This is a genomic window from Alteromonas sp. MmMcT2-2, from assembly GCF_022348305.1.
In the GTDB taxonomy this organism is placed as follows: Bacteria; Pseudomonadota; Gammaproteobacteria; order Enterobacterales; family Alteromonadaceae; genus Alteromonas; species Alteromonas macleodii.
In genome coordinates this window covers 57,672-173,014 of record NZ_JAKRFA010000002.1, presented here as the reverse complement: position 1 = coordinate 173,014, position 115,343 = coordinate 57,672, and the positions used below count along the sequence as shown (strand labels likewise).

At 45.3% G+C, this 115,343-nt stretch carries 105 protein-coding genes, 3 tRNA genes and 1 pseudogene (2 of these 109 cut by a window edge); 58 read left to right on the top strand and 51 right to left on the bottom strand.

What is annotated here, in order from left to right; translation table 11 throughout:
* From MHM99_RS02950 to rsgA, 4 genes are all read right to left on the bottom strand, one after another.
* On the bottom strand, positions 1 to 111 hold the beginning of the coding sequence (locus tag MHM99_RS02950) for a glycerophosphodiester phosphodiesterase (protein ID WP_039225148.1). 582 nt of this gene lie to the left of the window's left edge; the window shows 111 of its 693 coding nt (coding positions 1–111); it begins with the start codon at positions 109 to 111; the stop codon falls past the left edge of the window.
* Between the two features lie 32 nt (positions 112 to 143).
* The gene (locus tag MHM99_RS02945) at positions 144 to 1,019 is read right to left on the bottom strand and encodes a DMT family transporter (RefSeq protein WP_014948075.1); all 876 of its coding nucleotides are present in this window, start codon (positions 1,017 to 1,019) and stop codon (positions 144 to 146) included.
* Positions 1,020 to 1,022: 3 nt separating this feature from the next.
* Entirely contained in the window at positions 1,023 to 1,970 is a 948-nt protein-coding gene (gene asd / locus MHM99_RS02940) for an archaetidylserine decarboxylase (RefSeq protein ID WP_239218066.1), read from the bottom strand.
* 248 nt (positions 1,971 to 2,218) lie between these two features.
* Positions 2,219 to 3,262: a small ribosomal subunit biogenesis GTPase RsgA gene (gene rsgA / locus MHM99_RS02935; protein ID WP_039225052.1), complete on the bottom strand. Its 1,044-nt coding sequence runs from the start codon at positions 3,260 to 3,262 to the stop codon at positions 2,219 to 2,221.
* Between the two features lie 87 nt (positions 3,263 to 3,349).
* Here rsgA and orn point away from each other — a divergent pair, with 87 nt between their 5' ends.
* The 10 genes from orn to ilvN all read left to right on the top strand — a co-directional run bounded on the left by orn (position 3,350) and on the right by ilvN (position 14,849).
* Positions 3,350 to 3,895, top strand: a complete 546-nt coding sequence (gene orn, locus MHM99_RS02930) for an oligoribonuclease (RefSeq protein ID WP_239218064.1) — start codon at positions 3,350 to 3,352, stop codon at positions 3,893 to 3,895.
* Positions 3,896 to 3,996: 101 nt separating this feature from the next.
* Positions 3,997 to 4,072: transfer RNA gene (locus tag MHM99_RS02925), tRNA-Gly, on the top strand.
* Between the two features lie 53 nt (positions 4,073 to 4,125).
* Positions 4,126 to 4,201: transfer RNA gene (locus MHM99_RS02920), tRNA-Gly, on the top strand.
* A 614-nt stretch (positions 4,202 to 4,815) separates the two neighbouring features.
* Positions 4,816 to 7,287 (top strand): TonB-dependent receptor, encoded by a 2,472-nt coding sequence (locus tag MHM99_RS02915; RefSeq protein WP_239218062.1) that lies wholly within the window; start codon positions 4,816 to 4,818, stop codon positions 7,285 to 7,287.
* A gap of 93 nt (positions 7,288 to 7,380) precedes the next feature.
* Positions 7,381 to 8,946 carry a tetratricopeptide repeat-containing sulfotransferase family protein gene (locus tag MHM99_RS02910; protein WP_239218060.1) on the top strand — a complete coding sequence of 522 codons (1,566 nt, stop codon included), beginning with the start codon at positions 7,381 to 7,383 and terminating at the stop codon, positions 8,944 to 8,946.
* A 104-nt stretch (positions 8,947 to 9,050) separates the two neighbouring features.
* The gene (locus MHM99_RS02905) at positions 9,051 to 11,045 is read left to right on the top strand and encodes an alpha-amylase family protein (RefSeq protein WP_239218058.1); all 1,995 of its coding nucleotides are present in this window, start codon (positions 9,051 to 9,053) and stop codon (positions 11,043 to 11,045) included.
* A 242-nt stretch (positions 11,046 to 11,287) separates the two neighbouring features.
* On the top strand, positions 11,288 to 11,749 hold the full coding sequence (locus tag MHM99_RS02900; protein WP_187446944.1) for a hotdog fold domain-containing protein: 462 nt from the start codon (positions 11,288 to 11,290) through the stop codon (positions 11,747 to 11,749).
* A gap of 218 nt (positions 11,750 to 11,967) precedes the next feature.
* On the top strand, positions 11,968 to 12,360 hold the full coding sequence (locus MHM99_RS02895; protein ID WP_014948082.1) for a DUF413 domain-containing protein: 393 nt from the start codon (positions 11,968 to 11,970) through the stop codon (positions 12,358 to 12,360).
* Between the two features lie 273 nt (positions 12,361 to 12,633).
* Positions 12,634 to 14,352 (top strand): acetolactate synthase 3 large subunit, encoded by a 1,719-nt coding sequence (locus MHM99_RS02890; RefSeq protein WP_187446945.1) that lies wholly within the window; start codon positions 12,634 to 12,636, stop codon positions 14,350 to 14,352.
* Entirely contained in the window at positions 14,352 to 14,849 is a 498-nt protein-coding gene (gene ilvN / locus MHM99_RS02885) for an acetolactate synthase small subunit (protein WP_014975513.1), read from the top strand. Before MHM99_RS02890 ends, ilvN begins: the two co-directional genes overlap by 1 nt.
* Positions 14,850 to 14,929: 80 nt before the next feature.
* Here the strand turns inward: ilvN and MHM99_RS02880 are convergent, their stop codons facing one another.
* Positions 14,930 to 15,991 carry a hypothetical protein gene (locus MHM99_RS02880; RefSeq protein ID WP_187446946.1) on the bottom strand — a complete coding sequence of 354 codons (1,062 nt, stop codon included), beginning with the start codon at positions 15,989 to 15,991 and terminating at the stop codon, positions 14,930 to 14,932.
* A gap of 177 nt (positions 15,992 to 16,168) precedes the next feature.
* Between MHM99_RS02880 and tatA the strand changes: the two genes are divergently transcribed.
* The 7 genes from tatA to hemB are packed head-to-tail and all read left to right on the top strand — an operon-like array spanning position 16,169 to position 21,732.
* Positions 16,169 to 16,414 (top strand): Sec-independent protein translocase subunit TatA, encoded by a 246-nt coding sequence (gene tatA, locus MHM99_RS02875; protein ID WP_230633705.1) that lies wholly within the window; start codon positions 16,169 to 16,171, stop codon positions 16,412 to 16,414.
* The gene (gene tatB / locus MHM99_RS02870; protein ID WP_014948087.1) at positions 16,414 to 16,713 is read left to right on the top strand and encodes a Sec-independent protein translocase protein TatB; all 300 of its coding nucleotides are present in this window, start codon (positions 16,414 to 16,416) and stop codon (positions 16,711 to 16,713) included. The genes tatA and tatB overlap by 1 nt, the downstream gene beginning before the upstream one ends.
* A complete protein-coding gene (tatC, locus tag MHM99_RS02865) occupies positions 16,714 to 17,469 on the top strand; it encodes a twin-arginine translocase subunit TatC (RefSeq protein ID WP_014948088.1) in 756 nt (251 codons plus the stop codon).
* Between the two features lie 25 nt (positions 17,470 to 17,494).
* On the top strand, positions 17,495 to 18,037 hold the full coding sequence (locus tag MHM99_RS02860; protein ID WP_014948089.1) for a hypothetical protein: 543 nt from the start codon (positions 17,495 to 17,497) through the stop codon (positions 18,035 to 18,037).
* Positions 18,038 to 18,814, top strand: coding sequence for a TatD family hydrolase (locus MHM99_RS02855; protein WP_239218056.1), 777 nt, complete (start codon positions 18,038 to 18,040; stop codon positions 18,812 to 18,814).
* A 12-nt stretch (positions 18,815 to 18,826) separates the two neighbouring features.
* On the top strand, positions 18,827 to 20,725 hold the full coding sequence (locus MHM99_RS02850) for a diguanylate cyclase (protein ID WP_187446947.1): 1,899 nt from the start codon (positions 18,827 to 18,829) through the stop codon (positions 20,723 to 20,725).
* A complete protein-coding gene (gene hemB, locus MHM99_RS02845) occupies positions 20,722 to 21,732 on the top strand; it encodes a porphobilinogen synthase (protein ID WP_039225046.1) in 1,011 nt (336 codons plus the stop codon). The genes MHM99_RS02850 and hemB overlap by 4 nt, the downstream gene beginning before the upstream one ends.
* A gap of 111 nt (positions 21,733 to 21,843) precedes the next feature.
* On the opposite strand, the gene MHM99_RS02840 is transcribed toward hemB, so the two are convergent.
* Positions 21,844 to 23,355 carry a guanosine-5'-triphosphate,3'-diphosphate pyrophosphatase gene (locus MHM99_RS02840; RefSeq protein ID WP_168463717.1) on the bottom strand — a complete coding sequence of 504 codons (1,512 nt, stop codon included), beginning with the start codon at positions 23,353 to 23,355 and terminating at the stop codon, positions 21,844 to 21,846.
* 33 nt (positions 23,356 to 23,388) lie between these two features.
* Positions 23,389 to 24,681, bottom strand: a complete 1,293-nt coding sequence (gene rhlB / locus MHM99_RS02835) for an ATP-dependent RNA helicase RhlB (RefSeq protein WP_014975523.1) — start codon at positions 24,679 to 24,681, stop codon at positions 23,389 to 23,391.
* 100 nt (positions 24,682 to 24,781) lie between these two features.
* Between rhlB and trxA (MHM99_RS02830) the strand changes: the two genes are divergently transcribed.
* The 4 genes from trxA (MHM99_RS02830) to MHM99_RS02815 all read left to right on the top strand — a co-directional run bounded on the left by trxA (MHM99_RS02830) (position 24,782) and on the right by MHM99_RS02815 (position 31,012).
* On the top strand, positions 24,782 to 25,108 hold the full coding sequence (gene trxA / locus MHM99_RS02830; RefSeq protein WP_012517074.1) for a thioredoxin TrxA: 327 nt from the start codon (positions 24,782 to 24,784) through the stop codon (positions 25,106 to 25,108).
* Between the two features lie 271 nt (positions 25,109 to 25,379).
* Positions 25,380 to 26,645 (top strand): transcription termination factor Rho, encoded by a 1,266-nt coding sequence (rho, locus tag MHM99_RS02825; RefSeq protein ID WP_014948094.1) that lies wholly within the window; start codon positions 25,380 to 25,382, stop codon positions 26,643 to 26,645.
* Positions 26,646 to 26,874: 229 nt separating this feature from the next.
* A complete protein-coding gene (locus MHM99_RS02820; RefSeq protein ID WP_014948095.1) occupies positions 26,875 to 28,173 on the top strand; it encodes an amidohydrolase in 1,299 nt (432 codons plus the stop codon).
* 22 nt (positions 28,174 to 28,195) lie between these two features.
* Entirely contained in the window at positions 28,196 to 31,012 is a 2,817-nt protein-coding gene (locus MHM99_RS02815; protein WP_239218054.1) for an ATP-binding protein, read from the top strand.
* Here the strand turns inward: MHM99_RS02815 and nhaA are convergent.
* Complete coding sequence (gene nhaA, locus MHM99_RS02810; protein ID WP_014948097.1) at positions 30,974 to 32,248, bottom strand: Na+/H+ antiporter NhaA; 1,275 nt, start codon at positions 32,246 to 32,248, stop codon at positions 30,974 to 30,976. The two genes, MHM99_RS02815 and nhaA, sit on opposite strands and share 39 nt — an antisense overlap.
* Positions 32,249 to 32,526: 278 nt before the next feature.
* On the opposite strand from nhaA, the gene purE reads away from it, so the two are divergent.
* The 6 genes from purE (at position 32,527) to MHM99_RS02780 (ending at position 36,938) form a co-directional block, all read left to right on the top strand.
* Positions 32,527 to 33,021 (top strand): 5-(carboxyamino)imidazole ribonucleotide mutase, encoded by a 495-nt coding sequence (purE, locus tag MHM99_RS02805; RefSeq protein WP_014948098.1) that lies wholly within the window; start codon positions 32,527 to 32,529, stop codon positions 33,019 to 33,021.
* Positions 33,018 to 34,154: a 5-(carboxyamino)imidazole ribonucleotide synthase gene (locus tag MHM99_RS02800; protein WP_014978177.1), complete on the top strand. Its 1,137-nt coding sequence runs from the start codon at positions 33,018 to 33,020 to the stop codon at positions 34,152 to 34,154. Before purE ends, MHM99_RS02800 begins: the two co-directional genes overlap by 4 nt.
* A gap of 60 nt (positions 34,155 to 34,214) precedes the next feature.
* Positions 34,215 to 34,290: transfer RNA gene (locus MHM99_RS02795), tRNA-Thr, on the top strand.
* A 66-nt stretch (positions 34,291 to 34,356) separates the two neighbouring features.
* Positions 34,357 to 34,902, top strand: coding sequence for a copper chaperone PCu(A)C (locus MHM99_RS02790; RefSeq protein ID WP_014948100.1), 546 nt, complete (start codon positions 34,357 to 34,359; stop codon positions 34,900 to 34,902).
* Between the two features lie 186 nt (positions 34,903 to 35,088).
* Positions 35,089 to 35,562 (top strand): Dps family protein, encoded by a 474-nt coding sequence (locus tag MHM99_RS02785; RefSeq protein ID WP_014948101.1) that lies wholly within the window; start codon positions 35,089 to 35,091, stop codon positions 35,560 to 35,562.
* Between the two features lie 194 nt (positions 35,563 to 35,756).
* Positions 35,757 to 36,938 (top strand): PQQ-dependent sugar dehydrogenase, encoded by a 1,182-nt coding sequence (locus tag MHM99_RS02780; protein WP_239218052.1) that lies wholly within the window; start codon positions 35,757 to 35,759, stop codon positions 36,936 to 36,938.
* A gap of 200 nt (positions 36,939 to 37,138) precedes the next feature.
* On the opposite strand, the gene MHM99_RS02775 is transcribed toward MHM99_RS02780, so the two are convergent.
* Together MHM99_RS02775 and MHM99_RS02770 are read right to left on the bottom strand one after the other, a co-directional pair.
* Positions 37,139 to 39,247, bottom strand: a complete 2,109-nt coding sequence (locus tag MHM99_RS02775; protein ID WP_187446953.1) for a S9 family peptidase — start codon at positions 39,245 to 39,247, stop codon at positions 37,139 to 37,141.
* Between the two features lie 283 nt (positions 39,248 to 39,530).
* A complete protein-coding gene (locus tag MHM99_RS02770) occupies positions 39,531 to 39,863 on the bottom strand; it encodes a DUF962 domain-containing protein (protein WP_187446954.1) in 333 nt (110 codons plus the stop codon).
* 287 nt (positions 39,864 to 40,150) lie between these two features.
* Here MHM99_RS02770 and trxA (MHM99_RS02765) point away from each other — a divergent pair, with 287 nt between their 5' ends.
* Positions 40,151 to 41,020: a thioredoxin gene (trxA, locus tag MHM99_RS02765; RefSeq protein WP_014948105.1), complete on the top strand. Its 870-nt coding sequence runs from the start codon at positions 40,151 to 40,153 to the stop codon at positions 41,018 to 41,020.
* A 153-nt stretch (positions 41,021 to 41,173) separates the two neighbouring features.
* Here the strand turns inward: trxA (MHM99_RS02765) and MHM99_RS02760 are convergent, their stop codons facing one another.
* Positions 41,174 to 41,602 (bottom strand): hypothetical protein, encoded by a 429-nt coding sequence (locus MHM99_RS02760; RefSeq protein WP_014948106.1) that lies wholly within the window; start codon positions 41,600 to 41,602, stop codon positions 41,174 to 41,176.
* 264 nt (positions 41,603 to 41,866) lie between these two features.
* Here MHM99_RS02760 and MHM99_RS02755 point away from each other — a divergent pair, with 264 nt between their 5' ends.
* From MHM99_RS02755 to MHM99_RS02735, 5 genes are all read left to right on the top strand, one after another.
* Complete coding sequence (locus MHM99_RS02755) at positions 41,867 to 43,045, top strand: aminotransferase class V-fold PLP-dependent enzyme (protein WP_168533614.1); 1,179 nt, start codon at positions 41,867 to 41,869, stop codon at positions 43,043 to 43,045.
* A gap of 56 nt (positions 43,046 to 43,101) precedes the next feature.
* A complete protein-coding gene (locus MHM99_RS02750; RefSeq protein WP_014948108.1) occupies positions 43,102 to 43,284 on the top strand; it encodes a DUF2065 domain-containing protein in 183 nt (60 codons plus the stop codon).
* A 504-nt stretch (positions 43,285 to 43,788) separates the two neighbouring features.
* Positions 43,789 to 45,087, top strand: coding sequence for an adenylosuccinate synthase (locus MHM99_RS02745; RefSeq protein ID WP_014948109.1), 1,299 nt, complete (start codon positions 43,789 to 43,791; stop codon positions 45,085 to 45,087).
* A gap of 316 nt (positions 45,088 to 45,403) precedes the next feature.
* The gene (locus MHM99_RS02740; protein WP_110289448.1) at positions 45,404 to 46,810 is read left to right on the top strand and encodes an aldehyde dehydrogenase family protein; all 1,407 of its coding nucleotides are present in this window, start codon (positions 45,404 to 45,406) and stop codon (positions 46,808 to 46,810) included.
* An 11-nt stretch (positions 46,811 to 46,821) separates the two neighbouring features.
* The gene (locus MHM99_RS02735; protein WP_014948111.1) at positions 46,822 to 47,238 is read left to right on the top strand and encodes a VOC family protein; all 417 of its coding nucleotides are present in this window, start codon (positions 46,822 to 46,824) and stop codon (positions 47,236 to 47,238) included.
* A 52-nt stretch (positions 47,239 to 47,290) separates the two neighbouring features.
* Here the strand turns inward: MHM99_RS02735 and MHM99_RS02730 are convergent, their stop codons facing one another.
* Positions 47,291 to 47,998: a PepSY domain-containing protein gene (locus MHM99_RS02730; RefSeq protein WP_239218050.1), complete on the bottom strand. Its 708-nt coding sequence runs from the start codon at positions 47,996 to 47,998 to the stop codon at positions 47,291 to 47,293.
* An 89-nt stretch (positions 47,999 to 48,087) separates the two neighbouring features.
* Between MHM99_RS02730 and MHM99_RS02725 the strand changes: the two genes are divergently transcribed.
* Complete coding sequence (locus MHM99_RS02725; protein ID WP_014948113.1) at positions 48,088 to 48,558, top strand: NYN domain-containing protein; 471 nt, start codon at positions 48,088 to 48,090, stop codon at positions 48,556 to 48,558.
* A gap of 100 nt (positions 48,559 to 48,658) precedes the next feature.
* Here MHM99_RS02725 and ggt read toward each other — a convergent pair whose 3' ends face one another.
* Together ggt and MHM99_RS02715 are read right to left on the bottom strand one after the other, a co-directional pair.
* Positions 48,659 to 50,377 carry a gamma-glutamyltransferase gene (gene ggt / locus MHM99_RS02720; protein WP_014948114.1) on the bottom strand — a complete coding sequence of 573 codons (1,719 nt, stop codon included), beginning with the start codon at positions 50,375 to 50,377 and terminating at the stop codon, positions 48,659 to 48,661.
* Between the two features lie 76 nt (positions 50,378 to 50,453).
* The gene (locus MHM99_RS02715; RefSeq protein WP_239218048.1) at positions 50,454 to 51,830 is read right to left on the bottom strand and encodes a Na+/H+ antiporter NhaC family protein; all 1,377 of its coding nucleotides are present in this window, start codon (positions 51,828 to 51,830) and stop codon (positions 50,454 to 50,456) included.
* Between the two features lie 196 nt (positions 51,831 to 52,026).
* Between MHM99_RS02715 and MHM99_RS02710 the strand changes: the two genes are divergently transcribed.
* Together MHM99_RS02710 and MHM99_RS02705 are read left to right on the top strand one after the other, a co-directional pair.
* Entirely contained in the window at positions 52,027 to 54,000 is a 1,974-nt protein-coding gene (locus tag MHM99_RS02710) for a glycoside hydrolase family 3 N-terminal domain-containing protein (RefSeq protein WP_239218046.1), read from the top strand.
* A 118-nt stretch (positions 54,001 to 54,118) separates the two neighbouring features.
* Positions 54,119 to 55,189: a mechanosensitive ion channel domain-containing protein gene (locus tag MHM99_RS02705; protein WP_239218044.1), complete on the top strand. Its 1,071-nt coding sequence runs from the start codon at positions 54,119 to 54,121 to the stop codon at positions 55,187 to 55,189.
* Between the two features lie 159 nt (positions 55,190 to 55,348).
* Here MHM99_RS02705 and MHM99_RS02700 read toward each other — a convergent pair whose 3' ends face one another.
* Positions 55,349 to 56,872 carry a DUF1343 domain-containing protein gene (locus tag MHM99_RS02700; protein ID WP_239218042.1) on the bottom strand — a complete coding sequence of 508 codons (1,524 nt, stop codon included), beginning with the start codon at positions 56,870 to 56,872 and terminating at the stop codon, positions 55,349 to 55,351.
* Between the two features lie 18 nt (positions 56,873 to 56,890).
* A complete protein-coding gene (gene murQ / locus MHM99_RS02695; protein WP_239218040.1) occupies positions 56,891 to 57,904 on the bottom strand; it encodes an N-acetylmuramic acid 6-phosphate etherase in 1,014 nt (337 codons plus the stop codon).
* Positions 57,905 to 58,094: 190 nt separating this feature from the next.
* Here murQ and alr point away from each other — a divergent pair, with 190 nt between their 5' ends.
* Positions 58,095 to 59,171, top strand: coding sequence for an alanine racemase (alr, locus tag MHM99_RS02690; RefSeq protein WP_187446533.1), 1,077 nt, complete (start codon positions 58,095 to 58,097; stop codon positions 59,169 to 59,171).
* Positions 59,172 to 59,596: 425 nt separating this feature from the next.
* Here the strand turns inward: alr and MHM99_RS02685 are convergent, their stop codons facing one another.
* From MHM99_RS02685 to MHM99_RS02670, 4 genes are all read right to left on the bottom strand, one after another.
* Positions 59,597 to 60,322, bottom strand: a complete 726-nt coding sequence (locus MHM99_RS02685; protein WP_239218038.1) for a YitT family protein — start codon at positions 60,320 to 60,322, stop codon at positions 59,597 to 59,599.
* A gap of 222 nt (positions 60,323 to 60,544) precedes the next feature.
* Positions 60,545 to 60,856: a hypothetical protein gene (locus MHM99_RS02680; RefSeq protein ID WP_168533601.1), complete on the bottom strand. Its 312-nt coding sequence runs from the start codon at positions 60,854 to 60,856 to the stop codon at positions 60,545 to 60,547.
* Between the two features lie 91 nt (positions 60,857 to 60,947).
* On the bottom strand, positions 60,948 to 61,334 hold the full coding sequence (locus MHM99_RS02675) for a VOC family protein (protein ID WP_156085884.1): 387 nt from the start codon (positions 61,332 to 61,334) through the stop codon (positions 60,948 to 60,950).
* A 48-nt stretch (positions 61,335 to 61,382) separates the two neighbouring features.
* Positions 61,383 to 61,724, bottom strand: a complete 342-nt coding sequence (locus MHM99_RS02670) for a Rho-binding antiterminator (protein ID WP_239218036.1) — start codon at positions 61,722 to 61,724, stop codon at positions 61,383 to 61,385.
* A 188-nt stretch (positions 61,725 to 61,912) separates the two neighbouring features.
* On the opposite strand from MHM99_RS02670, the gene MHM99_RS02665 reads away from it, so the two are divergent.
* From MHM99_RS02665 to MHM99_RS02650, 4 genes are all read left to right on the top strand, one after another.
* Complete coding sequence (locus MHM99_RS02665) at positions 61,913 to 63,031, top strand: porin (protein WP_168533599.1); 1,119 nt, start codon at positions 61,913 to 61,915, stop codon at positions 63,029 to 63,031.
* 19 nt (positions 63,032 to 63,050) lie between these two features.
* Positions 63,051 to 63,848 (top strand): transporter substrate-binding domain-containing protein, encoded by a 798-nt coding sequence (locus MHM99_RS02660; protein ID WP_168533597.1) that lies wholly within the window; start codon positions 63,051 to 63,053, stop codon positions 63,846 to 63,848.
* 308 nt (positions 63,849 to 64,156) lie between these two features.
* On the top strand, positions 64,157 to 65,428 hold the full coding sequence (locus MHM99_RS02655; protein ID WP_239218034.1) for a divalent metal cation transporter: 1,272 nt from the start codon (positions 64,157 to 64,159) through the stop codon (positions 65,426 to 65,428).
* A gap of 203 nt (positions 65,429 to 65,631) precedes the next feature.
* Entirely contained in the window at positions 65,632 to 66,045 is a 414-nt protein-coding gene (locus MHM99_RS02650) for a hypothetical protein (protein WP_239218032.1), read from the top strand.
* Between the two features lie 9 nt (positions 66,046 to 66,054).
* Here the strand turns inward: MHM99_RS02650 and glyA are convergent, their stop codons facing one another.
* Complete coding sequence (gene glyA / locus MHM99_RS02645) at positions 66,055 to 67,311, bottom strand: serine hydroxymethyltransferase (RefSeq protein ID WP_239218030.1); 1,257 nt, start codon at positions 67,309 to 67,311, stop codon at positions 66,055 to 66,057.
* 171 nt (positions 67,312 to 67,482) lie between these two features.
* On the opposite strand from glyA, the gene MHM99_RS02640 reads away from it, so the two are divergent.
* The gene (locus MHM99_RS02640) at positions 67,483 to 68,340 is read left to right on the top strand and encodes a LysR family transcriptional regulator (RefSeq protein ID WP_014978205.1); all 858 of its coding nucleotides are present in this window, start codon (positions 67,483 to 67,485) and stop codon (positions 68,338 to 68,340) included.
* A gap of 90 nt (positions 68,341 to 68,430) precedes the next feature.
* On the opposite strand, the gene MHM99_RS02635 is transcribed toward MHM99_RS02640, so the two are convergent.
* The 11 genes from MHM99_RS02635 to MHM99_RS02585 form a co-directional block, all read right to left on the bottom strand.
* On the bottom strand, positions 68,431 to 68,760 hold the full coding sequence (locus MHM99_RS02635) for a zinc ribbon domain-containing protein YjdM (protein WP_168463093.1): 330 nt from the start codon (positions 68,758 to 68,760) through the stop codon (positions 68,431 to 68,433).
* Positions 68,761 to 68,784: 24 nt separating this feature from the next.
* Positions 68,785 to 69,240, bottom strand: coding sequence for a GNAT family N-acetyltransferase (locus tag MHM99_RS02630; RefSeq protein ID WP_168463092.1), 456 nt, complete (start codon positions 69,238 to 69,240; stop codon positions 68,785 to 68,787).
* A 52-nt stretch (positions 69,241 to 69,292) separates the two neighbouring features.
* Positions 69,293 to 69,721: a GNAT family N-acetyltransferase gene (locus tag MHM99_RS02625; protein WP_168463110.1), complete on the bottom strand. Its 429-nt coding sequence runs from the start codon at positions 69,719 to 69,721 to the stop codon at positions 69,293 to 69,295.
* Positions 69,722 to 69,756: 35 nt separating this feature from the next.
* Positions 69,757 to 70,125 (bottom strand): YnfA family protein, encoded by a 369-nt coding sequence (locus MHM99_RS02620; protein ID WP_061094122.1) that lies wholly within the window; start codon positions 70,123 to 70,125, stop codon positions 69,757 to 69,759.
* A 64-nt stretch (positions 70,126 to 70,189) separates the two neighbouring features.
* Positions 70,190 to 70,441: a hypothetical protein gene (locus tag MHM99_RS02615; RefSeq protein WP_014948136.1), complete on the bottom strand. Its 252-nt coding sequence runs from the start codon at positions 70,439 to 70,441 to the stop codon at positions 70,190 to 70,192.
* Between the two features lie 71 nt (positions 70,442 to 70,512).
* A complete protein-coding gene (locus MHM99_RS02610; protein ID WP_239218028.1) occupies positions 70,513 to 70,779 on the bottom strand; it encodes a hypothetical protein in 267 nt (88 codons plus the stop codon).
* Positions 70,780 to 70,907: 128 nt separating this feature from the next.
* Positions 70,908 to 71,186, bottom strand: a complete 279-nt coding sequence (locus tag MHM99_RS02605) for a hypothetical protein (RefSeq protein WP_168463091.1) — start codon at positions 71,184 to 71,186, stop codon at positions 70,908 to 70,910.
* Between the two features lie 66 nt (positions 71,187 to 71,252).
* Positions 71,253 to 71,534, bottom strand: a complete 282-nt coding sequence (locus MHM99_RS02600; RefSeq protein ID WP_168463090.1) for a hypothetical protein — start codon at positions 71,532 to 71,534, stop codon at positions 71,253 to 71,255.
* Between the two features lie 152 nt (positions 71,535 to 71,686).
* The gene (locus tag MHM99_RS02595) at positions 71,687 to 71,974 is read right to left on the bottom strand and encodes a hypothetical protein (protein ID WP_168463089.1); all 288 of its coding nucleotides are present in this window, start codon (positions 71,972 to 71,974) and stop codon (positions 71,687 to 71,689) included.
* Between the two features lie 484 nt (positions 71,975 to 72,458).
* A complete protein-coding gene (locus tag MHM99_RS02590; RefSeq protein ID WP_168463088.1) occupies positions 72,459 to 73,163 on the bottom strand; it encodes a hypothetical protein in 705 nt (234 codons plus the stop codon).
* 115 nt (positions 73,164 to 73,278) lie between these two features.
* Positions 73,279 to 73,668, bottom strand: a complete 390-nt coding sequence (locus tag MHM99_RS02585) for a hypothetical protein (protein ID WP_168463087.1) — start codon at positions 73,666 to 73,668, stop codon at positions 73,279 to 73,281.
* Between the two features lie 233 nt (positions 73,669 to 73,901).
* On the opposite strand from MHM99_RS02585, the pseudogene MHM99_RS21150 reads away from it, so the two are divergent.
* Positions 73,902 to 74,455 (top strand): annotated as a pseudogene (locus MHM99_RS21150) (phage integrase N-terminal SAM-like domain-containing protein).
* An 80-nt stretch (positions 74,456 to 74,535) separates the two neighbouring features.
* On the opposite strand, the gene fadA reads toward MHM99_RS21150, so the two are convergent.
* Complete coding sequence (gene fadA / locus MHM99_RS02570) at positions 74,536 to 75,699, bottom strand: acetyl-CoA C-acyltransferase FadA (RefSeq protein ID WP_069943690.1); 1,164 nt, start codon at positions 75,697 to 75,699, stop codon at positions 74,536 to 74,538.
* A gap of 18 nt (positions 75,700 to 75,717) precedes the next feature.
* Positions 75,718 to 77,868 carry a fatty acid oxidation complex subunit alpha FadB gene (gene fadB, locus MHM99_RS02565; protein WP_014975560.1) on the bottom strand — a complete coding sequence of 717 codons (2,151 nt, stop codon included), beginning with the start codon at positions 77,866 to 77,868 and terminating at the stop codon, positions 75,718 to 75,720.
* Between the two features lie 495 nt (positions 77,869 to 78,363).
* Between fadB and MHM99_RS02560 the strand changes: the two genes are divergently transcribed.
* From MHM99_RS02560 to MHM99_RS02550, 3 genes are all read left to right on the top strand, one after another.
* Positions 78,364 to 80,427: a transglycosylase SLT domain-containing protein gene (locus MHM99_RS02560; RefSeq protein WP_239218024.1), complete on the top strand. Its 2,064-nt coding sequence runs from the start codon at positions 78,364 to 78,366 to the stop codon at positions 80,425 to 80,427.
* A 167-nt stretch (positions 80,428 to 80,594) separates the two neighbouring features.
* Positions 80,595 to 81,926, top strand: a complete 1,332-nt coding sequence (gene pepQ / locus MHM99_RS02555; RefSeq protein ID WP_168463084.1) for a Xaa-Pro dipeptidase — start codon at positions 80,595 to 80,597, stop codon at positions 81,924 to 81,926.
* Positions 81,927 to 82,096: 170 nt separating this feature from the next.
* Positions 82,097 to 82,813, top strand: coding sequence for a divalent cation transporter (locus MHM99_RS02550; RefSeq protein ID WP_061439380.1), 717 nt, complete (start codon positions 82,097 to 82,099; stop codon positions 82,811 to 82,813).
* Between the two features lie 111 nt (positions 82,814 to 82,924).
* Here MHM99_RS02550 and ispB read toward each other — a convergent pair whose 3' ends face one another.
* Positions 82,925 to 83,899, bottom strand: coding sequence for an octaprenyl diphosphate synthase (gene ispB / locus MHM99_RS02545; protein ID WP_239218022.1), 975 nt, complete (start codon positions 83,897 to 83,899; stop codon positions 82,925 to 82,927).
* A gap of 775 nt (positions 83,900 to 84,674) precedes the next feature.
* Between ispB and rplU the strand changes: the two genes are divergently transcribed.
* From rplU to cgtA, 3 genes are all read left to right on the top strand, one after another.
* Positions 84,675 to 84,986: a 50S ribosomal protein L21 gene (rplU, locus tag MHM99_RS02540; protein ID WP_012517169.1), complete on the top strand. Its 312-nt coding sequence runs from the start codon at positions 84,675 to 84,677 to the stop codon at positions 84,984 to 84,986.
* A gap of 15 nt (positions 84,987 to 85,001) precedes the next feature.
* On the top strand, positions 85,002 to 85,259 hold the full coding sequence (gene rpmA / locus MHM99_RS02535; protein ID WP_012517170.1) for a 50S ribosomal protein L27: 258 nt from the start codon (positions 85,002 to 85,004) through the stop codon (positions 85,257 to 85,259).
* 260 nt (positions 85,260 to 85,519) lie between these two features.
* Entirely contained in the window at positions 85,520 to 86,686 is a 1,167-nt protein-coding gene (cgtA, locus tag MHM99_RS02530; RefSeq protein WP_014948151.1) for an Obg family GTPase CgtA, read from the top strand.
* Between the two features lie 186 nt (positions 86,687 to 86,872).
* Here the strand turns inward: cgtA and MHM99_RS02525 are convergent, their stop codons facing one another.
* The 4 genes from MHM99_RS02525 to MHM99_RS02510 form a co-directional block, all read right to left on the bottom strand.
* Positions 86,873 to 87,160 (bottom strand): S24/S26 family peptidase, encoded by a 288-nt coding sequence (locus MHM99_RS02525; RefSeq protein WP_275445321.1) that lies wholly within the window; start codon positions 87,158 to 87,160, stop codon positions 86,873 to 86,875.
* Positions 87,161 to 87,658 carry a superoxide dismutase, Ni gene (gene sodN / locus MHM99_RS02520; RefSeq protein WP_239218019.1) on the bottom strand — a complete coding sequence of 166 codons (498 nt, stop codon included), beginning with the start codon at positions 87,656 to 87,658 and terminating at the stop codon, positions 87,161 to 87,163. It abuts the gene before it with no gap.
* Between the two features lie 13 nt (positions 87,659 to 87,671).
* Positions 87,672 to 87,878: a hypothetical protein gene (locus tag MHM99_RS02515; protein WP_061094144.1), complete on the bottom strand. Its 207-nt coding sequence runs from the start codon at positions 87,876 to 87,878 to the stop codon at positions 87,672 to 87,674.
* A gap of 63 nt (positions 87,879 to 87,941) precedes the next feature.
* Positions 87,942 to 88,307: a hypothetical protein gene (locus tag MHM99_RS02510; protein ID WP_039224426.1), complete on the bottom strand. Its 366-nt coding sequence runs from the start codon at positions 88,305 to 88,307 to the stop codon at positions 87,942 to 87,944.
* Positions 88,308 to 88,489: 182 nt separating this feature from the next.
* On the opposite strand from MHM99_RS02510, the gene folA reads away from it, so the two are divergent.
* Complete coding sequence (gene folA, locus MHM99_RS02505) at positions 88,490 to 88,987, top strand: type 3 dihydrofolate reductase (protein WP_039231980.1); 498 nt, start codon at positions 88,490 to 88,492, stop codon at positions 88,985 to 88,987.
* Positions 88,988 to 89,100: 113 nt separating this feature from the next.
* Here the strand turns inward: folA and rpoS are convergent, their stop codons facing one another.
* The 10 genes from rpoS to MHM99_RS02455 form a co-directional block, all read right to left on the bottom strand.
* Entirely contained in the window at positions 89,101 to 90,093 is a 993-nt protein-coding gene (rpoS, locus tag MHM99_RS02500) for an RNA polymerase sigma factor RpoS (protein ID WP_239218093.1), read from the bottom strand.
* Between the two features lie 72 nt (positions 90,094 to 90,165).
* Complete coding sequence (locus MHM99_RS02495; protein ID WP_239218017.1) at positions 90,166 to 91,005, bottom strand: peptidoglycan DD-metalloendopeptidase family protein; 840 nt, start codon at positions 91,003 to 91,005, stop codon at positions 90,166 to 90,168.
* A gap of 31 nt (positions 91,006 to 91,036) precedes the next feature.
* The gene (locus MHM99_RS02490) at positions 91,037 to 91,615 is read right to left on the bottom strand and encodes a YqaA family protein (protein WP_014948159.1); all 579 of its coding nucleotides are present in this window, start codon (positions 91,613 to 91,615) and stop codon (positions 91,037 to 91,039) included.
* Positions 91,612 to 92,247, bottom strand: coding sequence for a protein-L-isoaspartate(D-aspartate) O-methyltransferase (locus MHM99_RS02485; RefSeq protein WP_014948160.1), 636 nt, complete (start codon positions 92,245 to 92,247; stop codon positions 91,612 to 91,614). The genes MHM99_RS02490 and MHM99_RS02485 overlap by 4 nt, the downstream gene beginning before the upstream one ends.
* An 80-nt stretch (positions 92,248 to 92,327) precedes the next feature.
* Complete coding sequence (gene truD, locus MHM99_RS02480; protein ID WP_014975597.1) at positions 92,328 to 93,413, bottom strand: tRNA pseudouridine(13) synthase TruD; 1,086 nt, start codon at positions 93,411 to 93,413, stop codon at positions 92,328 to 92,330.
* Positions 93,410 to 93,883 (bottom strand): 2-C-methyl-D-erythritol 2,4-cyclodiphosphate synthase, encoded by a 474-nt coding sequence (gene ispF / locus MHM99_RS02475; protein ID WP_014948162.1) that lies wholly within the window; start codon positions 93,881 to 93,883, stop codon positions 93,410 to 93,412. Before ispF ends, truD begins: the two co-directional genes overlap by 4 nt.
* A complete protein-coding gene (gene ispD, locus MHM99_RS02470) occupies positions 93,883 to 94,644 on the bottom strand; it encodes a 2-C-methyl-D-erythritol 4-phosphate cytidylyltransferase (protein WP_168533028.1) in 762 nt (253 codons plus the stop codon). Before ispD ends, ispF begins: the two co-directional genes overlap by 1 nt.
* 5 nt (positions 94,645 to 94,649) lie before the next feature.
* Positions 94,650 to 94,940, bottom strand: coding sequence for a cell division protein FtsB (gene ftsB / locus MHM99_RS02465; RefSeq protein ID WP_014948164.1), 291 nt, complete (start codon positions 94,938 to 94,940; stop codon positions 94,650 to 94,652).
* A 99-nt stretch (positions 94,941 to 95,039) separates the two neighbouring features.
* Complete coding sequence (locus tag MHM99_RS02460) at positions 95,040 to 96,755, bottom strand: TIGR03545 family protein (RefSeq protein ID WP_014975600.1); 1,716 nt, start codon at positions 96,753 to 96,755, stop codon at positions 95,040 to 95,042.
* Between the two features lie 335 nt (positions 96,756 to 97,090).
* Positions 97,091 to 98,713 (bottom strand): methyl-accepting chemotaxis protein, encoded by a 1,623-nt coding sequence (locus tag MHM99_RS02455; protein WP_168462879.1) that lies wholly within the window; start codon positions 98,711 to 98,713, stop codon positions 97,091 to 97,093.
* Positions 98,714 to 99,158: 445 nt separating this feature from the next.
* Here MHM99_RS02455 and putA point away from each other — a divergent pair, with 445 nt between their 5' ends.
* The 6 genes from putA (at position 99,159) to MHM99_RS02425 (ending at position 111,418) form a co-directional block, all read left to right on the top strand.
* A complete protein-coding gene (gene putA / locus MHM99_RS02450) occupies positions 99,159 to 102,956 on the top strand; it encodes a bifunctional proline dehydrogenase/L-glutamate gamma-semialdehyde dehydrogenase PutA (protein WP_239218015.1) in 3,798 nt (1,265 codons plus the stop codon).
* Positions 102,957 to 103,216: 260 nt separating this feature from the next.
* Positions 103,217 to 104,671, top strand: a complete 1,455-nt coding sequence (locus MHM99_RS02445) for an efflux transporter outer membrane subunit (protein WP_239218013.1) — start codon at positions 103,217 to 103,219, stop codon at positions 104,669 to 104,671.
* Complete coding sequence (locus MHM99_RS02440; RefSeq protein ID WP_239218011.1) at positions 104,668 to 106,146, top strand: efflux RND transporter periplasmic adaptor subunit; 1,479 nt, start codon at positions 104,668 to 104,670, stop codon at positions 106,144 to 106,146. Before MHM99_RS02445 ends, MHM99_RS02440 begins: the two co-directional genes overlap by 4 nt.
* Positions 106,136 to 109,363 carry an efflux RND transporter permease subunit gene (locus MHM99_RS02435; RefSeq protein WP_239218009.1) on the top strand — a complete coding sequence of 1,076 codons (3,228 nt, stop codon included), beginning with the start codon at positions 106,136 to 106,138 and terminating at the stop codon, positions 109,361 to 109,363. The genes MHM99_RS02440 and MHM99_RS02435 overlap by 11 nt, the downstream gene beginning before the upstream one ends.
* Positions 109,335 to 110,075, top strand: a complete 741-nt coding sequence (locus MHM99_RS02430; protein WP_239218007.1) for a response regulator transcription factor — start codon at positions 109,335 to 109,337, stop codon at positions 110,073 to 110,075. The genes MHM99_RS02435 and MHM99_RS02430 overlap by 29 nt, the downstream gene beginning before the upstream one ends.
* The gene (locus MHM99_RS02425) at positions 110,069 to 111,418 is read left to right on the top strand and encodes a HAMP domain-containing sensor histidine kinase (RefSeq protein ID WP_239218005.1); all 1,350 of its coding nucleotides are present in this window, start codon (positions 110,069 to 110,071) and stop codon (positions 111,416 to 111,418) included. Before MHM99_RS02430 ends, MHM99_RS02425 begins: the two co-directional genes overlap by 7 nt.
* A gap of 131 nt (positions 111,419 to 111,549) precedes the next feature.
* On the opposite strand, the gene MHM99_RS02420 is transcribed toward MHM99_RS02425, so the two are convergent.
* On the bottom strand, positions 111,550 to 112,362 hold the full coding sequence (locus MHM99_RS02420; protein WP_069943706.1) for a TIGR04211 family SH3 domain-containing protein: 813 nt from the start codon (positions 112,360 to 112,362) through the stop codon (positions 111,550 to 111,552).
* Here MHM99_RS02420 and MHM99_RS02415 point away from each other — a divergent pair.
* Both MHM99_RS02415 and MHM99_RS02410 read left to right on the top strand, forming a co-directional pair.
* The gene (locus MHM99_RS02415; protein WP_039224442.1) at positions 112,325 to 113,830 is read left to right on the top strand and encodes a CYTH domain-containing protein; all 1,506 of its coding nucleotides are present in this window, start codon (positions 112,325 to 112,327) and stop codon (positions 113,828 to 113,830) included. The genes MHM99_RS02420 and MHM99_RS02415 overlap by 38 nt on opposite strands.
* A 76-nt stretch (positions 113,831 to 113,906) precedes the next feature.
* On the top strand, positions 113,907 to 114,986 hold the full coding sequence (locus tag MHM99_RS02410; RefSeq protein WP_069943707.1) for a DNA mismatch repair protein: 1,080 nt from the start codon (positions 113,907 to 113,909) through the stop codon (positions 114,984 to 114,986).
* Between the two features lie 32 nt (positions 114,987 to 115,018).
* On the opposite strand, the gene mutH is transcribed toward MHM99_RS02410, so the two are convergent.
* Positions 115,019 to 115,343, bottom strand: partial view of a DNA mismatch repair endonuclease MutH gene (gene mutH / locus MHM99_RS02405; protein ID WP_039224444.1) — the 3' portion only. 353 nt of this gene lie beyond the right edge of the window; 325 of the gene's 678 nt are visible here — the last part of the coding sequence; its start codon lies beyond the right edge, outside the window — the gene reads right to left on this strand; it ends in the stop codon at positions 115,019 to 115,021.

Sequence of the window (115,343 nt, the reverse complement as noted above, 5' to 3'; positions counted from 1 at the left end):
ATAGGTATCAAACTCAATGCCATCGGCACGTTGTTCGAAAGCCAGTTTAAATGCCTTTACTGTGTTTTCTGGGGCGGCTTTACTGGCACCTCGGTGAGCAAAAATGAGCATAGACATTTCTTCCTTAAAGATCACAACACGGCTTAATCATCTTTTGCATTATGCAACTTATGCGTGTTGAGTGTTTCATAAACTGATGCTGACGTAATAAGAATTCCACCTAACAACGCACTTAAACCAGGTTTTTCGTTAAGCAGAATAATAGCAAGGAAAACGCCATAAAGAGGCTGCATGCAGGCTATGAGCGAAAACGTTTTTGCCCTAAGGTGACGTAGGCTCGCAGCAATAAGTGCATGAGGAAGCGCAGTAAATACGGTACCTAAAAGCAATAGCATTAGCCAAGAACTAGTAGACGCTGAGGTTATTGCTGCACTGCCTACCGGCAACATTAGAATGCTGATAACCAAGGTCTGCCACGCCATGGCTTGCGCACCGCTGTAGTGCTTAAAGTGCTTACGATGAATAAGGTTTCTAAACGAATACAAGATGGCGGAAGCAATACCGATAAGAACGCCAAGGGTAATGTCATTTTCCAGTGATGTCTCTGGCACTATTAAATAAACGCCAACGACCACCGTGACGGTAGATACGATATCCTGCCAGACCAGCCTTACCCGCTCAAAGAAAGGCTCGATAAGTACCGTGATTACAGGAAAGGTAAAAAGGGCAATCATGCCAACAGACACCCCAGCATATTGCATGGCGGCAAAATAGGTGACCCAGTGCAGTGCCATCAACACGCCTAAACCGAGGGCAACGCCGTAGTCTTTTTTTGAATTCAGCTTTATTTTGTTCTTCGCCAATTTCAAAAAGGCAAACAACGCTATGCAGGCAAATACTGAACGAACAAGAGTGATATCACTGGCGCTAAGTGGTACAAGCCGAGAGAAAAGGGCTGTACCACCAAGTAAAATTACCGTGAAATGAAGTGAGATCAGGCTTTTTTTAACAGCATCCATAAATTAGCTGTCAGCGCCCTCTGAAGAAGCCTCGTTCTTTTCGTCACTGGCTGTTTCATCGCTAACGTGCGTATCTTTAGCCGTAGCCTGTGCGGTTGATTTAAGCGCCATAGGCTCACCAAGGCGTGTAACCATACCAGGGGCGAGGTCTTCAAAATCAATCATGTCTTTTTCGAAACACACCACAATGGTCGAACCTAGCTTGAAGCGGCCTAGCTCGGCACCTTTTTCAAGGAAAACTGCTGCTTCACTGTCTTTTTCATATGACCAGTGCTGAACGTTTTTACCCGCAGGTGGCGTAACCGTGCCAGCCCAGACAGTTTCAATGCTTGCCACTATGGTTGCGCCCACAAGCACCATCGCCATTTTGCCTACAGGCGTGTCGAACAGCGCCACAACGCGCTCATTACGTGCAAACAGACCTGGAATATTTTGTGCTGTAAGAGGATTTACCGAAAAAAGTTCGCCCGGCACATACAGCATATCAGTAAGCGTGCCCTCAACAGGCATGTGAATTCTGTGATAATCACGAGGGGCAAGATAAATGGTAGCAAACTTACCATTTTTAAATGGCGCAGCTACATCTGGCTTGCCACCTAATAATGTAGTTAGGCTAAAGTCATGGCCTTTCGCCTGAAAAATACTGTCGCTATGGATATCGCCAAACTGACTTACCGTACCGTCAACAGCATGGATAAGTACGTCATTGTTTTCGTCAATGGTGCGCGCTTCAGGTTTAAGCGGGCGGGTGAAGAACTTATTAAAGCTTCTATAATGCTCTGGTTCCTCATGCAGCGCTTCTGACATATCAACGTTGTATTGCTTAATAAACGCCTTGATGAAAAATGTCGTAACGCTACCCATTTCTGCTTCTGCAAGTTTGCCTACAAGGCGTGAAAGCAGGTGCTTTGGTGTAACGTATTGTAAATTAACTTTAAGCCAATCTAACACAAAATATCTCCGTTTCTTTTATGCAAGCAATAACGCATTGCATAGATAGCGTTATTGTATAGTAAGTCGTGGTATTAAGGGCAACTTTAGGGTTATGAGTGCTTACACAAAAGCATAAGCACGTGGTTCACACCAAAAGAATAAATCGCCGAGTTAGTGACGGCTATTACGCGTAAGTAGTGCGTGTACTTCTTCGGTCGCTCCAACGAGTTTAGCGCTCCAGTGAGGTTGAAACCTAGTGGCAGTTGTTATGCCCCGGGAGGCTGGCTGTGACTAGGGCGCTGCTCTTCCATGGTGGTTAATATTCTATGGTAGCTGTCGAAGCGTTCTGCGCTAATTTTTCCTTCTTCTACAGCTTCTCTTAGTAAGCACCCCGGATCATTTAAGTGCTTGCAGTCTCTGAATTTGCAGCCGCCCAAATAATCTCTGAACTCAATAAAGCCCCATGTAATACGTTCGGTAGGAATGTGCCACAAGCCAAATTCACGTACCCCGGGAGAGTCAATCAAATCACCGCCGGCTGGCAAGTGAAGCAATTTGGCCGCCGTCGTTGTATGTTGACCTAGTCCCGAGTTATCTGAAATATCGCCGGTTAATTCATCGGCGTCTGGCAGAACTTGGTTTATAAGGCTCGATTTGCCAACGCCGGACTGCCCTACGAAAACGCTGATGTTATCATTAAGGTATTCATTGAGTTTGCTAATGCCTTCACCGGTTTTACAACTGGTAAACAGCACTTCGTAGCCTAAATTTTCGTACGTTTTAAGCTGCTCTGTAACGGTTGCGCGTTCCTCTTCACTGAGCAGCTCTACTTTATTAAGAACGATAAGCGGCGTGATACCAATGTCTTCACAGGCAACGAGATAACGGTCGATAATATTCAGTGAAAGGGTGGGTAAAATAGCGCTAACCACTATAATACGGTCGATATTCGCGGCGATGGGTTTAATACCGTCGTAATAATCTGGGCGAGTCAGGACAGAGTGCCTGTCTTTTACAATTTCAATAACCCCACTTACACCTGACTCAGCGTCATCCCCTTTACTGAAAAACACCTTGTCACCACACACTACAGAGTCTACCGTGCGGCGAATGTGGCAGCGAGATACTGCGCCGTTTGCGTCTTCAACGTCGGCGTGTTTACCAAAGCGACCAATTACCGTACCGCTTTCTAGCGTGCTTTCATCAAGGTTCGCCGCGCCCTTTGATGCGTGCTTTTCACGCAAGCGTTTGCTTCTGTTAGCTGCAACTTGTCGTTTTTGTCGTTGTGTAAGTTTTGGTTTTTTCGCCACGATTCTTTTCTAGTTTCACGTATACTATGGTCAATAATACCGTTTGTAGGGCATGGTTGCCATGTCTGTAGCGCAAAGAGGAAAGTAATGAGTAAACACGACAGTAACCTTGTTTGGATAGACATGGAAATGACAGGGTTAGATCCTGAAACCTGTGTAGTAATGGAAATTGCGACCATTGTTACCAATGCACAACTAAACATATTGGCTGAAGGCCCCGTAATAGCGGTACATCAAAGTGATGACGTGCTAAACAATATGGACGAGTGGTGTACACGAGTTCATGGAGAAAGTGGGCTAACTGCACGTTGCCGAGAAAGTAAAATAAGTGTTGAAGAAGCATCAGCGCAAACTATTGCCTTTTTAGAGCAATGGGTAGATGCAGGCAAGTCACCGCTATGTGGAAACACCATAGGGCAAGACAGACGCTTCATGGTTAAGTACATGCCCGAGCTTGAAGCTTACTTCCATTATAGAAATATTGATGTAAGTACAATAAAAGAACTAACGCGCCGCTGGAAGCCTGAAATTTTAGACGGTTTCGAAAAGAAAGGCGTACACCTGGCGTTAGATGATATTCGCGAGTCTATTGAAGAAATGCGTTATTATCGTGAGAAAGTGTTTACGATTTAAGCATTCAAACATTGAGGTGCAAAAAAAGTAGAATTAAAGGTTGCGTTACCCCAAAATTTTTGTAAAATGCGCACCACTTCAAACGAAGTACCTCTTTTGTTGCGGGAATAGCTCAGTTGGTAGAGCACGACCTTGCCAAGGTCGGGGTCGCGAGTTCGAATCTCGTTTCCCGCTCCAAATTTTAATCTAGGTCTCTAGATTGCCTATAAGATGCACAGCATCGACTCTATGCGGGAATAGCTCAGTTGGTAGAGCACGACCTTGCCAAGGTCGGGGTCGCGAGTTCGAATCTCGTTTCCCGCTCCAAATTTTTATACTCCTACTTTTATAACAGCCAGTGAGGTTGAATCTATGCGCCCCCTTTATGGGCCCGCGACCGAGTGTCGGCCATTGCTTCACAACGAGAACAAATCTGTTTCTCGCTCCAAATTCACTTGTATCGAACGGTGTTCCTCTAAGCTTTCCTTTCCCACAAAACCCTGCACTGATTCTGGGTATAAATTCGATTTTTCACGCACCAAAGTCGTGCGACTTTAATATAGTTATGTGTCTATTTCTATAAGGCTATGATATTTCAGTTAAAAGTAATTATTTTATGAGCTCTCATAAAGTGGGGCCGCCCCAATGCGCAACGCGTTGTGGGATTATTTGCATTTTAAATGAATAAATATCCTGTTTTGCTCTGGCTTTTGACGTTCTTTATATTAGAATGCGCGCAAATTCCGGCACGTATTCTGCTGAGTCTTGGGTTCTAGGCCCTTTTCACTGAGTAGCAATGAATAATAATAAGAACGCTACAAAGAACGAGCCGGTACACATTTTTACCCAATTCACGCTAAAACGCTTAATTAGAAGGACTCTGTTTTTTCCTATGGAATGGGCTAGTGGTTTTTAGCAATGTCCATTTTAAGAGAGAGAACATGCATAGTAAGAGTGCTCCTTTCCATATTTCCGCTGTAGCAGGCGCCGTGTTAGCCGCTTGCTCAAGCCCAAGCGTATATGCCCAAACGGTTACAGTAGACGAAAAACAAATTGAAAAAGTAGAAGTAACCGCAACGCGCAGAAGCGGCACCCTACAAGAAGTGCCTATTAATATCTCAGCGCTAACCTCTGACGTTTTAGACCAACAGAATATTGAAGATCTTGACGGCGTAGCGCGTTGGGTACCTGGTCTTACGGTGACAGATCAAGGTGGACGAAACGACTCTCCAATTATCGTACGTGGTCTAAATACTAATTCATCAGGCCCTGGTTCAAATGGCGGCACGGTAGCCACCTACTTTGGTGATATCCCTCTTTTCCTGAATATGCGTCTTGTAGACGTAGATCGCGTTGAAGTTCTTATTGGTCCGCAGGGTACGCTTTACGGAGCAGGAACCTTGGGCGGTGCTATTCGTTATCTTCCTAAGAAAGTCGATTTAGAGTTTATGTCTGGGGAAGTAACGGGTGATGTGTTCAGCATTAGCGAGAGCGATTCACTAGGTGGAGAAAGCAGTATTGTCTTCAACGCACCTATTATTGATGGTGAATTAGCCGTACGCGCGTCATTGAACTATTTCAATAACCCAGGCTTCCTTGACTACAACTATGTGGTAAAAGAGGGCGGTGTGTCACTGCCAGACCCAGACTGGTCTAATGAAGAAGAGGTGAATAGCAACCTACGTCGTGTTGAAGATGCTAACGGTAAAGATACGCTAACAGGCCGTATTGCAGTACGCTGGGCGCCGAACGACTGGTTTGACAGCACATTGACTTACTTTTACCAAAAGCAGGACGTTGAAGGTCGCTCTATCACACATTACGACGCGCTTTCGGACGAAAATCCTTTAAGCGATGTTATCGGCAAGTACGAATCAGCCTATCGCTACGAAGAGCCGCGTGAAAAAGAAGACGAGCTATTAAGCTTAGAAGTAAGTGCTGACCTGGGCTTTGCAGAATTAGTATCTGCAACCGGTCTATCTAACTTTGACGCGAACGGCCAACGTGACCAAACTGATCTTTTAATTCGTTTAGACTACAGCTATGAAGAATTTCCAGCATTCTCGGCGTACACGGAAGAAGTGGAAGAACGGGAAGTTTTTACGCAAGAACTGCGCTTAGTTTCTCAAACCAGTGGGCCTCTATCATGGATCATTGGCGGCTTTTATTACGACTTAGACAGTGAAGGCAGCAGTAAAGAATTTACACCTAACTTCGATGTTTATGCCATTAACGTGTGGGGTGTAGACGGTAACTATCGTCCAGATGCACTTGAATACTTCTCAGTTGACGAAAGCGAGGTTACTGAAAAAGCGTTATTCGGAGAACTTACTTACGAACTAACAAGCGACTGGGACGTTACATTAGGTTTACGTGCATACCAATATGATGTGCATTCACGCTCGGCTGTCGACTTACCGCTTTACAACTCAGTATTTGAAAGCAGAGCGTCTGACTCTATCGTACTAGATTATGGTGAGACAGAAGCTGACGATAGCGGCACGTTATTCAAATTCAACACTAGCTATCAGTTTACGAACAGCACAATGGGTTATTTGACCATCAGTGAAGGCTTCAGAATTGGTGGCGCGAACAGCGTTGGTGCTTGCCCAGATAATGTCGATGATCTGAATAACCAAATTGTTTGTGCTACTCCTGAAGAACAACTCTTTGAGGCGGATACCACAACTAACTATGAGCTAGGCGTTAAAACCAGTTTCTTCAGAAACAAACTTCAGCTGAATACGGCGCTATTCTACGTTGACTGGCAAGACCCTCAGGTGTCGGGTGCCACAATCAATGGTCAGCAGCCGATTATCGTTAATGCTGAAGGTGCGGAGTCGAAGGGAGCGGAATTCTCGATTCGCGGCATTATTGGCGACAATATCACGACTTATGCAACATACGCCTACACACAAGCTGAATTAACTGCAGACGCACCATTCTTATTTGGTGTGTTTGATGAGCAACGCACAGAGCTTCAAGACTTTTACGATGGTAAAGATGGTGACCGTTTACCGGGAACTGCAGAGCATCAGTTCTCATTCGGTATCACATACAGCCAAGAAGTATTTGACGATAAAATGTTGAATGTGAACTACGGTATCACTGCGCAAAGCGATGTGTATACCACGGTTGGCCTTCGTCAAGATGGTGAGGCGCTGCCTGGCTACGCAGTAAGTAATTTGAACGCGACAATTTCAGATGAAGATTGGTCGGTAACCCTCTACATCGACAACTTATTCGATAAGTATGCGTTTACTTCAACTCGTCGTAACGTAGGCGATATTGGTTTAGGTCAGTTTAACGACACCCTAGAGCCAAATGGCATCGAGTTACAGCGAAACTATGGCCATTATGTGCTAACACCGCGTACTGTGGGATTGATGTTTAAGTATCAATTCGGCATGTAGTATAGTTATCGCTATAAGATACAATAAAAAGGCGCTTACGCTTAACGTGTAAGCGCCTTTTTCGTATTAAAACGGTTTTGAAAAAAGATAAAAATGAATACAAGTAACACTCGCTTAGACGACGCCGTAAGGTTTTTATCACAACGTGATTATCAGCAAGCACACCGCTGTTGTGTAGAAGTGATTCAACAATTCGGGCCGCATGCTCACGCCTATTTTTTACTTGGCATTATTCATGTTGAAATCGGACAGATAGAAAAGGCGATTGCCTTGTTAACTAAGTCTAACGAAATAGAAAACCGTTCAATTACCTTTGCCTATCTGGCCAAATGCTTTGCGTTAAAAGGCGACATGCAGCAAGCGCTAGACTGTGTGGCTCGTTCGCCAGTAAAGAGCCTTACCCGTGCTCTCGACTTAGATACGGTTGGCGTTTCATTATCGAGAGTAGGCCTACATGAGGATGCTATCGCCTATTTTGAAAAGGCCCTTGCTTTGGCGCCATCAAATCCGCAATACCACTACAACTATGCAGTCAGCTGCAAGTTTGCGGGAAAATTTGAGCTAGCCAGAAAGCATTTTGAACAAGCCATCGATAACGAGCCTAATTTCTTTCAGGCGCATTTTGCCCTGTCTGATCTCGGCGGCATTTCGCGTGAAAATAATCATTTAGCGCGACTTGAGCCCTTAGTGGAAAAAGTAAAGGCAAACCCCGATGCACGACTTCACATAGGGCATGCTCTCGCGAAAGAGTATGAAGCACTAGGTGATTACACTCGTGTTTTTGAATCCCTGCAACACGCGAAAGCGCCCCAGAAGGCACGTAGTGAAAATACGCTGAAAGATTATCAGGCAATATTTAATACTCTTCATGCTAATTTGCAATCACAGGTTAGCTCGGACGCTTTTTCCACCAATCTTTCTCAAAGCGACGCCCCCATTTTTGTAGTGGGTATGCCGCGCAGTGGCACAACACTGGTTGAGCGTATTTTAAGTCATCATTCGTTAGTTGCCTCTGGAGGAGAGCTACAAGACTTTGGCGTTGCTGTTAAACAGGTAACCCAAACTAGCAGCCAACTAGTGCTTGATACGCCTACCATTGAAAGTGCATATCAGAGTGACTTGGCCAAAATTGGAGAGCTTTATCTTCAGCGTACGGCTTTCTTGCGACAAGAGGCAAAGCACTTAGTCGACAAACTGCCATTCAATTTTTTCTATATCGACCTAATTCGACAGGCACTACCTAATGCAAAAATTGTTTGTTTGCTGCGTAATCCAATGGATACCTGCGTAGGTAACTTCAGACAGTTGTTTTCTATCCACAGCCCTTACTACGCTTACGCTTACGACCTTGAGGTGATTGGACAGCTTTATCAAAGCTTCGAACAGTGGGTGAGGAAATTTGCTGATACATATCCGAATGCTATTCGCCTGCAATCATACGAGCAACTTGCTCAGAATCCGCAAGCTGAAGTCAAAGATCTATTGGCATTCTGTAACTTGCCTTGGGAAGCGCAATGTCTACAAGTTGAAAACAATACGCTCCCTGTTTCGACCGCCAGTAAAGTGCAGGTTCGAGAGCCAATTAATACAAAGTCTATTGGACGCTGGAAACGATATGAACCGCAATTGGATGTACTTAAGGCAGTGATTTCGCAATAAAGGCACTGCATACGTATTCATTTGTTCTTACATACGTATGCATATTTAACAAATTTGAAACGTCTGGCTTACTTAGTGTTCACAAAATAAGCAGGAACACACCCATGAAAATCTCTTCTACTGCTGCCGCTTTGGCACTTTCGTCTACGTTGTCAATAAGTACCAGTGCCATTGCTTCTCCCACTACTTTTGTACATTTATTTGAATGGAAATGGGAAGATATCGCTACTGAATGTGAAACATTTCTAGGACCTGAGGGTTATGCCGCGGTACAAGTGTCTCCGCCTAACGAGCACATTACGGTGTCTCAATGGTGGGCACGTTATCAACCGGTAAGTTATGAGCTTACCAGTCGCGGAGGTAACAGAGCTCAGTTTGCTGATATGGTGCAACGGTGCAAAGCGTCCGGTGTTGATGTTTACGTTGATGCGGTAATAAACCACATGGCAGCTGGAAGTGGAACGGGAACGGCGGGTAACACATTCGGAGCTAAACAATATCCTATTTACTCGCCGAACGACTTTCACCCGACATGTGCCATAAGTAACTATAACAATCGTTACGAAGTGCAGCACTGCGAGTTAGTGGGTTTAGCTGATTTAGATACTGACAGCACTTATGTACAGGACACCATCGTAAATTACTTAAACGACTTAATTAGTTTAGGTGTTGCAGGCTTTCGGTTTGATGCAAGTAAACACATGCCAAGTGGAGATATCAATAGCATTGTCGCGCGTTTGAATAACACACCACTGGTTTTTCAAGAAGTCATTGACCAAGGCGGTGAAGCAATTAGTGCCAACGAATACTTTGGAAATGGTTTGGTTACTGAGTTCAAGTATAGCGTTGAAATAGGCAACACTTTCCGTAATGGCAAGCTAGCATGGCTGAGCAACTTTGGGGAAGGTTGGGGCTTTATGCCTAGCTCGAAAGTTGTGGTTTTTATAGACAATCACGATAATCAGCGCGGCCACGGTGGTGGCGGTAACGTTATTACGTTTGAAGATGGCAGGCTGTACGATTTAGCCAACGTATTTATGCTTGCTTATCCCTATGGTTATCCAAAGGTAATGTCGAGCTACGACTTTGGCGGTGATACTGAAAGGGGGGGGCCAAACGTCCCCGTTCATAACAATGGCACATTGGAGTGCTTTGGCAATAACTGGAAGTGTGAACATCGTTGGTCATACATAGCTGGTGCCATGGCGTTTAGAAACGCTACTGCATCAAATTTTTCGCTAACTAATTGGTGGTCGAATAACAACAACCAGATTGCCTTTGGCCGCGGAGATAAAGGATTTGTTGCCATTAATAAAGAAGACAGCGTGCTATACACGTCGCTCGCCTCAAGCATGCAACCCGGCACCTATTGTAATGTATTAAAAGGTAACCTCAGAGCTGATGGCAGCTCGTGCACTGGAGAAACCGTTACAGTAAATGCCGATGGTACGGTTAACGTTGACCTTGCACCATGGGATGCTCTTGCTATTCATCATGAAAACCGGGTTAATCCAACAGATAATACTGGTGCAGATTGGCAGCGCACCGTGATCTTTATTGAAGCAGAAACCCAAAGTGGACAAGATATGTTTGTTCGCGGTGGGATCGATCATGGCTATGCAGCATCAGTGTTCGGTACGACCTGCACAGATAGTAATTATTTATGTGCCATTCCTGTAAGGCACAACAACCTGCGCAATGCGACAACTTCGCCATGGAAGCAGGGCGATAACTTCCTTGATTGGTATGGTATTGAGTCTGCACAAAGTACTGAAGCAGAAGGAAGTGCAATGGATTGGACAACGAATAACTGGCCTGCGCAGTGGGGCGAGACAAAAGCCGTGGCGTCTGACGGTTTTGGACTTGAACCACTCAATGTTTGGGGACCACACCATTGGATGCTAGACGTTGAAATGGATTGTAGTAAAACAGTAAACGGCTGGTTTGAACTTAAAGCATTTATCAAAAACGGTCAGGGGTGGGAAGCTGACGTAAACCAGTCCAATACACCTTACTCATCAGGTAATCACTTTGCCCAATGTGGCAAGGTAAATCGTTTCGTTTTTGGTGATAGCGCCTATACAATGCAGAATTTTTAGTTGGTCATTTTTCTAAAAATTGGCAAGTAATTAACGCTTACTTACTTGCACTGCAGAAAAACATAGTTAAGCAGCACTGTGTGCTGCTTTTTGCGTTTACCGCTATTCAAAAGTTGCAACCCATTCACACAACGATTATGTTTATAGGTATGTAACTGGTCAAACCAGATTGGCGACACACGTAATCTACGTTGTGTAAAGGCGAACTTTTGTAAGGCTTAATTGAAGCTAGCGTGGACACTATGTCAAAGAACTATATATTAAATACCTATAATAAATTCATGAAACTTCCGTTTGGCAAGAAGCTATTTAGCTGGTACTCAGCGCGCAGGGCACCTTATTTTTCTACCGTTTCGCCACTTATCTCAGACATTAAACCAAACTACTGTGAAGTGCTTATTAGTAAACGTAAAGCGGTAGAAAATCACATTGGAACGGTTCACGTTATTGCTATTTGCAATGGTCTGGAAATGGCCATGGGGTTTATGTGTGAAGCATCCATACCTAAAAACCTCAGGTGGATCCCAAAAGGTATGGAAGTAAAGTATCCGGCGAAAGCAGACTCAGATATTCGTTGTGTAGCAGAAGTGCCAGCTGACGCATGGAAGCCAGGTGATTTACCTATTTCTGTTAAGGCGTATAACGCTGAAGGCACCGTGGTCGTCGACGGAACCATTACGGTTTGGGTAAGCGAAAAGCGCTGATATCCCGCTTATAATAAAAGGCCGCGCTTGCGGCCTTTTTTATGCTCTTTTAAAACATTCAATATTAAGTTTTTACTACAGCTACTTTTCTGTTTGACAGAAAATAAAAATCCAACTAAGAATAACCTTGAAAGCGATTAAGGCGCTATATCAGTAGTCTATTTCATTCAACAGTTGGTGTTGCAATTTTGTCTGTGTTTACAACGCAGGTATTAGCGATGGAAGAGGTTAAGATGTCTGTAATCACAAAAGAGCAAGTCGCAAGAAAACCCTTTATAGATAAGAAAAATTACCCGTACGGCTTTGCCCGTTCAGGAGATTTTTCAATTAATGAAAGTAAGCTTCTTCAGGCTCATGGTAGTTTGTTCGCTGCACTAGTGGACGGGAAAATTACGCCAGAGAATGATGAAGAACAAGCCTATTTGGAATCGGCTCTTGGTCATCGAGACCCTGCAACACCGCAAGAGAAAGCGTGGTTGAAATACCAAGCCAGAATAAACCGTCCAAAAACAGCAAGTATTTATGGCTCTAAGCGTGCTGCTGAACAAGATGTTGACGATGACGACGATATGAGCGATAACAGTGATCTTGATATCGACCTCGATGATTAAGCTTATGCCTTTATGCATCTAAAACGTGTAAAGGCGCCTCTCTTAAAGCAATCATGTTTATTGTTTACGCTGTTAATATTGTGTAAATAAATATCCTATTTTCTGTCAAAATTGCACTTAAGTCGAAATATTTATCCTAATTATTGCGAATATTGGGATATATATCTCACTTTTGCGCAATTTGGTGTTTTATCTTCCTATTACCTTAGATATAGTCGGGGCATCGTCAACGTACGCTGACAAACCCCCCAACCCATTACAGGAGAAAGCACTGTGAAAATGATGTCGGGCGCAGCCATGGTGGTTGAAGCGCTAAAAGATGTAGGAGTGACACACGTGTTCGGTTACCCAGGTGGTGCCGTATTAGACATTTATGATGCGTTATTTGCGCAAGATGATGTCAAACACGTCCTCGTACGTCATGAACAGGCAGCCGCCCACATGGCGGATGGTTATGCACGTTCAACTGGCAAAACCGGCACAGTGCTCGTCACATCAGGTCCTGGCGCTACGAATACTATTACAGGTATTGCTACTGCATATATGGACTCTATTCCGATGGTTATTTTATCGGGACAGGTGCCGTCGAAGCATATTGGTGAAGACGCATTCCAAGAAACTGACATGGTGGGGTGCTCACGCCCTATCGTTAAGCACAGCTTTTTGGTAAAGCGCGCGGTTGATATCCCAGAAGCGATTGCTAAAGCCTATTATATTGCTAACACTGGCCGTCCTGGTCCGGTGGTTGTAGATTTACCAAAGGATATTGTTAACGTAGCGGAAGAGCACCCTTATGTGTATCCAACTGACGTTACCATGCGCTCTTATAACCCTACCGAAAAGGGCCACCCCAAGCAGGTTAAGAAAGCAGTTGAGTCGCTACTTAAAGCAGAACGTCCGGTATTATATGTAGGTGGTGGTGCAGTAGCGTGCGACGCATCAGAAAAAGTTATTGAGTTAGCTGAAAAGCTAAATGCTCCGGTAACTTGTACGCTAATGGGTCTTGGTGCTATGCCGGGAACACACAAGCAATTCATTGGTATGCTTGGTATGCACGGTACGCTTGAAGCGAACAAAACCATGCATAATGCCGACTGCATCATTGCACTAGGTGCACGTTTTGATGACCGTGTTACCAACAACGTTGATAAATTCTGCCCTCATGCAGACATTATCCATGTTGATATCGACCCAGCATCAATTTCTAAGACCGTCAATGCGCATATTCCTGTGGTAGGTTCGGTAGATAAAGTACTTGATCAAATTTTAAGTCAGGTAAATAAGAAAGATTTATCTGGGCAAAGCGAAAAGCTAGCCGATTGGTGGCAGCAGATAGAAACATGGCGTGCTCGTGAGTGTTTAAACTACACACAGGGCGAAGAGGTAATTAAGCCTCAGCGCGTTATCGAAGCCTTGTACAAACACACAGACGGTAAAGCTTACGTAAGTTCTGACGTGGGCCAGCATCAAATGTTTGCTGCGCTTTATTACCCTTATGATAAACCGCGTCAGTGGATCAACTCAGGTGGTCTTGGCACCATGGGCTTTGGTTTACCGGCTGCAATGGGTGTGCAGTTTGCGCACCCAGGTTCAACCTCTGTGGTAGTAACAGGTGACGGCAGTATTCAAATGAATATTCAAGAGCTATCTACTTGTTTGCAGTACAACCTGCCTATCAAGATTATCTCATTGAATAACCGTGCCCTAGGTATGGTTCGTCAGTGGCAGGATATGATTTATAAAGGACGTCACTCACACTCTTACATGGATTCAATGCCTGACTTTGTGAAATTGGCAGAAGCTTACGGACACGTGGGCATTAAAGTAGACAAGCTTGACGAGCTAGACGCAGCAATGGAGAAATGTTTCAGTTATACAGATCGCTTAGTGTTTATGGACATAGCAGTAGACCAAAACGAACACGTATATCCAATGCAAATTAAGTTTGGCGCAATGGATGACATGCGCTTAAGCAAGACGGAGCGAACCTGATGAAACGTATTATCTCTGTATTAATGGAAAACGCCCCTGGCGCACTATCTCGTATCGTTGGTGTATTCTCACAACGTGGTTACAACGTCGATTCACTGTGTGTGGCACCAACCGACGACGCGAGCCTTTCGCGTCTAACGATTATCACGCACGGCGACGACAAAGTCATAGAGCAAATTACTAAGCAAGTGAATAAGCTTATTGATGTGCTAAAAGTGGTAGACCTTACTGAAGGTACGCACATTGAACGCGAACTTATGCTGATTAAAGTCGCGACTCGCACAGAGTCGGTACGTGCTGAAGTGAAGCGGAACTCTGATATCTTCCGTGCGCGTATTGTGGATGTGAACGTAAACAACTACACCATTGAAATTACGGGCACCACAGACAAGCTAGATGCATTTGCCACGACTATGGGGCAGTGTGCTGAAATTATCGAATCATCGCGCACCGGTGTGTGTGGGCTTGCTCGAGGTGATAGGGCGCTTCGTCCTTAAATTTTTTCCCGAGTTTTCGCGCAAAGCGTTTTTTCGGAAGGCTGTCAGTAGACAGCCTTTTTTCATTCTAGGGAATTACCCTAAGTATCGCGCCCATAATAGGCTTCTACGCGCAGGGCTACGCCGTATGAGGTTTTGAAGTCCTCATCACGCAGCCATAATACAAAAGGCTCTACTTCAAAGAAAAGCCAATCACGCAACATGTTGTTACGCCACCTAAACCCTCCATAGACTTCTTCTACGCGAAAGTTGGGTTGGCTAAGTCCTTCCACCATAAAGTGAGGAATAACGGCGTTATGTTGATCTACCGAAAACAAATGGTGGACCTCGTGACGCCATAGCCAGTCGTTGGTATCGTCGCGGTAGTAGTAGCGATTATTTTGTCGAACCAGGTGCTTTTTATTGATTTCATATTGAAAAGCGACGCCCACCTCCGCACCCAAACGGTCACGGGTGTAATAGTAAAGTTCGGCGTCGTATAGCATGGCCCATTGTTTAGAAAAGGCAAAAGCATCTCTGTATCGGGTCATCGCATAGAGTTGGTCGCGGCGACCAGCGCCAATTCTAAATGAGTAGTGAGAGTCTTGCTCAGGACGAAAGCGAAGCGCAATGGTCGTTCGATCGCGGTTGTTATTGCCGGTATCCCTCGCGGCTCGTATTGTGTTGTTCTGTGTCTCGTCTTCGTTATCGCTTAATAGTAAATCAACGCGTTCTTTTAAAGCCGGTAGGCGAACTCTTACCCTGAAGCGCAAATCCGTATCCGAGAGCATGCCACTTCTTGGCTCCCAGGCAAGTTGAACACGGCCTTCGGCTCTGGCTTCCTTCTGTCCTGAAGTACCTATATCATCTGAACTTTCAAACAAACCATCAAGCTGTTTTACGGTGAAGTCCATGGTGTCGGTGAAGCTACGCTGCCAAATATCAAACCATTGCTCATTAGGTATTGAAGGAGGCAAGGAGTGTGTACTTTCTTTTGTCGAGTTAGCGCGGTTAGAAAGCGTATTTTCTGGCCGAGCAATATCCCGATAGGTTATACCTACACTGGTCGCATTTACGGGGGAGTTCAACGTGTCAGCAGCTGAGTCAGGTGCAACAGGTAAAGCGAGCAATAAATGGCAATAGACCACGGTAAGGCATAGCATTGCTCACTAACTCCTTGTAAAAATTAGCATAGTTGAATGTTTCGACCATTCGAATTGGGGATATACAGAGCATGGATTGTCCCAACCAAAACGTCAATCTTTATTCATTGAAGTAAATATTCAGGTGAAAGCATCAGCAGGCAATGGCATACTGTGCCAATCGATGTAAGGGAGATTATTTTTATGGGTGGTATTAGTGTTTGGCAGTTGCTGATCATACTGGTTATTGTGGTGCTTTTATTTGGTACGAAGCGCCTTAAAGGTATAGGTACTGATTTAGGCGGCGCAATCAAAGGCTTCAAAAAAGCTGTCACCGAAGAAGACAAAGACGCAGACTTTGAACAAAAGAAGCAAGTTGAAGAAAAGTCAGCAGCAGAGCCTGTTTCAACTAAGACGCAGAGCGACGTTAAAGAAAAATCCTAATGTTCGATATCGGCTTTTGGGAGCTATTGGTTATCGGTGTACTGGCGCTGCTTATTTTAGGGCCAGAAAGATTACCGGGTGCCATGCGCTCAACTATAAATACAATTCGTAGCGTGCGTAATGTAGCAACGGGCTTTAAGCAAGAAGTTGAGCATCAGTTGCGCGTGCACGAATTGCATGAAAATTTGAAAAAAGCAGAGCAGCAAGGGCTTAAAGATCTTTCACCTGAACTTGAACAAAGCGTCGATGAGCTAAAAAAAGCTGCAGAGTCGGTTCAAGAACCTTATAAAAAGCAATAGATGTCTGACGCTAATAACCTTATTTCTCATTTAATTGAATTGCGTAGCCGTATTCTCAAAGCCCTTTTGAGCGTACTTATCGTCTTCATTTGTCTTGCGGCGTTTGCGCAAGACCTTTATAAGCTATTGGCGATGCCATTGCTTGAAGCCTTACCTGAAAATGCGAGCATGATTGCAACCGACGTTGCATCACCTTTCTTTGCTCCGTTTAAACTTACACTGGTGTTATCGTTTTTTATTGCTATTCCCTATGTGCTCTATCAAGTATGGGGGTTTGTGGCTCCGGGTTTGTACAGAAATGAAAAGCGCCTGGTAGCGCCTTTACTACTTTCCAGTACGCTGCTGTTTTACGCAGGAATGGCGTTTGCCTACTTTGTGGTATTTCCAATAGCGTTCGCGTTTTTTACAAGCGTAGCTCCTGAAGGTGTAACGGTAAGTACAGATATATCCAGTTATTTGAACTTCGTCTTGAAACTGTTCTTTGCATTTGGGGTCTCATTCGAGATACCGATAGCCATTATCTTAATGTGCTGGACTGGGGTAACGGATGCTAAGTCTTTACGAGCCAAGCGCCCGTACGTGGTTGTTGGTGCATTCGTGGTTGGCATGTTGCTAACACCTCCAGATGTTATCTCTCAAACATTATTAGCTATTCCAATGTGGTTGCTGTTTGAAGTAGGGGTTATTGTTGGGGGATTTTACGCGGGTAAAACACCAAAAGACGATACATCTACTGAAACAACAGACAACACATAGATGTTAAAAAAAGAAAGGAATAAAAATGAAAACCCGACTGCTATCTCTTGCCACTATTCTGTGCGCGTTTGGGGCGTTTAATGTACAAGCTGAGACAGTTGCTGATGCATTGGAGAAATGTCGCAACACGGATAATAGTTTAAAGCGACTTATGTGCTATGACAGCGTCGCGAAATCACTCAACAAGTACGAAGGTTCAGACGCTCAGATTGAGCAACTACAGGCCTACAAGAGCAACAATGGTAATCAGATGAAGCCTCGCCCAGCGCCTGTCGCTCAGGGACAAGTTCAAGCCTCAGAACCTAAGAATGACTTTGGACTTGAACATAAGCGAGATTTGTCTGACGAAGCTTCTGAGATTGCGGTCACTATCGCTTCGATCAAGAAGAATGTGCGTGATAAGCATGTTATAACTTTCAGCGATGGTTCTGTATGGCAGCAAACTGATGGAACCTATATGAAGCTTAAGGAAGGTCAGTCGGTAGCCGTAGAAAGGGGCTTATTGGGTGCATTTTTCCTAAGTGTAGAAGGGCTTAACAAGCGCATGAAAGTGAAACGCGTAAAATAAATGCCTTGGTTTGATGCTGGCGTCAACTTGCTTGATAAGCGATTTGACGCCGATGAAGCTATACAACGAGCAAAAGATGCAGGGGTAGAAAAACTCTGCATTATCACCACGCACCCCAGTGAATGGGACGCCGCAGTAGCGCTATATAATAAGTATCCAACCCAATGCTGTTACACTATCGGTGTCCATCCTCACAATGCAAAAGATGTCACGCCAAGTGATTACAAGCGGTTACGCGAACTTGCACAACAGAATGGGTGTGTTGCAATTGGTGAATGTGGTCTGGATTTTAATCGCAATTTCTCACCACAGCCCGTTCAATTGGCAGTGTTCGAAGCCCAGTTAGACATTGCGGCTGCATTAGGCTTACCCGTGTATCTACATGAAAGGGATGCGTTTGACGAACAAGTCGCGTTATTAACCGAGTATATGCCTCGTATAAAAGGTGGTATTGCCCACTGTTTTACTGGGAATGCAGAGCAGGTTCAGCACTACCTTGCGCTGGGGCTTTATATTGGTATTACTGGCTGGGTATGTGATGAGAAGCGAGGCGAAGCACTACGCGAAGCCGTGAAGTCTATACCTTTAAACCGTCTTATTCTTGAAACAGATGCGCCTTATCTGTTTCCCAAAACCCTTCGACCGAGAAAACGTAATAACGAACCTGCTTTTCTACCCCATATCGCTAAACAATTAGGCGAATATCTGCAAGTTGAGACTGATAAATTACGTATTAGCAGTTATGCTAATAGCTGTGAGTTGTTTTCTCTCAGCTAAACATAGGTTTATATGCAGACAAATCTGAAAGCGATGCGCAAGTATGATGCGGGTCTTATTCTTATCACCCTAGTGGCCGTCGTTGCATTTGTGTCTGTGTTGTTTAGTTTGTCTCCTAACACCAGTGCAACACCACGTTTCTCGCAGCTTACTTATCTCAATGTAGATAATGGCAATGCGCTCGATTTTACTACCATTACTCAAACGCCGCTTACCGACTGGACACCAATATCTTCACCCATTAACTTGGGTATGAACACAAACGTACATTGGTTTTCAATGGTCATTGCGCCAACCCAAAGCAATGAAAGTCGATTTCTATTGCACATCGACTATCCCCTTTTAGATAGTTTAGACGTTGCGATTTACAGCCAAATAGGCAGCACGCCTATTGCTACTTATTCAGGTGGCGATGGCCTGCACTTTGACAACCGGCCCGTTTCTCATATGAAGCCACTATTCCCCCTACCAGTAAGCGCTCAGTCGCAGCGGGTGATTATTCGAGTACAAACCTCTGGCAGCGTCCGCCTTCCCATTCGTATATGGGAAGAAACAGAGTTTATTGCCTATACATCAAGCCGTAACCTGGCATTGGGGATATTTTTTGGCATCTTAGTAGCAATGGGCGTGAGTAACGCATTTTTAACGGTAACGACAAGTAACGTGTCGTTCCTTTATTACTCTGGCTATGTAATGAGTTTGGCGCTTATATTGGCGACGTTACACGGCTACGGCTTCTCCTATATGTGGCCGGGAAGCACATGGTTTCAAGGTAAAGCAATTCTTGTGTTTGCTAACGCGACTATTATGTTTGCGGCGATGTTTACGCGAAGCCTACTACCTATTAGAGCCCACAGCGTAAAGCTAGATAAAATCACACAGGCAATCAGTTGGGTGTGCGGGTTAAGTATAATCCTCGGCCTTATCTTGCCTTACTCGTTCATGATAAAGGCGTTCCTGTTACTGCTTAGCCTCATCGTTATTTTTACTCTTGGGTTAGGTATTTGGCTAACGCTCAAAGGAGTGGTCGTAGCACGTTATTTTACCATCGCTTGGGGTTTTCTATTAATTAGTGGACTAAGTGCGAGCCTTGATAACGTTAATATTATTCAATTGCCTATTTCGTCAAATAACCTGCTGTTCATTGGTGGCGCGGTTGAAACGCTCATCTTGGCACTTATCTTAGCGATTAATTATAGCCACAGTCGCGATGATCTCATTGAGGCGCAGCAGTTCGCGCTAGAGCAGGAAAAACAGGCAAATACGGCCAAAGAGAATTTACTTGAAGTACAAAAGCGTTATCAAGATGACCTGGAGTATAAAGTACAAGAACGCACGTTAGAGCTAGAAATTACGTTACGCGAGTTGTCTGAAGTTAACCAAGAATTGGAAAGGTTAAATGCAATAGATCCGCTCACGGGAGCGCACAACCGTCGACATTTCGATAAGCGTCTGCGTTCTGAAGGGCGACGCAGTAGACGTGAGCAAACACCATTATCTCTCATCATTGTTGACGTGGATCACTTTAAGCAAATTAATGATCAACACGGACATGATGGTGGTGACGCGTGCTTAATTCACGTCACCAATGTCTTTCAGAAGCACATCCATCGCCCTACAGATGACTTGTGTCGCATAGGTGGTGAAGAGTTTGCCATTATATTGCCTAATACCGATCTTGAAGGCGCTTTTCACGTTGCCGAAAATATGCGAGATAGCCTTGAGTCGACCCCACTTGATTACGAAGGGGAAATCATTAAGCTAACTGCAAGCGCGGGCGTTTCTACAACCATTATTATTGATGAAGAGCACGCGCAAAATCTTTTCAAGTTCGCCGACGAATGCCTTTACGAAGCCAAGGCTGCGGGCCGCAATACAGTAATACATAAACATTTACAGGAAAAACTATGACATCTTCACCTTTCCCTCAAAGAAGAATGCGCAGACTACGCGCCAAAGATGCTTTAAGAGGGCTTGTGGCAGAGCACCGTTTAACCACTGACGATCTCATTTACCCTGTTTTTGTACTACCCGGTGAGAACGCACGAGAAGCCGTACCTTCTATGCCTGGTGTGGAAAGACTTTCTATCGATTTGCTAGTGCAAGAAACGGCGAAATGGGTAGAGCTGGGCATTAGAACGATTGCGCTTTTCCCTGTGACACCTATGTCTCTTAAAACCGAGTGTGCAAGCGAAGCGTTCAATCCTGAAGGGCTTGCTCAGCAAGCTATGAGAGCGCTTAAAAAGGCGTTTCCTGAAGTAATGCTGATGTCAGATATCGCATTAGATCCATTTACGTCTCATGGACAAGATGGCCTCTTAGACGAAACTGGTTATGTGATGAACGACGAAACAGTCGAGGTGCTCATTAAGCAAGCGTTATCGCATGCTGAAGCTGGCGCTGATATTGTTGCGCCTTCTGACATGATGGATGGGCGCATTGGCAGTATCCGAAAAGCACTTGAAGAAGCAGGTCACATCAATACGTGTATTATGGCTTATTCTGCTAAATACGCGTCTGCGTACTACGGTCCATTTCGTGATGCCGTCGGCTCCGCTGCAAATATAAAGGGCGGCAACAAGAAAACCTATCAAATGGATCCTGCCAACACCGATGAAGCACTCCACGAAATTGCGCTTGATATAGAAGAGGGCGCTGACATGGTAATGGTGAAGCCAGGTATGCCGTATTTAGATGTTGTGCGTCGTTGTAAAGACGAATTTAAAGTACCGACATTCGCCTATCAAGTAAGTGGCGAGTACGCTATGCATCAAGCTGCTTTTGCTAATGGTTGGCTAAATGAAGACGCGGTAATCCTAGAATCGTTATTAGCGTTTAAGCGCGCTGGCGCAGACGGGATTCTGACTTATTTCGCTCCGCAAGCTGCTGCGCTTTTAGCGAAGCAAAACGACAAGTAATACCAACAACCAAAGGTTTGACAACAAAAAGCCGTGCAATGCACGGCTTTTTTTATGTTTCTTTTCTATTTATCGTAATACATTTAACGCATCCTATCTGTATGTAAGTGGTTACTTACAAACGAGTTCGCAGCCAGCTTTATGCTGAAGCCAGCATTCATTTGCTAACTCTGCGTTGATCAAAGGATGCGATTTCAACCAGCCTTCAGGAAAAGTAAGTGTCCACTTACTTTCTTCGCACTGCAACGTTACCTCTGGTATATGTTTATTCTGACGACGCAGACATAACACCACTGCTATACGTAAAATTCGCAATAAGCCTTTTAGCATTGGACGGTAGTCTTCGTGGTACTTTTCAAATACGTCTGGCTTTATGTTTAACCTATGCTGAGCAACTAAATCGCGGATGGCGGCGCGCTGAAGGCGCGTGAAGCCGGGCAAATCAATGTGACTTAATATGTACTCACCATGCTCATGATGGCGCTTATATTCAATGTGAAGACCTATTTCATGAAGCTGTGCGGCTGCACCTAAAATGGTTTCGGTATCTAAATGACAAATGTTCTGTTGTGCACAAAGTTGATGGCATAAAGTAAGCGCTACGTGACTAACCGAGTTCGCGTGACTAGCATCTACATGATAACGATGTTTTGCCTGATTAAGGGTCTGCTGGCGACGATCATTCTCGGTAACGTTATCTAACATTCCGTAGATAAGTCCTTCTCGAAGCGCACCACCAGAAATATTCATGTGCTTGATATTTAGCGCTTCAAATAAGCTGATGAGGATCGCTAAACCAGACGGGAAAATAGCTTTTCTGTTATCTTCCAATCCGTCGATATCAAGGGTTTTAATGCTGCCGCATTCAATACATTGCTTTTCTAAATGATACAAATAGTCTAAGCGGATAGCATCACTAATGCCCTGTGCTACAAGAATCTCAGTAATGGCTTGCGGCGTGCCAGATGCACCTAAACAATTCTCCCAATCAAAACACAAAAACGCGCTAGACACATCGGCAATAAGCGCGTGTGCGGCTTGTTTGGCATTGTCGAAATTGTCTTCGGTGATAGTGCCGCCGGTGAAATAGCGTTCCATAAACGTTACACAGCCCATATCCAAACTCTTAAGATGGATAGGCTGCATGTCGTTACCGATAATGATTTCTGTGCTGGCGCCACCAATATCTATGACTAAGCTATTGCCTTGGTTGGCAGATGTGTAGGCTACGCCAAGATAAATTTGTCGCGCTTCTTCTTCACCGCTAATCACTTCAAGTTTGTGATTGAGAATCTCTTCTGCCTTGCGAATGAATACATGCGCATTGGTTGCCAGTCGCAATGTAGCGGTCGCTACAATTTTAATATTAGAAGGGGGGATATCCTGCAGGCGTTCCGAGAATACTTGCAGGCATTGCCAGCCGCGTTCCATGCTTACGTCATCAAGTGCTAGATCATCATCTAAACCTGCTGCTAGGCGCACTTTCTGTTTAATTTTCCCTATTATTTGCACACTGCCGTTAACAACGTGAACAATCACCATGTGAAAGCTGTTAGAGCCTAAATCTACGGCGGCGTAATACTCGCCGTAGGTTTGTGCGTCGTGCTGGAGTTCTGCCTGCATAAAACCTCGATTCTTATTGAGTACCTTTACGCCTCACTGTTGCGCTCTGTTGTTTCGGTTTTGAGGCTTTCCACGGCCTCTTCCGTTTCCACGACGTGAAGAATTGCGGTTGTTAGGCGTACGTCTTCTACGTGGTTTTGGAGGCGTTACATCATCAAGTAGGGCACTGCGGTCGTAATCGGTAACCGGTATTGCCTTTTGAATGTATTGCTCAATAGCAGGTAAGTTTAGTGCGTATTTTTCGCACGCGAAACTAATTGCAACACCACTTTGTCCTGCACGGCCAGTACGACCAATACGGTGTACATAGTCTTCGGCGTCGTCAGGTAAGTCGTAGTTAAATACGTGCGTTACCGCGTCGATATGAAGACCGCGCGCTGCAACGTCGGTTGCGACTAAAATATCAAGATTGCCTTTGGTGAAATCTTCTAAGATCCCAAGGCGTTTCTTCTGTGGTACATCGCCGCTAAGCAAGCCCACGCGATGGCCATCTGCGGTAAGCCAGTCGGTAACTTTCTCACAGCTATTTTTAGTGTTGGCAAAAACAATTGCCTTTTCTGGCCATTCTTCTTCAAGCAGCGTAAGAAGAAGCAGCATCTTGTCGTCATCAGACGGATAAAATAGCTCTTGAGAAACGCGAGTTGCAGTTGTTTGTTCTGGCGCTACCTGTACGTGGGTAGGGTTGTTCATGTGCTCGTAAGCAAGCTCTTGCACGCGGTAGCTAAGTGTAGCTGAAAATAGCATGCTCAAACGTTCGCTTGCCGGTGGCATGCGGCGGAATAAAAAGCGGATATCTTTTATAAAGCCTAAATCGAACATGCGGTCGGCTTCATCAAGTACGGCAACCTGAATATTCTTCAGTGTGAACACATTCTGTTTGTAGTAATCCAGTATGCGTCCTGTCGTACCAATTATAATATCTACCCCTTCTTCCAAAGTTTCACGTTGACTTTGGTAACCTTCGCCCCCATAAATCAAACCAAGCGACAATCCAGTATGCTCACTAAGCAGTTTGGCGTCGTTATAAATTTGAACGGCGAGCTCTCTGGTCGGCGCCATGATAATTGCGCGAGGGCCATTTGATTTGCTGTTATCTGCATTTTCTGCTTTGCTTAGCAAATAGTGAAATGTAGCTACCAAAAAGGCAATGGTTTTACCGGTTCCGGTTTGAGCCTGACCTGCAATGTCGTGACCTTCCAATAAAGGAGGCAGTGCAAGTGCTTGAATTGGTGTACAATGTGAAAAATTAGCTGCCGCCAAGGCGTCAACAACCTTGCCGTTAATCGGCAGGTCAGAAAAGTGAGTATCAGTTAAGTGAGTAGGCATAGCTTATAGCTTATCAGTGCTTGCATTAAAAAACAGTTTCTATATAACACTTATGGTCAGGCTGAGACAAATCAGCGACAGACCAATAATGGAGAAAAGAATGAGCGACAAAATTATCCAGTTATCTGACGATAAATTCGAAGCAGATGTTATCAATGCTGAAGGTCCTGTACTGGTTGACTTCTGGGCTGAATGGTGTGGCCCGTGTAAAATGATCGCACCAATCTTGGAAGAAGTTGCGACCGAGTTTGATGGCAAGTTAACAGTTGGCAAGTTGAATGTCGATGAAAATAACGAAACTCCACCTAAATATGGTATTCGTGGTATTCCTACATTGCTACTTTTCAAAAACGGTAACGTTGCTGCAACTAAAGTAGGCGCGCTATCTAAAGCTCAATTAACAGAGTTTCTTAACGAAAACCTTTAATTGATTTCAAATTGAAAACCGGTGCTAACGAAGCACCGGTTTTTATTTACGCCACAGGGACTAACGTTTCATTCTAGAAGAGCAAGCCACAAATTATTTAACATTTCGGCGGTAAAACGCTGGACGTTGATTAAATATAGTGCTAACTTTTCTTCAGCGCTCATCCGAGCAGCGTTCTGCTTACGCCCACATCAGGGTGATATCAAATCTAAACTAGAACAGAGTGACTTTAAGTCCTGTAAGCGAAGTTCAAGCACAAAGACCCACCAGTATGAATTTAACTGAATTAAAGAACAAACCAATAAGCGAGTTGGTTAACCTGGCCGAGGAGATGGGCCTGGAAAACATGGCGCGCGCCAGAAAACAAGACATCATTTTCTCAATCCTAAAGACACACGCAAAAAGCGGTGAAGACATCTTTGGTGATGGGGTACTAGAAATTTTACAGGACGGTTTCGGCTTCTTACGCTCAGCTGACTCTTCGTATCTTGCAGGACCAGACGATATTTATGTATCGCCAAGCCAAATTCGACGCTTTAACTTGCGTACCGGTGATACGATTGCCGGGAAAATTCGTCCACCGAAAGACAGTGAACGATACTTCGCCCTGCTAAAAATCCGCGAAGTTAACTTCGACAAGCCTGAAAATTCACGTAATAAAATCCTTTTTGAAAACCTTACACCGCTTCACGCAGCAGATCGCTTGCGCATGGAACGTGGTAATGGCTCAACAGAAGACATTACGGCTCGTGTACTAGATTTGGCGTCGCCAATCGGTAAAGGCCAGCGTGGTCTTATCGTAGCGCCACCTAAGGCCGGTAAAACGCTTCTTCTTCAGAATATTGCTCAGTCAATTGCTGCTAACCACCCAGATTGTGAGTTAATGGTATTGCTTATTGATGAGCGTCCGGAAGAAGTAACCGAGATGCATCGTCTTGTTCAAGGTGAAGTCGTTGCTTCAACCTTCGATGAGCCAGCAAGTCGTCACGTACAAGTTGCTGAAATGGTTATCGAGAAAGCCAAGCGTCTTGTTGAACACAAAAAAGACGTGGTTATCCTGCTTGACTCGATTACTCGTCTTGCTCGCGCTTACAACACGGTTATCCCATCATCAGGTAAAGTACTTACCGGTGGTGTTGATGCGAATGCTCTTCACAAGCCTAAGCGCTTCTTTGGTGCTGCCCGTAATGTTGAAGAAGGCGGAAGCTTAACGATTATCGCAACAGCGCTTATCGATACCGGCTCTAAAATGGACGAAGTTATCTACGAAGAGTTTAAAGGTACAGGTAACATGGAATTACACCTTAATCGCAAAATCGCGGAAAAACGTGTATTCCCGGCTATCGACTTCAACCGCTCTGGTACCCGACGTGAAGAACTGCTTACAGCGCAAGATGAACTACAGAAAATGTGGATCCTTCGCAAAATCGTTCACGAAATGTCAGAAATTGACGCAATGGACTTCCTTATCAGTAAGTTGTCGATGACCAAGACAAACGATGAGTTCTTTGACGCAATGCGTAGACAAAAGAGTTAATAGAAACTTAGTAATAAGTTGATATTTAAAGAAAAGGCGCCACTCGGCGCCTTTTTTATTCCCTGCATCGATAAAGCACTTTTCTTATACTTCCGTCTAATACCCTCAGTCTTGTGAATGGGGTATTTTCGTTTGCTTATTGATTTTTAACAGCAATCGTTAGTTCAATGGTGTGTTCTCCCTTGAGATGATTTACTCTGTCTAAAAAACACCAAAGGAAATAATAGTTATGTACCAGAAATTGCTGTCACTCGCATTTGCAGGGTTGGCCTCTGTGTCAGCTGCTAATGCCGCTCAGATCAATGTTGATGAATTAGCGAATAAAGTCGAGCCTGATGTAATTAAATGGCGTCATCACTTTCATGAATTTCCTGAATTATCGAATCGCGAGTTTAAAACCGCTGAATATGTTGCTGACTACCTTGAAAGCCTAGGTTTAGAAGTGCAGACCGGTGTGGCAAAAACGGGTGTGGTAGCTATTTTAGACTCGGGCAAGCCAGGTCCTGTGGTTGCATTACGTGCAGACATGGACGGACTTCCTGTAAAAGAGCAAAACGATTTGTCCTACCGCTCAAAGCAGATGGGCGAATACAACGGAAAAGAAGTGCCGGTTATGCACGCCTGTGGTCACGATACTCACATGGCAATGCTCATGGGCGCGGCAAAAATTCTTACCGAAATTAAAGGCGACCTGAAAGGTAAAGTGAAGTTTATCTTTCAGCCAGCAGAAGAGGGCGCACCCGCTGGAGAAAAAGGCGGTGCGGAAGTTATGGTTGCTGAAGGTGTACTTAAGAACCCTGATGTAGACGCTATTTTTGGCCTGCATATCAATGCTAACACCGATGTGGGTAAAGTGCGTTATAACGCGGGTGGCACCATGGCCGCGGTAGACCCATTTAAAATTGTTATTCACGGTAAGCAAGCCCACGGCGCTTATCCTTGGAAGAGTGTTGATCCAGTGGTTACCGCTGCGCAAATGATCATGTCAATTCAGACTATAGTAAGTCGTGAGTTGAAATTGATTGACGATGCAGCGGTGGTGTCTATTGGCTCTATTCACGGCGGTAACCGTTCAAACATCATTCCAAATGAAGTAGAAATGGTTGGCACAATTCGTACACTCAATGAAGCCGCTCGCGATCACATTTACGAGTCGCTTCCGCGCAAAGTAAAGGCTATTGCTGAAAGTATGGGCGCAGAAGCTGAACTTACGCTACCGCTAGATTACTATTACCCCATTACGTACAACGACCCAGAGCTTACAAAAGCCATGCTGCCTACTATGCAGCGTACCGCAGGCGTTGAAAACACGCTGCTTTCTAAGCCGGTCACGGGTGCGGAAGACTTTTCATTTTTCCAAGAGCAAATTCCAGGTTTATATGTTTGGGTAGGCGGTAAGCCATTAGACGTCTCTGAAGAAGATAGCCCTGCTCATCACACACCGGAATTTTATGTTGATGATGAAGGCATGAAATTAGGCGTGAAGCTTCTAACGAACTTTACCCTAGATTACATGGCTCAACACTAAATCTATTCGCCGGAGACATGCGTTGAAAATTGGCAGTATTTCATTTTCTTTTTCATGGTCTCTGGCCCTTCAAGCACTACTTGTATGTGTGTTAGGTGCGGGTCTTAATGCTCTCAACCCACCCTTTGATAGTACAGGGATAGCTACATTTGGTATAGGTGCGGCAGTCTACGCTTCACTTCGGTTTTCTCCTTTTATTTCCATTCCTATTGCACTTGTTGTCAGCCTTCCCTTATGGCTTAACGACGGGAGCATAGTTGGAAAGGAAAGCCTTACTCTACTGCCCATCGTGCTTAGCTTTTTTGGCTATAACAAGTCGCTTAAACAGGTGATAAAAGTAGGCGCAGGCTTTTGGTCTATTGTCTTTCTGCCCATTCTTGTTTTAGAGCATTCTCTTTATGATGGCGATAACGCAAATATGCTGTTTTCGGGTGTGCTGGTCACCTGGGTAAGCGGTGTATTTGGTCTTGTAACCGGACACTTTTCGTATTTGGCAGTCCACGGGCTTAAGCGACAAACATCAAGTAAGTCCGAGCGGGTTACGCTGCATTTTCTTTTTGGGTACTTCTTTTCCGGTTGCTTCTTCGTTGCTTCCATGGCAGTAATTTATTTGTCGGTAAGTCTGTTTCAAAAACAGCAAGAAAGACAAATTCACAGTTACATGTCGCAGCGGGTGAATGTGCTGGAGTTCCAACTTTCGAATTTTATTCAGCAACACCAAAGTGCCATTATTAGTGCAGCGCAAGTGTTGTCTAGCGAGGTATCAAACAGCGATTTCGATAATGCAGCGGTGACAAATTTGCGGGTGTTGGCATCGCACAATCCAGAATTTTTGACCTTCCTCATTGCAGATGACAATGGCGATCTTACCCACGCTTACCCGCCTAGCCTGTTGGATAAGGCAAGACAAAGCGGCTTGTCAAATGTGGCTTACAGGCCGTATTTCTTTGAAGTCATGCAGACAGGTAAACCATTCCTTTCAAATGTATTTCAAGGCCGAGGTTTTGGTAACGATCCAATTGTAGCCTTGTCAGCCCCTATTACAGATGCAGATGGCACTCCAAAAGGTATTGTAGAGGGCTCTTTATCGTTAAAGAGCTTTTCTGCTATTGATAACCTAAGCTTGGGTGGTTTTTTGATGCTCATTGAGGATCAAAAAGGCGAAGTTATCTATGCATCTAAAGGCCTGAAGATGAAGCCACTCACTAAAGCACCTTTTTATATTTGTGAACCTGATTGTGCTGTTGAGGTGGAGAACGGGCCTCAGGGGAAAACATGGTTGAGGTTAGCGAAAGATATGCCTTTTGCTAGCTGGAAAGTTAGCTATTACTTCGACAAACGACTGCTAATGGCATCAATGAGTAATTATTTGCTAAAAGACTTGCTGCTGCTATTGGCATTATCTGCATTTGGAACATTCACCGGGTACGTAGTTGCAAAAATGGTCGGCGCGCCTATTCGTCGCCTTGTTCGCTATATTTCCGAATTCGACCCCACACAAAAAGAAGGTGTTAAAGCACCACAAAGGGCACTGCACATTCAAGAGCTCTCGTCGCTAAGCGATGAGTTCGTGAGTTTAGAAGCCCGATTGCTCGATGCATTTGAAGAGCTAAAGGTTGCAAGAGAAGTAGAGCAAAGCCTGAATGTCGAGCTAGGGGAATTGAATCAGTCTTTGGAAAAGCGCATAGAAGAGAAAACCGAGCACCTTGCGTTAGCGCTTAAAGAAGCGGAAGCCGCGAATGTGGCGAAAACGCAGTTTCTCGCCAACATGAGTCACGAGATTAGAACGCCAATGAATGGCATTATTGGCTCATGTGAATTGATGCTCGAGAACGAGTTGCCGGAAAATGTTTCGGCTAGAGCCAAAACAATTTCACGCTCTGCTAGCAATTTACTTATCATCCTGGACAGTATCTTAGATTGGTCGAAGATTGAATCGGGTAAAATGCTTACCGATATTCAAAGCTGTGCCATTCGCGAGTTACTTGAAGCTTCTTGTGACCTCTACCGTCACGCTGCGCAAGTAAAAGGGTACGATATTGCTTTGTATATTAATCAGGGCGTACCTAACGCACTGAACATTGATGCAGGGAAGGTGAGTCAAATCATCAATAACTTACTTAGTAACGCGATTAAGTTCACCAGTGATGGTGTCGTGACGGTTAACGTCAGCTATGCCCACCAAGGACTTAAAATTTCGGTTAGCGATACGGGAATAGGCATTGCTCCCAACAAACTACGCCTTATTTTTGATAAGTTTGAGCAAGCCGATCCGTCCACCACTCGAAATTTTGGTGGCACAGGATTAGGTTTGGCCATTTCTAAAGGTTTGGTTGAGCTTCTTGGTGGAGAGCTTTATGTTGAAAGTGAACTGGGTAAAGGAACAAGCTTCACCTTCCACATTCCTGCCACAGTAAGTGAAGAAAAAGAGCATGCAGAAAATGAGGTGATTCCGTCATTACCTGATGGATTACGGGTTTTATTGGCTGAAGACAACGACATTAATGCTGAAATCGTCATGGACATGCTCAAATCGTCCAACATCAAATGTATTAGAACGAAAAACGGGCAAGATGCTGTTAAGGCCGAGAAGAGGCACGATTTCGACGTAATTTTAATGGATTGCCAAATGCCGATCATGGATGGTCATACAGCATCGAAACTTATTCGAAGTGAAGGCAGGAATAAGGACACGGTCAGGATCATCGCCTTAACCGCCAATGCGTTTATCGAAGACAAAAATGCCTGCTTAGAAGCAGGCATGAATGCGCATTTAAGTAAGCCTATTCGAAAGCAGGTTCTATTTGACTGTATTGCCCGTGAACTTGCTAGCGTTTGAGGCTACATCAGTGTTATCGCTCGGCGCTTCGCTAACGAATCGCAGTACAATATACCCTAAGCACGCCGAGACAAGAGAGCCGGTTAAAATGCCCACACGCTCGTCAAAAATTTGATTGATACCTGTCTGTGCAAAGGCCAGTCCCCCAATGAATAAGCTCATTGTAAAGCCAACGCCGCAAAGTAGCGCACAGCCATAGATATGCTTGAAGTTAAGATCCTCTGGTAACTTAGCCAGCTTTAACTTCACCATTAAGTAGCAAAAACCGAATACGCCAATTTGTTTACCCACAACCAAGCCAAGAAAGATCCCAAAGGTAACAGGATGAAAAATACCCTCCGGACTGATGTTACCAAAACTTATGCCGGCGTTAGCGAAGGCGAATAAAGGTAGGATCGCGAAACTCACCGAGCCATTCAAACCGTGCTCTAGTCGCGTTACCGGAGAATAAGATTCGTCTTTCTCATCCCGCATAGGAATAAAGCCAGCAAGTACGACACCTGCCAGTGTGGCGTGAACGCCTGACTTCAACATGGCTACCCACAGAATGATTCCCACAAAAACATAAGGCGGAATATCTACCACATTGCGTTTATTCATTTGCCACAACAGCAATAAACAACCTGCAGCAATATACAGCGCACCCGCGGTAATGTGCTCGGTGTAAAACAGGGCAATAATTACGATAGCACCGATATCGTCAATAATAGCCAGGGTGACTAAGAAAACTTTCAGGCTCGTAGGTACTCGACTACCTAGTAGCGCCAAAATACCTAACGCAAACGCGATGTCAGTAGCGGCGGGAATTGCCCACCCTGCAATGGCTACGGGGTTGTCCCAGTTGATGCCTACATATATCAAGGCGGGTAGTGCCATACCACCTACAGCACCCGCTGCGGGTAAAATAATATCTTTGGGATTGGCCAATTCACCTTCGCAGATTTCCCGCTTCAGTTCCAGACCCACGTGAAAAAAGAACACCGCCATTAACCCGTCGTTAATCCACAGCAATAATGGCTTATCGATAGCCCACGTACCGGCTGATATTTGTACCGGCATACTGATTAAATGATCGTAAAGCGTATCTAGGGGAGAATTAGCAATAATGAGCGCAAGAATCGTTGCACCCATTAACAATATGCCGGGAGCGGCTTCGCGATTTAAGAAGTCAGAGACCACGTCTTGTACTTCTTCTATCACCTCATCAAGTACGTCGGGTTCGTGTTTATCTGTCATCAATAACCTCTAACGCCCGTTCATGGTCAACGTCGCAAAATGTGGAAATAAAAGCGTTCGTTAATCCGTGTAGTCAGGCAACTTTTCTACATAAATTAATTATAGTTAATACGACTGACAGCGAAGAGATAGATCACCCTTATAAGAGAGTAGCCTCAACAACCCTTAAGCGAGTGGCGCTATAATTGACGCCATTTACGGTGGGATTTTGAACGGTTTTACGCTACAATCGCGGCCTTTCCAAGGTTGTCCACTTTACCTACCCCGAGGATCTCTAGATGGCAAAAGTCGCGATTGTAATGGGTTCAACTTCAGACTGGCCTACTATGCAGCAGGCCGCAAAAATGCTGAAGTCGTTTGGTGTTGAATTTGAAGCGAAGGTGGTGTCGGCGCACCGTACACCCAACTTGCTAGTAGAGTTTGCAGAAAGCGCTGCAGATGAAGGTTTTAGCGCAATCATTGCTGGCGCAGGCGGCGCAGCTCACTTACCGGGTATGATTGCTGCACACACGCATTTACCTGTGTTTGGCTGCCCGGTTAAATCAAAAGCGCTCAACGGATTAGACTCACTGCTTTCTATCGTTCAAATGCCGAAAGGCGTTGCGGTAGGTACACTGGCAATAGGTGAGGCTGGTGCAGCAAATGCGGGTCTTCTCGCGGCACAAGTTGTTGCGCTGCAAGACGAAAGCGTACGCAATGCCGTTATCGCTTTTAGAAAATCGCAAACTGATACGGTACTTGCTTCAAGCAATACGTTGGAGCTAGATGAATGAGAGTAGTCGTTTACGGCGCAGGCCAACTTGCTCAAATGATGTACCTGGCGGGTAGCCCGTTAGGTATTGACGTTCAAGCTGTGGACGTAAACAACGATACCGTTGTACATCCAGTTAGCAAAACCCCTCTTGAAATCTCACTTGCTCAAGCATTAGAAGGTGCAGATGCTCTTACCGTAGAATTTGAGCATGTACCTGAAAGGCTTCTTGAAGACGCGGCGAAAACAAACAAGTTGATGCCAAATATCGACAGCATTCTCGTTGGCGCCGATCGCGTACGTGAGAAAAAGCTGCTTGAAAGCATGCAGGTGGCAAATTGTGAGCACCAAATAGTTACCGACCTTGCCCAGTTAGACGATTGCGTAAAGCAGTTGGGTAGCAAACTTATTCTTAAGGCTAGCCGCGATGGCTATGACGGATATGGTCAATGGCGTCTAAGTGATGAGGCTGACTTACCTGAACTAAAAAATGCCCTTCAGGGATTAGATTTGCAGACCGTGCCTTTAGTGGTTGAAAAAATGGTGGCTTTCGACAGAGAGTTGTCATTAATCGGTGTACGCAATGCTAATGGCGACGTACGCACCTATCCACTTGCTGAAAATTTGCATCACCAAGGTCAACTTCATGTGTCGGTTGCGCCAGCGACTAACGTTGATGATGCACTTCAGGCCCAGGCTCACGATATTTTTGTGAAACTTGCTGAGGGTATGAACTACGTCGGTGTGCTGGCTGTGGAACTATTCCAAGTAGGCGACAAGCTACTTGTAAACGAACTTGCTCCTCGTGTACATAACTCCGGGCACTGGAGCCAGTCGGGCGCTGTAACCAGCCAGTTTGAAAATCACTTACGTGCAGTCTGTGGATTGCCTCTTGGTGACACGTCAGCCATTGGCCCAAGCGCTATGGTCAACATTATTGGTTGCAGCAGCTTCTCGCGCGATTTGCTAAGCATCGATGGTAGTCATCTTCACTGGTACGGAAAATCTGTTCGTGAAAAGCGCAAGATGGGACACATCAATGTCACCACGAATAGTTATGAAAGCTTGGGTGAAAAGCTCATGGCATTGAGCAAATATTTACCGCTTGAGTACTTCCCAAAATTAGTTGGTGAAGCAACGCGATTAAAAGGTTGACACCCACGCGTTTATCGCTAGAATACGCATCCGCTGTCTAGGCAGCGGTTTTTAAAGTGTGCCGACTTAGCTCAGTTGGTAGAGCAACTGACTTGTAATCAGTAGGTCGCCAGTTCGATTCCGGCAGTCGGCACCATTTTTCTTTTTTCCTATGCCAATCTTACGTACACTTGCTTACGGGTATTCATTCGGAGCAGACTGTATGTCATTTTTTTCCAAATCACTTAAACCGTTAGTTATCGTAACTGGCTTATTTTCTTTAAGCATGTCTGCGACTATTTACGCGCATGGCAATGACCATGATAACCATCACATGCCAAAAGAGCAGCACAAGCACGCCAGTAAGCAATCAGAAGTAATGGTAATGAATGGTTATGCCAGAGCGACCTTTGCTTTGGCAAAAACCGGCGCAGTGTACTTTACTTTGCATAATCATGGTGACAGCGATAAAACACTGACGTCTGTTTCAGTATCAAGCGATGTAGCAAGTGAAGCGCAAATCCACACAACGGTGATGGAGGAAGACGTGATGAAAATGCGTGAGCTAACTGACGGCGTTATAATAAAAGCGGGCGAAATGGCCTCTTTTGAATCAGGCGGCCGTCATATCATGTTGATGGGGCTGACCAAAGGATTAGAAGAGGGCAGCGAAGTAGCACTAACCCTCACATTTAGCGATGGGAGTGAACTACCGGTTTTGCTACCTGTTAAAAAAGAAGCGGGCGAAAGCCACCATCACCACCATTAATAGAGTGGCTGAGGCAGAATGTATAAAGTCATCGATTAATGCGATGAATGCAATCAACTAAACCGTTAATCTAAATCAAAATTTCTGTAGTACTATTAACTTATATTATTTAAACCAAGATTTTTCAGCGCCGATGAATGGACTGAAGGTAAATCTAAAAAGGGTTTTAACGTTAAGGAGTGTGACATGAGCAAGATTGATATTGGTATTTCTGAGAGCGATCGTAACGCAGTAGCAGAAGGTCTTAAAAAGCTATTGGCCGACTCTTACACTTTGTACCTTCAAACGCATAATTTTCACTGGAATGTAGAAGGTCCGCAGTTCCGTGAATTGCACCTAATGTTCGAAGAGCATTACACAGAGCTTGCCGAAGCGGTAGACGAAATTGCAGAGCGTATTCGTACTCTAGGTGTTGCTGCACCGGGCACATATAAGTCGTTCGCTGAGCTTAGTTCAATTGAAGAAGTGGAAGGTGTACCTGAAGCGACGGAAATGGTGAGATTGTTAACTCACGGTCATGAGCAAGTTGTGAAAACCTGCCGTGAATCGTTAAAGCTAGCGCAAGACGCAGACGATGAGTCATCTGCAGCGTTAATTGGCGATCGTATGCGCGTTCATGAAAAAACTGCGTGGATGCTTCGTGCAACATTACCGAAGTAAATCGCTATATAAGTGCGGTGACAGTGATTTAACATAGGCTTAATCGGCCAGTCACCTTTATCGCATAAGCAAGTAAAATTATCACAAAGGGTACAGCAGCGCTGTGCCCTTTTTTGTATACTGCCTTCCACTAAGAATAATAGAAGAAGCCTGTGTGAACGCGCACACGGCTTTTTAAAATGAGGCTCCTAGCGATGAAACCATCAACTATTTTAGCTGTACCATTCAAACCTGTGAGCGCGCTAGCGCAGTCACTTACTTGTGTATTGGCGCTTACGATCAGCCAATCCGCTTTAGCTCACGGAGATCATAAACATGGCGAAGCGCATGAAATCACCGACAGCGATATTACCGTAACCACGCTCGCTGGAGGGCTTGTTCATCCTTGGGGAATGGCATTTTTGCCAAATGGCGATCTGCTAGTTACGGAACGTGAAGGTGGCATTCAGCGTTTATCAAAAGACGGTAAGTTGTCAGGACGTCTAGGTAATGTGCCTAAGGTGGTTGCGCAAAACCAAGGTGGTATGTTGGACATCGCTATCGACCCGGATTTTGCCAGCAACAACACTATCTACTTCTGTTACAGCAAAGTGAGTGAGGTTGAGGGCAAGCCGGGCAGCAGTAGCAGTGTTGCAAAGGCTAAGCTTACCGACTCAGGCCTTGAAAATGTTGACGTTATCTTTAGTGCCGACTCAATTGTGGATAACGGCTTTCACTTTGGCTGTCGTTTAGCGTTCGATGCTAAAAAGCACTTGTACATCACCATGGGCGACCGCTACAAGTACATGAAAGAAGCGCAGAACACCGATAACCACTTCGGTAAAATTGTACGCATAAACCGTGACGGCAGCGCAGTAGAAGATAACCCATTCACAGACGGCAAAGCCCCTGAAATATTCAGCTATGGTCACCGCAACGTGCAAGGCGTTACTATTCATCCTGAAACTGGTGCGGTATGGGCGATGGAGCATGGCCCGAAAGGTGGTGATGAAATCAATATCCTTGAACGCGGTGCAAACTACGGTTGGCCTGTGATTACCTATGGTGTTGACTATAGTGGCGACATTATCAGCGACAAAACCCATATGGATGGCATGAAGCAGCCTTGGGTGTATTGGGACCCATCAATTGCGCCAAGCGGCCTAACTTTCTACCAAGGTGAAATGTTCAAAGAATGGAACGGGGATGTACTGGTGGGGTCGTTGAAGTTTACTCACCTTCGTCGCATAAAAGTAGAAGATGGAAAGCCCGCAGAGCAGTTTGAATATGTTCGTGACAATCACGCCCGTATTCGCGACGTTGAAGTTGGCCCAGAAGGTGCCATTTACTTACTGACCGACGCACCGAACGGCAAAGTATTAAAGTTAACCAAATAGCATAATACCAGTCCGCATAGATAAGTGCTCACTCAGAAGGCGCTGGCAAGCTTCATAGCGAAGCGTGGGAATGCAGGAATGGCTGTTCCCTTTCAAATTCTGGTATAAGACGCAGAATGAGAAAAGGCGCCACTTCATTGTTATTGTAAAATGAAGTAAGCGCCTTTTTTATTTATAAGGACATCGGGTCTCGTATTGACTTATTCGCCGTCGTTATTCTTCTTGTAGCGTTCAAACCACGCCACAATATTTCCTACTTTCTGTATCAAGCGAGAAGGGCGGCTTGCAATGCCGTGTGAAGCCCCTGGAATTCGTACCATTGCAGCATCGACACCTTGTAACTTCAACGCTTGATAATACTGCTCTGTCTCGCTAATTGGCGTACGGTGATCGGCTTCACCGGTTAGCAGCATAGTGGGTGTTACTACGTTGCCCACTAAGCTCAAAGGGCTACGCTGCCATAACTTATCCGCGATAGTCCATGGCATATCTGCCATCCAGTAGTTGCTAAAGTACGGGTACGCGTCGGCAGTCAATGAAAAGCTCATCCAGTTAATAACCGGCTTCGCCACAACAGCTGCACTAAAGCGGTCAGTTTTACCAATGGACCATGCGGTAAGGGTTCCGCCGCCTGAGCCGCCAGTAATAAACAGATTCTCTGAATCTATATAGCCTTGCTTAACAACCGCGTCTACCACATCCATTAGGTCGTTATAATCTTCTGATGGGTAGTTATGGTGGATCAAATTACCAAAGTCTTCACCGTAAGAGCTACTGCCCCTTGGGTTGGACCATACAACCACATAACCTTGCGCGGCCATTAGCTGAATTTCCATGGCAAAGTGAGGGCCGTAGGCTGCATGTGGGCCGCCATGAATTTCTAAAATTAGCGGGTATTTTTTGCTGCTATCAAATCCTGGTGGCAAAGCAATCCATGCGTCGATAGGTAGCTCGTCCACACTTGATACTACGGAAAGGTCTTGTACTTCTGCCAGCGTTTTATGACCAAGTGCATCGCTGTTTAAATCGGTAAGTTGTGTATCGTCTTTGCCTTTTTTATAAAGCGCCAGGTCGCCAGGCACAGAGCGGCTTGCCGTGGTGTAAACAATATCGCCTTTATCACTAACTGCGAAGTCGCCCGACGTGTAAGGGCGTCCAAACGCTTGTCCACCTATGCTAACGTCGATAGGTTTCACATCGCCTTTCAGGTTCACTGCAGCAAGTTTCGTTTCGCCGTGATCAAGGTAAGAAAAGATTAATCCTCGGCTGTCTTTGCGCCACTCAAATTTGCCTAAGCTTCTATCTAGTGACGTAGTTAAGCGGCTGATGTCACCACTTTCAAGCTCAAGTACCACAAGGTCGCCATTCTGATAAGAAAGCTTTCTGTCGTTGAGCTGAGTAAATGCAAGGTATTTTCCGTCGGGACTCAAGGTTGGTCTACCTTCAGGCCCTTCGATATCGGTAACTTGTTCAACTGCCGCTGTATTCACATTCACTTTATAGATGTCGCTAAACAAAGGGTGCAGCGCGTAGTCTTCTCGTTGTGGTGTGGCGAAATAAATCCAGTCATTCTCTTTAGAGAAAGAAAGGGTGCCGCCGCTAGGGAATTTTCCAGTTGTTAACTGACGCGGCGTACCGCCTTCAACAGGCAGAACAAATATCTGGTCAAAGCCTTCACGCAAGTAGCCTCTTCCGTCACCTCTATACTGCACCGCATCAATATAGGTGCCTTGGTCAGCCCACTTTGCTCCTTTAGGCTTGCTCGGCATGCCGGTAAACAATGGCTTTTGCTTTTCTTCGGTAAACTGGGTGAAGGCTAAGGTTTTGCTGTCATGAGACCAGGTTAACTGACGAGGTGCTTCGCTGGTGTTGGTCAAGCGCACAGACTGCATGGTATCTAAGTAATAGAGATGGATTTGTGCGCGGCCGTTGACCGATTTTGTATATGCCACCATTTTACCGTTGGGCGATAAGGTAGCCTGTGACAAGTTTTCATCTACACCAATAAACGGGCGATGCTCACCGGATTTAATATTTACTTGCCAAAGTCGGCTTTGTCTTCCGTCAGTCATGACATCCATGCTCTGACGAGAATAAATTACCGTATCCTTATTAAGAAACTGTGGGTTGGCCACAAATTCTAAGTTAAAGGTGTCATCGTATGTCAGCGCATTTAAGCTAGTCGAATCAGAGGCAGATTCCTGCAATGCATTGGCCTGACTTATACCTAAAACCAATAGTGATAATGCAGTCGAGGTAACACATAAGCCTTTTCGTACTGGTCGAAGGGCGAAACGAGACGCAAACATCGTTGTTCCTTTTGTTATTGTTTTTTGCGCTGAGCGCGATAGGTAGAATGTTCGCTGTCGTGTGCTTAGCGTAAATCCTAACGCAAATGTAGCAACCTGCGAACGTTGTCTCTAACCATATCGCTTTCGTTTCTTTTATGTAAAGCGCGTGCGGTGAAGAGGCTGGATTGTCCGTTAAAATTACATATCCAACATTAAGCGCAACGTTTAACAACGCAGGGCGCTAGCAATGGCAGTTGTCATTATTAATAGAGGGCTGGCCGTCCTTTAAGTCATTTGAGCTTTATTCGCCTTTAAGGCTAATTTTGCCCACAAGAATATCTTTAAACATGACCCAGTCGCCCATTAGGCTGTAAAGCGGGTGTTTAAATGTCGCAGGGCGATTTTTCTCAAAGAAGAAATGACCTACCCAAGCGAAACCGTAACCTACTAGCGGAATAAACCACAGTAGCGACCAGCTAGCCATAAATACTGCTAGTGCTATAACGCCGAGAACCAGCCACGAGCCGATAAAATGAAGCGTGCGGCATTTACTATCTCTATGTTCATTTAAATAAAACGGGTAAAACTCTTTGAATGAAGCAAAATGCGTGTCAGCGCTTGTTTGTGTAGACATAAAACCCTCTCGGCCATAAGCATGTATTTTATAGAAGTAGAGTGACTTAGTAGCAGTAGTTTACACTACGTTAACATTCTATTCTGAAATAGATTGTCGTGAATACGACAAAAAGAGAATGAGTTTTTGCAAACATGCGTGCTCACTGGCGCAGATCAACAAAGTGGCGAATTAAGAAGCGCTTCCTAGTGCAAGGCGCGGTGACCAAAGATAGCCTACCTTAACCTTGTAATTTCAGGACGTCTGCCCCATATTCCTCTCAATACAAGAAATTAAAGGCCTGCGTTATGGAAAATCTCGTTGCGAATAGCCAAGCAACCATCGTAGATATTACGGTAGAAAACTTTCAACAAATCATCATTGAAGCGTCGCAAGATAAGCTGGTGCTAATTGATTTTTGGGCAGATTGGTGCGAGCCCTGTAAAGACCTTATGCCTATTTTGGAAAAGCTGGCGGGTGAATACAGCCAGCACTTGATCCTTGCTAAAGTAGACTGCGAAGCCCAGCAAGAAGTCGCTGCACAGTTTGGTATTAGAAGTCTACCAACGGTGATGGTGGTGCAAAATGGTCAGCCTGTTGACGGCTTTGCGGGTGTGCAACCTGAGCAGCAAATTCGCGAAATGCTCGCTAAATATTTGCCTAATCCTGAAGACGATCTACTTGCCACTGCTGGCAAAGCGATTCAGCAAGGTGATTATGCAGAGGCACTGCCCGCAGCTAAAGAAGCCCTAGCGCTTAACCCAGATAACGTAAACGCTAAATATATGCTTATTGATTGCTATATCGAGACCGGATCTATCGATACAGCCAAAGCGTTATTGGAAGAAATTAAGTTGGTTGATCAAGACTCTCGCTATAAGAGCTTAGCGGGAAAAATTGAATTGGCAGAACAAGCCGCCGACACTCCTGAAATTCGTCAGCTTCAAGCAGCGGTAGAAGCGAACCCAGACGACTTGCAGCTTAAAGTTGATTTAGCGGTACAGTTGCAGCAAGCGAACAAAGCACAAGATGCACTAGAGCTTCTTTATAGTGTGTTAAAGAAAGAACTTGGGTTTGGCGACGCCAGAAAGCTAATGATGGATATGGTGAATGCGCTTGCCGACGGCGACCCGTTGAAGTCGGAATACCGCCGAAAAGTTTACAGCTTATTGTACTAACAACGTCAGCATTTTAGCGGCTGTCGTAGGGGACAATGAGTCGAGTCTGACTTTGATAAATTGACTGTACGAGGTTCGTGCTGGTGCTTGCAGGTGAACGAGAACACATGCTGACGAGTGTCACCGTGTGTATTTCTACTTCGATTGCTGTATTTATTTAGGCGAGAGAATAGGGGAGAACCCCTCTTTGTGCAGCCAATTAAGTGCTTCGAAATACTTTTGAAAATAATCGCGCTCGTAGTTAGCTGATTCAGCGTCACGGTGCTTAGATGGGTGGGTTCGTTCTAATTGGGCCCGCCTAACCATTCCGGTATCCAGCACGTAAGCTGAGCGTGTGAGCCCTCGCGAAATGTTCACCTTTATTGCTTCTGCTAAACGGGTTTGGCATTCAGGCGTAGAAAGCACCCAGCGGCGTCCGTCCATTAGGGCAGCCCAAGGCTTATTGTCGAACTTAGCGATAAGTTCATGCATTTCTTCTATAAAAAACTCTGTCGTTTTCAGGTTCCACGCCCCGGTTGCAAACACCTCAAGTACGTTACCTGAGACATCCAATGAATAATTTCCGTATTTAGGAAAACGCATAAAATACCTTTAATGTTTGTCTGCGTGGAACAGACGGAGCTTGCTAACTCGGCTAACAAAAACATCTTGCCTCTATAGGGTATAGCAGAGTTCTTAAAATTTGCTGTGATTGTGTTTATATAAGAAATATCACTAAGCACGTCGATTTGGGCAAAACAATTTACACTTAATTTGTAAATAAATGTTTTGTTGCAGGCGCAGATTCATGCGAAAAAGGTAGAAATTTGATAGGGTTTACGCAGTTTTTATATTGGGTAATAGAGCATGGCATATCAGCATTTTTATACGGGTTTTCTTAATGCGAACAAAGGTAAACAGCACTATGCATGTCACAGCCACTACTTTTGGCCCGACTGCACGCGTGATGCAATGCTCAACTACTGGAATGACAGCGCTAAGTATGTTGACGAAAAATGGGGATATTTCTTCCAAACTTTAGTGCCAGAGCTACAGCAGCGCATTAGCAACATACTGAACACTGGAGCACCACAGCAAATCGTTTTTGCGCCCAATACCCATGAGCTGCTTTATCGCGTAATGAGCTGCATCGATAGTGCTGCGCCTTATAAAGTAGTGTCGACAGACAGCGAGTTTCACAGTTTTCAGCGCCAAGCGAGTAGGATGCAAGAGCAGGGTGCGATAGAACTTATTACCGTACCTACTAAACCCTACGATACGTTTGCGTCGCGCTTTAAAGCCGCCATTGCCGAACACGATCCCGAGCTGGTTTTCTTTAGTCAGGTGTTTTTTAATTCCGGATACGTGGTGAACGATGTCACAGATATCGTAAATAGCGTAACTAACGACAATACCCTTATTGTGGTTGATGGCTATCACGGGTTTATGGCAAAGCCTACCGATATAGCGAACATTGCCCACCGAGCCTTTTATCTTGCCGGTAGTTACAAATATGCTCAGGCAGGAGAAGGCGCATGTTTTGCGCACGTACCCGTGGGCTGTGAGCTAAGACCCGCATATACAGGCTGGTTTGCAGAGTTTGGCGAGCTAGATAAGCCTCGTAAGGTTGGCGGCAAAGACAGCGTTCAATATAGCCTAGATGGAATGCGCTTTGCCGGTGCGACGATGGATTTTACCGCGCTCTACAGATTAAGAGCCGTGCTTCGTATGTTCGACGACAATGGCATTGATGTCGCTACAGTTAACGAATACGTAATGGGCATGCAGCGCACATTTCTAGAGAAACTTGCTACCTGCAACCATCCCTTGCTAAACGAAAAACATCTAGCAGTAAGTGATGAAGCAAACCGAGGGCATTTCCTTACCTTTGAATTAGATAGTGCCGATGAAACAAAAGCCCTTGCTTCAGCGCTTAAAGAGCACCATATCCTTACCGATTTTAGAGGAAACCGCTTACGGTTTGGTTTTGGTCTGTACCACACCCCTGAGTACATTGATTTAACCGCACTGAATCAGAAAGCGTAAGTCGTTGCTTTAAACATACGTAAATATTAACGTCACACTTATTTAAGGATAGTTTTATGGAGTGGCTACTACCCGCTTTAGCGTTGGTACTTATTATAGAAGGAATAGGGCCGCTTCTTTTTCCTAATAAATGGCGCAATTATTTACTTCAGATAAGCCAACAGCCCAGCAATCAACTGCGTCAAATTGGCGGAACCCTTGTGATAATAGGCGCACTACTGCTGTTTTATTTCAGTTGAGTTAGCGCCCAGATCTAGGCATTAAGAGACGTGAAGCGGTGTGAAAACGGACCTCATTAAACACTGCCACACGCTTTACCATAATACATAGTACGAAAAGGAGCGCGACTTTACCGTTGACTGAAAAGTGTGCTCTTAAACCTGTATTCAACATTCAGAGGTATATTTTCAGCCCTTTGAATACCTCATTAGCTTTTAAGCATCCAATGCCCGCGAATAATAGCAAAACGTTATATAAATGGGGCATAGCGCAGACTGCGATAGACCGTCTGTTCAGCTTTTTTACCAGGTAATGTTTAGAAAGCTTTAAAAATTAGCGTCTTAGAATGTTTGTGCTGAAAAATAAGAAGCCAAGCCTTATTTCAAAAAGGCTCGAGCGGCAGTGGGTCATCTTTGTGATTTCAAAAATAAAAATAAAATAGTCGTATTTTTGTTCGAAAAAGAGATGATCCTTGCCCTAGAATTTTGTAGAATCCCCGCCTAATTTTCTTACACATATGATTCATGGCAAAGAACGTTGTGGTACTCGGCACTCAATGGGGTGACGAGGGTAAAGGCAAGGTCGTAGACCTACTCACTGATCGCGCAAAATATGTTGTTCGTTACCAAGGCGGACACAATGCAGGTCACACTCTAGTAATCGACGGTGAAAAAACCGTACTTCACTTAATCCCATCAGGCATCCTACGCGATAATGTTACCTGTATTATTGGTAACGGTGTTGTGCTAAGCCCTGACGCACTAATGAAAGAAATGACTATGCTTGAAGAGCGTGGCGTTCCAGTGCGCGAGCGATTAAAGATTAGTGAAGCTTGTCCGCTTATTCTTCCTTATCACATTGCACTAGACGTAGCGCGCGAAAAAGCCCGCGGCGCAAAAGCAATTGGTACAACGGGTCGTGGTATCGGTCCAGCGTATGAAGATAAAGTAGCCCGTCGTGGATTACGCGTTGGCGACTTGTTTAATGCAGAAGACTTCGCAGCAAAGCTGAAAGAAGTGCTAGACGTGCATAACTTCACGCTTACGCAGTACTATGGCGAAGAAGCAGTAGACTTTGACGAAACCTTAAAAGGTGCAATGGAAGTTGCTGACATTCTTAAAGCAATGGTTGTTGATGTAACTGACGAACTAGACAAAGCACACAATGCTGGCTTGCCTATTATGTTTGAAGGTGCACAAGGTACACTTCTAGACATCGATCACGGTACTTATCCTTATGTTACGTCGTCAAACACTACCGTTGGTGGTGTAGCAACGGGTGCTGGCTTTGGCCCACTTAAGCTAGATTACGTACTGGGTATTGTTAAAGCATACACTACGCGTGTAGGCTCAGGTCCTTTCCCTACTGAACTAGAATGTGAAGTAGGCCAACACTTAGGTGTTAAAGGTCACGAGTTTGGCGCGACCACAGGTCGTAAGCGCCGCACGGGTTGGTTCGATGCAGTTGCGATGAAACGCGCAGTACAAATCAACTCTATTACAGGTTTCTGTTTAACCAAGCTTGACGTGCTAGACGGTCTTGAAAGCCTTCAAATTTGTGTAGGCTACAAAGATGCAGACGGCAACGTGAAAGACGTTCCACCTATGGCGGCTGACGGTTACGAAAAAGTAACCCCAGTTTATGAAGAAATGCCGGGTTGGACAGATAACACCTTTGGTGTAACTGAGTTTGAAGCGCTTCCACAAGCTGCAAAAAACTACATTAAGCGTCTTGAAGAGCTAACAGGTGTGCCGGTTGATATCGTTTCAACAGGCCCTGACAGAAACGAAACTATCGTTTTACGCAGCCCGTACGACGCGTAATAGTTTCACATTAAATATGTTTAAAAGCCCAGTGTTCACTGGGCTTTTTTGTTTGTAATTTTTCGACCTTTTACTTTTATATAATCTTGTTATTGCTTCAACGTTAACTTTTTATACTTCTTAAGTGTAACGTCAGCCACTTTCACCTAAAATACGAGCTCATTAAACATTAATTAACAATTTAGTTGCGTTGTCTTCGAACATCCCTATTAATATAAGATAGTATCAGTTAATTATTGCGCTGCTTTGCCTGACAACAGTCTTAAGATGAGCCATAGAATTGTTGCAGTGGGTGTTATGCTATCGGAGCCTTCTTATGCCAAATAGACCTTCTCTTCACGCAGTGGAAACTGGCGTGTGTTTCGTTGACGTTGTTCACAAGCTTAACGACAGTTTCGATACAGGGAAAACCCAGTCCTTGGAGTGGCGTAAAAGCCAGTTAAAGGCATTAGAAACTTTACTGAAAGACAACCAGCACGACATTTTGCAGGCCCTTAAAAATGACCTGGGCAAATGTAAGACCGAAGCCATGGTAGCGGAACAAGGGTTTCTGCTTTCTGATATCAAGCATACGCTTAAGCATTTGGATAAATGGGCAAAGCCACGCAAAGTATCAACGCCCATGGTGGCATGGCCAGGTAAGAGCTTTCGCAAGCCTGAGCCGCTTGGCACTGTGCTTATTATCGGAGCGTGGAATTATCCGCTTCAGTTATTGCTTGCCCCTTATATCGCCGCTATTGCAGCGGGCAACTGTGCGGTATTGAAACCCTCTGAATTGGCTGAAGAAACCTCGTCGCTGGTGGCTAAGCTTATCCCCCAATATATGGATAATTCATGCGTTGCCGTAATAGAAGGCGGTAAAGATGAAGCGACGGCGCTACTTGCCTGCAAATGGGACCATATTTTTTACACCGGTGGTGAAGTGGTGGGCAAAATTGTCATGAGCGCCGCGGCCAAACATTTAACGCCAGTAACCCTTGAGCTTGGCGGTAAAAGTCCCTGCTTTGTTGATAAAAACACAAACCTTGCTGTCACCGCGCGCCGTTTAGTGTGGGGTAAATGGATGAATGCGGGCCAAACTTGTATTGCGCCTGACTATGTCATTGTTGAAAAGGGCTTTGAGCAAAAGCTTATCGATGCGGTTAAAAAAGAGCTGAAAAAGCAATACGGCAAAGCACCTTTATCGTCACGAGATTACGGCAATATCGTTAATCATCGTCACTTAAAGCGTCTTGAAAATTACCTTGAAAACGTCAATGTGGTGTATGGCGGCGAGCTAGATGAATCTCGTCCAGCAATGGCGCCTACCCTTGTACTGGAGCCATCGCTAGATAGCCCATTAATGAAAGAAGAGATCTTCGGCCCTATTCTACCTATTATCACTGTCGACAACATGGAGGCGGGCATTAAGTTTGTGAACAGCAGGCCTAAGCCACTCGCACTTTATGCATTTAGTGATAAGGACGATGTGCTTGATAATATTATCAGCAAAACCAGTTCAGGCAGTGTGTGTACTAACGACACTATGCTGTTTATGACTAACCCTGAGTTGCCGTTTGGTGGCGTAGGAAATAGCGGCATGGGTAGCTATCATGGCCAAGCAGGTTTTGATACATTCAGCCATATTAAAACGGTAATGAAACGTTCATTCGCCCTCGACGTGTTCTTTCGTTATGCACCGTTTTCTAAGTTTAAGCTGTCGTTGCTTAAGAAGTTTTTATAACAGGAGTTTTCATGGTTCAACCTTTTCATCTTGCCATTCCGGTCACTAATTTAACCGACGCAGAAGCGTTCTACGGTGAGTTGTTGGGTTGTGAAAAGGGCCGCAGTGACACCCAGTGGATAGATTGGAACTTCTTTGGGCATCAATTAGTGACCCACTGTGTAGAGGCTATGCCGTCGCCACCTTCACATAACGGGGTAGACGATCATGCTGTGCCGGTGCCGCACTTTGGCGTTGTGCTAACCATGGACGATTGGCAAGCACTGGCAAGTAAATTAGAGGCTGCCGATACCGAGTTTGTTATCGCACCTTATATTCGTTTTAAAGGAAAGCCGGGCGAACAAGCCACTATGTTTTTCAAAGACCCTTTCGGCAACGCCTTAGAGTTCAAAGCGTTCGCCGATATTTCTCAGCTTTTCGCTTCATAATAAAGGGGGCAGTTGCTCTTTGCCGTACATCAAAGAGCTGCCTGATACTAGGCTAGCGCTTCTTCTTTTTTGGTTTGAAGCGCTTATATAAAAGCGCAACACCTGTAAGGGTGAACAAAAAGGCGCTGCCCGAAAAAGCAATTAACCACGGCGTGTTAAAGTTACTTCTGTCCTTATAATCCATTATGTGCAGCATCCACATAAAATCAAACAGCCGCCATGTGTCGGTACGTACGCGCAGAACACTGCCTGTGTTTGGGTCGATATAAAACCGCGAATTAAGGTCGTCATCGAAGTTTACCTGCCATAATGGCGCAGACAGGTTTTGCACTTCTTGAGGCAACACGCTTAATAGCCGGGTCTCACCAATATCGCCAGTACCTGCGTATTGCCCTTTTGCTGCTTTACGAATAGCGCTTTCTTGCATGGTTTGCAAAGCTTCACCTGTTAATGCGCTGTAGCGATAGGCAATGTTGTCATCCACGACATGATAAACAGGAATAGCATCAAGCGTGTTTGGGTCAGCATGGTCTACTTCATTTATACGGTGAGTAAGTGAAAGTACGGCAGCGCTACTGTGGTGGCGCAAAATGTCTGAAGGGGTAACCGTAACGTTGTGCCACGACGTAGTGACGGCGTGTTTTAAGTGGTTGCCTCTTACTTCATCGATAGGTAACCACGCCATAACCAGACCACTTAAGAACCATAGACCAATTTGAATGAACAGTATTAAGCCCAGGTAGTTGTGCGCTTTGCGCATAAATTTCATCATCAGGTTTTTTGGTTTTATTATCAAAAGGCTATAACATCAGAAAACAATAACCGAGTAAACCGAAGAAGAGGGTGGTTTTGAATAAAGCATTAGTGCTGGTAGACGTACAAAATGTGTATTACACCTGCCGTCAGGCGTACAAACGCAACTTTAATTACAACCAGTTTTGGCGTGAACTTACCTACAACTTGGATATAGCCCATGCTTTCGCATACGCCATAGACAGGGGTGACAGCAAGCAGCGTGAATTTCAAAACATTCTTCGTGCTATTGGATTTGAAGTAAAGTTAAAGCCTTTCATTCAACGTGCTGACGGCTCGGCGAAAGGTGACTGGGATGTAGGTATAACAGTAGATGCACTTGAACACGCCGACGATGTTGATGAGATCATTTTGGTGTCGGGCGACGGCGATTTCGATATTCTTGTAAACGCCCTTAAAGCAAAAGGGAAAACCGTAACGGTGTACGGTGTTCCTGCATTAACGGCTGAAAGTATTCAAAAAGTGGCGTCTAAGTACGTGCCTATCGACGCCACGCTGTTGTTGTAGTTTTCAGCTTGTACTTTGTTCAAGGCTGAACTAATAACGCTGAGCCCCCAAAGCTCCACTAATGTGGCTCAGCTAACAGCCCTGTGCTGATAAGGCTGTACTAATATGGTTGTACTAGGCTCTTACCTCGTCCGCTTTTTTCAGATGCGGCTTCTACACCCTCTTTAGTACGCTTAATTAAATGTACATCACCAAAGCGACGGTTATCTATGGTATAGCCCATTGCTTTAAGCTCATTTACCGTTGCCTCTGTAAACCCGTCGTGCATACGAATGGTGTCTTTGGGCAATAGCTGGTGATGAAAACGTGGTGAGTTCACGGCTTCTTCAGCGCTCATATCGTAAAGCAGGGCATTCAATAGCGACTGAGTTACTGACGAAATAATGGTAGTGCCGCCAGGAGAGCCTGTTACCAGAACCACTTGGTCGTCTTTAGTGACCAGCGTTGGCGTCATAGACGACAGCATGCGCTTGTAAGGTTCAATAGCATTCGCCTCACCACCCACTGCGCCGAAGAAGTTAGGCACGCCAGGCTTAGCACTAAAATCGTCCATTTCATCATTCAACAAAAAGCCAGCACCAGTTACAACAACACCGCTACCAAAAGTAAGGTTGATGGTCGTTGTATTAGCAACAGCGTTACCCCATCTGTCCATAATAGAGAAGTGTGTTGTATCTTCGCTTTCTTTTAAACCAGGCTTAACGCTTGGGGTATCAGAAATACTGGTAGGCTGAATATCTGCTGCGCGTTGAGTAATATAGTTAGCGTCAGTGAGCGCTTTTACCGGAACACTAACAAAATCAGGATCGCCCATGTATTCAGCGCGATCGGCAAACACGCGCTTACCAATTTCTGACATAACGTGAATGTATTCAGTACTGTTTTGCGCTGGCAAATCGTGCGTTGCGTCATAGGCTTCTAGCATGCCAATCCACTGGGCAACGGCAACACCACCAGAGCTTGGAGGAGGTGCGGTCACCAGCTCATAACCTTGCCAGTTTAGGTGAAGAGGTTTGCGCCACACTGCTTTGTAAGCCAGTAAGTCTTCATAGGTAATAAGTCCGCCGTTTTGCTGCATAAAATCAACAATATGCTTTGCTACATCGCCTTTATAAAAGCCATCCTTTCCCTGTTGCTGAATAGCTTTAAGCGTTTTCGCTAGCTCTGGCTGTTTGAAGGTAGTGCCTGCTTTAGCGTGTGCAAAATACTCGCTAAAGTTGTTATTGATAGCTGCTTCTTTGGTACGCTCAATATAGTGATCAATGTTATTGGCCAGCTTCTCGTGAACCACAAAACCTTGCTCGGCCAAATCAACGGCTGGTGCGAGTAGACGCTCCCAATCCAATGTGCCGTATTTTTTATGCGCGGCCCACATACCAGCAACGGTACCAGGAATGCCAGACGCTTTAGCCCCAAACAAAGACTCGTACGGTTTTACGTCACCTTGCTCGTCAAGATACATATCGCGATGCGCATTTTCAGGTGCCATTTCACGGTAATCTAAAAAGTCGGTGTTATCTTCAAACTTTATTGTCATAAAGCCGCCACCGCCTACGTTGCCCGCCTCAGGTAGAGTAACAGCCAAGACAAACTGTGCCGTAATAGCAGCGTCAATTGCGTTACCACCTTCTTGGAGTACCTGCATTGCAGCATCGGCACTGTAGCTGTCAGGCATGGCAACGGCCTGTTGGCTAAGCCCTACTGTATTGTTGCTAGCACTATCAACAGGGGGATTTGGCGCATGGGAACATGCTGCCACTACTGAAATAAATGCCACTATTACCGAGATAAACCCGACGTTAGCTATCCGCTTTTTCATTACAAACTCCTTGTTACAGACATTGCTAAACCTTTGCGATTAGCAACTGACTTCCAGCAAGCTTTAATCAACGGCATTAACCAAGCATGATCAAGCTTGCTACAAAATAGGCAATAAGCGTAAGTGCGCCCGCAAATAGTGCGTAGGGAAACTGAGTTTTAACGTGCGTTAATACGTCAGTACCTGCTGCTAGCGAAGATACGGCAGTAGTGTCGGAAATAGGTGAACAGTGATCACCAAATATGCCGCCCCCCAAAATAGCGCCAATGACCAGTGAAGGGGGTAACCCTAAACTTTGAATCAACGGCACACCAATAGGAATTAGGATGGCGAATGTGCCCCATGACGTGCCTGTGGTAAACGACATGATCGCTCCGGCAATAAATAGCATGGGAACAATAAGCACTAAAGGAAGATACTCTCCCACTATGCCCGCGACAAACACGCCCGTTCCAAGCACCTTAAGGCTATTGCCTAAGGTTAACGACAGTAACACTATGGTTACTAGAGGAAGTAGTTCACCCATCCCTTTAAAACCAATTTCTACCGCTTCCTTGTGGGTAAAACGTTTGTGGATTAAGAGCAGGCCATAGGCAATGGCAGTGGCTAAAGCAGTAGCGTAAAGTACAGATTTGCTCCCGCTGCCTTCAGACAATACGCCATTACCTGTCCAGAACATGAAGCCAACCATGCTTAATACCATTATTAAAAGCGGTACCAACATGAAACGAGCCTTGGTGGCAGGTTCCGTAGTTTGGTTAACCTCTACATGCGTGAGTGCTTTTTCTTCCTCAGCCATGGGGCCGTGCACTTTGTCAGCGGAAATAGTGTAGGCCACAATAAGTAAGGTGAAGATAGCGTAAAAGTTAAAAAATACGCTGCCCCATAAAATTGAGGCTGACGAAGCTGGTAGCTCGTATGCATCGAGCAGGCTGAGTATAAATGCCCCCCAGCCGTTCAATAAAATCAAAATACAAACAGGCGCGCTGGTGGAGTCGATGATGTAGGCTAAGCGCGCGCGGCTCATGCCGAAACGGTCAAACAGACCTCGGGCGAATATGCCGGCAGTGAGCACACTTAAGTTTGATTCTATGAATACAGCGATGCCAGTGAACATGGTCAAGCCGCCAACTTGTTTGCGACTCTTTGCTACCCCTTTGTTTACTAGAAAGTTGACCGTTGCCGTTACTCCGCCAGAGTCACGTATAAATGCGAGCAACGCGCCCACTAGTACAGAGAAAATAAGCACCCGTGTATTGCCAGGACTCGCGGCGGTATCAACCACGCGCTCTATGGCATTAATGGGCGCCATATAGCTGCTAGCGATATCAGCATTTACCAAAATTAACGCTTCCGCGCACAAAACCGCCAGCGCTAATGCGAGTATGACTTCTTTTTTCCAAAAGACGACGGCAATAGCCACAAGAGGGGGGATGACTGACATCCAATCCATACTTCTTTCCAAACTTAAATTTATGTGTGCCTAGGACTTGTCGAGCTTTGGTAAGTTACTACGCTCTACTTGCCCTATAGGTATGTCTATTTGCGTAAGAGAATGTGTGATTGCAGTTCAAAGTTGGCGAACATGCTTCTCTCATTTATGCTAGCGTACCGTATTGTGCTTCGTGTTACCAAGGATTAGATAAACATTGTTATTCCAGCAAGTTAATTGTAAAAAACGTGCTTCATTGATGGGCCTTAGCGCTATCTTGTCAGGCATACTCATTTTATTAAGTGCTTCACTGTTTACTGCTAGCGCAACCGCTCAATCTGAAAGTGCTAACGCTTCGAATAATCCTAAGCCCAGCGCTGATGACGAAACAATTCGCGCTGTAAAAAACATGCTCGGGCAAAAAATCATTTTGGATTTTCGCTATTTCTGTGAAGACAATACGCCGTCATCACGCTGCCGTACGCCCATGACCGTAATTCCACCGTCACTTTTAAATGTGCTTAGTACGCACAACATCGGCGGTGTTATTTTGTTTTCAGAGAACATTCAAAATACCGAGCAGTTAATTACGCTCAATTACACCATGCAGCAGCATATGGTAAAAGCAGGTCGTCAGCCGTTGTTTATTGCTGTCGATCAAGAAGGGGGCAGAGTAGCAAGGTTGCCTTCAGACATGCTCTCGCCGTTTGCGGGTAACATGGCCATTGGCGCCACTTTTCATCAGCGAGGCAGCGCATTTGCGCAAAGTGTGGCATCGCATATTGGGCAAACGCTTTTACCGCTGGGAATAAACACCAATTTTGCGCCGTCGGTTGATGTAAATAGCGAGCCGAAGAACCCCGTTATTAACGTACGCAGCTTTTCGGAAAATCCAGAGCAGGTTGCCGCACTCGGGCAGACATTTGTCAGTGCTATGCAAAGTACAGGTGTAATGAGTGCTATCAAACATTTTCCAGGCCATGGTGATACCCATGTAGATAGCCACAGTGGCTTGCCGCAAGTAACGCATAGCAAAGCGCAAGCTATGGCGGGTGACATCCTTCCTTTTGCGAATATCATTAATAGTGCAACGCCTCCTGCAATGGTTATGAGTGCACACATTCAGTACCCGTCTTTAGACGATACGACAATTATTGATAAGCATGGTAAGTCACAAATAGTTCCTGCTACTTTGTCGAAGAAGATACTAAGCAATTTGCTTCGCAACCAATTAGGATATCAAGGCCTTATCGTTACTGACGCGTTAGACATGGCAGGTATTACTCAGTTTTTCTCCCATGAAGAAGCATTAGTCAGTGCATTCAGCGCAGGTGCTGACATTGCGCTTATGCCGTTCACCATAAGAAACCAAGACGACATAAAAAAGTTCGCGTTACTTTTGGATAATGCAGCAAATCGAATGTCGGAAAGCGCTTTCTTGAGAGCGTCTCATAATCGTATTATTAAGGCAAAACAGCGCTTTGCTTTGCAAAGTTTTATTTCCAAGCCCATGTCATGGTGGCACAATGAAGCGAAAGAAAATGCTTCAATGAATAACCCTAACAGTTTGAAAAACAGAGGAATTCAAATTGAGAAAGCGCTTTCTAAATCGTCGGTATCTGTACTCTTCGGGAAGGATGAGTTGCCAATAACTTCAAATCGCTGGTTGGCGCTTATGCCAGACGCAGCAAGATGTTTAGCATTTGAAGCCGCGCTTACGCGCGCACGTTCCAACTTCAACAATAAGACTCTGGAGTTTGCGTGTTTGCCGTTAACTGCGTTACCTAAAACCCAATTAGCAATGAATCTACTAAAACAAGCTGACGTGCTGGTGGTTGGTAATATTAGCCCGCTACATGCTAACTATGAATTAGGAGGAGTCGATTTACCTGAGTATGTGAAACGACGCGCAAGCGAGACTGAGGTGATGGCATTTAGCAAAAAAATAATGGTTGCTGCGAAAGCACAGAATAAAACCGTGGTCTTTGCGCCACTGCGCATGCCATATAAAGCGCATGACGTGAAAGAGCTAGCCGATGTTGCTATTGCTACATTTAGTTATGCGGTGAACATTACACAGCAAAGTGACAAAGAAAATCAGCACGTTACGAGCTATAGTCTTAATGCTTTGGTTGATGTATTACTGGGTAGCGCGCTCGCTGAGGGACGTTCACCTGTTTCGTTGAAATAGGTGGCCACGCGAAAGCAGAGACCAAAACCAAAGATATTGCCCATTTAAGTGCGAACAAAGAGCCAAGCCAAAAGTCATTTCAAAAGCCATTTCAAAAGCCATTTTAAAAGGAGTTATCGTGAATACAACAAATACATCAGGCGCTACGCAAACTTCATTAGTCGATACGGTATTAAGTGCGTTGTTCCCTTTTGTTCCGCTCTTTGTCGCTATTGTATTGGTAATAAGTGCGCTCATCGCACTGCACTACCTTCTGCTAGCCAAGCAAAGCCATCTTACTAGTGAGCAAAAGTTACCTCGCCAAGTTGGAATGTTGGTACTTACTATCATTGGCGCTGTCGTAATTGCGATGACGCTCCCTGTAAGTGAGAGTACTAGAAATCAGGTTATTGCACTTATCGGCGTACTTATATCAGGTGTGATTGCCTTTTCTTCTACCACTATGGTTGGGAATTTGATGGCGGGGATCGTACTTCGTGTAAATCGTCCGTTTAAAGTGGGTGACTTTATCAAGGTAGAAGGCTACAGCGGTCGCGTTACCGAAATGGGCTTGCTCGATGTGGAAATTCAGACTGAGAGCAGAGAGCTTATTGCCTTTGCCAATACACTGATGGTGAATTCGCCCGTTTCTGTGACCAGAGCGTCTGGCGCAATTGTTAGTGTGGATATCAGCTTAGGCTACGATATTCATCACAGCATTATTGAAAAGCACTTACTTGTGGCAGCTGAAAATGCCCAGCTGTCAGAGCCATTTGTACAAGTAGTTGGGCTAGGCGACTTTTCAGTAAGTTATCGCATTTCAGGTCTACTAACTGAAGTGAAGAGTTTGCTGAGCGCGCGCTCAAGGCTTCACAAAGCCGTACTCGACGCTTTGCATAATGCCGATATTGAAATTGTTTCTCCTAGCTTTATGAACCAACGCCCCCAGCCTGACGGTTTGAAAATGATAGCTAAATCGCCTGGTCACACTAAGCAAGAAGAAGCATCTCCTGAAGACGTTATTTTTGACAAGGCTGAAGAGGCAGAGCAAAAAGAAAAAAGTAAAGAAACGCTGATGCAGACGATCGCCGATATTGATGCAAAAATCGCTGAGAGTGACGGCGAAAACAGAGATGAGCTTAAACATCAAAAAGCCACCGCTGAAGCTCAGCTCGCAGCTTTGGTAAAAACAAAAAATGAAGAAGGTTAGCTTTCACTAACTTTTTTAGCTTCCAATAAAACTTTGATTATGTGGGTGTGAGTGTTTACTTACATGTTGTATGTTAAGTTTGGCATCGCTATCGCTTCCTCCACATTTACCTTGATAAGAAACCTCAAATCCTCAAGGCTAAAAACGTTTATCTGTACATCAATCCGTGTCTTCGTAAAGCAGGTATGCTTTTCGTTTTTCTCTAAATTTGCTTAACTCTTTCTGCCAACTCTGGCGAATTTCTGCAGGCGTTTTACCGGCTTGAATTTGATATCGTAGCGCATCGGTACCCGCTAATTTGTCGAAGAAATCTGGGCGAGTAAAGAAGGTTTCTTCAGAGGCATCACTGGCGCTGATCACCTTGTTATATTCAGAAAAACGAGAATAGGCATCTATCAATGTAGCGATATCTAAGCCACTAATTGGTGAGCGCTTGTGAGTTGTTTGCTTAGAGTCAGAGCCTTCCAAGATCGTTGGATCAGCATAAGAAAAGACATGTGCACTTAGCAGAGTATTTTCATGTTTAGGGTGGGGCGCTGCACTATTTGCATTTACCGGTATCTTGGTTTTACCAAACTCAACAAACGGGTGGCCAATAAGTTGGAAGGGAAAGTCAGTGCCGCGACCTATACTCACGTCGGTGCCCTCAAAAAAGCACAGCGTTGGGTAAAGGCGTATCGATAAATCGTTTGGCAGGTTAGGACTTGGCGCTACGGGCAATGAATAATGTGCAGTGCGTTGATAGTCCTGCACCGGGACAACGGTAAGCTTAGCGTTGTCATAACTGCTCGCGTCAATATCTAACCACTGTTCCCCCACAATCATTTGAGCAAGTTCGCCCAAGGTCATACCGTGTAAGACGGGAATAGGATGCATGCCAATGAAGGACGAAAATTCAGATTGAAGTACTGGGCCGTCAACATAGCTGCCATTAGGATTTGGCCTATCTAACACGATAACGTCGATATTACGCGCAAAGGCCGCCTCCAACACATAGTGCAAGGTGCTTAAATAGGTGTAAAAGCGTACGCCTACATCCTGAATATCGAAAACAATCACATCGATGCCATTCAACATGTTGGGGGTAGGCTTTTTGGTTGCGCCGTAAAGGGAGTGAATAGGTATACCGGTTTTAGCATCAATATTGCTATCTACTTTTTCGCCAGCGCCTTTGTCTCCTCTAAATCCGTGCTCCGGCGACATAATACTTACAACATTAATACTGCGTTGAAGTAGGGCATCAAGCAGATGCTGATTGCGCTGGCTTGTCTTTATCTTATTTTTTTGTGTAGCCAAGCTGTTGCTCGATTCGCGCTCTTCAGGCTCAACCGTGCTAGAAGGCAATGCGCTGTGGCTCGAAACCAACGCGCTTTGGTTTACCACCAAACTAACCCGTTTACCTGCTAGCAAGGGCAGGTATCTCGAATAGCGTTCAGCGCCTACAGTAAACTGCTTAGTGCTGGATACAGGCTGCTTATCCCCTAGTGTAGGCTGCTTTTCTAATAATGTAGGATGCTTCGCGTTGCCATCTGTATCGCTTGTATATACATGTGTAGATAAGCTTTGCTGTGCACAGCCGTTAAGCGATAAGCTAATTAGTGCTAGAGAAAGTACTGCAATGAATGCGCTCGACGTTAGGCGTCTAACAACCTTGTTCAATGTGACCGAAGTTAAAACTTTCATAGCATTAGGCTACCGTGGTTATTCGCTTTTATTCACGGCGGAACGTAAATACCCACCGCTAGCATCTAATTGAGCGGCGGCCTGCTCGGCAGATTGCCCCGTTAATACCATTAAAATAGCAACTTTAGCTTTGTTATTACACGCACTAAGCGCTGCTAAAGCAGCATTTTCACTGCAGTCCGTAGCCTGCATAACAATGCGAAGCGCACGGGCTTTTAGTTTTTCGTTAGTGGCATTCACATCTACCATTAAGTTTTGATAGGTCTTCCCCAGCTTAATCATTGTGCTGGTGCTAATCATATTAAGAATTAGCTTTTGCGCCGTACCCGACTTCATGCGCGTACTGCCAGTAAGTGCCTCAGGGCCAACAACTGGGCATATAGCTACATCAGCATGGGTAAAAATAGCGGCGTTAGGGCTACATGCAATAGCGCCGGTAAAGCAGCCAAGCGAACGGGCATATTCCAGTGCGCCACTTACATAGGGTGTACGACCGCTTGCCGAAATACCAATAACGGTATCGTTGTGGTTTAAGGACAGCGCTACAAGATCAGCACGCCCCGCGTCGACGTCATCTTCTGCACCTTCTACGGCGTGCTGAATGGCTTTTTCACCGCCAGCTATCACGCCAACAACCAGTTCATCAGGCACGCTAAACGTGGGGCGGCACTCTACTGCATCAAGTATGCCCAGCCTGCCGCTGGTTCCCGCGCCTATATAAATAAGCCTGCCACCATTTTTAATGCTAATGGTTGCAGCATCCACCGTTTTTCCAATTTGCGGAATTTGCGAGGTAACTGCGTTTGCCACTTTCGCGTCTTCGTTGTTAATGCGGGCAAGAATGCCTTCCGTGCTTAGCGTGTCTATATCGAGGGTGTCTGGGTTTCTGCCTTCGGACACAATTTTATTCAGTGACTGGGCTAATTCGTTAACGGTGGGTTTATTACCTGCCGCTTCATTGTCAGTACTGACTGTATTTTTAATACTGGCGTTGGCGGATGATTCTGAAGTAGAAGAATTGTGCGAAGACATTGAAAACCTTGGGGCAACGAAATTGTGATAATGAGCTAGCGCAAAGCATAACGGTATTTTATGCCATAAGAAACCTTGCGTTAGATGGTACGTTTTTCTTTATTAATCCTGCGCAGCTAATACGCTTCTCGTGGTACACTTTGGCTTTCGATATTCTTTCTCATTAAACATTTAAGGAACGTGTTTTTCTGTGAGCCGACAAACGCAAGCTATCATTCATGCTGATGCCCTTTTACATAATTTTAAAGCCCTTGCTGCTTTAGCGCCCTCAAGTCAGTCTATGGCGGTAGTAAAGGCCGATGCTTATGGTCATGGAGCAGTAAATGTTGCGCGCATTCTTCAGCATGTTTCTTCGCGTTTTGCCGTAGCAATAATTGAAGAAGCCATTGCGCTTCGCGACGCGGGAATTTCTGCGCCTATTGTGGTGTTAGAAGGGGCACATCAGGCAAAAGAGTGCCAAATGGCATTTCAGCATAACTGTATATTAGTTATGCACTGCGAAGAACAGCTTACGTGGTTAGAAAGCTGCCCCGAACAGCAGCGCCCGCATATTTGGCTTAAAGTGGATAGCGGCATGCACCGGTTGGGTTTTGCCCTTTCCGATATCGAAGGGATTGCTGCTAAGTACAATCATTTACTTAGCGAGCAAACGGTTATTGCTACGCACTTTGCGTGCGCTGACGATGTAGATAATAACTTTACCAACACGCAAATCGATGCGTTCAATCAAGTAGCGAGTAAATTGGGTTTGCCAACCAGCGTGGCTAATTCTCCCGCCACGGTAAACTGGCCTGCAAGTCGAAATGCTTGGAACCGTTTAGGTGTGGGGGTTTATGGCGGTGCCGTTTCTACCTCACAAAATCTCGACATTGAAATCTACCCTGCCATGACACTTCGCTCCAGTGTATTAGCGGTACGAACCATACCGGCAGGCGAGGGAATTGGTTATGGTCAAACCTGGGTAGCAAGTAAGCCCAGCAAAATTGCAACCGTAGGCATTGGTTATGCCGATGGCTATCCAAGACACTGCAAAAACGGTACGCCGGTTATGATTAGAGGTAAACGCGCCTATTTAGCTGGCCGCGTTTCTATGGACATGATCACAATCGATGTAACTCATATCGACACCGTCGCGGTGGGTGATGAAGTTGAACTCTGGGGACAGAATGTGCCAATTCAGGAAGTTGCGGCTAATGCTGACACTATCGACTACGAATTAATGACCCGCGTTTCTCAACGGGTGCCGCGCATTGTAAAATACCTTTAGTTATCAAAGCAGTGCCAGTTTGGCTAGACTTCATATAAGTTTTAATAAAGCACTATTCATTAAAAGAATGAGACATTTACCCCCATTTTGAGCCTATACTGTATCGGCTTGGTTGCGGGATTGCGGTGAATGTTTCGCCTCCAACTGTGCTGAGCAACAACTCATAAGTGAGGTTTGTATGCGTACTTCGTTTTCTCGTCCAAGAGTGAACCGTGGAGTAGTAAGTCGACCGTCAAGACCTGTTCAGAAGAAGCAATAGGTTTGTTGTAGGCGTCTAGGAATACAAATAAAAGATACAAGAAAGCCCGGTTAGGTTGTGCCTAACCGGGCTTTTTATTTGTTGCCCTAATCATCGCTTCTGTCTCTTTTTGAGGGGAGTAACAGCGAAAATTTATGACCGAATGGCAAAGACTGGCTGAGTAAATTTAGCCGTTTTGTGCGCGAAGCTCGCTGTCTAAGCACTGTTCTAGGCTGTTTTCAGCACGATTTTCCATGTGATTGGTATTGGCATTGTTTGATTCAGCGTTTGCCTTTCTTGATTCAGATTCGCCTTGCACTGGGAAGTAACGCTCTGGTCTATGGTTAAGCGAAATAACCATGTTCAAACAAAATGCGGCTAAAATTGAAATTAGCACTAAAGGCCAAGCGATGAAAAACAGAGCACTAAGTAATATACAGCTATCTACGGTTAGCTGGAATGTACCGGCTCTAATATTGAAACGCTGTTGTAAATAGAACGCCATAATACCAACGCCACCAAGGCTTGAGCTATGACGAAACATCATCAGCATACCTACACCAATTAGAATACCGCCAAATACCGCCGCGAAAAATGGATTTACGTGGCTAATATCCACAAACGCTGGAATTTGCTCAGTTAGTACAGAAACCGTGGTGACGGATATAAAGGTGTTAATGGTGAAACGTTTGCTAATTTGCGTCCAAGCTAGGGTGTAAAACGGTAAGTTAATCAGAAAGAATAGCAAGCCGAAGTCCATATCTACGGCATAAGTACCTAACAGCGCTAAGCCTGCCGCGCCACCTACCATTAAGTCTTGAGACTGAAATAAATATACGCCAAAAGCAACAAACAAGCCGGCGCTTATCAGGGCGAAAACATCCTCGATGACACTGTGTTTTGTTTTTTGCATAAGAAAAAGTTTGCGTTAAGAAGACACAGCGTAATTATACGTTTACAACACAGTAGGTTACAGCTAGATGAAAAGTTAACTCGGTGCGATAAATGGCGGAAGGTAAGTTTGCCTTTACGACTTTTAGCGCACCGGTGAATAGGGTGTTGCGTCGATGTAAACGTTGCACCAACCTGGTTCACATAAAACGCAAAAAGTAGAGGAAGCTGTTAGGGAGTTTGATTACTCTACAATAGAGAATACAACGGTATCTTGCTTATTAAACTCTACACTGCATTTCATAATGCCTAAGTGTAGAGGGCTATATGCTTCAATTTTGCTGCCATTTGCAACAAACTCTGTATCCCACAACAATAAGTTTGCAGTATCTAGCTGGCGTTCGACACTCTTTTTCGATACGCCAGGCGTAAAATTATCGCAGAGAATTATGACTTCGCGCCTTGCTTCTATCCAATAAAACGTCGTAGTGACCAACAGTGCTATTGCCGCTATTGCAACAACATCAGCAATAATGGAACGCTTCATGGCCTGCACGTGCTACTTCTCCTCTACTTCTTTACACTATTCACTTAAAGCCTTGCAGAAAAAATATCACAACGACAAGGCGTACTTATATAAAGTGCAATTAGGTGGTTTGGATCAAATCCCACTTATTGCCAAACTTATCTCTAAAGATGGCTACCGTACCATACACTTCTTCTCGAGGGGTTTCTAAAAACGCCACCCCTTTGCTTTGCATGGCATTGTAGTCGCGCCAGAAGTCGTCAGTATTCAAAATTAAAAATACTTTATCGGCGGCTTGCCTGCCAATGAGTGCCATTTCTGTGTCATTTTTCGCTTGCGCCAACAACAAGCTCGTAGCGCTGTGAGGTGGGGTTACCAGAACAAAACGCGAGTTTTCGCCGGTTACTTTGTCTTCGGTTAAGGTAAAGTTTAAAACCGTGGTGAAGTACTCAATGGCACTGTCGTAGTCGTCTACAAAAAAAGTAATGGCCGAGAGGTTTAGCGTCATAAATCAGGCTCACTTTGAAAGTTAAGCTAAGTTAGCTGCGCATACTACCTAAAAGCTGACTGAGCTGAAATGCGGGTTGTCAGTTATTGCGTGAAGTTGAGCGATTTCATTAAGCGCAATATTTTGCGTGGTTTTGTCGATGGACATTTGAATACACTCTGTGGCCACGTCGTTGCGTTTATCGATAACTGTGGTCAGTGTTGTACCCTTTACCGTATTCCCGTCTTTTAATACCACGCTCACTTCAAGCCCATACATGCAGGCAATTTCGATGTAGTCGTAAAGCTGGCACGCTATGTTCACATATTTCTCTATTCGCTGTTCAAGTGGCGACCAATTAGTAGAGTAGACCTGACGTTCACAGCAAAACTTTCCGCATCTACCGCGCATACATAGCACTTCACTTCACAGAAGTCTGACCTTAACAAATGATCTTTTTTTAAGGTTTGCTCAGTATTGTTAGTACTGAAGGATTTATTTTGGTGCGCGATACACCTAAGCGCTCGAACGCCCCTCTTGTTTCTTAGAGGCATTTTTTAGCAAAGGGTTCCCGCCAAAAATTCAATACAGGAACAGTAATGAACAAGCTACTATCCGCATTTTCTTTAGTTTCAATAGCCTCGTGCACCTCAAGCTTCGCAAATGCTGACGAACTTCCCTTTAATTTAAGCGGTCATGTTAGGGTTAACTACGGGCATCAAGACTGGCAAATCCCCGAGTTTAGAGATGGTTTCGAATTTGAATCATTCAAACTTGGCGTGTCGGGTGAGTCAGATCAATTTAGCTATAAAGCCGAATATCGATGGTATGAAAACACCGATTTCAACACAGTAAGGTTCGCCGACCTGACTTATCATTTCGATGAGCAAACCGAAATTACCGCAGGTATAACCCAAACACCGTTTGGTTTGCAGCCCTTTGCCAGTAACAACTTTTGGTTCTCGGTAAATTATTATCTTGGCTTCGAAGATGATTACGATGCTGGGGTGAAAATAAACCATGATTGGGGCAACTGGGATTTTCAAGCCGCCTATTTTATGAACGACGAGTACAACGATGCCGCTGAGTTTGGGCGCTATTCGTTCGACGTGGCGGACGACGGTGAATATCGAAATAAAGAAGACGGCCAATACAATTTACGTGCTAACTACACGGCAAACTTTATTCGCGGAGGCACTACCGATATTGGTGTATCTTACCAATACGGCAACATCTTAAACCTGGATACCTTGGATGATGGTGATATGAATGCCTACGCCGTGCATATGCGCCATACCCAAGGCGATCTAAAGGTCGAACTGCAGTATATCGACTATGAATACGATTTGGCTGCACCAGAAGGGCAAGCAGACGATCGCATAGCGCTATCCTCTTTCACCTTCCCGTTCTTAGCCGCGGCCGACGGTAAAACCTATTCAGCAAATCTTGTATACTCTGTGCCTTATAAGTTTACTCACATAGAATCACTTACTTGTTACTCAGAGTACAGCGTGGCAAAAGGTGAAGGAAGCGAGGGGAAAAACTCATCGCAGTGGACAAACGGCTGTAGCTTTGGCTGGGATAAATTGTTTGTATACGTAGATAGTATCCAAGGCAAAAACATGTGGTTCTCAGGAGGTCCGGGCGTGGGACTCGACTTAGGTGGTAGACAAGGAACTACCCACCGCCTGAACATAAACCTTGGTATTTACTTCTAATCACTAACAGGACTTTGACATGCGATTTCTATTAATAGCGACATTTATACTAGCGCTAGTTCCAATGCAAAGTTTTGCCCATGCGTGGATGAAACTGCGAATAGCGACCACAGAGTATGCCCCTTATACGTCAACTGACATGCAGCACGACGGTTATATCAATCACATTATCGCTGATGCGTTTTTAGAGACGGGCGTTGTGGTTGAGTTTGTATCTTTACCCTGGGAAGAAGCGCTTGAAGCAACGCTGAAAGGCGAATACGACGCCATTTCATACGGCAATTTTGTGCGCGCCCGGGAAAGTGAGTTTTTCCACAGTAACCCTATTAGTGCGGAAAGCTTGGTGTTTTATGTTAATGCTGAAAAGGGCCCTGATACTTGGGCTGAATTAAGCGACTTAAAAGACCTAAAGATGGGCGTAACAGAAGGGTATTTATACAACGATGAACTTGCCGCTTACATTAAAAGCAGCAGTAATGTTGTGGAAAGTGCCACAGACAAAGATAATTTACAGGCGCTGATTGACGGTAAAATTGACGTTTTTCCCATTGATGAGTTAACAGGATGGTACTTGCTGCAGCGTGATTTCGATAGTGGCGACCGCAGAGATGTGATGCCGATTAAACCGTTTATCTCAACTGTAACCACGCATCTGTTAGTGCCAAAAGGCGAAAGTGATAGTCAGCTTATTTTGTCACTATTTAATAAAGGGTTAGAAGAGTTAACGCTGGACGGAAAACTGACTCGCTTTAAACGCCTTCTAAAAGAAGGCTACTATCAGCACCCGCAGAAAAGAGTGAATTTCGACAGACGTTAGCTGGCGTTTCAGGCCTAAGGGGCTGTATAAAAGCCCCGCTGACTAAACGCCAAAGACATAATAAATTAAACTGATAGGGCAGTGCGATAATAAAAATAATCTATATACTTCCGTGCACATGATATTGATGTAGGGGGTATTTACCGGCGCTTTGTATACCTATTAAAATCTCCGGCGAAATAGCCCGCGTAAACTGGGTACAGCTGCTTACACCACAAGCCTTGCAGATGAGCACGTACTCTCTTTTCTGTTTATTATATTACTGATATGGTTGACGGCTATTTTGAAATGCCCATTTAGAGGTTGCCTTGTCGTATTCAGCTGAAACATCGTTTTTTGCCCGTTGTATTGCACTATTAAAATTGCTCGGTCCGGGTGTGCTTATGGCAACAGCGGCGGTAGGCGGTAGTCACTTAGTGGCATCAACTCAAGCGGGGGCGAAGTTTGGTTGGCAGTTAGCGCTGCTTATATTGGTAGTTAACTTACTCAAATACCCATTCTTTAGAGCAGGCGTTAGCTATACCATCAGCACAAAACAAACCCTTCAGCAAGGGTACTTGGGAATGGGGCGACGATATTTAGCCGTTGCCTTGGGTTTGAATGCCATTGCGTCGGTGGTTAATGCTGCAGCGCTGTTGTTGTTTGCTGCAAGCTTATTGTCGTATTTTATTCCTTTCGATATCGCCATAACGCTGTCCGCTTCAGTGGTTTTGGCACTTATTTTAATCATTTTACTCGCTGGGCATTTTGAAGGATTGGACAATATCGCCAAAGGCATAATGGGCGTGCTTGTTGTGGCGACTGTCGCCGTATTCGTGGTGGCACTAAGCAATTATTCTGCTTCACCAGCACCTGCCGTGGCACCGCCTTCGCCTTGGACGCTCGCTACATTAGGCTTTTTAGTAGTCACAATGGGGTGGATGCCCGCGCCTATTGAAATATCGTCCATTACATCACTTTGGTTAAAGCGCCAGTGCAAAGGGCAAGCCGTAACGCCAAAGTCGGCCCTGTTCGATTTTAATTTAGGTTATGCAGTGACGGTGCTACTCGCATTGTTGTTTTTGGGCTTAGGTGCATTAATTCTGTATGGCAGCGGCACAGAGCTAAGTACCAGCGGTATCGGCTTTTCCCATCAGCTAATTAGTATGTACTCATCAACCATTGGAAAGTGGGCGCATTGGCTTATCGCACTGGTTGCATTTTTGTGCATATTTGGTTCGGCGCTAACCGTTTACGATGGTTATGCGAGGGTGGTTGCTGAAGCAATAGCGCTTCTTTTTAACAAAGACAAAAACGCACGAAATACGCTGGTAACGCCGGTGTTACTGTTCATGGCAGTGGCGAGTTTTATCATTGTGTTGTTCTTTAAATCTGCGCTATTGGCAATGTTAGGCTTTGCAATGACACTGGCCTTTGTTACTACTCCAATGTTTGCTTGGCTTAATCATAAGCTTGTGGCACAAACCAAGCTTCATCAAGACGCGGCACCAAACGTAATAGTGAAGCTGCTTAGCTATTTAGGCCTAATCTATCTATTTGGGTTTCTAATGGTGTTTATATGGTGGAAGTGGTTTAGCTAGTCGCTTCCTACCGTAACGAGAGCGCAGAGCACTTTAGGTGCTTCGCAAGTCTCGCCTTAGTAAATTAGTTTAATTACGCGCCCTATGCAAGCCCCAGCGCAATACTCATCTATACTGTAGATGACATCGTTTGAGGAGTTCGCAGTTTGGTGTGTGGCAAAAAACTATTTCCTTCAACCCTTTTATTATGGGGTAAGCGTATCATGCTGCTTTCGCTTATGAGTGCGGCAATGTGGGGCTGTTCAAAAGAACCGCAGCAAACTATCCACTGGCACAATGCTTACGATATTGAGCGCGAACTTCATCTTTTGGGGCAGCAGGAAGACCCTCGAGAAATCTACAAAAGGCTTCAAGGTATTAAGCAACAAGCTTCGCTACAGCTTTCTCAAATGCGTGAAGCAGGTAATCAGGACCCGCTATTTAGGGAATGGTTGGAGTCGCTACGCATTAGCTTATCGTTAGCCCCCTTGTACGGCGATACCATTGAAACGTGTAGCGTGTGGCAAGGCGCCATGGAAGACGCTTGGGGAGTGGGAATAGTGCAGTTTAATGAACGAGCCAAACTCGTGTGGCGGGTAATAGTGGCTACCTGCAACGCACGAGTTCGCTCGGTATAGTACTAGGTTTTACTTAGTGTAAACGGGGCGAGCCGCTGTTAGCGTTGCCACTTTATCTATCACTTGCTGTACTACTGCATTGTCTTCTGGCGCTGTTAACACATCACAAATCCAATGGGCTAATTGAGCACAGTCTTCTTCACTAAAATTGCGTGAAGTGACCGCAGGTGTGCCAATTCGAATACCACTTGTAACGAATGGCGACTGCGGGTCGTTGGGTACTGTGTTCTTATTTACCGTTATATTCACGCTATTTAATACCGCGTCGGCTTCTTTCCCCGTCATTCCTTTGCTTACAAGACTTAACAGGAACATGTGGTTGTCGGTTCCATTAGAAACTACGTCAAAGCCACGCTTCATAAACACATTAGCCATAGCTTGTGCATTAATGACTACCTGCTTTTGATAAGCGCGGAACTCTGCTGTCATGGCTTCTTGAAGCGCTACCGCTTTTGCGGCAATAACGTGCATAAGTGGGCCACCCTGAATGCCAGGGAAAATTAATGAATTGAATTTCTTTTCAAGCTCGGGGTTTGCTTTACACATAATAAGCCCGCCACGAGGGCCACGCAGTGTTTTATGGGTAGTAGTAGTAACGACGTGTGCGGCGTTAATTGGCGAGGGATAAACACCGGCCGCAACAAGGCCTGCAACATGTGCCATATCTACAAGTAAATACGCGCCTACACTATCAGCGATGTCTCTAAACTTCTGCCAGTCGACCACGCGAGAGTAAGCGGAAAAGCCCGCTACAATCATTTTTGGTTTGTGTTCTTTAGCCAAGGCTTCTACTTGGTCATAGTCAATTTCACCAGTTTCTGTGTTCAAGCCATACTGAATCGCGTTGTATAGTTTTCCCGAGAAGTTAGGCTTTGCACCGTGTGTGAGGTGCCCACCGTGATCAAGGCTCAACCCAAGAATGGTATCGCCAGGGTTTAATAGCGCCATATAAACTGCAGTATTCGCTTGAGAGCCAGAGTGAGGCTGCACATTCACATAGTCAGCTTCAAACAATGCTTTAGCTCTGTCGATAGCAAGCTGTTCTACTTTGTCCACCGCCTCGCAGCCACCGTAATAGCGCTTGCCCGGATAGCCTTCTGCATACTTATTAGTTAGCTGACTGCCTTGCGCCTGCATAACAGCTTTGCTGGTGTAGTTCTCCGATGCGATCAGTTCAATGTGGTGTTCTTGGCGTTCGTTTTCTTGCGCAATAAATGCTGCGATATCTGGGTCTTGTTCGTGAAGGTGCTGGTTAAGTGGGTTCATGCTGGCTCCTAAATGTCATTATTTTGTATCTGATACTAGGAGCGTAAAAAGAATAAATAAAATTAATAAAAAATATGGCATTATAACTTTATTAAATAGCCTTGTGTGCAATTCTGACACTAACAAGGCAAAACAGAAGGCAAAGCTAACAAAGAGGTGTAAAGCAAAGTAATGAAAAACTTATCGATAGATTTTCTGCGTTCGTTCGTACTTATTGCACAGACGGGTAGCTATACACAATGTGCCGAGCAGCTTCAGCGCACACAGCCTGCCATTAGCTTACAGATAAAAAAACTAGAAGAAATGATTGGGGAAAAACTATTTTCCCGCGACAAAAATCGCTTGGCACTAACTGGCGCTGGTAGTCGCTTATTGTCGTATGGTGAAAAGATAGTGGCACTTAACGATCAGGCGATGGCCGAATTCGGCAAGCCGCAGGTTACGGGAAATATTCGGTTAGGCATTCCCAGCGAATTTAGCACAACGCTTATGCCTAAAATTATTCGACGGTTCACGCAAACCTACCCGGAAATATCGCTAGAGGTGCATTGTGCGCTAAGTAAAGACTTACTTAGTGAGCCCCTTAAAAGCCAGTTCGATTTAATTCTTTCGCTACAAGAAACACCAGATCCTCAGCAAGACGGCTACATCATTTCAGATCAACTGGTATGGGTGGGGAGTCAGCGCTTTGTAAATAGCGTGCCTGCTAAACTGCCTATTATTGCTGCACCGTCGCCGTGTATTTACCGCAAGCGAGCAACCAATCTGTTATCGGCTATCAAAAAACCGTGGCAGGTGGTGTATACCATTGCTGACTTAAACGGCATACAAACGGCCATTAACGAAGGGCTGGGCATAACCGTTCTTGCAAAAAGTTCGGTGCCGCCTGGGCTACACGTTTTATCTAATTCGGAAAGTTTACCCGAGCTTGGGCATGTGGGTGTTTGTTTAGTTAACCCTCAGAAAGTGTCATCGAAAGCGATTAGCTTGCTTACTGAAACCATTACCAACGAAGTCGCAAACTTTTAACAGGAAATAGCAGGGGATAGCTAGCGCGCTTGCTAAACAATAACAAGGCAAGCGCACCGAGAGGAGTAACAGCTTTTCAATAAAGTCCGTCTATGCCTTTTTAACAAATTGTGCAGTCAGCATCATTTCACCCGCGCCATCTACTTTACAGTCTAGCTGGTGGTCTTTGGCATCTTTCACGTGTCGGATAACGGCTTTGGTCCCAATTTTAAGTACCAATGAACTGCCTTTTACCTTCAAATCTTTTGCTAGCGTAATTTTGTCGCCGGCGACTAACGGTGTACCGTTGAAGTCTTTTGCTGAGACTTCCTCTTCTACTTCGTTCGGGCTCCACTCGTGTCCACATTCAGGGCAAATAAGTAGAGGCTGATCTTCGTATACATATTCTGATTGACAATGCGGGCAAGGAGGTAACGACATGTGAAATTCTCTTGAAGTATTAAATTAAAGCGCTCGGGTCATAAAGTGGCTGTTGGGATCGATTGAGTAACTGCCAAATGGACCGCAATCAACAAAACCAAACTTTTTGTATAGGGTTCTGGCCGCAAAAAAGTAGTCTTGCGTTCCTGTTTCTAAACTTACCGAACTAAACTCCTTCATTTTCGCATGTTCTAGGGCAAAAAGTAATAACTGAGACGCCACACCGCAACCTCTGAACGGTTTGGCTGTGCACATAGATTTTAGCTCGGCGCTATGTGTATCAAGGGTTTTAATAGCGACGCAGCCCGCAAGCTGTTGCTGCTTCCAGCCACTAAAAAAAGTATTGTTCGAGGCTTTTAGTGCTTTAACATCTAATGCATGTACGCTCTCAGGTGGCGATGTAGCATACATATCAGACAAATGCTCTTCTAAAAGCGCTAGCACTTCTCCTCCGGTGAGATCATCAATAATAACCTTCATGTGCTTAGGCTTTTAGGTACATCCTGAATAGACGGCGGTACAAGCCTGTTTGTTAAGTGCTTAAGGGTTTAGTCATGTTAAAAAAGCGATCGTCTTCACTTCTAATGATAAATCCCACTTTTTTATAAAGTGAAACGGCAGGGCTAACTTTGAATACTCGTAAGTCAAGCGAGTTAGTATTGGCCCCTAACGCTAGTCTTTCTGCTTTTTCAATGGCAGCACTACCTATGCCTTTGTTTTGGGCGCTGGGTATGACCTGAAGGTCGCGCAATATACAGGTGTTACCGTCGTATTGAAGGCGCATAACCCCCACCGTTTCGCTGTCTACTTGAATGTCGTAATTAATGAGCTCTGCGGTAACCCCAAGCACTTTTTCGGCGTCCCAATCAGGCGCAAACTGAGCGTAATAATCGCGCATGTTATTAAAGGTAAACTCAGCAGCCCTTGGTAGGTTCGTACTTGTCACAAAGGTAATCTTCATCGCGTTTTCTTCGTTATTTATTGAAAGCAAGACTTTTATCCATGACTTCTTGGTGCGAACATAATTATCGCCATACCAATCAAAGCGACAAAGGTGCCCACCAAGTCCCATAACGTTGGCTTCACACCATCAACAAGCCAAAGCCACATAATAGCCATAAAAATATAAACACCACCGTAAGCCGCGTATACGCGCCCGGCAGCGGTTGGGTGAAGTGATAACAGCCAAGCAAAAAGCGCGAGCGATATAGCCGCTGGTACTAACAACCATATGGACTTATCTTCTTTCAACCATAAATAGGGCAGATAGCATCCAACGATTTCAGCAAGTGCAGTAATAACAAACAAACCAATGGTTTTTAATTCCAACGGGCAGACCTCTTTTGAAATACTGCTGGTAAGCAATCAATGCTCTTTGAAAAGGGCATTAGAGCGCCACTCGCACGCCATGCTAGGAAACTATCTTTCACTAGTTATCGTCGCTTTCAGAGCTAAACAAGCCTCTAAAAAGCGCGGTAAGTGCTCCAGACACCGTATCTTCTATAGCATCGTTTTTGTGGTCACGCTTTTTGCTGTATCGGTTAGTAGATTCTTCTCGCTGTCTTTTTTCAGCACTGGCACTAGCCCCATCAAGAAAGTCTCTTGCAGCCCTATCAGAAGTTGAAGCGCACCCTGTTGAGATTACACATATTGACAAGATTACTATCAATTTAATCTTCATGTTATCTAAATTCCTATCACCGTATAACGTCTAATAAAGGGCATATTAAAGTGGAGCGAAACAACGAATCGTTATGTACTTTGCTTGCTCATACCTCTAATTGCAAAGAAGTAATAGATTAAAAACCCCAACCACGAAAAGAAAAAGGAAATGGCCCCCCATGCCAACTTGTGTATGCCTTTAGCTTTTTTGGATGTTAAGGCAATTAACGCTGGTAGAAGTGTAAGGCTGAAAAGCACGATAAAAATAATGATTTGCCAAAAACTCATATTAAAAGAACTCCTTATCTTTTGGTTTTTAATTACAAGGGCTGCACCAAGTTCACCGAATGTAGACATCTAACCTCTACTCGTTTCTATATCCATTGATTTCAACGAATTATTTTTTATTTACTTGAACTACAGCCTATAGAATCAAATTTTCTTAATTACACACTATAGTCTTAATCGTCATTTTGTTAAGACAATTACTGCGATTTTTGTTTTGAAACGTGAGGCATAATAGCGTAAAAAACTGAACAAATTGCTATTACATAAAAAGAATGGAAGAAAAAGCCCACCATATTTAACGCATCTGCTTCACACTGTGTTTGCAGGCCAGAGCAAAAAAAGAACTCCACTACGGATGAAGACAGTAATCCTAAGCCAAAAATTGCCATATAACTGAACAACGGTTTGAGCTTTAGAATTCCAATAATCAGCAAAACAACAACTACTGGAATTACAATAATTAGCGCAGTCTGCATAAATCCCTCTTAGATTGATTTGGCTAATCACAACCCTGTAAAAGAAACTTGGTAGACTACGGCCTGTTAAACCAAATATAAACTGCATACAATAAACAACCAAGTTAGTGATATACCGAGTACTATTTTTAACGTTGGTAACTTAGTTTGTGTTAATGAATAAATCGCATATGTAGCAGGAATGACAGCAAAACAACCACCAAGTACTAAGCCTTTAAAAAATCCTGCGATTAGCCCCCATTCATCTGCAATAAATGCATAAACCCAAGTGACTCCCCAGGCTACAAAGCAAAATGACAGCAATAACTTGGCTATTCTGGCTTTTACCTTTACATCTTTGCTTTTCATAAATATCCCGTTAGATAGTTTCCAAAGGTAAATAACGACTTAACATTGTGTCTTCCCTAGGGAAGATGCAGTCGTGAGACGAACTTGGCTGATTTGTAAGGCCGACATCTATTTTGAAAGCACATGGCTTGTGGTTACCTGAGCCATGTTGTCTATTTCATCAGCTTTACTACGCATTGTTTGAAAGGCTCTACTTTCGCACTTAATTCAGGGGGGAGTATTTCGGTACCGTCTGTTAAATCTAGAATGCCTGACACTACTGGTTTGTCAGCTGTCGTATCTATCTTAGCATTTATGGTCATGGAAAAGTTGTAGCCGCTTGGGAGTAGAGATGCGCATTTTTGGGCTGAATTTAAGGGAGCTGGGTTACTAAATGATTGAAAGGCTAACAGTGAAGATAGCAAAGTGGCTGAGCCAATAAAAAAAGCTTTTTTGTTCATGGTAATTCCTTTTAACGTTTCTTGCTGTCTCAAACTTCGACCTTAACTGATCTACAAAGTTCTATAGCTAACGTCGCAGCGAACGTGCTAATTGGCTTGTTATATGTGTACAAATTAAAACCTTTCACACCTCACTATAGTAAAAAAACTAGCTACAAAGAGAATGATATTTGTTCTAGGCAATTATTTACTTGCCCATCGGTAACAATAAAACCACCCAACAGGCGGAATCAAGAAGTTGAGCAAGACGGCGTAAATGACAACCAACCCGATATTGTCAGCCTTTCCTTTAGCGAATTTGATGGTAAAGAAAATTACAACTAACGCGAGGATGAAGAGTGCTTGCCCCCAAAATGTTGCATTTAGATTCATAACATTCCTTATTGATGAACTTTCTGAAAAGCATTGGTCTTCCCCATTAAAAGTGGACGTCCATGTTAAGCGTATTTTGCTTCGTATTCATATGGGCTGACATTACCTAATGTTAAATGCCGCCTACTCCGACTTTGAAAAACTTAGTTTTTTCGCTCAAATGTTGATATGACCAAGGAGGGTTTACTACATCAATGTTAGAAACGCCCAGCGTAGCAAGCCCTTCGAGTGAATAGTACCAGCCGATAAAGTCTTCTTTCTCGGCGAACTCTTTATATTCGGAAGATTGCCCTAGTGTTGTTATTCGCTGATCCACACTAATTTTTTCGAAGAAGTTTCGCTCACGAATTACAGCTGACTTAATATATTTTTCTAAGTTCTGCTTTGTTAATTCCCGCTCTTCCTCTGGAAGAGCATCAATAAACGATGTTATTTCTTTCTCCATTCCGGTTGTACCACCATGGAAACCAATAACTGCGTGATTCGAGATCCTGTGATGATTTGCTGCAGAAAAAACGTAGTTAGCGCATGATGAGAGACAATACTCATTGACCTCAAGCTTCAAATCATAGTCATGAACAATATCACCAAGATCCATTCCATGATTGATTTCACCGCCTTCGGACGTTATAGACAGCCATGCAACCTTATTTTCACTATTTTCCAGAATTGAAAGAAGTTTCTGATTTGCTGATGGCGATAATTTACCGTGATAAATTACTGTGTTTTCCTTCAAATTGACGGTTGTTTCACCACCCAGCGCTGGCACGAATGATAGAGAAATAATTAAAATAAAAGACCATAAAAGTTTAAACATGTACCTTCCTTGTGGCATTTAACACCTAAATATGGGGCACAAATAGGCAGGCTATAATGGCGAAGCCGCCTGCCTGTTTGTGTCCCAGCCCGCCTGCGGGCGACATTATTTTTTGTTAGGAGACATAGCTTGATACCTCCTTGTTTTTATAGCCGACTTTGGTTGCTACGAACATAACCATAATTGAAATTGAAGCGTCAAAGGCTAAATTAGTAGAAATATAACCACCGCCAGCAAACAACATAAGTACGAAAGTTGATATTAAAAAACTGCAAACATACATCACAAACGCATGCAAATATGGCTTTTTATTTACACCTGTAGCAAACCACCAGAAAACCACAAAGGTTAAAGCGCCACCTACAATATACGACGTAGCCAAGAATGAAAAAGCAGTAGTAGCGATCCCAAAACGACTAAACACTAAAACCAAAATCGCCACACTCAATGCGGGCAAAAGAATTGATAAAGGGATAAACATAAAAATCCTTTTATACTGCAACATTCCCTTGTCTCCTAACAATTTAGTGTAAGGAAAAAATCCTTTATGCAAGGCGGATAATTTCCATGTATCACATTTCTAGTTTTATCACTTTCGCACGGAAATACACTTTCATCAATAACCTACACTTAGTATCTGAAAACACCGTACTTAAGTACGGAATCTTTCCTTTTTATTTTACGGACGAGTCAAAAACCGCAATTCTGTTTTTATTTACAGTAATTAAAATCAAGAAAATGAAATCAATGTTCATGCAAATGGTGATTGAGCATATGCACAACCGTCGCTATGCAAAGCGTTCGATAGAACTCTATAGCAAATGGATCATTAGCTTTATTCGATTTAATAATAATAGGCACCCATCTGAAATGGGAGATAAAGAAGTTGAAGTGTTTCTATCTCACTTAGTTAACGCTAAGAATGTGGCTCAGGCCACTCAGGCTAGCGCGCTAAATGCACTGGCGTTCTTACATCGCGATATATTGGAAAGGCCACTTCTCGATTATCTGTCGATCCTGAAAGCAAAAGAGTGCGACGACATCATATTGATGAATCGAGTATACAAAAAGCAATACGGAACACGGCAAAAACTTGTGACATTAAAAAGAAAGTTACGCCTCATACGCTGCGCCACTCTTTTGCAATGCATTTGCTGCAATCGGGCGCTGATATTAGAACGGTGCAAACACAGTTAGGTCATTCAGACGTAAAGACCACACAAATTTATACTCACGTGCTTCAGCAAGGTGCGCAGGGGGTGATAAGTCTTTTATCTCGTGTTTTGAAGTAATCTGAAAGGTATTAAAACCAACAAAAAAGGGCCCGAAGGCCCTTTTCAAAACTTAGCTTTAAAATCTCTTATTTAAACGCTTATACACGCTCAAATACGGTAGCAATACCTTGGCCTAAACCAATACACATAGTCGCTAAGCCTAGGCTTACGTCTTGTGATTCCATTAGGTTGATAAGCGTACCCGAGATACGCGAACCAGAACAACCTAGTGGGTGACCAAGTGCAATTGCACCACCGTTAAGGTTAATCTTAGTATCTAGGTGGTCCATCCAACCTAGTTGCTTAATGCATGATAGCGCCTGTGCCGCGAACGCTTCGTTAAACTCAGCAAGTTCAATATCGTCCATAGTTAGGCCAGCGCGCTTAAGGGCTTTTTGTGTTGCTGGTACTGGGCCGTAACCCATAATTGCCGCATCACAACCCGCCACAGCCATTGCGCGAATTTTCGCACGAGGCGTTAGGCCAAGCTCTTTCGCACGGTCTGCTGACATAAGTAGCATACCTGATGCACCGTCAGACAGCGCAGAAGATGTACCCGCAGTAACAGTACCGTTTACTGGGTCGAACACTGGGCGAAGTGCCGCCATGCTCTCAGCAGTGCTCTCTGGGCGAACTACTTCATCGTAGTCAATTAGCTTTAATACGCCGTTTGCATCGTGACCTTCAACAGGCACAATCTCGTTAGCCCAGCGGCCTTCAAGGTGTGCTTTGTGCGCTAGCTGGTGCGAACGTGCGCCAAATGCGTCTTGTTGCTCACGAGTAATACCGTTTTGACGGCCAAGTAGCTCGGCTGTCATACCCATCATGCCCGACGCTTTCGCCGTGTACTTAGCAAGACCAGGGTGGAAGTCGATGTTGTAGTTCATCGGTACGTGACCCATGTGCTCAACACCACCAATCATGTAAATGTCACCACGGCCGCTCATGATGCCGCTTGTTGCATCGTGAAGGGCTTGCATTGATGAACCGCATAAGCGGTTTACCGTTACCGCGCCTGTTGTGCGTGGAATTTTTGTGAGTAGTTGCGCGTTACGTGCAACGTTGAAGCCTTGTTCTTTAGTTTGCTGAACACAGCCCCAAATGATGTCTTCAATTTCCGCTGGGTTTACGCCAGGGTTACGCTCTAGTAGCGCGGTCATTAGCGCAGCAGATAAGTCTTCTGCACGCACATTTCTGAAAACACCGTTTTTTGAACGACCCATAGGGGTACGTACGCAATCGATTACGACCACTTCTTTCATTAGTTTTTCCTCCGGGTCTTATGCGAAATAGGATTTACCAGAAGCGGCCATTTCACGAACGCCGTCTGAGATCTGATAAATTGGACCAAGTTCAGCGTACTTGTCTGCCATCGCAACAAAGTTCGCCAAGCCAATGGTTTCAATCCAACGGAAGATACCACCGCGGAATGGAGGGAAACCTAAGCCGTAAAGTAGCGCCATATCTGCTTCAGCTGCGCTATCTACAATGCCTTCTTCTAGGCAGCGAATTGCTTCGTTTGCCATAGGGATCATAAGGCGTGCAATAATGTCGTCAGCTTCAAAGTCTGTCTTCTCAGCTACGTGTGGCGCCATTAGTGCATATGCTTCTTCAGCCGGTGTTTTAGACGGCTTGCCGCGCTTATCAACACCGTAGTTGTAAAAACCTTTACCGTTCTTCTGACCTAAACGCTCTTCTTTGTAGAAAAGAGTTACAGGGTCATTATCTAGGCGAGCCATACGCTCTGGAATACCTGCAGCCATTACATCTGCTGCGTGATCGCCCGTGTCGATACCTACAACGTCCATTAGGTATGCTGGGCCCATTGGCCAGCCGAAGATTTTTTCCATTACCTTATCAACCGCTACAAAGTCAGCGCCGTCGATAAGTAGCTTACTGAAGCCCGCAAAGTATGGGAACAATACGCGGTTTACCAAGAACCCTGGGCAGTCGTTAACCACAATTGGGGTTTTGCCCATTTTAAGGGTAGCGGCTACTACTGCATTGATGGTTTCTTCAGAGGTTTTTTCGCCACGAATAATTTCAACAAGCGGCATGCGGTGCACTGGGTTAAAGAAGTGCATACCACAGAAGCGCTCTGGCTTGTCTAGGCTTTCAGCTAGCTGGTTGATAGAGATAGTAGAGGTGTTTGAACAGATGATAGCGTCGTCAGCTACGTTGTCCTCTACTTCTTTAAGCACAATACCTTTTACTTTCGGGTTTTCTACAACCGCTTCAATAACAAGGTCTGCATCTTTAAGCGTGCTGTACTCAAGGGTAGGCGTGATAGCGTTAAGTGTTTGCGCCATTTTGGCCGCGTCTACTTTACCGCGCTGCATGCCTTTACCAAGGATCTTCGCTGCTTCTGAAAGGCCAAGGTCTAGTGCACCTTGGTTAATGTCTTTCATGATAACTGGCGTGCCTTTCACAGCGCTCTGGTATGCGATACCGCCGCCCATGATGCCTGCGCCTAGCACAGCGTTAAGCTTAGATTGCTTAGTCGCTGCTTTCGCTTGCTTTTTACCTTTGCTTTTAACTAGCTGGTCGGCTAGGAAAATACCAATTTGCGCTTTCGCAGCGTCTGTTTTCGCTAACGCTACAAAGCCTTCATTTTCAAGCTTAAGTGCACCTTCACGGTCTAGGCCCGCTGCTTTTTGAACAGTCTCAACCATTTTGTGCGGTGCTGGGTAGTGTTTGCCAGCTTGCGCAAATACCATAGCTTGAGCAGTACTGAAGCTCATCATGGCTTCGTTTTTGTTTAGCTGTAGTGGGGCTTTCTTAACCGCACGACGCGCTTGCCAGTCAAATTTACCGTCAGCGGCGTCTTTCACCATTGAAAGCGCACCTTCAACAAGTGCTTCTGGTGCAACAACGGCATCAACTGCGCCTTCAGCAAGGGCTTTCGCGCCTTTTCTGTCGCGGCCAGTGGTCATCCACTCAAGGGCGTTGTCTGAACCAATAAGGCGAGGTAGACGAACCGTACCACCAAAACCAGGCATTAGGCCTAGTTTAACTTCTGGCAAACCAATTGAAGCAGTAGTGTCTGCAATACGCATGTCACACGCCAATGCCATCTCACAGCCGCCACCTAGAGCGAAGCCGTTAACTGCAGCGATGGTAGGGAAAGGTAGGTCTTCGAAGCGGTCGAATACTTGTGATGTATTGGCAACCCACTGTAGTACTTCTGCATCGTCCATGGCGAATAGGCCAGTGAACTCGGTGATATCAGCACCCACGATAAATGCAGGTTTTGCACTGCGTACCACTAAGCCTTTAACATCGCCTTTAGCAAGTAGGGCTTGAGTTGCTTCGTCAAGTTCACTCACCGTTTGGCGGTCGAACTTGTTTACTGAACCTTGGGCGTCGAATACCAGCTCAGCAAAGCCGTCTTCTAACAGGCTGACGGAAAGACTTTTGCCTGTGTATATCATTATCATCTCCTTCGGCATTGGCCAGGATGTTAGTGAAGTAATCCAACTAATTTGTAGGGTCGTATGCATTCACTAACGCGTTAGGGTGGCTAGATTCTTTACAAAGCCACACAAAATTTCAACAAAAAATCAAACAAGCGTTTCAATTTGTCTAAGGTAGTGGTCGGATGACTTAAATTCAAGTGTAAATATCGAATTCAAGCTTCATTTCGCCATTGGTGGTTGTATAATGAGCGTTATTGACGCAAAGCGCCAATCCAGCAAAAGAATAATCTACAATCATGTCAACTATGTGTGTAAAGCATAGCTAACGACGGCTGGCACAACATCTTCTTTGGCAAGGAGCCAGGCTGAAATCTTCCCTTCGTTTATCAAACGAACGTAGTGGATCAGTCGCAATGCTGCTTTTTCAGCAACATTTTACAATCAGCTCGATTCGGCAAGTTTGCCAGCGCTCATAAGCGTTCGAGTGTAGAGCAGGGTAGGAGTTCTATTGTGTCTGGTTTTTATTTTAGTTCGTGGTTAGGTCAGCGCTCGCTGACAAAAAACAATAAATTGTTCGCCACCTTTGTGGGGGCATTTGTTTGCTCGCTCTCTTCATTTTTCTCTATCGGCGCATGGGCTACACAGCCTTTAACACTACCCGAAGATATTTTCGAAAAGGATCGCGCTCGTTATCTAGAAGTTGAACAAAAGCTGTTAACGTATTCGAAGCGAAGCGTTCAGCGCCTCGACAACGACATTTATGAACTGGCGCATTATCCACTTTATCCTTATCTGCTTAGACTCAAGCTAGAGCGCACGATGTCAATAAGAACAAAGCGCGAGGTTAAGCAGTTTCTGGAAGATTTCAATGGTCAGCCGGTAAGCTACGGTGTGCGTTATAAATGGCTTAATTACCTTGCTAAGAACGATTATCGCAGCACTTTTTTAGACAATTATCGCCCAGGCATGGGCGCAAGGCTAACCTGTATTGCGCTTAATTTTCGTTTAAAAGAAGGTGAAAGCGAACAAGCTATTTTGTCCGAAGTCGACGCTTTATGGCTTCACGGTCAGTCGCAACCGGATGAATGCGATCCGCTTTTTGCTAAGTGGAAAAAAGCGGGCATGATGACACCCGAAATGGTGATCAAGCGCATAGAGATTGCCGCGAAAGAAGATAACCGAAGCATTATCTCTTATCTTAAGCGCCAACTTCCCGGTGATAAGCAATACCTGGCTGACGCGTGGCTATCGGTAACCCGCGACACCAGCCGAGTAAATAGAACGGCGCTCTTTCCACTAAAAAATGCATCGCATGAAGCTGAGGTAATCGTATGGGCGGTCGAGAAACTTGCTTGGCGAAACCCTGACTTAGCCGGCACGGTATTTAACCGCTACAACGACAAAAACGTGTTCTCGCCAGCGCAGCAGCACGTTATGCGAAGAGCAATAGCGCTTAGCTACACGCTAGACCGCCTTCCTCAAGCGCATCATTGGCTTGAACTTGCTGATGTGCAGGGTGCCAGTGAAGATGTAAAGCTTTGGCATATTTCCCATTTGCTTCGCACGAAAAAGTGGCAGGAAGTGGTTAATGTTATTGATAGCGCTCCTGCCAGTTTGCAGCAAGAAGAAAATTATCGCTATTGGAAAGCCCGTGCTTTAGAAGCGCTTGGTCAAACTATGCAGGCTACGGTGCTTTACAAAGAGCTTTCTCAAGAACGCCATTATTATGGCTTTATGGCAAGTGCGCACATAGGCGAAATTCCGTCGCTTGCACACACGCCAGCACCAAGAGACACGGCGGCTATTGCCAGTGTGGCGAAAACCCCTGCCACCATGCGCTCTGTTGAATTTTTCAGGTTAGACAGAACCACAGAAGCGCGCCGTGAGTGGTTTTATTTACTGTCACATTTACCCGAATCGAAAGTGACCGATGCGGGCATTTTGGCGTATGAGTGGGGCTTGTACGATCAAGCTATTACCAGTTTTGCGCGAAGTGGCTATTGGGATGATGTCGAGCGCCGATTCCCACTGGCCTTTAACGATGTATTCAGCGAAAAGTCGCAGGCATACAGCATTTCAAAGTCGCTGGCTATGGCTATTGCACGCCGCGAAAGTTCGTTTAGAAGCGATGCTATCTCTTCGGTGGGAGCGGCAGGACTCATGCAGCTTATGCCGGGAACAGCGCGTTATGTAGCAAAAGAGAAAGTAAGTCGTAACACACTTTTTCAGGTAGACGATAACGTTGAATACGGCGTGCAGTACCTGCGTTATTTAATGGACAAGTTAAACAATAACCCTGTGCTGGTGTCCGCATCTTATAACGCTGGTTGGCGCAAAGTGTTGGAATGGTTACCTGCTAATGAAGCGCTGCCCGTGGATATTTGGATTGAGAATATTCCCTACAAAGAAACCCGTGCTTACGTGAAGGCGGTGATGGCGTATCAGCATATTTACGACCAGCAGTTAGGTGGAAACGAGAATATCTTCCCTCAACTTACCCGCGATATGATCCCATCGGCAGATGCAGTAAGTACACATCCGGTAACAGGTACACTTCAACTAGCACCGCGATAGCTATCAAAGGTTAGGCGTATACGGGTACGCCTTTCATTACGTTATTATTTTACCAGTATGGGAAACTTAACGTATACAACAGCACAGCGGTCTGAGCCAGTATGCATGTCATGCTGGCCTCGTGATACACTAGTAGCTAACTAACGACTAAAAAGATAAGAGGGGCTATGTCGCAACATAAAGCAACCTACCAACAGCATATCGAAGAGCTTCAAGCTAGAACTCGCGAAGCATTACAGCGAGAAGGGCTAGACGGACTAGTTATTCACTCAGGGCAGGGCAAACGTCTTTTCCTGGACGATAATCACTACCCATTTAAGGTAAACCCGCAGTTCAAAGCATGGGTGCCTGTTATTGATAACCCTAACTGTTGGCTGGTGGTAAACGGTGTAGACAAGCCTACGCTTATTTTCTATCGCCCTGAAGATTTCTGGCACAAAGTGCCACCAGAGCCAAATGACTTTTGGACTGACAGCTTCGACATTAAACTACTTCAACAGGCCGATGCAGTAGAGAAATTTCTGCCTTACGATAAAAGCCGTTTTGCCTATGTAGGCGAATATATTGAAGTGGCAAAAGCGTTGGGTTTTGACAATGTAAATCCAGACCGCGTGTTGCATTATTTGCACTATCAACGTGCTTATAAAACCGACTATGAACTTGACTGCATGCGTGAAGCTAACAAGCTGGCGGTGGCAGGTCATAAGGCCGCTGAGCAAGCCTTCCGTGAAGGCAAAAGCGAGTTTGATATCAATCTTGCTTATGCTGCAGCAAGCCGACAAGGTGACAACGACGTACCATATACCAGTATTGTGGCACTTAACGAGCATGCTTCAATTCTGCATTACATGCAGTGTGATACCGTAGCGCCAAAAGAATCACGTTCTTTTCTGATTGATGCGGGTGCGAATTATCATGGCTATGCGGCAGATATTACACGTACTTACGCTCAAGAAGATGTTCATAATTCAGCGATGTTCCGCGACCTCATTCAAGCGGTAGATAAGGTAACGCTGACCTTAGTCGATTCGTTAAAGCCGGGTGTAGCCTACACAGACATTCACTTGTTAGCCCACGATGGTATTGCGCAAATTCTTCACGATACCGGCATGGTGAACCTAACGCCGCCAGAAATCGTGGAAATGGGTATTACACGCACGTTCTTCCCACATGGCATTGGCCATTTCTTGGGGCTGCAGGTACACGATGTGGGCGGATTGGTTAATGATGACAGAGGCACGCCTAAGCCTGCTCCTGATGATCACCCGTTCTTACGCTGCACGCGTATGGTAGAAGCGCGTCAAGTGTTCACTATTGAGCCGGGCCTGTACTTCATCGATAGTCTACTGCGCGACCTTAAAGCGACGCCTGCGTCTAAGTACATTAACTGGGATACCATTGATGCATACAAACCTTTTGGTGGCATTCGCATTGAAGACAACATTATTGTGCATCGCGATAAGAACGAGAACATGACCCGAGATTTGGACTTAAATTAATCGACTTTTTGTGTATAGCCAACACAACCCATCGTTATAAATGCAAAGAGCAGCCTTAAGCTGCTCTTTTTCGTTACGCGTGTAGAAAAGGATTTATTTGTAAACTAATGGTGCTGTGTGCAGTAATCAATAAATAGACAAGCACAGACAACAGCTAGAAAGGAGTCTTTATGGCACAAGGCGATATAGTAGGTTTATTAATAATGGCAACGGTGGCGGGTCTTGCTATGCCCGCAGGCGCTATTTTAGCGACTTACCAAGGCATTCAGCCTAAGTGGCTAGAAAAAGAATTACGCCATGGTATTTTAGCGTTAGGAGCAGGAGCGCTAATTTCGGCGGTGGGTCTTGTACTTGTACCTGAAGGCATAAAAGACGTATCGGTATTTGCGGCCATAATGTGCTTCGTAGGCGGTGCTTTAGCTTTTATGGCCCTTGATATTTACTTGGCGAAAAAGAAAACCGCAGGCAGCCAGTTAGCCGCCATGCTCAGTGATTTTGTGCCCGAGTCTATCGCACTTGGTACTACGGCAGCGTTAGGCGGAGGTACCATGTTATTAGGCCTACTGATTGCAGTTCAAAACTTACCAGAAGGGTTTAATGCATATAGGGAAATGTTGCCAAAGAACAAGCAGCGCAGCACCAAACTCATTATTATCTTTGTATTAATGGCGCTACTTGGCCCCTTGTTTAGCTTGTTAGGCTTTTATTATCTAGCGCAGTTCCCCGTTGTAATGAGCGGTATAATGCTGTTTGCCGCAGGTGGAATACTTTATTCGGTGTTTCAGGATATTGCACCGCAAATTCGTATGGAAAACCATTGGCTTCCTCCGCTTGGCGGTATTCTTGGTTTTTTAGTGGGGATGATAGGTTTCATGCTCGAAGGCTAGCTTTTTAATAATTAGCTAGTTTTCGTAATTGGTAATTGCCAATAAAAAAGGCGTGTTGCTTACAACACGCCTTTTCATATCACTTATCGACAATTAGTTATCTATTGCTAGTTAGCTCGTACGCTCAATTGAAATATGTGCCAGCGCGATTAACGCCTCTTTATATTCAGAATCTTCAATAGCGTTTAAGCTGTTAATAGCCATGTGTGCTTCTTTTTGTGCACATTCACGTGTGTAGTCCAAAGCGCCGGTTTCTTCCATAATGCCTTGAATCCGCGTCAAGTGTGGTAGGCCATTGCTTTGTTCAATAGCTTCTTGAATAAGCGCTTTGTCGTCGTCATTTTTTGCGTGCCACATAGCGTAAAGTAATGGCAGAGTAGGCTTACCTTCAGCTAAATCGTCGCCCGCATTCTTGCCCATTTCTTCGCTGTCAGCCATGTAGTCAAGTATATCGTCAGCTAGCTGAAAGGCTGTGCCTAGGTGCTTACCGTATTCTTGCATAGCGTGTTCAATGTGCTCATTTTGGTCGGTCAGTACAGCCGCTAACTGCGTAGCAGCTTCAAACAAACGCGCCGTTTTACCGTAAATAACATCAAAGTAACGTGCTTCTGTGGTGCTGGGATCGTTACAGTTCATCAGCTGTAACACTTCACCTTCAGCAATTTGGTTTGTGGCTTCAGACAGTATCTCCATAACACGCATGCGTTTAAGGCTCACCATCATTTGGAAAGAACGGGTGTAAAGAAAGTCACCCACTAATACTGATGCCTGATTGCCAAAAATGGCATTGGCCGTTTCCCGCCCTCTGCGCATGGTCGATTCGTCAACCACATCGTCGTGCAATAGGGTAGCGGTATGAATAAATTCAACAATCGCCGCAAGGGTATGGTGATCGTTGTTGTCTATTCCCATAGCCCGCGCACTTAACACGGTAAGAAGTGGGCGTAATCGCTTGCCGCCACTGTTTACAATGTAAAAACCAAGCTGATTAATTAGGGCAACATCAGAGTCGACTTGTTGTTGAATCAGCTGGTTGACCGCCTGCATATCATCATTAGACAGGGCGCGGATTTGATCTATATCCATAGGCATGGCAATAAATACTTACTCTTACGTCTTGGGCAATTATAGGTGGCGATTGTACCTTAATCATCTGTACTATCCACCAAATTGTCTTAAAAAATGACGGCTTAACGCATTTACGTGTAATTCCTCAGATACGGTTAAACCAGATGTGAAAAAGGTGGGGCTGCATTCTTCATATAAATTCTGTTCCGTGTTTAGCGGTTTGCCGCATGTACGCCCCCTTAATCATGCGATCACATGCAATTATAGGTGCTCTCGATAATTTTTCCTGTTAAGTCACTATTTTTTGACGTTTGTATGAAGAAAACGAAGTGTTTAAGAGCAACTTTTTTTGTGATTTAGGGGAGTAGCATTGCCCCAAGTCACAGATACAAAGTGGCGAAGTAGTAATCGTAAAAACGATCCTATTCGTGGGATCCAACAGCTCGATCGCAGTCTGATCGCAATGCATATTTGAGGACCGTTTGCCGATCTCGCTCACGTGATCTTGCGCTGTTTGGATCGCATTTCTATGTAATTTGACCTATCAATATTTCCATTTTGATTTAATACGACCTAAAAATTTTTACTGTTTTTTCAAAAAAATTTGTGAATTTTTAACGGTTTTTGGGCATTTGAAGCTGCATCAAATACGCAATTGGGGCATAATTCGCCCCATGTTGGAAAAATAATCTATTTTTCTGCGAATCGGGGTTGTGATTTACGGATGTTTCACGTACAATTCGCGCCCTGTTTTTTGAATTGAAGCGTCAGTGGACGCAGAGCGGAGTTAACTATGTACGCGGTTTTCCAAAGTGGCGGTAAACAACACCGTGTGGCCGAAGGCCAAACCGTTCGTCTTGAAAAAATCGAAGTAGCCCCAGGCGAAACGGTTGAATTTGACAAAGTTTTAATGGTAAGCAACGGTGACGACGTAAAAATCGGCACACCAATCGTTGCTGGTGGTAAGGTGACTGCTGAGGTTGTTACACACGGTCGTGGCGATAAAGTAAAAATCGTTAAGTTCCGTCGTCGTAAGCACTCTCGTAAGCAAGCGGGTCACCGTCAGTGGTTCACAGAAGTGAAAATCACTGGTATCAACGCATAATAGGAGCACGAACACATGGCACACAAAAAAGCTGGTGGTAGTACCAAAAACGGTCGTGATTCAGAAAGTAAACGCCTAGGTGTTAAGCGCTTTGGTGGTGAATCTGTTCTTGCTGGTAACATCATTGTTCGTCAACGTGGTACTCGTTTCCACGCTGGTGACAACATGGGTATCGGTAAAGACCACACGTTGTTTGCACTAAAAGACGGTAAAGTTCAGTTCGACGTTAAAGGACCGAAGAACCGTAAATTTGTAAGCATCGTAGCTGAGTAAGCGCGTAAGCTTCTCGCCGAACAGGCTTAGAAAAACCCCGCGCTTGCGGGGTTTTTTGTTTTGTGAAACCTTTCTTCCTTTTTCTGTTCTTAATTAATAGCGATTATATTCTGAAAATGAATTAGCGCTGAGCAAGGTTTTACTTCTCAATTTTTTAGGATGCTGAGTAGACTCAAAAGCGCCGATGCGCAATTTGGTGTAAACTTAGTATTCGCATTAAATAAGTTAATAACCCACGGCATTACAGCCCGGAGTGATAAATGAAATTTGTAGATGAAGCTGAAATTCGCGTTGAAGCCGGTGACGGCGGCAACGGTACAATTGGCTTTAGAAGGGAAAAATACGTACCTAAAGGTGGCCCAGACGGTGGCGACGGTGGTGACGGCGGCAGTGTATTTTTACAGGCCGATGAAAACCTAAATACATTGATCGATTATCGCTTTGAGCGCTTTCACCGTGCTGAGCGTGGCCAAAATGGTCAAGGCGGCAACTGTATCGGTAAGAAAGGTAAAGACCTCACCGTAATGGTGCCTGTGGGCACGCGTGCTACTGATAGCGATACTGGCGAAGTGTTAGGCGACTTAACCCGTCATGGTCAAAAGCTTAAAGTGGCACAAGGTGGTTTTCACGGCTTAGGTAATGCCCGTTTTAAAAGCAGTACAAACCGTGCCCCACGTCAAAAAACCAATGGTACACCAGGTGAAATTCGCAACCTTAAGCTAGAGCTTATGCTTCTAGCCGATGTTGGCTTACTTGGTATGCCTAACGCAGGTAAATCAACCTTTATCCGCTCTGTATCAGCAGCTAAGCCTAAAGTGGCTGATTATCCGTTTACAACCCTTGTGCCTAACTTAGGGGTGGTTCGTCAAGATTCACAGCGAAGCTTCGTTGTTGCGGATATTCCTGGTTTGATAGAAGGTGCTGCCGATGGTGCTGGCCTAGGTATACGCTTCTTAAAACACTTAGAGCGCTGTCGTATCTTGCTTCACGTGGTAGATATTTTCCCTGTTGATGAAACGGATCCTGCCGAGCACGCAAAAGCGATCATTGAAGAGCTTGAAAAATACAGCCCTAAATTGGCAGAAAAGCCCCGTTGGTTAGTATTTAATAAAGTTGATTTACTACTTGAAGAAGAAGCTGAAGAACGCTGTCAGCACGTGATCGATGCGTTGGGTTGGGAAGGCCCAGTTTATCAAATCTCTGCGTTCCAAAAGATGAACCTAGATCCTTTGTGTAACGACATTATGGACTTCATTGAAACTCTTCCAGCTGAACTGGAAGAGGAAGAAGAGAAGAAAGAAGTAGAATTCAAGTGGGACACTTACCACAAGAATACACTTGAAGCTCATGATGAGTTTGAAGATGACCTAGATGACGACGACTGGGACGAAGACGATTACGACGTGGAAGTTGAGTATCGTCGCTGAGAAACAGTCGTTGAGAAACAGTCGTTGAGAAACAGTCGCTGAGTGACAGTCAATTTCGAAAAAATTACTGATAACCAGTGCTATAAAGCAAATTAGAACACCAAAAAGCTCGCATCGTTGCAAAGACAACGTGCGAGCTTTTTTGTAAGTAACGCGGTTAGGCTAATGCACCCTCATGGTGCTGGCTTACTCACTGGTATGATAGATAACCTTTCCCAGCAATTGAGCGCGAGTAAACTTACCCATGGCCTCTTGGCTTACAGAGTGGGCCTTGTTATCGCCCATTAAGGTAAACGTTCCGTCGGTGTTAACTTGGTCTACCCTTTTGATAATTACGCCGTAAGTGCTGCTTTTTACAACCACGATTTGCCCACTACGCAGCCACCTAAAAGGCCATCTCATTGCACAGACAAAATCACCGTCGTTTAGGGAAGGCAACATGCTGCTCCCCGTAACCCGCAGAATTTTGAACATTTAGAGGTCGGGATAAACCACTTCTTCAGAAGGTGGATAGGGGCACGTCGCTTTTTTGGTTGCGACATCCTTGGTTGCCCAGAAACGCTCGGCAAATTCATTCACTAACGAAAGCAGCTCTTCAGCTTTTTCTCTGCTGACGTGTTGCTTACACCCGGAACCGGCCAGCATGATTTTATGTACAAGCTCGTTAGTGTCTGGAAACTTCTCAAACTGAGGGGCTTTAAAGTAATCGCCCCATATTACCCTGACTTCTTGCTTTGCTTTCTCTGCATGGGTTTCCTTTTCTGCTACTAAGCGGCTCATTTGCGCTTGATCTGCAAACGTAAGTGTCTCTTTTTCGGCCAGTTCGTTAAGTAGGTCTACGAAGCGAATAACACTCAACGCAGCCAACTGCGCCGAAAACGGATCGTAAATTTTGCAAGGAATGTCGCAATGTGCGCTAGCCGCAGAGAAGGGGCTAACGGCATGGATTTTTGAGAGTAATTGATGAATCATAATTCGTACCCCCTTACTTTGCTGAGCGCTTTTTAGCGTTGAAGTATTTGTAAGCCGCAAAGCCACACGCAGCTGCACAGCCTACAAGCGACGCGTAAAACAGAGCATGCATAACACCGCTAGTCCAGTGTTCATGATCGTGTCCTGCATGAGCGAATGCGCCTGAACTAAATACAGCTGTACAAATGGTAAAAGCCGAGCGTTTAAGATTAACTTTCATATATTCTCCTAAAGCGTTAGTAAAAGTAAGGTGAAGTAGTTAGGCGCATAAGTATCGGTGCAACTACACGGCGAAGCGCAGTGGTACATTGCTGTTCACGATGTTGTTCGAGGCGCTGATGACAGTATGAGCTCTGTCGACAATGGCGTTTCGGTGGTGAGGCAGTTTCAGATGAAAGTATGTCTCTTCAAGCAAGCTTGTTAAGCCCATAATCTTAGCTGTCATTGCGCTGTTTTCCCCACCGTCTACCTCAAGCAGAATAACGGCGATATCAAACGCACAGCCAAGGTATGGAATTGCTTCACTGAACTGACCGCTTTGCATAAGCATTGTGCCTTGCATTTCATCGCGCGCCATTACGTGTAGGGCCTGTTCTGGGTTGTTGTAAACCCAATCTGCGTGTTTAGGGCATAGATAGTTTATTTGCATTGTCGCGACCTCCTGTATACACACTAGAACAGTTAAAATAATAATGCAAATGATAACTGTTTCTATTTGTTGGGTGTTAAAGCTATACCCTTTGAGCCAATACACATTTGGTCGCTGATATTGATATACTGCCGCGGTTCAACAACAAAAACGGCTTTATAGGTAATGAAATGAAGATAGCGATGATTGCTGCTATGGCGAAAAACAGAATTATAGGCGCAGATAATGATATGCCGTGGCACTTACCGGCTGATTTAAAACACTTTAAAGCGATCACCTTAGGCAAAGCCGTCATAATGGGCCGCAAAACCTATGAGTCAATCGGAAGGGCATTACCTGGCAGGCCAAACATTGTTATAACGAGTAATGCTGACTACAGCTTATCTGACGCGACGGTAGTAGATTCGCCAGAGTCAGCGATTGAGGTAGCCAAAGCGCTAAGCGCAGAGAACAGCGACAATGATGAAATAATGATTATCGGTGGCGGTACTATTTACCAAACGTTCTTAGATAGCGCTGACACTTTGTATCTCACACATATTGATTTGACTGTTGACGGAGATACACAGTTCCCAGACTATGAGGCGGCAGCAAGTTGGACGGAAGTATCACGTGATGAACATGACGCCGATGAGAAAAATCCTCACCCTTACACATTCGTTACTCTCGTTCGAAACTAACGGAGAGATTGGAACTAGGTCCAATTTAAAATAAAAAAATGCCAGTGTTGTGAAACTCAAAAATTGAGAGCTTCACAACACTGGCATTTTTATTTTTGCGTTGCGCGCAGATGCTACTTCATTTGGTCGAACAGGTTCTCTAATGAAAGACCCTGATGACCCAACATATCGCGAAGACGGCGAAGTGCTTCTACTTGAATTTGACGAACACGTTCACGTGTTAAGCCAATTTCAGCACCCACATCCTCAAGTGTTGAAGGTTCATGTCCCATAAGACCGAAACGACGAGCGAGTACTTCGCGTTGCTTAGGGTTTAGTTCTTCAAGCCAGGTTACAATATTACTTTTGATATCTGAGTCTTGTAAGCTCTCTTCAGGGCTAAACTCTTTCTCGTCAGCAATAATGTCGAGGAGTGCTTTATCATTTTCTCCACCAATAGGTGTATCGACAGAGGTAATGCGTTCGTTTAAACGCAACATCTTAGTGACATCTTCCACAGGCTTATCAAGCGCTAGTGCAATTTCTTCTGCAGTCGGCTCATGATCAAGCTTTTGTGAAAGTTCACGAGAAGCACGTAAATAAACGTTTAATTCTTTCACCACATGAATAGGCAAACGAATGGTGCGCGTTTGGTTCATGATAGCGCGTTCGATGGTTTGGCGAATCCACCATGTGGCGTATGTTGAAAAGCGGAATCCACGTTCAGGATCAAACTTCTCTACGGCACGAATTAGTCCTAAATTGCCTTCTTCGATTAAATCTAGAAGTGCCAACCCACGGTTGTTATAACGGCGAGCAATCTTAACAACAAGGCGAAGGTTGCTTACAATCATACGTTTACGAGAGGCTTCGCAGCCTTTCAGTGAGCGGCGCGCAAAATAAACTTCTTCTTCTGCGGTTAGCAGTGGTGAAAAACCAATCTCTCCTAGATAAAGCTGTGTGGCATCCAAGGTTTTAGGTTGGTCATCCTGACTGAAAATGGTGTCGCCATTTTCTAGTTCAGCGTCGTTAACTAAGGTTTCGTCAGCTTTCATATCAGCTGGCATATCGATGACTTCTAAGTCATCTTGCGGTTTTGATTCTAAGGCTTTATTTGACTTACCCATCATGAATCTCCTGCTACAAGGTTTACCTTATGACGTTTCTCCTTTGTCTTTTTTTATTGTTATTTATTTTTATTATTTTAATGCTGGCAGGTATTTCATAGGGTCTAATGATTTCCCTCTATACCTAACTTCAAAGTGAAGTTTTACCGAATTTGTTCCGCTGTCACCCATGGTTGCAATTTGCTGCCCTGCCGACACCCATTCTCGTTCTTTGACTAAAATGGCATCGTTGTAGGCATAGGCACTAAGAAAGGTATCTGTATGCTTAATGATAACCAGATTACCGTAACCTCTTAGTGCGCTACCTGAGTAAACAACTTTTCCATCTGCTGCCGCTACGACTTTACTGCCTTTAGCACCAGCGATATCAATACCTTTGTTGCCTGACTCTGACTTACTGAAGGTTCCAACTATTTTACCTTCTGCAGGCCACACCCACTCTTGTACTTTGTCTGGGAAACTCGTCGGTGTTTGTTTTTTGACGCTTCGTGACGGCTTCTTGACAGTTGTAACATTTTGTGGCTTAACAACTTTTTCACTTTTACGATACGCCTGTGGTTTTGGCCGGTCAACCAAACTTTTGTCTACATTTGATGTGGTCGGAGCTGTTGACTGATTGGTCTTGGACTTAGGTATAACGGGGGCTGTTGCCACATTCGAAGGTGGTGTGACCTTTAAAACTTGACCAGGGAAAATGGTGTAAGGGGCTGATAATTGGTTGTATTTTGCTAAGTCGCGATAGTCATTTCCCGTGTACCATGCCACCGCATAGAGGGTGTCTCCACGTTGAACTTTATAGGTTTTTTTTGTGTATTCTTCTCTTCCATCTGAAACTTGGCTATTTAATAAAACGACGGGAGCGGGTGCACTTCTTCCTGCACAGCCCCCGATGAGTACACAAATATATAACAAAATTCCTATGTGAAGGTGGGGCCTACGCATGTCATCGCAATAGTAAATAAGCGAATATTGCGAGGATGACTACTCCCCATCCAAGCACTTCTACATACTGCCTTAGCTTTTGCTCCATGGCTGCGCCCCCCCAGCGCATAAGTGCTGCGACCAAAAAGAAGCGTGCGCCTCGACCAACAGCTGATGCCAGTACAAATGGCAAGAAGGCCATTTGTAAGAAGCCAGCACTCACAGTGAAAATTTTATAAGGGATAGGTGAGAAACCAGCAAGAAAAACTACCCATACGCCGTAGTCTTTAAACCACTGCATTGCCGTGTCTATTTTGTGGGTATACCCCCAGCTCTCGATAAGCGGAGCCAGCCAAGCATCGAAAGCAAAGTAACCAAGCCAATAGCCAGCAATACCGCCCAAAATCGACGCGATGGTCGTAATAAAAGCGAACTGCCATGCTCTAGCAGGCTGGGACAGTGCCATTGGCGCAAGCATAACATCAGGTGGAATAGGGAAGAAAACCGACTCTGAGAAGCTTAACCCGCCCAAATATTTGGTAGCGTGACGATGTCTCGCCCAGCGTAACGCCATGTCATAACATGGCTCAAAAAGCTTCACATTAGCTCTCCTGCTACAAGGGGAACAAATCGGACCGATTCAATGGTCGATGTTTTTAGTTCACCTTCAATCCTATCAATACACAGTAACGATTGTTGCTCGTTACCTACGGGAATAATCAACCGCCCGCCTTCTTTAAGCTGATCGCACAAATCCTGTGGAAGACTTGCAGCGGCGGCGGTGACAATAATGGCATCGTAAGGGCCCTTGGACGCCCAACCTTTCCAACCATCGCCGTGTTTCATTGCAATATTGTGAAGGTCGAGCTGATTCATTCGACGTTTCGCTTGGAACTGCAATGATTTAATACGTTCAACACTGAATACTTTGGCAAAAAGCTGCGCAAGAATAGCGGTCTGATAACCTGAACCCGTGCCTATTTCTAACACTTTCTCGGGTTTATTAGGGCTATCTAGCAGCAACTCTGTCATTTTCGCAACAATATAAGGCTGCGAAATGGTTTGGCCTTGACCTATTGGCAATGCCGTATTTTGATAGGCCTTATGTTTCAGCGCGTCGGGTAAAAAGCTTTCCCGCGGCGTACCAGCAATGGCGTTCAATACTGCTTGCGAACGTATTCCCTCGTTATAAAGCAGTTGTGCTAACGCGTCTCCTTTTCTAGAAGCTCTCATGATGTTGCGTACTTTCCTTTATTCTTATCCACAGCCACGCGAGGTTTAGTCTGTTGCGCGCCACGCTTTCTCAATACTCTTTACACCCTGTTAATTGGGGACAAGGTTTCCACGCACTCTCTAAGGACTGAGGTTGCAAAGCAGCCACTTGGAAGCGCAAACGAGATAGTAAATGTATCACCCTTACTCTGCCATTCAAGCTGTGAAGGCCAAATTTTTATCGCACGACGCTCTTGTTCGAACCCGCACTGGCTTAAAAAGTCGATAACTTCACTATTTTGCTCTGCAACAGATTGCTCAAGTGCTAGTGTGTCAGCTTGCGTAACAAGTTCACCTTTACCCCACAGCGGTGCTGAAGGGCATACGTCTTTGGCATTAAAACGACGTTGTGCGTCTTGCTGCTGCTCAGAGCCGTCGGAACCTTCGTTGATGAAAAAGCTGTTAGAACCTGAAAGCACCAGCGCATCGCCGTGAGTGACCTTGTCGAACATGTCTTTTTCTAAGCGTGCAGAAAGCATTTCATTAAATAGCCAGCTGCGCAGTGCAGAAAGCGCCATGGAACGTTTGTTGCGGTGTCTGATGGTTTCACCGTTTACCATTCGCTCGGCCATTACCAGGTTTCCACCGCGTTGCACTTCACCCATGTCATTTAAGCGCATTACGCCAAAGCGTTGTTCGCCGTAATAGTTCGGCACACCGTGCTTTTCAATTTCTTGAAGACGCTCTTCAATGGCCTCAGGATGCAGTACCTGGCGCAAGGTAATCGTAAAGTGATTGCCTTTAAGCTGACCCGTTCGCAACTTTTTATTGTGACGCATTTGCTTAAGCACTTTAACGCCTTCCAGTTCAAAGTTGCTGAAGTCGAAGTCAGGCTTACCCGGCGCGTGAATACCAAACCACTGTTGCGTTACCGCGTATTTGTCTTTGCGACCAGCATAGGTAATTTGGCGTAATGGAAGGTTAACGAAACGGGCTAGCTGCTCAGCGACAAACGCGGTATTGGTGTTGGTTTTTTCAATAAATACAAACTGGTGCTCGCCTTCACCACAAGGGGTATAACCCAAATCCTCGACAACTTGAAAATCGTCGGCTTGGAATTTAAAAATACCGGTGGATACAGGTTTTGCGAAATAGTACTGCCAGTGGTCAGTGTGTAAAGGCTTCATAATTTTTCCAGTAGAACAACGGCGTGAGAGGCAATACCTTCTTTACGGCCTGTATAGCCTAGCTTTTCAGTGGTCGTTGCTTTTACGTTGATGTCGTCAAGCGATACGTTGCAGTCTTGGGCAATAATCTCACGCATAGCAGTAATGTGCGGCGCCATTTTAGGTGCTTGCGCCACAATGGTCATATCTGCATTACTTAAGCGGTAACCTTTCTCCCTTACTACATTGACAACGTGACGCAGTAGCACGCGGCTGTCTGCACCCGCGTATGCGTCGTCTGTGTCAGGGAAGTGCTTGCCAATATCACCGAGTGCTGCTGCACCTAGCATTGCATCACACAGTGCGTGTAGTAATACATCGCCATCTGAGTGAGCTAACAGTCCTTGCTCATAGTCGATACTGACGCCACCTATTGTGATGGGGCCTTCACCGCCAAACTTGTGTACATCAAATCCGTGTCCAATTCGCATTATGATTGTGCCTTTTGATTTTTTGCGCTGTGGCTTTGAACTCTGTAGTTTTTAGCGTTCTGGCCTTGCGCGCTTAATTTTTGCTTAAGATAAAATTCTGCCAAAGGAAGATCGGCCGGATGCGTTATTTTTATATTTGCCGGACTTCCGCTTACCATGGCAACTTTGTAGCCTTCAAGCTCCATGGCAGAGGCTTCGTCTGTGATATTCGCGTCTTGTGATAAACCATTTTGAAGCGCGCGTCTTAGCAATGTTGCTGGAAAAAGTTGAGGTGTTAAAGCGTGCCAAAGACCGTCTCGGTCTTCAGTGTGAGAAATAACATTTGTCGAAGGTCTGACCCGCTTCATGGTGTCACGAACAGGGGTAGCTAGAATACCGCCAGAAACGTCATCACTGCTCATTAATTCGAGCAGCGCGGAAATATCGCTCTCTTCTATACAAGGCCTCGCGGCATCGTGAACCAGTGCCCAATCGTTCTCGCCAAGTGACATAAGCCCGTTCAATACACTATCAGCGCGTTCCTTTCCGCCATCTACAACGCGAATGGGTTTTTCACGTAACCGATATTGATCAAAATACGCGTCACCTGGGCTTATCGCTACGATCACGTCGTCGATTAACGGGTGCTGTAGCAGCGCGTCAATCGTGTGTTCAAGAATGGTTTTACCATTTAAGGTGAGGTATTGCTTTGGGCGGTCAGCCTGCATTCGGCTGCCAACTCCGGCTGCGGGGATAACCGCAACAACGCGGGGCGATGTCATTTTCTTCACTTAGAATCTGCGGGCAAAATACGGTAGAAGGTTTCTCCCTTTTTAATCAGACCGAGTTCATTTCGGGCTCTTTCTTCAATGGCTTCTAGACCAATTTTTAAATCGCTAATATCAGCTTTAAGTAGGGCATTGCGCTGAGCGAGGTTGGCATTTTGAAGGGCTTGAGAGTGAACTTCTTGTTTTCGGTTGAAGTAATCGGGAATACTATTTTTTCCAAACCATAGCCTGTATTGCAATAGACCAAGCAGTACTATCAATACAATGGGAAGCCATTTACCTTGCAACACAGATTCACCTGACAATGTGGTTAAGCGGAAAAAAAGCAGAGGCTCTTCGCCTCTGCTGTGTCTTATTATGCCGCGAAGCAGCGTCGAGTCAAAGGCGCATTATTCACCTTGGCCCAATTTTCCTTTCAATTTATCAAACAGCTTACTTTTTTGCTGCTCAACAACGTTGTTAAGTTGAGCTTGAAGCAGCTCCTGAAGGGCGGCACTGTCGCCTTGGGCTGCACTAAGCATACTGTTTACGTCAACAAGCTCGCCTGATAGCAATGATTGTTCGTTACTTATCATGCTGTTGAGTTTGTTGTTTAATTCATCCAGCTTGTCTTTTTGGCTGGCAGTAAGCTGTGAAAGCGCCGCTTTAGCCAGCTTATTATCCAGATCAGACTTAATGTTAAAGCCAGGGTCTGAAAGCGTGCCGTCTAGCAGCATCGTCATGTTTAGGCTGGTTAACGTTTGCAGTGCCTGCGCAATAGCACTGGTGATATCACTGGTGCCAGTTGCTTCCATAACGAGCTGCTGAAGGTCAACTTCGCCCGTACCGGTAAGCATGTTATCAGTGACTTTCATCGATCCATTGGTTTTCATCAGCGCTGATTTAAGCACCGCATTTAGTGTTTCATTACCGCTAAATGAAATGTTAGACATATTTACGCCGGCTAGCTGCCAGACTTGGCTGGCATCAACACCGTCGCCGTCAATCCAGAATTCACCGCTGGAAGTAAACGACTTTAGTAACTCGCCCGCTGCTTCAATAGTAAAGGTGGTGGGGTTACCGAATACTTCGTGAACATTTGTAATGTTGTTCCATTTGCTGGTGATAGATTCATTTTGCCAAAGCACTGATACATTGGCTTCTTTCACCAAAATCGACGGCACTTCAGTCGGTGCTTCACTTTTTTCTTCACCTTGAATGAGCGGCATAACAATTTGCATTGCTGACATAAGGTACTCAGTGTATTCCGCCGCTTTGTCGCCAAACACAAAGTAAGTGACTTGAGAAAGTGCCGCTTGGTCACCTGCAATTACCCCTTTCAGCAACGCGTAATCTTCTTGTGGCGCTTTCTTAAGTGCTTCAACACTTTCACTAAGGGCTTGTTTGGCATCGCTCGCTTTTTCCGTGAAATTGCTAATAAGCGCGCGGTCTGCCTGCATTTCTTCTTTCAACTTATCAAAAGAAGACTTTGCCTGTACCAAGGCTTGAGGGTCTTTGTAGTTCGTTTCTTTAAGCTGGGCTACCTGCGTTTTGTAGTACTCAATGCGCGACTTATCAGGTAAAGATTCATAGTCGTCTTTCAAACCTTTTCCATAGGTTTCGTAGGCAGACTTTGCATTTTCAATGGCAGCAGTGGTTTTTAGTGGATTGCGGGCGAGAAGTTCGTCAACCGTAGGCACGGCTTCTTTGGCTTTTGCTTTAATTTCGTCAAATGACAGTGAACGTTCTGGAACGCGATACACTTCACCTTCAGACTCGCGCTGTGTATCGAACTGCACTTTCAGTAAATCAAGGTTGTTTACGATAACTTGATCATCTAACAGTGGCTTTAGCTCAACGTCTGCGTGAGCTTCGCCTACAAAAACTTGGTTGTGAGTAGGTTTTGTGGGGTTGGTGAGTGCAATACCTTTCAGCGTGACGGTTGTTGGAAAAAGAGAGTGGTCGAACTCGTCGATATTCACTTCTGCTCCATAGGATTCGCCCAGCTTCGACTCAAGAATAGATTTAATGATGGTATTGGCGAACAGGAAATACACCAAAAATAGCAACACGAAAAAACCGACAACCCATAATAAAATAGGCTTACCCTTTGAACCACTGCTCATATTCAACTCCTTGATTTTTTGCGCGTCTGGCTTTTATTGCGCATAAGTCACTACTTCGGTGGCTAGTATATCGCTCAATAAAAAGTAATCGACCAACCGCCACTTATGGTGTCTCTGAGTGTAATGCACTCAGGTCTTTTCTTCCATACGCAGAAGGTAGGTGTATTGATTAAACTATGTGAGCTTTTAAACAACTTGACGTAAGAGAAGCAAAATGTGGCAAAGTTTACTTTTTTAAAAGAAAATTATCGGGAGCTTTGGAGTAGTAGTAAAGGGAGCCTGCTTCTCAATGCTTTGCAGCAAAGCGCAGCAGGCTCGTTGAAATGTAAAATGCTTTAAAGCTTAAAGCGGTTCGCAATGTCCATTATTGCTAAACAGCTTGCGCGTAACGCTTGGCTCGCAGCTGCTAATTCATCTGCCGTTCTCAAGCTACTATCAGCAGCACCTGACAGTGCATTGATGCGCATATTCGCTTCGGTAGCGGCTTCCGCTTGCTGCTCGGTAGCCCGCGCTATTTCACTACTCATATCTGCAATTTCAGTCATTAAGCGATCAGCTTCTTGCAGATTTTGATTCGCCTGTATAGCGTTGTCTACCGTTTTGGTTGACGCTGACTGGCTTACTTTTACTGCATCTACTGCGCTTTTGGCATTACTTTGCAGCTCTTCTATCATCGCTTGGATTTCATCGGTACTTTGTCCGGTTCGACTTGCCAGTGTACGCACTTCATCAGCTACGACGGCGAAACCTCGTCCTTGCTCGCCAGCTCGCGCTGCTTCTATAGCAGCGTTAAGCGCCAGTAAGTTAGTTTGTTCGGCAATGCCGCGAATCACATCAAGTACAGCACCAATGCTTTCAGTCTGCGCAGCAAGTTCGGTAACAGCGCTACTTACGCTTTCAATATCAGAGGTAAGAGAGCGTATATCGTTTACGGTACTATCCACAACCGAGGCGCCGTTTTGCACGTTACCCCGCGCGCTGCTGGTACTTTTTTCTGCAGAATCTGCGTTATTGCTAACCTCATTTATCTGCGTTGTCATCTCTTCCATGGCAGCGGCAACTTGAAGCATATTTTCATTTTGCGTCTGTGCCTGAGCGTTACTATTTTTACTTGATGTTTCTACAAGTTCTGCTTGCTGGGTCAGTGAATTAATATTCTCACGGATCCCCAACAGCGAATGGCGCATTTTTTTGGTATATTCATTAAAGTAGCGTGCTAAACGCGTTACTTCATCTTGGCCAGTTTCAGGCAACGAGCGGGTGAGATCACCTTCTCCTTGTGAGATATCCTTCATTCGCTCACTTACTTCTTGAACCGGTTTCACTATGCTGCCGCCAATAACATAAACAAGCACCACAACTAGCACTATGCTAACCAGACAAAACACCGTAATCACATTGCGAAGATGAGCAAATTCTTTTTCAAGATTGGTAAGGTAGATACCAGAGCCCACTGTCCACCCCCACGGCTTGAACTCTTTAACGTAGGAAATTTTGTCAGTAGGTGACTCTTCACCGGGAAGCGGCCAGACATAATCGACAAACCCTTCACCTTTCGATTTCACTTTTTGCGCCAACTCTATAAAGAAGGCTTTGCCGTTCCCGTCTTTAAAGGTTCGTAAATCTTGACCGTCAAGGGCGGGCTTGATGGGGTGCATAACCATAGATGGCGTTTGGTCTTGGATCCAAAAGTAGTTGCTGCCGTCGTATCGTAGCGCTTTGACGGCCTCTAACGCCTGTTGCTTAGCGGTTGCCTCGTCTACGTCGGTACGCGCCGCGAAGCTACTGAGCATGGTATGAACCACCTCGACCAGGTGCTGATTTTCATCATAAGACTTTTGCTTTAATGCTTCGTAGTGCCTGTTTAAAACAACGGCAGTAAGAAGTACAAATAACAGCGTAATTAGGGCAACGATAATGCCCAAACGTTGAATTAAACTGAATTTTCTTAACCACATCGGCAAATACCTATCTATTTGTATTTTTGTTTTTTTAAAGTGTAGACGGTTTTTTATTAACCGCTTTTTATTACGATTAAAAATACACCATATATAGACGAGCTTTACTACGACTTTAGAAGCAAATCGCTCACCGCTTTTGTACTAAAAAATAATGCGGTATCAACAGGCTAAAAAATGTCATCTAACGCACTGAATACGTAGCTTGACAGAGAATCAAAAAAACTTTGCTGGTAGGGGCTTGGCAGGGCGATTTTGTGTGCTACCATCCGCGCAAATTTGGCACTGTCGTGATCTTCATCCAAAAGTATAAAGTTAAAAGAAGAACGACAGGTCAACGCAGGGTTTCGACTTTGCTTGTTTTTTAGCCGCTTCCATGTAACCGTGAGCAGTCTTACACGGCGGGAACGCTTTTTGTTACAGCTATTTCTATGAAAGGGTTGCAATGCTCATTAACGACACACTTCATACAACTTCACCCCTACGCCAGCGTATAAGAGACTACTATCGCATTAGTGAGTCGGTGGCTGTGGATCAAATCCTTCCCATTGCCGAGGTAAACCCACGTGCACGAAGCCGTGCATGGGAACGCGCACGAAAGATGGTGCTTCAAATTCGCCGAGAGCAAGAAGGGCACGGTGGTGTTGACGCATTATTAAATGAATACTCGCTATCTACAGCAGAAGGTGTGGTATTGATGTGCTTGGCTGAAGCCTTGCTGCGTGTTCCAGACAAAGCCACTCAAGATGAGCTTATTCGTGACAAACTGTCTCAGGGACAGTGGACACCTCACTTGGGGAATTCAGAGTCGTTATTTGTTAACGCATCGGCGTGGGGCTTGTTATTTACGGGCAACATGGTGAACTATGCCGACAAGCGCAAGAAAGAACAGTTCGGCTTGTTAAAACAAACCCTTGGCCGCTTAGGTGAACCTGTTATTCGCCGCGCTATGAACATTGCGATGCGCGTTATGGGTCGTCAGTTCGTTATGGGCGAAACCATTGAAGATGCGGTAGATCGCGCCAAAGAGAAAGAAACCAAAGGGTACGTATATTCTTACGACATGCTAGGCGAAGGCGCACGTACTATGCGCGACGCTGAGCGTTACTACGATGCATACGTAAAAGCAATAAAAGTAATCGGTAAAGCGGCTAACGGACGCGGTCCTAAGCGTTCACCGGGGATCTCGGTAAAGCTTTCTGCTATTCACCCACGCTTTGAATTTTCTCACCGCGAACGCGCCATGGCAGACATTCCGCCGCGCTTGAAAGCGCTGTGTATGATGGCGAAAGAATACGATATCGGTTTAACCGTAGATGCGGAAGAAGCTGACCGTCTAGAGCTTTCTCTAGATATTATTGAAGCTGTATTTCGCGATGAAGACCTGAACGGTTGGACAGGCTTTGGCTTGGCCGTACAGGCCTACCAAAAACGCGCAATCCACGTTATAGAGCACTTACGTGAACTTACCCTAGAGGTAGGTCGTCCGCTAATGGTGCGTTTGGTTAAAGGCGCTTATTGGGATACTGAGATTAAGCTTACTCAACAAGCGGGCCTTGAAGAGTTTCCTGTATTTACCCGTAAGTCGTCAACAGATGTGTCATACCATGCATGTGCGAACCGTCTACTTGAGTATCGCGACACCATTTACCCGCAGTTTGCGACTCACAATGCCTACACAGCGTCTGTTATTGTTGAGCTTGCTGGTGACGACAAAGAAGGTTTTGAGTTCCAGTGTCTGCACGGTATGGGCGATACCCTTTACGATCAGGTGGTAACACAGGATAAAATTCAGTGCCGTGTTTATGCACCTGTAGGTGAACACGAAGACTTATTGGCCTACCTTGTACGTCGTCTTCTTGAAAACGGCGCGAACTCGTCGTTTGTAAACGCCATCGTTGACGATGAAAAACCGGTTGAGTCTTTGCTTGAAGATCCGGTAGAGAAAACACAACGCTTGAAAGTACGCTATAACAAGTTAATCAAAACCCCACGTGGGCTGTATGCGCCAGAGCGCGATAACTCGCGTGGTCTAGACCTTACCGACACCAATGCGGTAACGGCGCTTAAACACGAACTTGAACGCTGGCAGGATTACTACAAAGTGACCGGTGAAGTGCCAGAAGGTGCGACAGCGGTACTTAGCCCAACTAACCACAACGACGTGGTAGGTTATCACCATTACGCTACGCCTGATGATATGCGCAAAGCATTAGATGAAGCCGAAGCTGGGTTTGAAGCATGGTCTAAACGCGATGTAAGCGAGCGCGCTGAGATACTTAATCGAACAGCAGATGCGCTTGAGCGCCACATGGCTGAGCTTATCGCTATCTGTATGCGTGAAGCCGGTAAAGTGGCGCAAGACAGTATTGATGAAGTGCGTGAAGCCGTTGATTTCTGTCGCTACTACGCGGCGCGTGCAGAAGAGCTTGCTGAAGATCAACGCTTACTTCCTCGTGGTGTTGTGCTTTGTATTAGCCCGTGGAACTTCCCACTAGCCATCTTCTTAGGCCAAGTGGCAGCGGCACTTGTAACAGGTAACACGGTTATTGCTAAGCCTGCTGAACAAACCAGCATTATTGCGCAGCGTGCGGTAGATATTATGCACTCGGTAGGCCTGCCAGAAGACGCACTGAAACTTATTGTATCGCCAGGTAAAGAAGTGGGCGAAACCCTTCTGCCAGACGAGCGCATTAAAGCGGTAATGTTCACAGGTTCAACGCAAACCGGTACGTTAATTTCTCAAGTACTTGCAGAACGTGGTGGCGAACAGGTGCCATTGATTGCAGAGACCGGCGGTCAAAACTGTATGATTGTTGATTCAACTGCACTGCCAGAGCAGGTAGTTGATGACGTGATCCACTCTGGTTTCCAAAGTGCCGGTCAGCGCTGTTCAGCGCTTCGCGTATTGTTCGTACAAGATGAAATTGCTGATGACCTTATCGAAATGCTAACCGGCGCCATGAAAGAGCTTACCGTTGGTGATCCAACGCAGCTTGCTACCGATGTTGGCCCTGTGATTGACGAGAAGGCGCTTAAGAGCCTGACCGATCACCAAGAGTACATGGAAGATAAAGCTAAGCTGCTTTATCGCAATGAAATGCCAGCAGGCTTCGAAAACGGTACTTTCTTTGCGCCGACCTTGTATGAAATCAAAAACATCGATGTGCTTGAAAAAGAAGTGTTTGGCCCTGTGGTGCATATTGTTCGCTTTAAGTCGAAAGACCTTGATAGTGTGCTAGAGCAAATCAATGGCACAGGTTACGGCCTGACTATGGGCATTCACTCGCGTATTGAAGAGCGTGCTAACGAGCTGGCAGCGAAGAGCCGCGCGGGTAACGTGTACATTAACCGCAACATGATTGGCGCTATTGTTGGCGTTCAGCCGTTCGGTGGACGTGGATTGTCTGGTACAGGTCCAAAAGCGGGTGGCCCCAACTATCTGCCTCGCTTAATGATGGAGCGTGCTACACCTAAGCCATCGCGCATTGATGATGTAGACGGTACCGATGCAGCGCTTGTCGGTGATGAAAAGATTGCCGAGCGTGCGCACGTAATGATGGATAAAGCGAAAGCGGTGGAAGTGCAGTGGCGTCATACGCCGTTGAATGACCGTATTTCTATGGTTCGTCAGCTTCTGGCAAAAATTGCGAAAGTAGACATTGTTGACGAGCTTGCTGATGACTTGAACCGTACGCTTGCGACGGCGCGTCAACAGTTAACCAGTGTTGAACGCAAGCTTGCCAAGCCACAAACCCTGCCGGGCCCAACAGGTGAATCGAACAAGCTTTACCTAGAGCCTCGCGGAATCTTGGTGTGTTTCGCCGATAAAGAAGTAACCTTCGAATACTGGTTACTGTCTGTTGTGACCGCGCTATCAACGGGTAACCCGGTAGTATCAGTTGTGTCTGAAATCTTCTATGAAGAAGCCGTTGAAATTCAAAACAAGTTTGAATCAACTGGCGCACCAAAAGGCTTATTCCAGGTAGCGCGTCTTGCGCATCTAGATACCTTGCTAATGGATGAAGATTTATCTGGCGTGGTGGTCGACTCTGGTACTGAACGTACTGCGCGTATTACAGCAATGCTGTCATCCCGCGAAGGCGCTATTTTGCCGGTTATCACAGCAGAATATAACGACAACCTTATTCAACGTTTGATGACCGAAAAAACCATCAGTATTGATACTACGGCATCAGGTGGTAACACGTCATTGATGACCTTGGTCGAAGATGATGAATAAGCGATAATGCTTGTGGTAAATACCGACTTTGCAAGATAGCGATTTAATTGAGAGCTATCTTCACAACATGTCATTCAAAGGCCAGCGCTAAGCTGGCCTTTTTAATACCTTATTCTTACCTTTCTCATTTATTTCTAATTCCTTGCTCTTTTCTTAACCGGACCTTAACCCTGCGTTTGAAATACTCGTGTCAGTTAATTTAAAAAAGCTGCGCATAGACCTTCGAAAGTAAGCTGTGCGCCAAATAATAGGCACAAGTCATGGGCAAGATAAAACTGACGGTAAATAGCATTACCCTTTGCATTTTGCTGTCTGCATGCACAAGTACTGATGACAGAGCGTTGAGCGAATCGGCATCGTCGTCAACGGGTAACAACGTTGTGTGGCAGTCTCAAGCACAGCAACAAGAATCAAAACAAACCTTGCTGCTGAATTCGGACACGACGTTAACCGATATCATTGATATCAAAGAGTTACCCCACTTAGCTGGTTACATTGATGAAGCCCTGTCTTCTAATGCTAGTCTGCAGCAGTCGTTAATAACGCTTAGAAAAGCACAAGTAGCCATAGATAGTGCAAAAGCGGATAGGAACCTTAATGTTGACGCGAGCATCTCTGCGTCAAAAAGTGAAACCACCAATAGCAGTGCATCTACCAGCTCAAATACCAACTCCAGTACGAGCTCTAATTCGAGCAGTCCGAGCTATAGCGCGAGCATGAATGTCAGTTGGGAGCTGGATTTATGGCAAAAAATCAGCGATGGAATAAGTGCAGCAAACTTTGATGCAGCAAGTGCCAGAGCCAGCTATCAGTCTGCCAGAGATTCTCTGGTCGCTAACGTAGTAAGAAGCTATATCGACGTACTCACTCAGCAGCAATTACTGAATATTGAGCAGTCTCGGTTAACGGTACTAGAAAATAACGAAGCCGTTATTTTAAAGCGCTATAGCACCGGTCTTGGAAGTTTAGACGACCTAGATACCGCGCGCACTAGCAGCGCAAATACCCGCGCTACTATTGCCCAATATGAAAATGCACTTTTAACAGCAAAGCGCACCTTGGCCGTACTCTTAGGCAGGCAAAACCAATCGCTAAACGAGCTCAACACTCAAGTTAATTTTCCCGACGTGTTATTGCCGCTAACAACTTTGCCAAAACAGGATCTGGCACGTAGACCCGATCTTCAGGCGGCCTTTTATGCATTAAAAGCAACAGAGTTTGAAGTCGATGTGGCCTACAAAGCCTTGTTGCCAAGCATTAGCTTGTCTGCATCACTTTCTGATAATGCCTCTACACCTTCACAAGCTTTGTTTACTAACCCTTTATGGAGTTTGCTTGGGCAGATGACCGCGCCACTGTTTCAGGGGGGCGCTTTAAGGGCGCAAATTGAAGATGCAAAGCTAACCTCAGCCAATGCCTGGTGGCAGTATCGCGAAACGTTATTAACGGCGGTACAGGAAACCCAAAATGCGCTGGATAGCGAAACCGCGTTGAGTGCTCGAATTAGCCACACCAACGTGGCGTTAGCGAATGCAGAGCGCAGCGTCTCTACCATTGAAGGTCAATATCGACAGGGCCTTGCTGACATCTTGGACTTACTTTCAGTATATGAAACGCGCTTTAACCTACAAGCTCAGGCAGTTGAGCTGCACGCCCAGAAATTACAAAACCGAATTGACTTAGGCCTAGCCCTTGGCCTTGGAGTGTCACAATGAGAAACAAACGAATTATTGTAACCTTACTCGCCGCTGCAAGTATTGCGCTAGCGGTTATGTATACCATGACGAATATGGGCGCCCAACATCCCGGCGCAAAACCGCAGGCCGAATCAAAGCCAACGTCTCCCGCTATTTCCGCGAATGCCGAACAATTACAAAATGCCGCTAAGGCAAAGAAACCTGCAGGTGGTGAAAGGCCAACAGCATTACCTACTGCCGATAGCGGTGTGAACAGGCTTAACAAGGCAAGCGACACGTCATCAGTGAATACCACTAATCGCAGCCCAAAGGGAGAACAAAGCGGCAATACTCAGCTGGCTCAAGTAGGCGTTATTGATGTAACCGCCGACAGCTATAACGCTAAGGTGAGGGGGTATGGTCAGGTTGTTCCGCAAGATAGTTTGAGCTTAGTCGCACAGGTTAGTGGTCAAGTTACTGATATATCTTCGTCTTTTAAAACTGGTGCCCTAGTGGCAAATAACACGGTATTGGCACGTATTGATGACACCAACTATCAACAGGCGTTAGCAAGTGCAAATGCTACCTATCAAGCGGCTGTGGTAAGTCTGGAAGAAGAGCGATTACGGGGTATTCAAGCGAAAGATGAATGGACACGTTCAGGGCTTGATGGTGAACCTTTATCGGCATTAGTACTGCGTGAGCCACAGCTAAAGGCGGCTCAGGCCACTTTGGATGAAGCCGAGCAAAGTGTAAATTCAGCCAAGCGAGATTTGGCGTTTACCTCGTTACGTGCACCTTTTAATGCATTGGTGGTCAGCCGTGACATTGCGCTAGGGAGCTATGTTCAAGCTGGCAGTGCGGTCGCCACACTTTATTCTGCAGATATTGCCGAAGTGGCTATTGGTCTTTCACCTAGCCAATGGGCTCAACTACCTTCTGGTGATGAAACGCAGTTGTCTGGTGATGCCTCCCTTAACTGGCCGGTAACGCTTACCGATACCACTACAGGAAATACCTGGGTTGCTAATATCGTTCGCGCTGAATGGCATCAAAGCGATACAACGCGTCAGCGAAACGCCATAGCGGTTATTGAAAAGCCGTTAGCATACTCAACGCCTCTTTTATTCGGCAGCTTTGTGCAGGCAGATATTGAAGGAAGAGCTCTCGACAATGTGTGGAAACTGCCGGCTTCTGCTATCTCGCAAAAGCAAGAAGTATGGTTAGTAATGCCATCTACCGGGCAGTTGGCAAAGTTCACGCCTTCGGTTTTGTTTGAAAGCGAAGGTTATGCCTACACTACCCCGCCAAAAAACAGTGAAATTACGGGCGATATTGTGAGTAATGTTGCGGGTAAAACCTCGGGTAACGCTAGCGGCAACAGCATGTCAGAACAGGTTGGCGAAATACGCCAAGCGCTGGTGGTTGCACGCCCTTTAAACAGCTATCTGGTGAATACCAAAGTATTGCCTGTAGTGGAAGGACAAACAGGAGGGCAAGCTGATGACAAATAATCGAAACGGCGCGCCGTTTGGCGGGGGCGAGAGTCCGAAAAACAATAGGAATGGTGGGAATAACGCCCGGGGAATTATCGCTTGGTTTGCGCAGAACTCAGTAGCGGCCAATTTGCTCATGGTCAGCCTTATCGTGCTTGGCTTGGTTTCCATGAACGATATCCGCAAAGAGGCATTCCCAAGTATGGAGCCACGCTTTGTTACCATTTCAATGACATACGATAGTGGTGACCCTAAACAAGCAGAAGAAGGGATAGCTATCAAAATTGAAACCGCGCTGGAGGCAATCCCGGGGATTAAGCGAATTACCTCTACCTCGAACGCCAGCGGCGCCAGTGTGCAGGTAGAAAAAGAAACCGAATACGATTTAGACACGCTTTTCAACGACATCAAAACCGAAGTAGATAGTATTTCTAACTTCCCGTCGGATGCTGAAAACCCTGTTATCAGCAAAGCACGCCGACAAGAACACGCTATTTGGGTGCAGCTTTATGGTGACGTCGATCACGCTTCGCTTCAATACTTGGGTGAGCAATTAGAGCGAGATTTACTGGCAACAGACGACATTCGCGAAGTCAGCGCAGGCAGCTTTGTCGACCCTATGATGTCTATTGAAATAGACGAAGGTAAGCTTCAAGCTTACGGATTAACGCTGTCAGACGTGGCTGATGCCGTTAACCAGGAGTCGAATACCGCGCTTACAACCAGCTTGCGCAACAAAGAAAAAGTGATTCGTTTAAAAGCGTCTGAACAGTCTTACTGGGCGAAAGATTTTGCCAACATCCCCCTCATTACCGATACCAATGGCGTCATACTCACCGTTGGCGATGTTGCTACAGTGCGCGATATGTTTGCCGACGACAGCTATCACTTGTCACGTTACAACGGTACCAATGGCTATGGCATCCAGGTGCTTATGGACGCATATGGTGACGTAACAAAAATGGTACAGCAGGCTCACGAAGTAGTGGACGCATGGCACGAAAAAGGCTTGCTACCTGAAGGCGTAGAGCTTGAAACCTGGTATGACAAAAGCACGCTTATTACCGAGCGATTGACGCTACTTACCAGCAATGCGCTTATGGGCATTGTGTTGGTATTTGTTACTCTTGCCGTGTTTCTAAATTTACGCGTGGCATTTTGGGTGGCGGCTGGCTTGCCCTTTATCTTCTTCGGCACCTTGTACTTCATGACCGACAGCTATACGGGAATGACGCTAAACGAAATGACCACATTCGGTTTTATCATGGCCCTTGGCATTGTGGTGGACGATGCCGTGGTGGTGGGGGAAAGCGTGTACGCCACGCGTAAACAGCATGGCGATACGCTTCAAAATACCATCTTAGGTACCCATAAAGTGGCGGTTCCTACACTGTTTGGTGTACTAACCACAGTGGCCACTTTTTTCGCATTATCGAACGTATCGGGCGGCTTAGGTACCCTTTATTCTCAGTTCGGCACTATCGTTACCTTGTGTTTGTTGCTGTCGGTGGTGGAATCGAAGCTGATCTTACCTTCTCATTTAGCCCATCTGCCAACCAAGCAAAAAGCGCGGGGGGGATTAGGTGGCGTATGGAACAAAGTGCAGCAAAAAGCGGATGGTGGACTTCAGTGGTTTAATTACCGCGTGTATCAGCGCCTGTTGAAAGTCACCGTAGCGTACCGTTATGCCGCTGTATTGTTGTTTATTGCCTTATTTGTCATGGTGGTTAGCCTACCGCTCACAGGTGCGGTAAGAGTAAGCTTCTTCCCCAGTATGCAGGACGATACGGTTTCGGCCAATATGTCGCTTTACAGCGATGCCAGCTATGGACAGAACGAACGGAACTTAATGCTGCTAGAGAAAAATGCGCTAGAGGCAGACCGCCAATTAACCCAAGAAAACGGCGCAGATAAAAGTGGCATTAGCAGTTTGCAAGTAACGGCGAGTGGCGATCAAAGCGGCACAATCACCATTTCACTTGATGAAGACTCCTCTTATTCTCTTGATGAATTGTCGTCACGCTGGAATGCGTTAACTGGCAATTTAGAAGGCGTAAAAAGTCTAAAAATACGCTCACGCCGAGAGATGGTCGACGGGTTTAACGTTGAAATTAAAAGCATTAACGACGATACCCTGACGGCGGCTAACGATGCCTTTATTGAAGTACTTAACAATATCGATGGTGTATATGCAGTTGAGAGCTCGCTGACACCCGGCGAAGCCATGATGCGCTTTGAACTTACCCCCGAAGGACGAGCGTTGGGGTTGAATACGCAAAGCCTATCGCAACAGCTGTTAAAAGCATTTGGTGGCGAAATTGTTCAGCGCTATTTGCGCGATAAAAACGAAGTAAAAGTGCGGGTGCGTTATCCCGAACAAGACAGAATGAATCCGTCTGATGTAATGAACACGCAAGTGCGTCTGGACGATGGCACCGTAGTACCGCTTTCTGTAGTGGCTAACGTTATTCAAGATGTACAAGAAAAACAGGTGGTACGTATAGACGGCCTACGCGCCTTAACGGTTAGCGCGTCGGTGGATAGCGATGTTATCACCTCTACCGAACTGGTGAATTACTTAAACAACGAGTTTGTTCCTCAGCTATCGCGTCAGTATCAGGACTTATCGCTTTATTTTGCCGGTGAGGCTGAGCAGCAAGCTGAAACGCAAAGCTCTATGCAGAGCGTGTTTATATTAGCCTTGTTGTCTATTTTTGCGTTGTTGGCGATTCCGCTTAAATCCTACGTACAGCCGCTTATTATTATGACCGCCATCCCCTTTGGTATAGTCGGAGCCATTATCGGCCACTGGTCGAATGGATTAATGATAAGTCTGCTCTCGCTGAACGGCATATTGGCGCTTAGCGGTGTGGTGGTTAACGACAGCTTGTTGTTGGTTTCACGATTCAACGCTTTGCGAGAAGAAGGTGTGCCGGTGGAAACGGCAGTTATTGAAGCTTGTACCAGTCGCCTACGGGCTGTGTTGTTGACCTCAATTACCACCTTTGTAGGCTTATACCCCATATTGGGCGAAACGTCGGTACAAGCGCAATTCTTAATTCCGGCAGCCGCGTCGCTGGGTTACGGTATATTGTTTGCCACCGTCATCACACTTTTATTAATACCCGCATTACTGTTAATTTATGACGATGTAAGCTGTTTAATGGCAAAGCATTTGGTTAAACCTTTAACGGAGAGTACGGCTAATGATTCGCGTGTTACTAGTGGAAGATGATATGGGCCTGGCGGGCAATATTATCGACTATTTAGAGCTTGAAAACATGGTATGTGACCACGCTGCAAACGGTGTAGCCGCGCTGTCTCTTATCCAAAAGCATCCGTTTGATGTTGTGGTGCTGGACATTAATTTACCGCGACTTGATGGCTTAAGCGTATGTGAGAGGGTGCGGGAAGATGGCAACGATACGCCTATTATTATGCTGACCGCCCGTGACCAGTTGGAAAACAAGCTAGAAGGGTTTCAAAAAGGCGCCGATGATTATTTAGTGAAGCCGTTTGACATGCCCGAACTGGTTGCCCGGGTTTTCGCACTGGCACACAGGCGTTCATCACAAGTGAAAAAGCTGCGCTTTGGTAACGTAAGTTTAGCAATGGGAAGCGACGTAGTAAGTGTTGAGAACGTGCCTATTAAGTTAAGCCCCACAGCATTTACGCTGCTAAAGGCATTGTTACAGCAACAAGGAAAAGTTATGCCACGAGAGCGCCTTCTTGATGCGGTTTGGGGAGAAGATGCGCCAGAGAGTAATGCGCTTAAGGTACATCTTCACAATCTGCGCAAATCACTGGTACAAGCAAATGCCAATATAGAGGTAAAAGCAGTAGCCGGCACAGGGTTTTGTGTGACGTTTAAACCAGAACAGTCCAGTTCAGAGCAAAGTACAAGCGCGGAACCAAAAAGTACAAATAAAGGAAACGATCAGTGGTAAATGGCCTTCGCATCAGCTTAAGACGCTACGTCTTGTGGTCGCTATTAAGTTTGGCCGCCGTAGTTATTGTGCTCTTTTCAATACAAAGCAGCGATAGCTTTTTCGATGGTATGGACGGCATGCTGAGAAATACCATGATACGGGCGGCAGAAAGCGCAGAGCTTGATGACAACAAGCATGCTCAAATTCTCGATTTACATGTTTTTGCGAACTACGAGAGTTTGCCTGACGAAGTGAAGCAGAGCTTTTCTAAAGAGAGCTTTATACCGTTTTCACTTATGAAAGATATCAACAAACCTGATTGGTTTTCCCGTCCTATTTCGGCTCGCTTTGCTGTGTTAGTTCCGTTGGAAAATGGAGAATCGCGCTATGTTACCCAAGTGTTTGTCGCGCCACCTTCTGATGGCAAAAAACACTTTAGAATAAACCATGTTATTTACAGCGCCATTGTGGGCGTAGTTGCACTGGTTTCGTTTTTTGTCGCCTTGCTTTTTCTTATGCGCAGCGTGTCTCGCCCCATAGAGTCATTGCAGAGGTGGGCGGCGTCTTTGGATGAACAAGAGCTCGATAAGCCTATCCCGGAGTTTCGTTATAAAGAACTTAACGCGCTAGCAGGGATGATACATGGCAGTTTGCAAAACGTGCGCAACACCCTAAATCGAGAACGGGAATTTGTTAACCACGCGAGTCACGAGCTTAGAACGCCGATTGCCGTCATTAGAAGTAGCGCGGCATTATTGCACAGAGTGATCGATGGTGAAAATACTAAAGGAAATAACGCGCTTGCGCGGGTGGATCATGCCTCAAAAACCATGGCAGATTTGACCGAAACTCTACTTTGGCTAGGAAGAAATGAAGAAGCAGCTTTACCCAAAGAAAAGGTTAACCTTAAAGCAATGGTTGAGGCTCTAAGCCAAGATTTAATGTATTTGCTGTCGGGAAAAGACGTGAGTGTGCAGCTGCAATTGAGCGATTGTGAGTTAACGCTGGCCAAAACGGCGAGCGAAATTGTGATAGGAAATGTGATTCGAAACGCTTATCAGCACACGCAGCAAGGAAGAGTCACAATAAGTCTTTCAGATGCAACGCTCACCGTGCTCAACGAAGAGGACGGCCTTGAAGAAGAGGCGCTTAACGAAAAAGGCCAAGCGACTTTATCTGCGCCGACTATCAGTGAATTAGATGGCGGATTTGGAATAGGGTTAAAACTCATTGATAAGCTTTGTGCGAAGCTTAAATGGGGTTATGCACATGAGAGGATAACAGCCCGAGGGTCACACGATGAACAAGGTGATGTTTCTCGTATGACAAGAGGGTATAGAGTGTTGCTTACAGTACGATAATAGGCGCATATAACTCATCAAAGTGTTTGCACGTTGTCACTCCTAATCCATTTACCGAAACGAGCCCAATAGAAAACGCCGATGCTAACATCGGCGTTTTCGTTTTTTAGCGTCCAGCTTTAAAACCTACACTACATCCATTCGCTGTTTCTACGCTTGCGTTTAGGAAGGTAAGTGAGCATTACACCAAGCAATATCCCCACGCCTGCCACTATGCCACCGCGAGTAAACCAGGTAACAAGCTCGTCTTTATTAGCGCTTTCAACCTTAGCCGTTAAACGAATAATTTGAGACGCTTGCTCGTCGTTTGTGGTGGTAAGTTTAGACACCTTTTGGCGAGCATCGTTAAGCTGCTGACGAAGTTTGGCATTTTCTGATTGTGCAGCTTGAAGTCCACTTTGGCTCTCAGCTAGCTTCTCACTTATGATTGGCAATTGCTCGGCTTGCGACATGGTATTAGACACAAACTTACTTTCAACCCAGCCTTTACGTCCTTCGTTGTCGGTAATTTGGGTAAATTCAGCATCATTGTCGCGGGAGAGTACAGTAATAGGTGTGCCCGCCTCAATTGAACCTAGAATGCGGTAGTTACGACCAGGTCCAGTATGCATAAAGATAAACAAGTCATCTCTTATGTAATGCGAAGAAGACGCTTCTAAATCAGCGGTATCTTGTAGCGAAAATGCTTGAAAAGAGCATGCAATAAGGGCTGCTGCTAACCACTTTCGAATCATATGAAGTCCAATTTTAGAATTTAAAACGTGAAGATGGTATTGGTTGACCGCGATAAAGGCAAGTTTGTTCCACTTTTGTCTAATTAAAGCATCTTGTTTCATGGCGCCAGCATTGCGAAAAGTAAGCGACAAAGGTAAGGTGTCAGCATCATAAGCTGTGCCTAGCGCAACCATGTCAGAAATAGAATTAAAATTTGTAACGGGTGACAACGCCCACCATGCGTTTACTCAACGTGTACTTCCTCTTTTCGAAAAAAACAGTATTCAGGTTAACTCTCATCGTGAAATGCGCCTTGAGAATGACTATTACGATACAGATAAGCTCGATTTTCAAAACAATAAAATGGGCTTTCGCGTTCGAGGTAACAATGGTGAATACGAACAGACGCTAAAGACTAACGGCGTGGTCAGCGGTGGTCTGCACAAACGCATGGAATACAATGTGAGCCTTGATAATTCAAGGCCCGACCTCACGCTATTTGAAGCCAGCGCTTGGCCCCAAGATTGGGACGTGGCGGCAAAAAACACGCGTCTATCTAAACAGTTTAGCACTCACTTTACTCGCAATGCCTATGTGGTTAGTGTGGGTGAAAGTGTGGTTGAGATTGTGCTGGACTGTGGCGAAGCAAGTACAGAAAAAGCCAGTTCCCCAATCAACGAAATAGAGCTTGAATTGATGTCAGGTGATATCAACAGTTTGTTTACGTTGGCGGTGCTAATAAACGACAACATGCCGGTACGCCTTAGTGATGTATCAAAAGCGGCGCAGGGATATCAATTACTTCACGGCTTTAACGCTAAAGTTCGACACCTGCCAGATTTCCTTGCGCTTGAAGACACAACCACCACGGAAGAAGCATTTAGCCACGCGGTTCAAACTGCATTGGCGCATTGGCAGCACCACGAGCATGTGTTTTGCGAAAGTGGCTCAATAAAAATGCTGGCTGAAGTTGCTAAAAGCGTACGTTTGTTACTGCAAAGTGTATCGCTTTACTTGCCGGTTCTGCAGTGCCCTGAGCTACTAGCCCTGCATAAAAAGCTGGTCACCCATGCTCAAAAGTGGGGCTGGCAAGACGACTTACAAAGTTTGCGTTACTTGCTCTCTAAAAAGAGCATGTTTAACAAAACTCTCAGCAAACATCCTGCAGTAGTAAGCTATTTGCAAGGACGACAAACAGGTTTAATGCAGGCTCATGAGCCCGAAAAGCTGTTTTTCGACAACGATGCCACAGACATTAAGCTACACGCCATAAGTCTTATTCAGAATAAGCCGTGGCAAAAAGTCGCAACGGGTTTTGATCATCCCGTGCTTGATCATGCAAAAGGCTGGCTGTCGCAAGGTTGGCAAACTGTACAGCAAAGTATGCCTCTAAATAAAACCATGGGGCCTGCCAATTACAGCGCTGTAGAAGTAATGCTTAGGCAGACATTATGGAGTGGATTTCTGCTGGGTGACTTGTTTGTAGAAGAGCGGGGTAATTTTCGCGCGCCGTGGTTAGATTTGCTCACTGGTATTGATGAGCTGAATGCGCTGCTTATGTTAAAGCAGTCGATAGACGACGCCGAAGTAGACTCCCATGACGAGGTGCGTAAATGGACAGCAGAGAAACTCAGCACGCTTATTCGAATTATGGAACGAACTCGCACAGTGGCTATGCAACGTGACGTTTACTGGTAATTGTTTTCTATGCATATGTGGTTACTGTAAACATGCACGGTAAAGGCAACTCGAATCTCAAGGATGGAGGGCGCTGATGACCTCAGCCATAAATGACTATTTCCTTTACGCACTGCTTGGCATTTATGCCATTGGCTTTGTGCGTCTGTTCGTTCAAAAAGTCAATTTACGCAGTGGACGCTGGCTAACGGCAGCGTTTTTGTGCTGGCCTGTATTTATGCTGGATGAGTGGCTTCGTATGGCAAATGCCACAGGGCTGGCTAATATCTACGGGCTATCAGAAGTATTTGCTGTTATCGCGATTACGTGTTGTTACCGCGCAATAAAGCCCATGCTGTTAGCTTATCCTACGGCACGAAAGCGGCTGTGGTGGCCTGTCGTGATGACCGGCGTTTTTCAGTGCGCCATTCTCCTAATACCCGTAGACGATAAGCAGCAATGGCTCTCATCGTCTCCTCATGGTCAGCCTCTGCTATTGTGGCCTGCCTACATAGCATCACTGTTAACGGGGTTTAGCGTGTTGCTCATAGGTATTCTTATTACCGAGCATATTCAAATGTACCATAGGCACTTACCAGAGCAGGCGGTGGATATAAAAAACCTGAAAATGCCTAGGCTTGCCGGAGTAATGGGGAGCTTGGTTGGCGTTGCGTTTATGAGTATTTTACTTGTGACGGCCGCAACATTCGGCTTCTTCCCTGTTCCTTTTTGGGAAGGGTTTCATCATCTGATGATTGGAACGGCAATTCTAGTTGTACTGTTTTCACTAACCTTTATACGACGGACGTCCCCGTCGCCACTCGATTACGAACGCTTAGATGAAGGCAAAGCAACGCCTTATGAAATTAGCAGTATTATTTCTAAAGCAGAACGCTACACCATAGAGTCAAAGGCGTACAAGGTTCGCTTCCTTACCCTCAGTGAGTTTTGTAAAGGGGCAGATATCGACCCCACCTCGCTCGCATTGGCCTTGCAACTTACCGAAAAGAAAAACTTTAGACGTTTCATTTTCCACTACCGCTTAGAGTACGCCAAGAATGTACTGCTGCGCAGCGACGCTAAACTTGAAGCCGTGGCAAAACGCATGGGGATAAATTCAGAAAAGTTTTTGAGTGAGTATTTGGTTAAACACCTAAACTCCACGCCGCTAAGATAAACAAGAGTGTTGTGCTAGACGTTGAGTTCGCGTTAGCCACCAAATGCATTTATCAATATTTGATGGGTGAAGGTTTTACGTAAATAAAAGCCGCGAGGACGGGTTTTGATACGCTGACCTTCTGGCCCCAACGCGTCGGTGAGCACTTTCCCGTTTGCTGCCTTAGGACGAATGTGTAAGGCCTCGCCTTGACGAGAGGTGATCGACTCGACCTGTCCAGTTGCAATTTGCTCGACCAGTTCCTCCCAATCGTGTCTCAATACCGCATCTTCGTGTTCATTCGGTCGCCAGTAGAAGCCTGTTGCTACCCGCCTATGGGCCAGCGGAATAGCTCTGTCACCTTCAATAGGTAGCCAC

What these genes read in the sequence shown, in the direction of transcription:
- MHM99_RS02945 (WP_014948075.1), bottom strand. Translation starts at nt 1,019, where the DNA reads ATGGATGCTGTTAAAAAAAGCCTGATCTCACTTCATTTCACGGTAATT.
- orn (WP_239218064.1), top strand. Translation starts at nt 3,350, where the DNA reads ATGAGTAAACACGACAGTAACCTTGTTTGGATAGACATGGAAATGACA.
- MHM99_RS02915 (WP_239218062.1), top strand. Translation starts at nt 4,816, where the DNA reads ATGCATAGTAAGAGTGCTCCTTTCCATATTTCCGCTGTAGCAGGCGCC.
- MHM99_RS02910 (WP_239218060.1), top strand. Translation starts at nt 7,381, where the DNA reads ATGAATACAAGTAACACTCGCTTAGACGACGCCGTAAGGTTTTTATCA.
- MHM99_RS02905 (WP_239218058.1), top strand. Translation starts at nt 9,051, where the DNA reads ATGAAAATCTCTTCTACTGCTGCCGCTTTGGCACTTTCGTCTACGTTG.
- MHM99_RS02900 (WP_187446944.1), top strand. Translation starts at nt 11,288, where the DNA reads ATGTCAAAGAACTATATATTAAATACCTATAATAAATTCATGAAACTT.
- MHM99_RS02895 (WP_014948082.1), top strand. Translation starts at nt 11,968, where the DNA reads ATGGAAGAGGTTAAGATGTCTGTAATCACAAAAGAGCAAGTCGCAAGA.
- ilvN (WP_014975513.1), top strand. Translation starts at nt 14,352, where the DNA reads ATGAAACGTATTATCTCTGTATTAATGGAAAACGCCCCTGGCGCACTA.
- MHM99_RS02880 (WP_187446946.1), bottom strand. Translation starts at nt 15,991, where the DNA reads ATGCTATGCCTTACCGTGGTCTATTGCCATTTATTGCTCGCTTTACCT.
- tatB (WP_014948087.1), top strand. Translation starts at nt 16,414, where the DNA reads ATGTTCGATATCGGCTTTTGGGAGCTATTGGTTATCGGTGTACTGGCG.
- tatC (WP_014948088.1), top strand. Translation starts at nt 16,714, where the DNA reads ATGTCTGACGCTAATAACCTTATTTCTCATTTAATTGAATTGCGTAGC.
- MHM99_RS02860 (WP_014948089.1), top strand. Translation starts at nt 17,495, where the DNA reads ATGAAAACCCGACTGCTATCTCTTGCCACTATTCTGTGCGCGTTTGGG.
- MHM99_RS02855 (WP_239218056.1), top strand. Translation starts at nt 18,038, where the DNA reads ATGCCTTGGTTTGATGCTGGCGTCAACTTGCTTGATAAGCGATTTGAC.
- MHM99_RS02850 (WP_187446947.1), top strand. Translation starts at nt 18,827, where the DNA reads ATGCAGACAAATCTGAAAGCGATGCGCAAGTATGATGCGGGTCTTATT.
- hemB (WP_039225046.1), top strand. Translation starts at nt 20,722, where the DNA reads ATGACATCTTCACCTTTCCCTCAAAGAAGAATGCGCAGACTACGCGCC.
- MHM99_RS02840 (WP_168463717.1), bottom strand. Translation starts at nt 23,355, where the DNA reads ATGCAGGCAGAACTCCAGCACGACGCACAAACCTACGGCGAGTATTAC.
- rhlB (WP_014975523.1), bottom strand. Translation starts at nt 24,681, where the DNA reads ATGCCTACTCACTTAACTGATACTCACTTTTCTGACCTGCCGATTAAC.
- trxA (WP_012517074.1), top strand. Translation starts at nt 24,782, where the DNA reads ATGAGCGACAAAATTATCCAGTTATCTGACGATAAATTCGAAGCAGAT.
- rho (WP_014948094.1), top strand. Translation starts at nt 25,380, where the DNA reads ATGAATTTAACTGAATTAAAGAACAAACCAATAAGCGAGTTGGTTAAC.
- MHM99_RS02820 (WP_014948095.1), top strand. Translation starts at nt 26,875, where the DNA reads ATGTACCAGAAATTGCTGTCACTCGCATTTGCAGGGTTGGCCTCTGTG.
- nhaA (WP_014948097.1), bottom strand. Translation starts at nt 32,248, where the DNA reads ATGACAGATAAACACGAACCCGACGTACTTGATGAGGTGATAGAAGAA.
- purE (WP_014948098.1), top strand. Translation starts at nt 32,527, where the DNA reads ATGGCAAAAGTCGCGATTGTAATGGGTTCAACTTCAGACTGGCCTACT.
- MHM99_RS02800 (WP_014978177.1), top strand. Translation starts at nt 33,018, where the DNA reads ATGAGAGTAGTCGTTTACGGCGCAGGCCAACTTGCTCAAATGATGTAC.
- MHM99_RS02790 (WP_014948100.1), top strand. Translation starts at nt 34,357, where the DNA reads ATGTCATTTTTTTCCAAATCACTTAAACCGTTAGTTATCGTAACTGGC.
- MHM99_RS02785 (WP_014948101.1), top strand. Translation starts at nt 35,089, where the DNA reads ATGAGCAAGATTGATATTGGTATTTCTGAGAGCGATCGTAACGCAGTA.
- MHM99_RS02780 (WP_239218052.1), top strand. Translation starts at nt 35,757, where the DNA reads ATGAAACCATCAACTATTTTAGCTGTACCATTCAAACCTGTGAGCGCG.
- MHM99_RS02775 (WP_187446953.1), bottom strand. Translation starts at nt 39,247, where the DNA reads ATGTTTGCGTCTCGTTTCGCCCTTCGACCAGTACGAAAAGGCTTATGT.
- MHM99_RS02770 (WP_187446954.1), bottom strand. Translation starts at nt 39,863, where the DNA reads ATGTCTACACAAACAAGCGCTGACACGCATTTTGCTTCATTCAAAGAG.
- trxA (WP_014948105.1), top strand. Translation starts at nt 40,151, where the DNA reads ATGGAAAATCTCGTTGCGAATAGCCAAGCAACCATCGTAGATATTACG.
- MHM99_RS02760 (WP_014948106.1), bottom strand. Translation starts at nt 41,602, where the DNA reads ATGCGTTTTCCTAAATACGGAAATTATTCATTGGATGTCTCAGGTAAC.
- MHM99_RS02755 (WP_168533614.1), top strand. Translation starts at nt 41,867, where the DNA reads ATGGCATATCAGCATTTTTATACGGGTTTTCTTAATGCGAACAAAGGT.
- MHM99_RS02750 (WP_014948108.1), top strand. Translation starts at nt 43,102, where the DNA reads ATGGAGTGGCTACTACCCGCTTTAGCGTTGGTACTTATTATAGAAGGA.
- MHM99_RS02745 (WP_014948109.1), top strand. Translation starts at nt 43,789, where the DNA reads ATGGCAAAGAACGTTGTGGTACTCGGCACTCAATGGGGTGACGAGGGT.
- MHM99_RS02740 (WP_110289448.1), top strand. Translation starts at nt 45,404, where the DNA reads ATGCCAAATAGACCTTCTCTTCACGCAGTGGAAACTGGCGTGTGTTTC.
- MHM99_RS02735 (WP_014948111.1), top strand. Translation starts at nt 46,822, where the DNA reads ATGGTTCAACCTTTTCATCTTGCCATTCCGGTCACTAATTTAACCGAC.
- MHM99_RS02730 (WP_239218050.1), bottom strand. Translation starts at nt 47,998, where the DNA reads ATGCGCAAAGCGCACAACTACCTGGGCTTAATACTGTTCATTCAAATT.
- ggt (WP_014948114.1), bottom strand. Translation starts at nt 50,377, where the DNA reads ATGAAAAAGCGGATAGCTAACGTCGGGTTTATCTCGGTAATAGTGGCA.
- MHM99_RS02715 (WP_239218048.1), bottom strand. Translation starts at nt 51,830, where the DNA reads ATGGATTGGATGTCAGTCATCCCCCCTCTTGTGGCTATTGCCGTCGTC.
- MHM99_RS02700 (WP_239218042.1), bottom strand. Translation starts at nt 56,872, where the DNA reads ATGAAAGTTTTAACTTCGGTCACATTGAACAAGGTTGTTAGACGCCTA.
- murQ (WP_239218040.1), bottom strand. Translation starts at nt 57,904, where the DNA reads ATGTCTTCGCACAATTCTTCTACTTCAGAATCATCCGCCAACGCCAGT.
- MHM99_RS02685 (WP_239218038.1), bottom strand. Translation starts at nt 60,322, where the DNA reads ATGCAAAAAACAAAACACAGTGTCATCGAGGATGTTTTCGCCCTGATA.
- MHM99_RS02675 (WP_156085884.1), bottom strand. Translation starts at nt 61,334, where the DNA reads ATGACGCTAAACCTCTCGGCCATTACTTTTTTTGTAGACGACTACGAC.
- MHM99_RS02670 (WP_239218036.1), bottom strand. Translation starts at nt 61,724, where the DNA reads ATGCGCGGTAGATGCGGAAAGTTTTGCTGTGAACGTCAGGTCTACTCT.
- MHM99_RS02665 (WP_168533599.1), top strand. Translation starts at nt 61,913, where the DNA reads ATGAACAAGCTACTATCCGCATTTTCTTTAGTTTCAATAGCCTCGTGC.
- MHM99_RS02660 (WP_168533597.1), top strand. Translation starts at nt 63,051, where the DNA reads ATGCGATTTCTATTAATAGCGACATTTATACTAGCGCTAGTTCCAATG.
- MHM99_RS02650 (WP_239218032.1), top strand. Translation starts at nt 65,632, where the DNA reads ATGCTGCTTTCGCTTATGAGTGCGGCAATGTGGGGCTGTTCAAAAGAA.
- glyA (WP_239218030.1), bottom strand. Translation starts at nt 67,311, where the DNA reads ATGAACCCACTTAACCAGCACCTTCACGAACAAGACCCAGATATCGCA.
- MHM99_RS02640 (WP_014978205.1), top strand. Translation starts at nt 67,483, where the DNA reads ATGAAAAACTTATCGATAGATTTTCTGCGTTCGTTCGTACTTATTGCA.
- MHM99_RS02635 (WP_168463093.1), bottom strand. Translation starts at nt 68,760, where the DNA reads ATGTCGTTACCTCCTTGCCCGCATTGTCAATCAGAATATGTATACGAA.
- MHM99_RS02630 (WP_168463092.1), bottom strand. Translation starts at nt 69,240, where the DNA reads ATGAAGGTTATTATTGATGATCTCACCGGAGGAGAAGTGCTAGCGCTT.
- MHM99_RS02625 (WP_168463110.1), bottom strand. Translation starts at nt 69,721, where the DNA reads ATGAAGATTACCTTTGTGACAAGTACGAACCTACCAAGGGCTGCTGAG.
- MHM99_RS02615 (WP_014948136.1), bottom strand. Translation starts at nt 70,441, where the DNA reads ATGAAGATTAAATTGATAGTAATCTTGTCAATATGTGTAATCTCAACA.
- MHM99_RS02610 (WP_239218028.1), bottom strand. Translation starts at nt 70,779, where the DNA reads ATGTCTACATTCGGTGAACTTGGTGCAGCCCTTGTAATTAAAAACCAA.
- MHM99_RS02605 (WP_168463091.1), bottom strand. Translation starts at nt 71,186, where the DNA reads ATGCAGACTGCGCTAATTATTGTAATTCCAGTAGTTGTTGTTTTGCTG.
- MHM99_RS02600 (WP_168463090.1), bottom strand. Translation starts at nt 71,534, where the DNA reads ATGAAAAGCAAAGATGTAAAGGTAAAAGCCAGAATAGCCAAGTTATTG.
- MHM99_RS02595 (WP_168463089.1), bottom strand. Translation starts at nt 71,974, where the DNA reads ATGAACAAAAAAGCTTTTTTTATTGGCTCAGCCACTTTGCTATCTTCA.
- MHM99_RS02590 (WP_168463088.1), bottom strand. Translation starts at nt 73,163, where the DNA reads ATGTTTAAACTTTTATGGTCTTTTATTTTAATTATTTCTCTATCATTC.
- MHM99_RS02585 (WP_168463087.1), bottom strand. Translation starts at nt 73,668, where the DNA reads ATGTTGCAGTATAAAAGGATTTTTATGTTTATCCCTTTATCAATTCTT.
- fadA (WP_069943690.1), bottom strand. Translation starts at nt 75,699, where the DNA reads ATGAAAGAAGTGGTCGTAATCGATTGCGTACGTACCCCTATGGGTCGT.
- fadB (WP_014975560.1), bottom strand. Translation starts at nt 77,868, where the DNA reads ATGATATACACAGGCAAAAGTCTTTCCGTCAGCCTGTTAGAAGACGGC.
- pepQ (WP_168463084.1), top strand. Translation starts at nt 80,595, where the DNA reads ATGTCGCAACATAAAGCAACCTACCAACAGCATATCGAAGAGCTTCAA.
- MHM99_RS02550 (WP_061439380.1), top strand. Translation starts at nt 82,097, where the DNA reads ATGGCACAAGGCGATATAGTAGGTTTATTAATAATGGCAACGGTGGCG.
- ispB (WP_239218022.1), bottom strand. Translation starts at nt 83,899, where the DNA reads ATGGATATAGATCAAATCCGCGCCCTGTCTAATGATGATATGCAGGCG.
- rplU (WP_012517169.1), top strand. Translation starts at nt 84,675, where the DNA reads ATGTACGCGGTTTTCCAAAGTGGCGGTAAACAACACCGTGTGGCCGAA.
- rpmA (WP_012517170.1), top strand. Translation starts at nt 85,002, where the DNA reads ATGGCACACAAAAAAGCTGGTGGTAGTACCAAAAACGGTCGTGATTCA.
- cgtA (WP_014948151.1), top strand. Translation starts at nt 85,520, where the DNA reads ATGAAATTTGTAGATGAAGCTGAAATTCGCGTTGAAGCCGGTGACGGC.
- MHM99_RS02525 (WP_275445321.1), bottom strand. Translation starts at nt 87,160, where the DNA reads ATGTTCAAAATTCTGCGGGTTACGGGGAGCAGCATGTTGCCTTCCCTA.
- sodN (WP_239218019.1), bottom strand. Translation starts at nt 87,658, where the DNA reads ATGATTCATCAATTACTCTCAAAAATCCATGCCGTTAGCCCCTTCTCT.
- MHM99_RS02515 (WP_061094144.1), bottom strand. Translation starts at nt 87,878, where the DNA reads ATGAAAGTTAATCTTAAACGCTCGGCTTTTACCATTTGTACAGCTGTA.
- MHM99_RS02510 (WP_039224426.1), bottom strand. Translation starts at nt 88,307, where the DNA reads ATGCAAATAAACTATCTATGCCCTAAACACGCAGATTGGGTTTACAAC.
- folA (WP_039231980.1), top strand. Translation starts at nt 88,490, where the DNA reads ATGATTGCTGCTATGGCGAAAAACAGAATTATAGGCGCAGATAATGAT.
- rpoS (WP_239218093.1), bottom strand. Translation starts at nt 90,093, where the DNA reads ATGGGTAAGTCAAATAAAGCCTTAGAATCAAAACCGCAAGATGACTTA.
- MHM99_RS02485 (WP_014948160.1), bottom strand. Translation starts at nt 92,247, where the DNA reads ATGAGAGCTTCTAGAAAAGGAGACGCGTTAGCACAACTGCTTTATAAC.
- truD (WP_014975597.1), bottom strand. Translation starts at nt 93,413, where the DNA reads ATGAAGCCTTTACACACTGACCACTGGCAGTACTATTTCGCAAAACCT.
- ispF (WP_014948162.1), bottom strand. Translation starts at nt 93,883, where the DNA reads ATGCGAATTGGACACGGATTTGATGTACACAAGTTTGGCGGTGAAGGC.
- ispD (WP_168533028.1), bottom strand. Translation starts at nt 94,644, where the DNA reads ATGACATCGCCCCGCGTTGTTGCGGTTATCCCCGCAGCCGGAGTTGGC.
- MHM99_RS02460 (WP_014975600.1), bottom strand. Translation starts at nt 96,755, where the DNA reads ATGAGCAGTGGTTCAAAGGGTAAGCCTATTTTATTATGGGTTGTCGGT.
- MHM99_RS02455 (WP_168462879.1), bottom strand. Translation starts at nt 98,713, where the DNA reads ATGTGGTTAAGAAAATTCAGTTTAATTCAACGTTTGGGCATTATCGTT.
- putA (WP_239218015.1), top strand. Translation starts at nt 99,159, where the DNA reads ATGCTCATTAACGACACACTTCATACAACTTCACCCCTACGCCAGCGT.
- MHM99_RS02445 (WP_239218013.1), top strand. Translation starts at nt 103,217, where the DNA reads ATGGGCAAGATAAAACTGACGGTAAATAGCATTACCCTTTGCATTTTG.
- MHM99_RS02440 (WP_239218011.1), top strand. Translation starts at nt 104,668, where the DNA reads ATGAGAAACAAACGAATTATTGTAACCTTACTCGCCGCTGCAAGTATT.
- MHM99_RS02435 (WP_239218009.1), top strand. Translation starts at nt 106,136, where the DNA reads ATGACAAATAATCGAAACGGCGCGCCGTTTGGCGGGGGCGAGAGTCCG.
- MHM99_RS02430 (WP_239218007.1), top strand. Translation starts at nt 109,335, where the DNA reads ATGATTCGCGTGTTACTAGTGGAAGATGATATGGGCCTGGCGGGCAAT.
- MHM99_RS02415 (WP_039224442.1), top strand. Translation starts at nt 112,325, where the DNA reads ATGTCAGAAATAGAATTAAAATTTGTAACGGGTGACAACGCCCACCAT.
- MHM99_RS02410 (WP_069943707.1), top strand. Translation starts at nt 113,907, where the DNA reads ATGACCTCAGCCATAAATGACTATTTCCTTTACGCACTGCTTGGCATT.